99 protein-coding genes (1 of these 99 only partly in view) are annotated in these 114539 nt (G+C 67.7%); 42 read left to right on the forward strand and 57 right to left on the reverse strand.

The annotated features are described in order from the left end of the window. Positions 1-93 precede the first annotated feature (93 nt). Entirely contained in the window at positions 94-2856 is a 2763-nt protein-coding gene (gene acnA / locus ATCM_RS04960) for an aconitate hydratase AcnA (RefSeq protein ID WP_132863138.1), read from the reverse strand. Positions 2857-3139: 283 nt separating this feature from the next. Here acnA and ATCM_RS04965 point away from each other — a divergent pair, with 283 nt between their 5' ends. Genes ATCM_RS04965 through acnB form a run of 3 tightly spaced genes read left to right on the forward strand, consistent with a single transcriptional unit; the run spans position 3140 to position 6399 of the window. Further along, positions 3140-3373: an AbrB/MazE/SpoVT family DNA-binding domain-containing protein gene (locus ATCM_RS04965; protein WP_132863139.1), complete on the forward strand. Its 234-nt coding sequence runs from the start codon at positions 3140-3142 to the stop codon at positions 3371-3373. Then, positions 3370-3768 (forward strand): type II toxin-antitoxin system VapC family toxin, encoded by a 399-nt coding sequence (locus tag ATCM_RS04970; protein WP_132863140.1) that lies wholly within the window; start codon positions 3370-3372, stop codon positions 3766-3768. Before ATCM_RS04965 ends, ATCM_RS04970 begins: the two co-directional genes overlap by 4 nt. Before the next feature lie 39 nt (positions 3769-3807). Then, positions 3808-6399 carry a bifunctional aconitate hydratase 2/2-methylisocitrate dehydratase gene (gene acnB / locus ATCM_RS04975; RefSeq protein WP_132863141.1) on the forward strand — a complete coding sequence of 864 codons (2592 nt, stop codon included), beginning with the start codon at positions 3808-3810 and terminating at the stop codon, positions 6397-6399. A gap of 111 nt (positions 6400-6510) precedes the next feature. Here the strand turns inward: acnB and ATCM_RS04980 are convergent, their stop codons facing one another. The 32 genes from ATCM_RS04980 to ATCM_RS05140 form a co-directional block, all read right to left on the reverse strand. After that, on the reverse strand, positions 6511-8463 hold the full coding sequence (locus ATCM_RS04980; RefSeq protein ID WP_165931124.1) for an AAA family ATPase: 1953 nt from the start codon (positions 8461-8463) through the stop codon (positions 6511-6513). Positions 8464-8508: 45 nt separating this feature from the next. Beyond that, positions 8509-9567: a chemotaxis response regulator protein-glutamate methylesterase gene (locus ATCM_RS04985; protein ID WP_132863143.1), complete on the reverse strand. Its 1059-nt coding sequence runs from the start codon at positions 9565-9567 to the stop codon at positions 8509-8511. Beyond that, positions 9564-10163 carry a chemoreceptor glutamine deamidase CheD gene (cheD, locus tag ATCM_RS04990; RefSeq protein WP_132863144.1) on the reverse strand — a complete coding sequence of 200 codons (600 nt, stop codon included), beginning with the start codon at positions 10161-10163 and terminating at the stop codon, positions 9564-9566. The genes ATCM_RS04985 and cheD overlap by 4 nt, the downstream gene beginning before the upstream one ends. Next, positions 10160-11005, reverse strand: a complete 846-nt coding sequence (locus ATCM_RS04995; protein WP_132863145.1) for a CheR family methyltransferase — start codon at positions 11003-11005, stop codon at positions 10160-10162. The genes cheD and ATCM_RS04995 overlap by 4 nt, the downstream gene beginning before the upstream one ends. A 17-nt stretch (positions 11006-11022) precedes the next feature. After that, complete coding sequence (locus ATCM_RS05000; protein ID WP_132863146.1) at positions 11023-13188, reverse strand: methyl-accepting chemotaxis protein; 2166 nt, start codon at positions 13186-13188, stop codon at positions 11023-11025. A 124-nt stretch (positions 13189-13312) separates the two neighbouring features. Then, positions 13313-15688, reverse strand: a complete 2376-nt coding sequence (locus ATCM_RS05005; RefSeq protein WP_132863147.1) for a methyl-accepting chemotaxis protein — start codon at positions 15686-15688, stop codon at positions 13313-13315. Between the two features lie 82 nt (positions 15689-15770). Further along, on the reverse strand, positions 15771-16076 hold the full coding sequence (locus ATCM_RS05010) for a hypothetical protein (RefSeq protein WP_132866075.1): 306 nt from the start codon (positions 16074-16076) through the stop codon (positions 15771-15773). Positions 16077-16284: 208 nt separating this feature from the next. Beyond that, on the reverse strand, positions 16285-16779 hold the full coding sequence (locus ATCM_RS05015) for a chemotaxis protein CheW (protein WP_132863148.1): 495 nt from the start codon (positions 16777-16779) through the stop codon (positions 16285-16287). Between the two features lie 138 nt (positions 16780-16917). Further along, positions 16918-17688 (reverse strand): flagellar brake protein, encoded by a 771-nt coding sequence (locus tag ATCM_RS05020; RefSeq protein ID WP_132863149.1) that lies wholly within the window; start codon positions 17686-17688, stop codon positions 16918-16920. Between the two features lie 213 nt (positions 17689-17901). After that, positions 17902-18780, reverse strand: coding sequence for an alpha/beta hydrolase (locus tag ATCM_RS05025; protein WP_132863150.1), 879 nt, complete (start codon positions 18778-18780; stop codon positions 17902-17904). 150 nt (positions 18781-18930) lie between these two features. Beyond that, complete coding sequence (locus tag ATCM_RS05030) at positions 18931-21168, reverse strand: methyl-accepting chemotaxis protein (RefSeq protein WP_132863151.1); 2238 nt, start codon at positions 21166-21168, stop codon at positions 18931-18933. Positions 21169-21491: 323 nt separating this feature from the next. Next, positions 21492-24125 carry a methyl-accepting chemotaxis protein gene (locus ATCM_RS05035; RefSeq protein ID WP_132863152.1) on the reverse strand — a complete coding sequence of 878 codons (2634 nt, stop codon included), beginning with the start codon at positions 24123-24125 and terminating at the stop codon, positions 21492-21494. A gap of 130 nt (positions 24126-24255) precedes the next feature. Continuing rightward, on the reverse strand, positions 24256-26499 hold the full coding sequence (locus ATCM_RS05040; RefSeq protein ID WP_132863153.1) for a methyl-accepting chemotaxis protein: 2244 nt from the start codon (positions 26497-26499) through the stop codon (positions 24256-24258). A gap of 434 nt (positions 26500-26933) precedes the next feature. Beyond that, positions 26934-28895 (reverse strand): chemotaxis protein CheA, encoded by a 1962-nt coding sequence (locus ATCM_RS05045; RefSeq protein ID WP_132863154.1) that lies wholly within the window; start codon positions 28893-28895, stop codon positions 26934-26936. A gap of 36 nt (positions 28896-28931) precedes the next feature. Continuing rightward, a complete protein-coding gene (locus ATCM_RS05050) occupies positions 28932-29297 on the reverse strand; it encodes a response regulator (RefSeq protein WP_087922463.1) in 366 nt (121 codons plus the stop codon). Next, positions 29294-29602: an STAS domain-containing protein gene (locus ATCM_RS05055; protein WP_132863155.1), complete on the reverse strand. Its 309-nt coding sequence runs from the start codon at positions 29600-29602 to the stop codon at positions 29294-29296. Before ATCM_RS05055 ends, ATCM_RS05050 begins: the two co-directional genes overlap by 4 nt. Before the next feature lie 203 nt (positions 29603-29805). Then, a complete protein-coding gene (locus tag ATCM_RS05060; protein ID WP_132863156.1) occupies positions 29806-30837 on the reverse strand; it encodes a chemotaxis protein CheW in 1032 nt (343 codons plus the stop codon). Continuing rightward, a complete protein-coding gene (locus ATCM_RS05065; protein WP_132863157.1) occupies positions 30834-31622 on the reverse strand; it encodes a ParA family protein in 789 nt (262 codons plus the stop codon). Before ATCM_RS05065 ends, ATCM_RS05060 begins: the two co-directional genes overlap by 4 nt. Continuing rightward, positions 31622-32566: a flagellar motor protein MotD gene (motD, locus tag ATCM_RS05070; protein WP_132863158.1), complete on the reverse strand. Its 945-nt coding sequence runs from the start codon at positions 32564-32566 to the stop codon at positions 31622-31624. The genes ATCM_RS05065 and motD overlap by 1 nt, the downstream gene beginning before the upstream one ends. 3 nt (positions 32567-32569) lie before the next feature. After that, the gene (locus ATCM_RS05075; protein ID WP_132863159.1) at positions 32570-33310 is read right to left on the reverse strand and encodes a flagellar motor protein; all 741 of its coding nucleotides are present in this window, start codon (positions 33308-33310) and stop codon (positions 32570-32572) included. 224 nt (positions 33311-33534) lie between these two features. Beyond that, complete coding sequence (locus tag ATCM_RS05080) at positions 33535-35388, reverse strand: chemotaxis protein CheA (RefSeq protein ID WP_132863160.1); 1854 nt, start codon at positions 35386-35388, stop codon at positions 33535-33537. 3 nt (positions 35389-35391) lie between these two features. Next, a complete protein-coding gene (locus ATCM_RS05085) occupies positions 35392-36012 on the reverse strand; it encodes a protein phosphatase CheZ (protein ID WP_132863161.1) in 621 nt (206 codons plus the stop codon). After that, complete coding sequence (cheY, locus tag ATCM_RS05090; RefSeq protein WP_165931126.1) at positions 36012-36404, reverse strand: chemotaxis response regulator CheY; 393 nt, start codon at positions 36402-36404, stop codon at positions 36012-36014. The genes ATCM_RS05085 and cheY overlap by 1 nt, the downstream gene beginning before the upstream one ends. A 13-nt stretch (positions 36405-36417) precedes the next feature. Continuing rightward, positions 36418-37164: an RNA polymerase sigma factor FliA gene (locus ATCM_RS05095; protein WP_132863162.1), complete on the reverse strand. Its 747-nt coding sequence runs from the start codon at positions 37162-37164 to the stop codon at positions 36418-36420. Beyond that, the gene (locus ATCM_RS05100; RefSeq protein ID WP_132863163.1) at positions 37161-38045 is read right to left on the reverse strand and encodes a MinD/ParA family protein; all 885 of its coding nucleotides are present in this window, start codon (positions 38043-38045) and stop codon (positions 37161-37163) included. The genes ATCM_RS05095 and ATCM_RS05100 overlap by 4 nt, the downstream gene beginning before the upstream one ends. Continuing rightward, entirely contained in the window at positions 38032-39828 is a 1797-nt protein-coding gene (flhF, locus tag ATCM_RS05105; RefSeq protein WP_132863164.1) for a flagellar biosynthesis protein FlhF, read from the reverse strand. Before flhF ends, ATCM_RS05100 begins: the two co-directional genes overlap by 14 nt. Before the next feature lie 151 nt (positions 39829-39979). Beyond that, a complete protein-coding gene (flhA, locus tag ATCM_RS05110) occupies positions 39980-42088 on the reverse strand; it encodes a flagellar biosynthesis protein FlhA (protein WP_132863165.1) in 2109 nt (702 codons plus the stop codon). Then, complete coding sequence (flhB, locus tag ATCM_RS05115; protein WP_132863166.1) at positions 42085-43215, reverse strand: flagellar biosynthesis protein FlhB; 1131 nt, start codon at positions 43213-43215, stop codon at positions 42085-42087. Before flhB ends, flhA begins: the two co-directional genes overlap by 4 nt. Positions 43216-43344: 129 nt before the next feature. Beyond that, positions 43345-45465, reverse strand: coding sequence for an EAL domain-containing protein (locus tag ATCM_RS05120; RefSeq protein ID WP_132863167.1), 2121 nt, complete (start codon positions 45463-45465; stop codon positions 43345-43347). Between the two features lie 166 nt (positions 45466-45631). Next, a complete protein-coding gene (fliR, locus tag ATCM_RS05125; protein WP_132863168.1) occupies positions 45632-46423 on the reverse strand; it encodes a flagellar biosynthetic protein FliR in 792 nt (263 codons plus the stop codon). A 6-nt stretch (positions 46424-46429) separates the two neighbouring features. After that, complete coding sequence (locus tag ATCM_RS05130) at positions 46430-46699, reverse strand: flagellar biosynthetic protein FliQ (RefSeq protein ID WP_132863169.1); 270 nt, start codon at positions 46697-46699, stop codon at positions 46430-46432. Positions 46700-47592: 893 nt separating this feature from the next. Beyond that, complete coding sequence (locus ATCM_RS05140) at positions 47593-48843, reverse strand: efflux RND transporter periplasmic adaptor subunit (RefSeq protein WP_132863171.1); 1251 nt, start codon at positions 48841-48843, stop codon at positions 47593-47595. A gap of 206 nt (positions 48844-49049) precedes the next feature. On the opposite strand from ATCM_RS05140, the gene ATCM_RS05145 reads away from it, so the two are divergent. The 4 genes from ATCM_RS05145 to ATCM_RS05160 are packed head-to-tail and all read left to right on the forward strand — an operon-like array spanning position 49050 to position 52581. Next, positions 49050-49955 (forward strand): ABC transporter ATP-binding protein, encoded by a 906-nt coding sequence (locus ATCM_RS05145; RefSeq protein ID WP_132863172.1) that lies wholly within the window; start codon positions 49050-49052, stop codon positions 49953-49955. Beyond that, positions 49955-50740: an ABC transporter permease gene (locus ATCM_RS05150; RefSeq protein WP_243693959.1), complete on the forward strand. Its 786-nt coding sequence runs from the start codon at positions 49955-49957 to the stop codon at positions 50738-50740. The genes ATCM_RS05145 and ATCM_RS05150 overlap by 1 nt, the downstream gene beginning before the upstream one ends. A gap of 39 nt (positions 50741-50779) precedes the next feature. Next, on the forward strand, positions 50780-51982 hold the full coding sequence (locus ATCM_RS05155; RefSeq protein WP_132863173.1) for a sensor histidine kinase: 1203 nt from the start codon (positions 50780-50782) through the stop codon (positions 51980-51982). After that, complete coding sequence (locus ATCM_RS05160) at positions 51979-52581, forward strand: response regulator transcription factor (protein ID WP_132863174.1); 603 nt, start codon at positions 51979-51981, stop codon at positions 52579-52581. The genes ATCM_RS05155 and ATCM_RS05160 overlap by 4 nt, the downstream gene beginning before the upstream one ends. Before the next feature lie 87 nt (positions 52582-52668). Here ATCM_RS05160 and ATCM_RS05165 read toward each other — a convergent pair whose 3' ends face one another. The 9 genes from ATCM_RS05165 to ATCM_RS05205 form a co-directional block, all read right to left on the reverse strand. After that, entirely contained in the window at positions 52669-53208 is a 540-nt protein-coding gene (locus ATCM_RS05165) for a cytochrome b/b6 domain-containing protein (RefSeq protein ID WP_132863175.1), read from the reverse strand. Next, a complete protein-coding gene (locus ATCM_RS05170; protein ID WP_132863176.1) occupies positions 53205-54293 on the reverse strand; it encodes a catalase family peroxidase in 1089 nt (362 codons plus the stop codon). Before ATCM_RS05170 ends, ATCM_RS05165 begins: the two co-directional genes overlap by 4 nt. A gap of 170 nt (positions 54294-54463) precedes the next feature. Continuing rightward, a complete protein-coding gene (locus ATCM_RS05175; protein WP_132863177.1) occupies positions 54464-55831 on the reverse strand; it encodes a leucyl aminopeptidase family protein in 1368 nt (455 codons plus the stop codon). Between the two features lie 31 nt (positions 55832-55862). Next, on the reverse strand, positions 55863-56570 hold the full coding sequence (locus ATCM_RS05180; RefSeq protein ID WP_132863178.1) for an HAD family hydrolase: 708 nt from the start codon (positions 56568-56570) through the stop codon (positions 55863-55865). A 48-nt stretch (positions 56571-56618) separates the two neighbouring features. Continuing rightward, positions 56619-57716, reverse strand: coding sequence for an AI-2E family transporter (locus ATCM_RS05185; RefSeq protein ID WP_132863179.1), 1098 nt, complete (start codon positions 57714-57716; stop codon positions 56619-56621). A gap of 51 nt (positions 57717-57767) precedes the next feature. After that, complete coding sequence (locus ATCM_RS05190) at positions 57768-58211, reverse strand: protein sip-5 (RefSeq protein ID WP_132863180.1); 444 nt, start codon at positions 58209-58211, stop codon at positions 57768-57770. After that, positions 58208-58693 carry a phage holin family protein gene (locus ATCM_RS05195; RefSeq protein ID WP_132863181.1) on the reverse strand — a complete coding sequence of 162 codons (486 nt, stop codon included), beginning with the start codon at positions 58691-58693 and terminating at the stop codon, positions 58208-58210. The genes ATCM_RS05190 and ATCM_RS05195 overlap by 4 nt, the downstream gene beginning before the upstream one ends. A gap of 5 nt (positions 58694-58698) precedes the next feature. After that, a complete protein-coding gene (locus tag ATCM_RS05200) occupies positions 58699-59058 on the reverse strand; it encodes a hypothetical protein (protein ID WP_132863182.1) in 360 nt (119 codons plus the stop codon). Between the two features lie 123 nt (positions 59059-59181). Continuing rightward, positions 59182-60612: a Do family serine endopeptidase gene (locus ATCM_RS05205; protein ID WP_132863183.1), complete on the reverse strand. Its 1431-nt coding sequence runs from the start codon at positions 60610-60612 to the stop codon at positions 59182-59184. 463 nt (positions 60613-61075) lie between these two features. Between ATCM_RS05205 and ATCM_RS05210 the strand changes: the two genes are divergently transcribed. From ATCM_RS05210 to ATCM_RS05230, 5 genes are all read left to right on the forward strand, one after another. Next, positions 61076-63226, forward strand: a complete 2151-nt coding sequence (locus tag ATCM_RS05210) for an adenosylcobalamin-dependent ribonucleoside-diphosphate reductase (protein WP_132863184.1) — start codon at positions 61076-61078, stop codon at positions 63224-63226. Positions 63227-63370: 144 nt separating this feature from the next. After that, positions 63371-64111: a hypothetical protein gene (locus ATCM_RS05215; RefSeq protein WP_132863185.1), complete on the forward strand. Its 741-nt coding sequence runs from the start codon at positions 63371-63373 to the stop codon at positions 64109-64111. 81 nt (positions 64112-64192) lie between these two features. Beyond that, complete coding sequence (locus ATCM_RS05220) at positions 64193-64972, forward strand: NrdJb (RefSeq protein WP_132863186.1); 780 nt, start codon at positions 64193-64195, stop codon at positions 64970-64972. A 185-nt stretch (positions 64973-65157) separates the two neighbouring features. Further along, entirely contained in the window at positions 65158-65952 is a 795-nt protein-coding gene (locus tag ATCM_RS05225) for a restriction endonuclease (RefSeq protein WP_165931127.1), read from the forward strand. A 331-nt stretch (positions 65953-66283) separates the two neighbouring features. Next, positions 66284-67261: a serine hydrolase domain-containing protein gene (locus tag ATCM_RS05230; RefSeq protein ID WP_243693960.1), complete on the forward strand. Its 978-nt coding sequence runs from the start codon at positions 66284-66286 to the stop codon at positions 67259-67261. Positions 67262-67544: 283 nt separating this feature from the next. On the opposite strand, the gene ATCM_RS05235 is transcribed toward ATCM_RS05230, so the two are convergent. Together ATCM_RS05235 and ATCM_RS05240 are read right to left on the reverse strand one after the other, a co-directional pair. Continuing rightward, positions 67545-68489, reverse strand: a complete 945-nt coding sequence (locus ATCM_RS05235; protein ID WP_132863188.1) for a hypothetical protein — start codon at positions 68487-68489, stop codon at positions 67545-67547. A gap of 86 nt (positions 68490-68575) precedes the next feature. Further along, positions 68576-68839 (reverse strand): SH3 domain-containing protein, encoded by a 264-nt coding sequence (locus tag ATCM_RS05240; RefSeq protein ID WP_343145108.1) that lies wholly within the window; start codon positions 68837-68839, stop codon positions 68576-68578. A gap of 815 nt (positions 68840-69654) precedes the next feature. Here ATCM_RS05240 and ATCM_RS05245 point away from each other — a divergent pair. Both ATCM_RS05245 and ATCM_RS05250 read left to right on the forward strand, forming a co-directional pair. Continuing rightward, entirely contained in the window at positions 69655-76500 is a 6846-nt protein-coding gene (locus ATCM_RS05245; protein WP_243693961.1) for a CshA/CshB family fibrillar adhesin-related protein, read from the forward strand. Then, complete coding sequence (locus ATCM_RS05250) at positions 76497-80183, forward strand: hypothetical protein (protein ID WP_132863190.1); 3687 nt, start codon at positions 76497-76499, stop codon at positions 80181-80183. The genes ATCM_RS05245 and ATCM_RS05250 overlap by 4 nt, the downstream gene beginning before the upstream one ends. Positions 80184-80226: 43 nt before the next feature. Here ATCM_RS05250 and ATCM_RS05255 read toward each other — a convergent pair whose 3' ends face one another. Next, positions 80227-80628, reverse strand: coding sequence for a hypothetical protein (locus ATCM_RS05255; protein ID WP_132863191.1), 402 nt, complete (start codon positions 80626-80628; stop codon positions 80227-80229). Positions 80629-80830: 202 nt separating this feature from the next. Between ATCM_RS05255 and ATCM_RS05260 the strand changes: the two genes are divergently transcribed. Then, positions 80831-81496 carry a hypothetical protein gene (locus ATCM_RS05260; RefSeq protein WP_132863192.1) on the forward strand — a complete coding sequence of 222 codons (666 nt, stop codon included), beginning with the start codon at positions 80831-80833 and terminating at the stop codon, positions 81494-81496. 81 nt (positions 81497-81577) lie between these two features. On the opposite strand, the gene ATCM_RS19320 is transcribed toward ATCM_RS05260, so the two are convergent. Next, positions 81578-82120, reverse strand: a complete 543-nt coding sequence (locus tag ATCM_RS19320) for an AAA family ATPase (protein WP_132863193.1) — start codon at positions 82118-82120, stop codon at positions 81578-81580. Positions 82121-82199: 79 nt separating this feature from the next. Between ATCM_RS19320 and ATCM_RS05270 the strand changes: the two genes are divergently transcribed. The 3 genes from ATCM_RS05270 to ATCM_RS05275 all read left to right on the forward strand — a co-directional run bounded on the left by ATCM_RS05270 (position 82200) and on the right by ATCM_RS05275 (position 83656). Continuing rightward, positions 82200-83201: a hypothetical protein gene (locus tag ATCM_RS05270; RefSeq protein WP_132863194.1), complete on the forward strand. Its 1002-nt coding sequence runs from the start codon at positions 82200-82202 to the stop codon at positions 83199-83201. An 88-nt stretch (positions 83202-83289) separates the two neighbouring features. Next, on the forward strand, positions 83290-83415 hold the full coding sequence (locus ATCM_RS19430) for a hypothetical protein (protein WP_279432511.1): 126 nt from the start codon (positions 83290-83292) through the stop codon (positions 83413-83415). A 52-nt stretch (positions 83416-83467) separates the two neighbouring features. After that, positions 83468-83656 (forward strand): TetR family transcriptional regulator, encoded by a 189-nt coding sequence (locus ATCM_RS05275; protein ID WP_207911778.1) that lies wholly within the window; start codon positions 83468-83470, stop codon positions 83654-83656. A 15-nt stretch (positions 83657-83671) separates the two neighbouring features. On the opposite strand, the gene ATCM_RS05280 is transcribed toward ATCM_RS05275, so the two are convergent. Beyond that, entirely contained in the window at positions 83672-84109 is a 438-nt protein-coding gene (locus ATCM_RS05280) for a helix-turn-helix domain-containing protein (RefSeq protein ID WP_132863196.1), read from the reverse strand. Between the two features lie 101 nt (positions 84110-84210). Between ATCM_RS05280 and ATCM_RS05285 the strand changes: the two genes are divergently transcribed. The 3 genes from ATCM_RS05285 (at position 84211) to ATCM_RS05295 (ending at position 86874) form a co-directional block, all read left to right on the forward strand. Next, the gene (locus tag ATCM_RS05285; protein WP_243693962.1) at positions 84211-85446 is read left to right on the forward strand and encodes an MFS transporter; all 1236 of its coding nucleotides are present in this window, start codon (positions 84211-84213) and stop codon (positions 85444-85446) included. Positions 85447-85552: 106 nt separating this feature from the next. Beyond that, positions 85553-86212 (forward strand): glutathione S-transferase family protein, encoded by a 660-nt coding sequence (locus ATCM_RS05290; RefSeq protein ID WP_132863197.1) that lies wholly within the window; start codon positions 85553-85555, stop codon positions 86210-86212. Positions 86213-86358: 146 nt separating this feature from the next. Then, on the forward strand, positions 86359-86874 hold the full coding sequence (locus ATCM_RS05295; RefSeq protein ID WP_243693963.1) for a hypothetical protein: 516 nt from the start codon (positions 86359-86361) through the stop codon (positions 86872-86874). Positions 86875-86981: 107 nt separating this feature from the next. Here the strand turns inward: ATCM_RS05295 and ATCM_RS05300 are convergent, their stop codons facing one another. Beyond that, positions 86982-87947 carry an HPP family protein gene (locus tag ATCM_RS05300; protein WP_207911779.1) on the reverse strand — a complete coding sequence of 322 codons (966 nt, stop codon included), beginning with the start codon at positions 87945-87947 and terminating at the stop codon, positions 86982-86984. Between the two features lie 197 nt (positions 87948-88144). Here ATCM_RS05300 and ATCM_RS05305 point away from each other — a divergent pair, with 197 nt between their 5' ends. The 5 genes from ATCM_RS05305 to ATCM_RS05325 all read left to right on the forward strand — a co-directional run bounded on the left by ATCM_RS05305 (position 88145) and on the right by ATCM_RS05325 (position 93176). Next, a complete protein-coding gene (locus ATCM_RS05305; RefSeq protein WP_165931128.1) occupies positions 88145-88945 on the forward strand; it encodes a hypothetical protein in 801 nt (266 codons plus the stop codon). 114 nt (positions 88946-89059) lie between these two features. Then, positions 89060-89752: a TorF family putative porin gene (locus ATCM_RS05310; RefSeq protein WP_132863200.1), complete on the forward strand. Its 693-nt coding sequence runs from the start codon at positions 89060-89062 to the stop codon at positions 89750-89752. A gap of 244 nt (positions 89753-89996) precedes the next feature. Next, positions 89997-90893, forward strand: coding sequence for a LysR family transcriptional regulator (locus tag ATCM_RS05315; protein ID WP_132863201.1), 897 nt, complete (start codon positions 89997-89999; stop codon positions 90891-90893). A gap of 236 nt (positions 90894-91129) precedes the next feature. Beyond that, entirely contained in the window at positions 91130-92176 is a 1047-nt protein-coding gene (locus ATCM_RS05320; protein ID WP_132863202.1) for an NAD(P)-dependent alcohol dehydrogenase, read from the forward strand. 16 nt (positions 92177-92192) lie between these two features. After that, positions 92193-93176, forward strand: coding sequence for an aldo/keto reductase (locus ATCM_RS05325; RefSeq protein ID WP_132863203.1), 984 nt, complete (start codon positions 92193-92195; stop codon positions 93174-93176). 16 nt (positions 93177-93192) lie between these two features. Here ATCM_RS05325 and ATCM_RS05330 read toward each other — a convergent pair whose 3' ends face one another. Next, positions 93193-93483, reverse strand: a complete 291-nt coding sequence (locus ATCM_RS05330) for a hypothetical protein (RefSeq protein WP_132863204.1) — start codon at positions 93481-93483, stop codon at positions 93193-93195. Positions 93484-93681: 198 nt separating this feature from the next. Here ATCM_RS05330 and ATCM_RS05335 point away from each other — a divergent pair, with 198 nt between their 5' ends. The 3 genes from ATCM_RS05335 to bioD are packed head-to-tail and all read left to right on the forward strand — an operon-like array spanning position 93682 to position 96213. Next, positions 93682-94227: a M23 family metallopeptidase gene (locus ATCM_RS05335; protein ID WP_243693964.1), complete on the forward strand. Its 546-nt coding sequence runs from the start codon at positions 93682-93684 to the stop codon at positions 94225-94227. Positions 94228-94273: 46 nt separating this feature from the next. Beyond that, entirely contained in the window at positions 94274-95566 is a 1293-nt protein-coding gene (gene bioA / locus ATCM_RS05340) for an adenosylmethionine--8-amino-7-oxononanoate transaminase (RefSeq protein ID WP_132863206.1), read from the forward strand. Continuing rightward, positions 95563-96213: a dethiobiotin synthase gene (gene bioD / locus ATCM_RS05345; RefSeq protein ID WP_132863207.1), complete on the forward strand. Its 651-nt coding sequence runs from the start codon at positions 95563-95565 to the stop codon at positions 96211-96213. The genes bioA and bioD overlap by 4 nt, the downstream gene beginning before the upstream one ends. Positions 96214-96261: 48 nt before the next feature. Here bioD and ATCM_RS05350 read toward each other — a convergent pair whose 3' ends face one another. Then, positions 96262-98601, reverse strand: coding sequence for a membrane-bound PQQ-dependent dehydrogenase, glucose/quinate/shikimate family (locus tag ATCM_RS05350; RefSeq protein WP_132863208.1), 2340 nt, complete (start codon positions 98599-98601; stop codon positions 96262-96264). 119 nt (positions 98602-98720) lie between these two features. On the opposite strand from ATCM_RS05350, the gene ATCM_RS05355 reads away from it, so the two are divergent. From ATCM_RS05355 to ATCM_RS19435, 3 genes are all read left to right on the forward strand, one after another. Continuing rightward, entirely contained in the window at positions 98721-99794 is a 1074-nt protein-coding gene (locus ATCM_RS05355) for an SPFH and helix-turn-helix domain-containing protein (RefSeq protein ID WP_132863209.1), read from the forward strand. Then, positions 99794-101002 (forward strand): zinc ribbon domain-containing protein, encoded by a 1209-nt coding sequence (locus tag ATCM_RS05360; RefSeq protein ID WP_132863210.1) that lies wholly within the window; start codon positions 99794-99796, stop codon positions 101000-101002. The genes ATCM_RS05355 and ATCM_RS05360 overlap by 1 nt, the downstream gene beginning before the upstream one ends. A gap of 115 nt (positions 101003-101117) precedes the next feature. Further along, a complete protein-coding gene (locus tag ATCM_RS19435; RefSeq protein WP_263863694.1) occupies positions 101118-101243 on the forward strand; it encodes a hypothetical protein in 126 nt (41 codons plus the stop codon). A 68-nt stretch (positions 101244-101311) separates the two neighbouring features. Here the strand turns inward: ATCM_RS19435 and ATCM_RS05365 are convergent, their stop codons facing one another. Further along, positions 101312-101671: a DUF1428 domain-containing protein gene (locus ATCM_RS05365; RefSeq protein WP_132863211.1), complete on the reverse strand. Its 360-nt coding sequence runs from the start codon at positions 101669-101671 to the stop codon at positions 101312-101314. A gap of 307 nt (positions 101672-101978) precedes the next feature. Here ATCM_RS05365 and ATCM_RS05370 point away from each other — a divergent pair, with 307 nt between their 5' ends. Beyond that, on the forward strand, positions 101979-102989 hold the full coding sequence (locus tag ATCM_RS05370) for an OprO/OprP family phosphate-selective porin (protein ID WP_243693965.1): 1011 nt from the start codon (positions 101979-101981) through the stop codon (positions 102987-102989). 63 nt (positions 102990-103052) lie between these two features. Here ATCM_RS05370 and ATCM_RS05375 read toward each other — a convergent pair whose 3' ends face one another. Then, positions 103053-103442, reverse strand: a complete 390-nt coding sequence (locus ATCM_RS05375; RefSeq protein WP_132863212.1) for a DUF6165 family protein — start codon at positions 103440-103442, stop codon at positions 103053-103055. A 131-nt stretch (positions 103443-103573) separates the two neighbouring features. Here ATCM_RS05375 and ATCM_RS05380 point away from each other — a divergent pair, with 131 nt between their 5' ends. Further along, positions 103574-103990 (forward strand): hypothetical protein, encoded by a 417-nt coding sequence (locus ATCM_RS05380; RefSeq protein ID WP_132863213.1) that lies wholly within the window; start codon positions 103574-103576, stop codon positions 103988-103990. Positions 103991-104102: 112 nt separating this feature from the next. Here the strand turns inward: ATCM_RS05380 and ATCM_RS05385 are convergent, their stop codons facing one another. Further along, complete coding sequence (locus tag ATCM_RS05385) at positions 104103-104300, reverse strand: heavy-metal-associated domain-containing protein (protein ID WP_132863214.1); 198 nt, start codon at positions 104298-104300, stop codon at positions 104103-104105. A gap of 163 nt (positions 104301-104463) precedes the next feature. Here ATCM_RS05385 and ATCM_RS05390 point away from each other — a divergent pair, with 163 nt between their 5' ends. The 4 genes from ATCM_RS05390 to ATCM_RS05405 all read left to right on the forward strand — a co-directional run bounded on the left by ATCM_RS05390 (position 104464) and on the right by ATCM_RS05405 (position 108948). After that, on the forward strand, positions 104464-106941 hold the full coding sequence (locus tag ATCM_RS05390; RefSeq protein ID WP_132863215.1) for a heavy metal translocating P-type ATPase: 2478 nt from the start codon (positions 104464-104466) through the stop codon (positions 106939-106941). Between the two features lie 23 nt (positions 106942-106964). Next, positions 106965-107417, forward strand: coding sequence for a Cu(I)-responsive transcriptional regulator (gene cueR / locus ATCM_RS05395; RefSeq protein WP_132863216.1), 453 nt, complete (start codon positions 106965-106967; stop codon positions 107415-107417). Positions 107418-107635: 218 nt separating this feature from the next. Then, positions 107636-108217: an Ax21 family protein gene (locus ATCM_RS05400; protein ID WP_132863217.1), complete on the forward strand. Its 582-nt coding sequence runs from the start codon at positions 107636-107638 to the stop codon at positions 108215-108217. A 272-nt stretch (positions 108218-108489) separates the two neighbouring features. Continuing rightward, positions 108490-108948, forward strand: a complete 459-nt coding sequence (locus ATCM_RS05405; RefSeq protein WP_132863218.1) for a hypothetical protein — start codon at positions 108490-108492, stop codon at positions 108946-108948. Positions 108949-109030: 82 nt separating this feature from the next. Here ATCM_RS05405 and ATCM_RS05410 read toward each other — a convergent pair whose 3' ends face one another. Next, a complete protein-coding gene (locus ATCM_RS05410) occupies positions 109031-109498 on the reverse strand; it encodes a DUF1456 family protein (protein ID WP_132863219.1) in 468 nt (155 codons plus the stop codon). Between the two features lie 108 nt (positions 109499-109606). Between ATCM_RS05410 and ATCM_RS05415 the strand changes: the two genes are divergently transcribed. Beyond that, a complete protein-coding gene (locus tag ATCM_RS05415) occupies positions 109607-110662 on the forward strand; it encodes an NAD(P)-dependent alcohol dehydrogenase (RefSeq protein WP_132863220.1) in 1056 nt (351 codons plus the stop codon). A 16-nt stretch (positions 110663-110678) separates the two neighbouring features. Continuing rightward, a complete protein-coding gene (locus tag ATCM_RS05420; RefSeq protein WP_132863221.1) occupies positions 110679-111002 on the forward strand; it encodes a DUF6122 family protein in 324 nt (107 codons plus the stop codon). Positions 111003-111006: 4 nt separating this feature from the next. Here the strand turns inward: ATCM_RS05420 and ATCM_RS05425 are convergent, their stop codons facing one another. The 3 genes from ATCM_RS05425 to ATCM_RS05435 form a co-directional block, all read right to left on the reverse strand. Beyond that, entirely contained in the window at positions 111007-111444 is a 438-nt protein-coding gene (locus ATCM_RS05425) for a hypothetical protein (protein WP_132863222.1), read from the reverse strand. Positions 111445-111539: 95 nt separating this feature from the next. After that, on the reverse strand, positions 111540-112766 hold the full coding sequence (locus tag ATCM_RS05430; protein WP_132863223.1) for an FAD-dependent oxidoreductase: 1227 nt from the start codon (positions 112764-112766) through the stop codon (positions 111540-111542). 16 nt (positions 112767-112782) lie between these two features. Next, on the reverse strand, positions 112783-113277 hold the full coding sequence (locus ATCM_RS05435) for a lipocalin family protein (RefSeq protein WP_132863224.1): 495 nt from the start codon (positions 113275-113277) through the stop codon (positions 112783-112785). A gap of 189 nt (positions 113278-113466) precedes the next feature. Here ATCM_RS05435 and ATCM_RS05440 point away from each other — a divergent pair, with 189 nt between their 5' ends. Continuing rightward, entirely contained in the window at positions 113467-113715 is a 249-nt protein-coding gene (locus ATCM_RS05440; RefSeq protein WP_132863225.1) for a hypothetical protein, read from the forward strand. Positions 113716-113815: 100 nt separating this feature from the next. Next, positions 113816-114539, forward strand: the start of a protein-coding gene (locus tag ATCM_RS05445; protein ID WP_243693966.1) for a DUF3772 domain-containing protein. 1709 nt of this gene lie beyond the right edge of the window; only the first 724 of its 2433 coding nucleotides appear in the window; its start codon is at positions 113816-113818; its stop codon lies off the right edge, out of view.

Raw genomic sequence — 114539 nt, forward strand, 5'->3', positions numbered from 1 at the left:
CTCCCTTTCGCATCGCGAAGGGGAGGGCTGGGGAGGGGTAAAAAAGAACGCCCCGAAAGGGGCGTTCTTTGCTTCATCAAGTCAATCCATCCGTCAGGCCGCTTTCTTCGCCGCCAACTGGCGCAGCACGTACTGCAGCAGGCCGCCGTTGCGGAAGTACTCCACTTCCTTCGGGGTCAGCAACAACACCTTGGCCTGGAACGACTGCTTGCTGCCGTCAGCCTTGGTCGCGGTGACCGTGGCGGTCTTGGCCTTGCCGTCGTCCAGCCCGGTGACGTCGAAGGTCTCCGAGCCATCCAGGCCCAGTGACTGTGCGTTCTGGCTGTCGATGAACTGCAGCGGCAGTACGCCCATGCCGACCAGGTTGGAGCGGTGGATGCGCTCGAAGCTCTCGGCGATCACCGCCTTGACGCCCAGCAGGTTGGTGCCCTTGGCCGCCCAGTCGCGCGAGGAGCCGGTGCCGTATTCCTTGCCGGCCAGGACCACCAGCGGCACGCCGTCGGCTTTGTACTTCATGGCCGCGTCGTAGATGGCCAGCTTCTCGCCGTTGGTGCTGCCCGGGGCGTAGTACAGGGTGTTGCCGCCTTCCTCGCCACCGAACATCAGGTTCTTGATGCGGATGTTGGCGAAGGTGCCGCGCACCATCACGTCATCATTGCCGCGGCGGCTGCCGTAGCTGTTGAAGTCGGCCGGGAGCACGCCACGCGACTGCAGGAAGCGGCCCGCCGGCGAGTCCTTCTTGATGTTGCCGGCCGGGGAGATGTGGTCGGTGGTGATCGAGTCACCGAACAGGCCGAGCACGCGCGCACCGTGCACATCGCTGATGGTGCCGACCTGCATGGTCATGCCGTCGAAGTAGGGCGGGTTCTTGATGTAGGTGGAGTCGCCGTTCCACTGGTAGGCCTGGCCTTCCGGCGATGCGATCTGCGCCCAGCGGGTGTCGCCCTTGAACACGTCGGCATAGTTCTGCTTGAACATCTCCGGGCCAACGGTGGCGGCGATCATGTCGCCGATGTCCTTGTTGGTCGGCCAGATGTCACGCAGGTACACATCCTTGCCGCTGCTGTCCTGGCCGATCGGCTCCTTGGTCAGGTCGATGCGCACGGTGCCGGCGATGGCGTAGGCCACCACCAGCGGCGGCGAGGCCAGGTAGTTGGCCTTTACTTCCGGATGCACGCGACCTTCGAAGTTGCGGTTGCCCGACAGCACAGAGGCCACCACCAGGTTGCCGGCGGCGATGCCGGCGCTGACTTCGACCGGCAGCGGGCCGGAGTTGCCGATGCAGGTGGTGCAGCCGTAGCCGACTACGTAGAAGCCGAGCTTCTCCAGGTCGGTCAATACGCCGGCCTTTTCCAGGTAGTCGGTGACCACGCGCGAGCCCGGCCCGAGCGAGGTCTTGACCCACGGCTTGGCCTTCAGGCCCAGGCGCGCGGCGTTGCGCGCGAGCAGGCCGGCACCGAGCATCACCGCCGGGTTGGAGGTGTTGGTGCAGGAGGTGATGGCGGCGATGACCACCGCGCCGTCCTTCAGGCGCACGGACTGGTTGTCGATGACCACGTCAGCGTGGCCCTTGGCCAGCTGTTCGTTGCCGACCGCCGCGCCGCCTCCTTCATTGATGAAGTCGGCGACGTCGCCGTTGCGCTGGTCGCGGTTGACGGTCAGGCCCTTGAGCGCCTCGGTGAAGTTGTCATGCACATCGCCGAGCAGGACGCGGTCCTGCGGGCGCTTGGGGCCGGCCATCGACGGCTTGACGTCACCCATGTCCAGTTCCAGCGTGGCGCTGTACTGCGCGTGCGGGCTGCTGGGCTCGTGCCACAGGCCCTGGGCCTTGGCGTAGCTTTCGACCAGCGCGATCTGCGCCTCGCTGCGGCCGGACAGGCGCAGGTAGTTCAGCGACTCGGCGTCGATCGGGAAGATGCCGCAGGTGGCACCGTACTCCGGGGCCATGTTGGCGATGGTGGCGCGGTCGGCCAGCGGCAGGTGCTGCAGGCCGTCGCCGTAGAACTCGACGAACTTGCCGACCACGCCGTGCTTGCGCAGCATCTGGGTGACGGTCAGCACCAGGTCGGTGGCGGTGGTGCCCTCGGGCAGCTTGCCGGTGAGCTTTAAGCCGACCACCTGCGGGATCAGCATCGAGGACGGCTGGCCGAGCATGGCGGCCTCGGCCTCGATGCCGCCCACGCCCCAGCCCAGCACGCCGATGCCGTTGATCATGGTGGTGTGCGAGTCGGTGCCGAACACGGTGTCCGGGAACGCCCAGCGGGTGCCGTCGACGTCACGTTCCATCACCACGCGGGCGAGGTTCTCCAGGTTCACCTGGTGGACGATGCCGGTGTTGGGCGGCACCACCTTGAAGTTCTCGAAGGCCTTCTGGCCCCAGCGCAGGAAGCTGTAACGCTCGCGGTTGCGCTCGAATTCGATCTTGCCGTTGAGGTCCAGCGCGTCGGCGCGGCCGAACACATCCACCTGCACGGAGTGGTCGATGACCAGTTCGGAGGGGATCAGCGGGTTGATCTGCTCGGCCTTGCCACCGAGCTTGGTCACCGCGTCGCGCATGGCGGCCAGGTCGACCACGCAGGGCACGCCGGTGAAGTCCTGCAGCACCACGCGGGCCGGCATGAAGGCGATCTCGGTGTCCGGTTCGGCCTTGGGGTTCCACCGGGCCACCGCCTCGATGTGCTCCGGGCCGACGGTCTGGCCGCCGTCCTCGTGCCGGAGCAGGTTCTCCAGCAGGATCTTCATCGAGTAGGGAAGGTGGGAGATGTCGAACTTCTGGCCGAGCTTGGGAAGGCTGCAGTAGGTGTACTGCTGGCCGCCAACTTCCAGTTGGCTGCGGGTGGAGAAGGTATCGCTCATACAGCTGACTCCTCTTTACAGATGGCTTGCCACGGTGCCGGTGCGGCGCCGCGCGGGCTTTCAGGGCCGTGGGCCCTGTCACTGAATGCAGGTCCGAGTATGGACGATGCACGCATACTTGGGCGCATGGCGGTCCGGGCCAGTTTAGACAACGGCGTGTTGCGGTTGTGTAACGGTGCTTTTGCCGGGGAGGCCAGGCGGGGCGGGGCCTGGCGGGTCAGCGGCGGGTTGGGGTATGCCGGTGGAAGTATGTATAATTCGTGCATACTTCATTGGAGGTCCCATGGAAGCCACCGTAGCTGAACGCGGGCAGATCACCCTGCCCAAGGCCGTACGTGACGCGCTGGGCCTGACCAAGGGCACGTTGCTGAAGGTCGAGCTGGAAGGCAGCCGGATCATCCTGCGCAAGAGCGTGGACGACGCCATTTCCCGTGCGCGCGGCAAGTTCGCGCTGGACGGCTTCGACTCGGCCGAGCAGGCCGTGCGCACCGTGCGTGACGAGGCCGACCAGGCATGATCGCCGTCGACTCCCCGGTCCTGATCGAACTGCTCAGCGATGGCCCGCGTGCCGACGCGGTAGAGGCCTGCCTGCGGCAGGCGCTGGTCGGCGGCCGGGTGGTCATCTGCGGCACGACCCTGGCCGAGGTCTGCGCCTCGCTGCGCGGCGGTGCCGAAGTGCAGGAGGCGCTGGAGGAAATGGGCGTCCATTTCAATCCGCTGGAAGCCAAATCCGCATTGCGCGCCGGCGAGATGCACCGCCGTCACCGCCAGCGCAGCGGCGAAACCCGCCGTATCGACGATTTCATGGTCGGTGCCCACGCGCTGCTGCAATGCGACGGCCTGATCACCTGGAACGACACGTTTTATCGCGACTACTTCAAGGGCCTGAAGCTGATCGTGCCGCAAGCCTGAGCCCATCCATTACTCAAACCGTAACACCCGGGAGTTGTCATGTTGGAAGCCTACCGCCACCACGTAGCCGAGCGCGCCGCGCTTGGCATCCCGCCGCTGCCGCTGACCGCACAGCAGACGGCCGACGTCATCGAGCTGCTGAAGAACCCGTCGGCCGGTGAGGCCGAGTTCCTGCTCGACCTGATCACCCACCGCGTGCCGGCGGGTGTGGACGACGCCGCCAAGGTCAAGGCCTCGTACCTGGCCGCCATTGCCTTCGGCACCGAAAAGAACGCACTGATCAGCCGTGCGCGCGCCACCGAACTGCTGGGCACCATGCTCGGCGGTTACAACGTCGCCCCGCTGATCCAGCTGCTGGACGACGCCGAAGTCGGCGCCATCGCCGCCAACGGCCTGAAGCACACGCTGCTGGTGTTTGATGCCTTCCACGACGTGCAGGAAAAGGCCAAGGCCGGCAACGCCAACGCACAGGGCGTGCTGCAGAGCTGGGCCGATGCCGAGTGGTTCACCAGCAAGCCGGAAGTGCCGCAGAGCCTGACCATCACCGTGTTCAAGGTGCCGGGCGAAACCAACACCGACGACCTGTCGCCGGCCCCGGATGCGACCACCCGCCCGGACATCCCGATGCACGCGCTGGCGATGCTGAAGAACAAGCGTCCGGATGCCCCGTTCGTGCCGGAAGAAGACGGCAAGCGTGGCCCGATCCAGGAAATCCTGTCGCTGAAGGAAAAGGGCAACCTGGTTGCCTACGTCGGCGACGTGGTCGGTACCGGTTCCAGCCGCAAGTCCGCCACCAACTCGGTGCTGTGGTTCACCGGTGAAGACATCCCCTTCATCCCGAACAAGCGCTTCGGCGGTGTCTGCCTGGGTTCGAAGATCGCCCCGATCTTCTACAACACCATGGAAGACGCCGGCGCGCTGCCGATCGAGCTGGACGTGTCGAAGATGGAGCACGGCGATGTCGTCGAGCTGCGTCCGTACGACGGCAAGGCGCTGAAGAACGGTGAAGTGATCGCCGAATTCCAGGTCAAGAGTGACGTGCTGTTCGACGAAGTGCGCGCCGGTGGCCGCATTCCGCTGATCATCGGCCGTGGCCTGACCGCAAAGGCACGTGAGGCGCTGGGCCTGCCGGTGACCGACCTGTTCCGCCTGCCGGTGCAGCCGGCCGACACCGGCAAGGGTTACTCGCTGGCCCAGAAGATGGTGGGCCGCGCCTGTGGCCTGCCGGAAGGCAAGGGCATGCGCCCGGGCACCTACTGCGAACCGAAGATGACCTCGGTGGGCTCGCAGGACACCACCGGCCCGATGACCCGCGACGAGCTGAAGGACCTGGCCTGCCTGGGCTTCTCGGCCGACCTGGTGATGCAGTCGTTCTGCCACACCGCCGCCTACCCGAAGCCGGTGGACGTGAAGACCCACCACACCCTGCCGGAGTTCATCTCCACCCGTGGCGGCGTCTCGCTGCGCCCGGGCGATGGCGTGATCCACAGCTGGCTCAACCGCATGCTGCTGCCGGACACCGTAGGCACCGGTGGCGACTCGCACACCCGTTTCCCGGTCGGCATCTCGTTCCCGGCCGGTTCGGGCCTGGTCGCCTTCGCCGCGGCCACCGGCGTGATGCCGCTGGACATGCCGGAGTCGGTGCTGGTGCGCTTCAAGGGCAAGATGCAGCCGGGCGTGACCCTGCGTGATCTGGTCAACGCGATCCCGCTGTACGCGATCAAGTCCGGTCTGCTGACCGTGGCCAAGGCCGGCAAGAAGAACATCTTCTCTGGCCGTATCCTGGAAATCGAAGGTCTGCCGGACCTGAAGGTGGAGCAGGCGTTCGAACTGTCCGACGCCTCGGCCGAGCGTTCGGCCGCTGGTTGCTCGGTGCGCCTGAACAAGGAGCCGATCATCGAGTACCTCAACAGCAACATCACGCTGCTGAAGTGGATGATCGCCGAAGGCTACGCAGACGCCCGTTCGCTGGCCCGTCGCGTCGAGAAGATGGAAGCCTGGTTGGCTGACCCGCAGCTGCTGGAGCCGGATGCCGACGCCGAGTACGCCGCTGTCATCGAGATCGACCTGGCCGACATCCACGAGCCGATCGTGGCCTGCCCGAACGACCCGGACGACGTGAAGACGCTGTCCGAAGTTGCCGGTGCCAAGATCGACGAAGTGTTCATCGGTTCGTGCATGACCAACATCGGTCACTTCCGCGCCGCTGCCAAGCTGCTGGAAGGCAAGCGTGACATCCCGACCCGTCTGTGGGTGGCCCCGCCGACCAAGATGGATGCCTCCGAGCTGACCAAGGAAGGCGTGTACGGCACCTTCGGCAGCGCTGGTGCTCGCATGGAAATGCCGGGCTGCTCGCTGTGCATGGGCAACCAGGCGCAGATCCGCGAAGGCTCCACCGCGATGTCGACCTCGACCCGCAACTTCCCGAACCGCCTGGGCCGCAACACCAACGTGTACCTGGGTTCGGCCGAGCTGGCCGCGATCTGCTCGCGTCTGGGCCGCATCCCGACCAAGGAGGAGTACATGGCGGACATCGGCGTGATCAACGCCAATGGCGACACGATCTACCGCTACATGAACTTCGACCAGATCGCCGACTACAAGGATGTGGCCGATTCGGTCAATGCCTGAGTTCGATCACGGTAGTTGAGTGTTGAACGAAAACCCCCGGCGAGAGCCGGGGGTTTTTGTTTGTTTCCAAATGGACAGAGGTTTCGGAGAAATAAGAAAGTGCTAATCGATTTAGCTTAGCGCGGATCGAATTCTTGAGACTATTTCCCCGATGGAGGAGATCTGGCACTCGAACGCTTTTGAATAAACTACTTCTCTTAGTATTCCCGATTCTACTCCTACAACTTTCCCGTAGTATCCGCAAACTTTTGAGAATGTTTGCTTGCCATCGCATCTATTCAGTATTACGTCATCCGAGGCCGTGCTGTAGTCGGAGAAGACTGTCCTTGCTGTCTCGTTTAGGCTGCTTGCAAGTATCTTCATTCGTTGATCCGAGAGTGCCTCGTCTGATATTTGTCGAAAAATCGCTTCTTCGTTTGACCAATCGAAGGTCTTCTTTCCCCATATGGATTTGGCGAATTCAGTCGACACCAAGTGTTGGAATGCCAAAGAAAGCTCTTTCTTATATACTTGCGGCAATGAGGAGCGTCCAATCTCGGCCATTTTTGATTTAATTTCGGCAGGGGTTGGCAAGCCGGTCTTCAGTGGGTGAATCGCATGATACTGCTTAAGTATTGTATGAAATATATCTGGGTCAAGAAGGTAGTTTTCAAACTCGTGCTTATCTAATTTTATGAAATAGCGATCATATAGATTTTCGTTTATGGACCTCAGTTCATTAAAATATTCATCCGGTTTATTGTCAGAGTCAACGACAAATACAAAATGAATTCCCTGAAGCTCGTCTCCAAGCGCGGCTATTCTCTTATAGGTGTCTGCTACTGCGGCACTTCCATTTAGGGGGCGTACCACGAAATTCTCTCCGCCGAATGCGTGGTGGAGGGCCTCGTTGTCTTCCTGTCCCTCAACGAAAATAACACTCTTGTGAACAGAGCTTAGGCCAACGCGGCGTAGTTGAGACTCTAAGCCTCCATTAAGTGGCTTTGCTATGCCATCTTCAATGAGAAAATTCTGTCCAAACGAGAACGTGTGGTAGATAAGGCTTTTGGAATGGGTTGTGTATAGTAATTGATTTATTTTAAACTGATTTTTTGCGATAGATTCATCGCTTGTTGATGGGTCTTCTGCAGGTCGAGAGTAATAGTCTTTGAGCCACTTTTCCGCGCCGTTTGGCTGGCAGTAATCGCGAAGCATTCCAATGAAATTTAGCAGGAGGCTTTCGTGTAAGTGATTTTCAGGCTCGTCGATTAGAACGGCGGACACGGTGCTCGATATTGATAGTATTACTAAGGTGCTGAGTAGTGTTTTTTCACCTGAGCTGAAGTCACGTACGTCATACAGTGCACTCCGCCTACTGCGGTTTGCCTTGCCTAGGAGTACGAACTCTCCTTCAGTATGATTTCCACTAAAGTTGCTCAATTCGACTTCGGGGATGAGCTTCGTGAATACGTGTTTTGCGACTCGATAGTATTCGAGGCGATTTGGCTTGCTTGGTACGAGTCGTTCATGGATATAGTCCGTGACTAGCTGTTTGTACACGCCGTGAAATAGTTTATCTGGATTTATAACTGCCTGAATTGCAAGATTCTTTTGCGAGTTGTTGGATATCCTTATTCCATCATGACGAAGCGTTTCTGTGGAGAATTCTTTGCTTGCATCTATGAATAGGAATATGTTTGAAGGCGATTCGGAGTTCCAGATTGAAAGAATTGACTGAGAGTTTGTATATCGTAGGACTGGCTCGCCGTCCTCCAAAAGCATAGTGATAGAGGCTGGAGTGTCCTTGCCCTGTGCGTTCGTTATGGATAACTCGATTCTGACGCTGGAGTCTTTTGCCGTGAGAATTTTTTTCGCTTCTGTGGCGGCATCTTCTGCATCCTGTGGCGAATCGAGAAAATGACAGAAGTGCATCTTCTGAATTAACCAGATCGCTCGTAGTACTGATGATTTCCCGGATCCATTTTTTCCCGACAGCGAATAGATGCTTTTGCTGTCGTCAAGATAGAGGGTGGTCGGACCGTCGAAAGAGCGAATTTTATGCAAAGTTATAAATTTTATTCTCATCATTCCGTTGATTACGCTTTTCTTGTTCTAAGATTCTGACCGAGCTCAGCTGGACCGCGCCAGCGCCAGCAACCGCTCCGCGATCCTGTCCAGCGGCAGTACTTCATCCGCCGCGCCCAGCCGCACGGCGCTGCCGGGCATGCCCCAGACCACGCTGCTGGCTTCATCCTGGGCCACGGTGGGGGCGCCGGCCTGCTTCATTTCCAGCAGGCCGCGGGCGCCGTCCTCGCCCATGCCGGTGAGGATCGCGCCGACGGCATTGGCGCCAGCGTTCTGTGCCACCGAGCGGAACAGCACGTCCACGGCGGGCTTGTGCAGGTTGACCGGTGCGGTGTCGTCGACGCGGCAGCGCCAGCGGGCGCCGTCGCGCAGGATGCGCAGGTGCTTGCCGCCGGCCGGCAGGTAGGCGTGGCCGGGGAGGATGGCTTCGCCGTCGGTGGCTTCGCGTACCGACATCGCCGAGTGGCGGTCCAGGCGTTCGGCGAAGGCGCTGCTGAATGCTGCCGGCAGGTGTTGGGTCAGCACGATCGCCGGGGCGTCGGCGGGCATGGCCTCCAATACCGTGCGCAGGGCCTCGGTACCGCCGGCCGAGGCGCCGATGGCGATCAGGCGGTCGGTGGTGCGGAAGCCGATGTTCGACGCAGCCGCACTCTGCAGTGCAGGGCGGCGGAGCGGCGAGGCCAGGGCGCGCACGCGCGATCGGGCGGCCATCTTTACCTTGGCGCGGATCTCCTCGGCGTAGGCTTCCAGCCCACGTGCGACATCGAGTTTGGGCTTGGCGACGAAATCCACCGCGCCCAACGCGAGTGCCTGCAAGGTGGTGTCGGCACCGCGCTCGGTCAGCGAGGACACCATCACCACCGGCAGCGGGTGCAGGCGCATCAGGTTCTCGAGGAAGGCCAGCCCGTCCATGCGTGGCATTTCCACGTCCAGGGTCAGCACGTCCGGGTTCAGGCGCTTGATCTTCTCGCGCGCCAGCAACGGGTCGGCGGCGGTGCCGACCACCTCGATGCCGGGGTCGGCGGCCAGCAGTTCGGTGAGGACCTGGCGCACCAGCGCCGAGTCGTCCACCACCAGCACGCGGCAGGGCGGGGCCAGGCTCATTCGAACAGCTCCACGCCACCACTGACCGGCGTGCGCGACAGCTTGGCGCGCACCGCGGTTTCGGCGGCCAGCACTTCGGCATCGTGCGCATGCGGCAGGCGCTGCACCACGACCCGGCCGGTGGTCGGGAAGAACCACACCTTGCGCGGGTGGATGCCGCACAGGTCCTCGGCGACGATGGGGATGTGCTCGGCCTGCAGGTACTGGCGCACGAACTCGGCGTTGCGGGTGCCGACCGGGTTGCTGGTGAAGCCCTTGAGCACGTTGGCACCGCCGAAGACCTTGGCTTCCAGGCGTTTGCGGTGCGCGCCGCGCTTGAGCAGGTCGTTGATCAGCAGTTCCATCGCGTAGCTGCCGTAGCGTGCGGGCGCGCCGTCGCCGACGTTGCCGTCCGGCAGCAGGAAGTGGTTCATGCCGCCGATGCCGAGGATCGGGTCGCGGATGCAGGCGGCCACGCAGGAGCCGAGCGTGGTGGTCAGCGCGGTGTCATCGTCCACGACCAGGTACTGGGTGGGCAGCAGCTTGGCGGCGACGGTCTGGAAGCGACTGTCGCGGTAGCGCATGACCTCGTCGGGATAGGACTGGGAAGGCTTCATGCACCGCTCCGGCGGGTACGGCGGTACAGGGTGCGGCCGCATGGCTGGATCAGGTCGGCCGCATGCAGGTAGTTCTCCGAATGGCCAGTGTAGAGCAGCCCGTCGTCGCCCATGTGCTCGACCAGCCGCGACAGGATGGCGCGCTGGGTGGGTTTGTCGAAGTAGATCATCACGTTGCGGCAGAACAGCGCGTCGAATGGGCCGCCGACGTCATAGCGGGAGCTGAGCAGGTTGAGCTGGCGGAACTCCACCAGCGCACGCAGCGCCGGCACCACCCGGCATTTGCCCTCGTTCGGGCCGGTGCCGCGCTGGAAATAGCGGCGCTTGGTCTCCGCATCCAGCCCGGCGATGCGTTCGATCGCGTACACGCCCTGGCTGGCGGTGGCTAGCACCTGGGTGTCCACGTCGGTGGCGAGGATGCGTACCGGCGGGGTCATCGTGCCGAACGTCTCGCAGGCGGTGATGGCCATGGAGTAGGGCTCTTCACCGGTGGATGCGGCGCACGACCACAGCTTGATCGGCGCATGCGAGGCGCGTTGCTGCAGTTCCTCGTGCAGCTTGTCGAAGTGGTGCGGCTCACGGAAGAACGAGGTCAGGTTGGTGGTCAGGGCGTTGGTGAACGCCTGCCATTCCTCGCCGCCATGCTGCTCGAGCTGGTCCAGGTAGTCCTTGAATGACTGCAAGCCCAGCGAGCGCAACCGGCGCGACAGCCGGCCGTACACCATGTCGCGCTTTGCCGGTGCCAGCGCGATCCCGGCACGGGCATGGATCAGCTCGCAGACGCGGCGGAAGTCGCGGTCGTTGAACTCGAAATCGCGCTGGGTGGTGTCGACGCTGGACATGTTGGCAGGTGCTCCGTTCAACTGGCCAACGCCAGCGCGGCCGGGACCTCGGCCGGCGCGCCGGCGCCGGTGGCCTCGATGCGGAACACCGCCACGGCCTGGTCGAGCTGGATGGCCTGTTCTTCCAGCAGGCGCGCCGCGGCACTGGCTTCCTCGACCAGGGCGGCGTTCTGCTGGGTGGTTTCGTCCATCTGCACGATGGTCTGGTTGACCTGCTCGATGCCGGCGCTCTGTTCCTGAGAGGCGGCGGAGATCTCGGCCATGATGTCGGTCACGCGCTGCACCGAAGTGACGATCTCGCCCATGGTCGCACCGGCCTGGTGCACCAGCTGCGAGCCTTCGGAGACACGCTGGGTGGAGTCATCGATCAGGCCCTTGATCTCCTTGGCGGCCGCCGCCGAGCGCTGCGCCAGGGTACGCACTTCACTGGCCACCACGGCGAAGCCGCGGCCCTGTTCGCCGGCACGCGCGGCTTCGACCGCGGCGTTCAAGGCCAGGATGTTGGTCTGGAAGGCGATGCCGTCGATCACCGAGATGATGTCGGCGATGCGGCGCGAGGACTGCTCGATCTGGCCCATCGTGACCACCACTTCCTCGACCACGTTGCCGCCGCGGGCGGCGACGCCGGCCGCGCCGATGGCCAGCTGGTTGGCCTGGCGGGCGGAGTCGGCGTTCTGGCGCACGGTGGAGGTCAGTTCCTCCATGGAGGCAGCGGTTTCTTCCAGGTTGGCCGCCTGCACTTCGGTGCGGCGCGACAGGTCGCTGTTGCCGGTGGCGATCTCGCCGGCGGCCAGGTTGATGCTGTCGGCGGCGGACTGGATGCGCGAGACGATGCCCGAAAGCTGGGCGATGGTGCTGTCCGCGTCCTCGCGCATGCGGGCGAACACGCCCTGGAAGTCACCGTGCATGGTGGCGGTCAGATCGCCCTGGGCCAGGGCGCGCAGCAACTGCGAGATCTGTTCCAGGTTGTGGTCGCTGGTGCGCATCATCGCGTTGAGGCTGCGCACCATGTCCAGGAAATCGTGCTCGAAGCGCTGCTCGTCGCCGCGCAGGCTGAAGTCGCCGGCGGCGGCCGCGTTGCCCAGCCGCTTGATCTCGCTGTTGATGGCCGACAGGTTCTGCTTGATGGTAGCCATGGTTTCGGTGATGACGCGCTTCTCGCCCGGCAGCAGCGGCATGTCCGGGGTGAGGTCGCCCACCGCGTAGCGCTGCGCGATGGCGATGACCTGCATCTTCACGTCGATGTGGTTGGCCACCAGCACGTTGGTTTCGGCCACCATCACGCCGTAGTCGCCCGGGAACGCCTCGGCGTCGATGCGGTAGCTGATGATGCCGGCGTCGTGCTGGCGGGCCATCTCATTCTGGGCCTCGATCACCGCGCGCAGCTGGTCCTGCATGCGCTGCATGCTGGTGAGCAGCTGGCCGGTCTCGTCGCGGCTGGGTGCGGGGATGGTGTTGTCCATGCGGCCGCGCGCGATGGCATTGGCCACCGCGGTGGCGTTGCGCAGCGGCGTGACGATGCGGCTGCCGATGACCCAGCTCAGGCTGACCACCAGCAGCACCAGCACGCCACCGGCGACGGTCATGATGGCGGTGAACTTCAGCGCCTGGCCCTGCACCTCGTCCATGTAGACGCCGCTGGACACCACCCAGTTCCACGGGCCGTACAGGCCGGCGTAGGCCAGCTTGGCGACCGGGCCCTGCGTGCCGGGTTTGGCCCAGGTGTAGCCGACGTAGCCGCCACCGCGGCGCGCGGCCTCGACCTGGTCGTAGTACAGGCGCACGCCGTCCTCGCCACGGAAGTCCTTCATGTCCTTGCCGACCAGGTCGGCGCGGAACGGATGCATCAGCAGCACGTAGTCGGTGTTGTAGACGTTGAGGTAGTTGACGTCGGCGTTGGAGCGCATGTTCTGCAGCGCGGCCAGCGCCTGCTGCTGTGCGTCGTGCAGCGACAGCTCACCGGCCTTCGCGCGGTTGGCGTAGTAGTCCAGCACGCCCTGGCTCATCTCCACCTGGGCCTTGAGCGACTCCTTGCGCGTTTCGTACAGATCCACGTACTGCATGCGGGCGGCGATCACCGACAGCGCGATCACGCCCAGCGCGATCAGCACCGTCAACAGGTTCAGCTTGCGCCGCACGGAGATGTTGCTGATGTAGTTCGACCAGAGACGGTAGGGATTCATGGCAAAGGGCAGCGCCCGTGGGTGGCGAGCGGGAAAGGGGAAGTTACGGGTGTATCGGCCGCGGGAGCCGAATGTTTAGCCGGCGCATAACGCACGACCCCGGCCGGAGCCGGGGTCGTGTGGGTCAGAACTCCTGCCAGTCCGAATCGGCCAGCTCGGCAACCGCGGTGCGGTTGCCGGCCACCCGCCGGCGTACCGGTTCCGGTGCGGGTGCCGGGCGACGCGGCTCGGGCTTGCTGGCGAGCGGCGGCGCGGTGACGGGTTCTTCCGGCTGGCTGTCATCGAGGCGGAACACCGACACGACGGTGGCCAGGTGGCCGGCCTGTTCTTCCATCGAACGGGCCGCGGCGGTGGCTTCCTCCACCAGCGCGGCGTTCTGCTGGGTGGTCTCGTCCATCTGGGTGACGGTCTGGTTGACCTGCTCGATGCCGGCGCTCTGTTCCTGCGAGGCGGCGGAGATCTCGGCCATGATGTCGGTCACGCGCTGCACCGAGGCCACGATCTCGCCCATGGTGGTGCCGGCCTTGCGGACCAGCGCCGAGCCGTCGGACACCTTGCCGACCGAGTCATCGATCAGGCCCTTGATCTCCTTGGCGGCACCGGCCGAGCGCTGGGCCAGGGTCCGCACTTCCGAGGCGACCACGGCGAAGCCGCGGCCCTGCTCGCCGGCACGCGCCGCTTCGACTGCGGCGTTCAAGGCCAGGATGTTGGTCTGGAAGGCGATGCCATCGATGACCGAGATGATCTCGGCGATCTTCTTGGACGAGGCCTCGATGGCGCTCATCGTGGTCACCACCTGGCTGACCACCTCGCCACCCTGCGAGGCCACCGAGGCGGCACCGATGGCGAGCTGGTTGGCCTGGCGGGCCGATTCGGCGTTCTGGCGCACGGTGGAGGTCAGTTCCTCCATCGAGGCGGCGGTTTCCTCCAGGTTGGCGGCCTGCTGCTCGGTACGGCGCGACAGGTCGTTGTTGCCGCTGGCGATCTCGGTGGCGGCCGCATTGATGGCAACCGAGGATTGCTTGATGCGGCCAACGATGCCGGTCAGCTGCTCGGCGGTGGCGTTGGCGTCGTCACGCATGGTGGCGAACACGCCCTGGTACTGGCCATGCATGCGCACGGTGAGGTCGCCGCGCGACAGCGCCGAGAGCAGCGCGGAAATCTGTTCCAGGCTGCTGGCGTTGGCGTCGAGCAGGCTGTTGATCTGGCCGGCCAGCTGCAGGAAGAAGCCGTCCTTGTCGCTGGTCTCGATGCGGCCGCTGAGGTCGCCGGCGGCGGCGGCTTCGATCACGCGCGCTACTTCCTTCTCCACCAGCGCCTCGGTGGTGCGGTCGCGCCATTCGACCACGTGGCCGACGGCCACGCCGCCGTCGTTGCGAATGACCGAGATCGCCTGCGCGAACTGGGCATCGCCGAAGCTCATCTGGCGGCGGGCCACGCCGTTCTTTTCCAGCGCTTCGAGCACCTTGTTGTCGACCTGGCCGTTGTGCTCCAGCGCGGTGACCGGTTGGCCGACCAGGGCGATGCTGGCGTCGTAGTGGGACAGGGCGCCGGTCAGCGCGTCGTTGTACTGGGCCAGCGTGTCCAGCAGGGCACGGTTGGCGTAGACGATTTCGAGGTCTTCGTTGGTCAGGTACACGCCGGTGGAGGAGTAGTCCAGCGCGGTACGGATGCGCAGGTTCTCCGCGGCCACGGCCTGGTCGCGCTCGATGCGCTCGCGCAGGTCGCGCTGCATGCGCTGCATGGCGCGCAGCAGGTCGCCGACTTCATCGGCACGGTTGACGTCGATATGGCCGTCGAGCTTGCCGCTGGCCACTTCGTTGGCCACGTCCACGGCGCCGCGCACCGAGCCGACCAGCGAGCGGGCGAACAGCCATACCAGCAGCACGCCGCCGGCCGCACCGACCAGGATGGCGATGGCGGTCAGGATGGCCGAGGTGGTGTAGGTCTCCGCGGCGGCCTTGGCACCGGCCTGGGCACGGGCATTGTCGTTGGCGGCCAGTGCCTCCAGCGACACGTAGGCCTTGCGGTGCAGGTTGCGGGTTTCGCCGACGAAAGTGTCGATGGCGTCATCGGGCAGGTCCAGCGACAGCATCTCCGTCACCGAGTCGTAGGACACCGTGGCGGCCTTCCAGTCGGCAGCGAAGGCGTCGAACAGCTTCTTCTGCTCGGGGTTGTCGATCAGCTTGGGATAGCTGGCGATGGTTGCGTCGATCTCCTTGCGCAGCTCCTCGGCGCGGCGCTTGGCGTCGGCCTTGACCTCGTCACTGGCACGCACCAGGCCCTGGTAGGACGCGTTGCGGTACTCGCTGACCATCCCGCTCAGTTCACCGGTCGCGCGCAGGCTGGGCATGCGGTTGTCGGCCAGGTCGGTGGTGGCTTCATTGAGGGTGTACAGGCCACGGAACGCGACGATGCCCTGCAACAGCATGACGAACAGCACGACGCCGAAGGTAAGCATCAGCTTCGGCTTGAGTTTGAGCGAGTTGACCCACTGCATCTTGGAGATCTCCGGTGACGTCCCGCGCGTGCACGGGCAGCGTGCGCCGCACCGGCGGGGCCGGCGCGGCACCAGGCTGGGATTACTTGATGTTTGCCAGCTTCAGGCTGGCCGGCGAGCTGACTTCGATCTCGGCGCGCGAGGAGTCACGCTGGATCTTGCCGATGACGCAGACGGTCTTGCCTTCCAGCGATTCCAGCGGGAAGCCGAAGTTGCCACGGTTGGCGCCGGAGATGCGCGCGGAGAAGGTGTGGCGCGGGAACTGGCCACCCATGTGCAGGAAGGTCGGCTGGCCTTCGGAACCTTCGGCGTAACGGGCCTTCTCGACCTTGCCGCAGACCATGCCGTCCTTGCCGGCGAAGCGGGCGGCGTTTTCCGGCGGGATCATCTCGGCCGGGTCGGCGGCGACGTGGAACGAGGCGGTGGCCAGGACGGCTGCCGACAGCAGGCAAATCAGGTGCTTGGACATCAAAATCTCCGGGGATGACGAGAGGGCGCCAGTCGGGGAGGACGGGCATGCAATGGGCTATCGGCCGACAGGGCAGGCGGCTGAGGGCGCATGTTCGGAAATGTGATGCGCCTCCCGGTTGGCTGGGTCAGGCCGCGGCTTCTTCGGTCACCGCGGCCTGCCCGAGGTCGGCGGTGTCGAGCAGGGTCTCGATGTCCAGCAGGATCAGCATGCGGTCGTCCTGGGTGCCGATGCCGGAGATGAAGCGGGTGTCCACGGCGGCACCGAATTCCGGGGTCGGGCGGATCTGCTCGGCCGACAGCGGGATCACGTCCGAGACGCTGTCCACGACGATGCCGACCACGCGGTCCTCGACGTTGAGCACGATCATCACGGTGAAGGCGTCGTAGCGTGCCTCGTCCAGGCGCAGCTTCAGGCGCAGGTCGATGACCGGCACGATGGTGCCGCGCAGGTTGATGACGCCCTTGATGTAGTCCGGGGCATCGGGCACGCGGGTGACCGCGTCGTAGCCGCGGATCTCCTGCACCTTGAGGATGTCCACGCCGTAGTGCTCGGCGCCGAGGGTGAAGCTGAGGTACTCGCCGCCGGTGCCTTCGGCGGAAGTGGTACGCGTATCGTTCATGGCAGGTCCTGGTCCTGGCGTGGCGCCGGTGGCTGTTGCACCGGTATCGGCGCCAGGAGGCGGGACTTTAGCGACGGACAGCCGCGGGCGGCGGGGCGCGTTCGGCCAGGCCGGGCGCACGATGGCGCCCGGGCCGGGTCAGTCGCCGTTGCTGCGCGCCTTGCGTAGCCGATCGATGCGGAAGATGTACCGCTGGATCAGCGTGTCGGCACCGCGTGGCAGGTCGTCGAAACGCAGGCCGGCGCGGATGGTTTCCATGCCGTTGGCCTGTTTCTGCTGGCGCAGGTTGCAGACCACCAGGGTGGTGGTCACCGGCGGGGCGTCGGGGATCAGCAGCCCGCAGCCGCGATAGCGGCCCTGCAGGGCGAGCAGGGCCTGCGGCGAGGGCAGCATCAGCGCCATGCCGCCGGCGCTGATGTCGATCACTCGCCAGCGGCTGGGCTCGCCGCCGTCCGGGTCGGGGATCAGGCAGTAGGGTGAATCGCCCACCGGGGTTTCCAGCCGGTAGAACTCACGGCGCTGCAGGTGGTAGACCTCCTCCGGCAGCGGTACCCGGAACGCCACCCGGCCGTCCTGTTCGATGCGGCGGTGGCCATGCAGCTGGAAGCGCACGGTGACCTTGTCGACCTGGCCAAAGCACAGCAGGGAAGCGGCGACCTCCGCGCTGCGGTTGATCGCCGGCAGTGGGCTGGCATCGAGCAGCAGGCCGTCCTCGTCCACTTCCAGCACGGCGCTGGGGAAGGACTGGTCGCGCCCATCCGGGTGCGCGTTGACCATCGACCGCTGGTCGATCATCTGCTGCAGCAGGTGCCGGATCTGGTGCGGGCTGCGCACCATGTAGCGTTCATCGGCATACAGGTTGCCGGCGACGGTGGACGGGCTCGACTCGAAGGATTCGGGTACGGACATGGAGGCGCTTGCAGAGGGTCGAAGCCAGGGAGCCCGCAATCGGTCTCCTGGAAACTGTGATATCGGCCGCTCTTTCTAACTCTTTAGGCGCACTGTTACGAGCCTTTTGTGAAGCAGATGGCCGTTGGCACCGGCTGGCGATTCCGGAGACGGAATTCCGTCACTGGCTGGCGGCGTACGTAGAGGGCCGTTTCGGCCTTGGAAGAGGCGCGGCTATGGCTGCAGGCGCGACTGGAGGAACGCCCCGACCACCCGCTGGTATGCGGCGGGGTCATGCGCGTAGAGGTCGACATGGGCCGCGCCGGGCACCTCCCAGAACTGCTTGGGCGCAGCGGCGGCACGATAGAGCGCGCGGGCTTCGTCGATGGGGGTGTGGCGGTCCCGTGAACCGGACGCGATCAACACCGGGGCGCCGATTGCGGCCAGGTGATCGATGGGCCGAAGGTCGTCGGCCGAGAGCTGCAGGCGCAACGGCAGCTGCCACAGCAGCAGCTGCCACAGCAGCAGCGGCGCCAGCGGACGTCCGGGGGCGCCCAGACGGATGGCCAGGCGGTCGGCGACGGCTTGGTCGAGGCTGGGGTACATCGATTCCAGGACAACGGCGGCCAGTTGTCGCGTGGAAGCGGACAGCACTGTGGATGCGGCCCCCAGGGACACCCCGATCACCGCGACGGGTCGGCCCGGCGCTTGTTGGCCAAGGAACGTGACTGCCGCGTCGACCGCCTTGGACTCGTTGGCGCCGAAGGTGATGTGCGCGGCGGGGGATTGCCCATGCGCCGGAAGGTCGATGAGCAGCACGGAATAGCCCAACTGCTTGAGCCACTGCGCGCGGGGGAGCATCTGGCGCCGGTCCGAGCGCACGCCGTGCAGAAGGAGCACGCTGCCCTTGTCCGCCTGGCCAGGGACAAACCATCCAGAGACCGGGCCAGCAGCCGAATCAATGCGCACCGGACGGGCGCCGAGCGAGGCCGGCGGGGGCCCTATGGTGCGCGGCACCGGAGTGATCAGTGCCTGGCCGATGAGCAGGCTGCCGGCCACACCGACCACCAGCAGGGCGGCAAGCCCGATGAGAATGCGCGTGATGCGGGGCATGGGACGTCGCGTGGGAGGGACCGTCCTGGGATCTTCGATCCTTTCGCCGGCCCATGTCCACGAGGCGTCACACGATGACCCTGGATGAAGCCAAAGAGGCCGGCGGTGGACAGGCCGGAGAGTTCCCGACCACCGCCGGCAAGCAACGGATCAGAACTCCTGCCAGTCCTCGCCACTGCTGACCGGTGCGTGGGCTGCCGGCTTGCCCGGGATGGCGCGCAGGGTGGGGCGTGGCCGTGGGGCGGCCGGCGGCGGTACGCTGGCGGCAACGCGGGCCAGTGATGCGCTGACGGCGTCGGAGAGGCGGAACTGGGCCACTGCATCGGTCAGCTGGCGCGCCTGGTCTTCCATCGAGCGTGCCGCCGCGGAGGCTTCCTCGACCAGCGCGGCATTCTGCTGGGTGCTCTCGTCCATCTGCATCACGGTCTGGTTGACCTGTTCGATGCCGGCGGTCTGTTCCTGCGAGGCGGCGGCGATGTCGGCCATGATCGTGGTCACGCGCTGCACCGAGGCCACGATGTCGTCCATGGTGCTGCCGGCGCGGCGGACCAGTTGCGAGCCTTCGCTGACCTTGCCGACCGAGTCGTCGATCAATCCCTTGATCTCCTTGGCCGCGGCGGCCGAACGCTGCGCCAGGGTGCGCACTTCCGAGGCCACCACCGCGAAGCCACGGCCCTGGTCGCCGGCCCGGGCCGCTTCCACCGCCGCGTTCAAGGCCAGGATGTTGGTCTGGAAGGCGATGCCGTCGATCACGCTGATGATGTCGGCGATGCGTTGGGAGGACTGCTCGATCGAGCTCATGGTGTTGACCACGCGCCCGACCACTTCGCCGCCCTGCGCGGCCACGTCGGCGGCACCGCGCGCCAGCTGGTCGGCCTGGCGGGCATGCTCGGCGTTCTGGCGCACGGTGGAGGTCAGCTCCTCCATCGAGGCGGCGGTTTCCTCCAGGTTGGCGGCCTGCGTCTCGGTGCGGCGCGACAGGTCGCTGTTGCCGGTGGCGATCTCGCTGGCCGACAGGCTGATGCTGCCGCTGGCGGCCTGGATGCCGGAGACGATGCTGGCGAGCTGGTCGATGCTGGCGTTGCCGTCATCACGCATGCGCGCGAAGATGCCGTGGAAGTCGCCTTCGACACGACGGGTCAGGTCACCGTCGGCAATGGCCTGCAGCAGCCGCGAGATGTGGCCGAGGTTGTCCTCGGTGGTCTGCATCAGCGCGTTGAGCCCGCCGACCATCTCGCGGAAGTCGTGTTCGTAACGGTCGATGTCGCCACGCTGGCTGAAATCACCGGCGGCGGCGGCGCGCGACAGGCGCTTGATCTCGTTGTTGATGGCCGACAGGCTGGCCTTGGTGCCGTCCATCGCGTCGGTGATGGCGGCCTTCTCGCCGGGCAGGCGGTCCATGTCCACCGACAGGTCGCCACGGGCGTAGTGGCGCATCACCTCGACCACCCGCATCTTCACGCCGATGTGCTGGGCGACCAGGGCATTGACCTCGCGCACCATGCGCCCGTACTCGCCGGGGAAGCGGGATTCGTCGATGCGGTAGCTGATCTGGCCCTGGTCGTGCTCGCGCGCCATGTCCGACTGCGCGGCGATCACCGCCTTGAGCTGGTGCTGCATGCGCTGCATCGAAGCCAGCAACTGGCCGACCTCGTCACCGCGTCCGGCGTCGATGGTGCCGTCCAGGCGGCCGGTGGCGACCTCGTCGGCGGCCCGCAGGGCGTCCTTCAGCGGGCGTACGATGGCGCGCACGATGACCACGCCGAGGGCGACCGACAGCAGGCCCAGCAAGGCCATGCAGGCGAACAATGCGTTGGTGCTGCGCGCCTGGGTGGCATCGGCGAGCGCCACCTCGCTGTCCAGGGCCGACACGACGTAGCTGCTGAGCTTCTCCACGTCGCTGAACAGGTCGCGGCGGCTGACGCGCGAGTGTTCGTTGGAGATCTGCTGGGCCAGCTCGAACTGGCCATCGGCCACGGCCTTTTCCAGCTGCGCGTGGGCGCTGAGGTATTGCTCCAGGGTCTTGAGCATCTGGCCGTACAGGCGCTTCTGCTCATCGCTGGCGGGCAGGGCTTCGTAGCGCTTCTGGTGCTCGGCCAGCTTGGCGCGCTGGTCGGCGATGCGCTGGTTGTACTCGGCGACGAACGCCGGCTCGTGCAGGTGGGACAACTGCGACAGTTCGGCGATGCGGATTTCGGCCAGGTCGGCGCGGATGCTCTCCAGGTGTTGGACGGCCGGCATGTAGCGCTGGCTCATCTCGTTCAACTGGGTGGTGGCCTGCTTGAGGCGGACCACCGCGAACGCGCCCATGCCAACGGTGGCGACGGTGGTGAGGGTGAAAGCGATCGCGAGCTTTCGGGCGATCGTGAGGTTGCGGAAGAACTCCATCTCTTTCTCTCCGGATCGACTTTGCGGGTGACGCCCTCGCCCGAGGATGTTGCCGGCGCGTTGGCGCGGATATGGCCGGCGTTCATTGCCGGCTGTTCAGCGGATAGCGGCGCGATCCGGAGGCGGCTTGATGGCTGAATAGGGAGTGTTTTATGAACTGAATGGGCATGTGATGAAATCGTGAGGATCGTGATGAAACTCTTACGATTCAGGGCGTTATCTGTAATCCCGGCTACGCGGAAAGTGGGTTGGATGTCCCAAAACACGACAACCACGGGCAGGCCGTGGTCGTCGTGGGGGTGAAGCCGGAAGCCGCGGGAGAATCAGAATTCCTTCCAGTCCTCGCCATTGGCGACCATCGGTTCGATCCGGCGTGCCGCCGGCGCGCGGGCGATGCGCGGGCTGGCCGGTGCCGGGCTGGCCGGGCGGCTGCGTGGCGGGTTGGCGACGCTGGCGGTGCCCGCCTTGGACGCGATGTGGAAGGCGGCCACCGCTTCGTTGAGCAGCAGTGCCTGTTCTTCCATCGCCCGGGCCGCGGCGGTGGCTTCCTCCACCAGCGCGGCGTTCTGCTGGGTGGTCTCGTCCATCTGGGTGACGGTCTGGTTGACCTGCTCGATGCCGGCGCTCTGTTCCTGCGAGGCGGCGGAGATCTCGGCCATGATGTCGGTCACGCGCTGCACCGAGGCCACGATCTCGCCCATGGTGGTGCCGGCCTTGCGGACCAGCGCCGAGCCGTCGGACACCTTGCCGACCGAGTCATCGATCAGGCCCTTGATCTCCTTGGCCGCACCGGCCGAGCGCTGGGCCAGGGTCCGCACTTCCGAGGCGACCACGGCGAAGCCGCGGCCCTGCTCGCCGGCACGCGCGGCTTCCACCGCGGCGTTGAGCGCCAGGATGTTGGTCTGGAAAGCGATGCCGTCGATGACCGAGATGATCTCGGCGATCTTCTTGGACGAGGCCTCGATGGCGCTCATCGTGGTCACCACCTGGCTGACCACCTCGCCACCCTGCGAGGCCACCGAGGCGGCACCGATGGCCAGCTGGTTGGCCTGGCGGGCCGATTCGGCGTTCTGGCGCACGGTGGAGGTCAGTTCCTCCATCGAGGCGGCGGTCTCCTCCAGGTTGGCGGCCTGCTGCTCGGTACGGCGCGACAGGTCGTTGTTGCCGGTGGCGATCTCGCTGGAGGCCAGGTTGATGCTGGAGGCCGCGTTCTGGATGCGGCCGACGATGGCGGTCAACTGGTCGACGGTGGCGTTGGCGTCGTCGCGCATCTGTGCGAACACGCCGTTGAACTGGCCGTCCATGCGCACGGTGAGGTCACCCTGGGCCAGTGCCTGCAGCACCTGCGAGACCTTGGCCAGGTTGCCGTCGGCGGTTTCCATCAGGTGGTTCAGGCCGGCGACCATGTCACGGAAGTCGTGCTGGTAGCCGTCTACGTCGCCGCGCTGGGTGAAGTCACCGGCCGCGGCCGCGGTGGCCAGCTGCCGGATCTCGGTGTTGATGGCCGACAGGTTGGCCTTGATGGTGTCCACGGTCTCGGTGATCACCGCCTTCTCGCCGGGCAGGCGCTCGATGTCCACGCTCATGTCGCCGACGGAGTAGCGCTTGAGGATGTCCAGGGTGTCGCTGATGGTGGCCACGTTGCCGGCGACCAGGCCGTTGGTGGCGCGTACCATCTGCCCGTAGTCGCCGGGGAAGGCGCTCTCGTCCATGCGGTAGCTGAGCGAGCCGGCGTCATGCTGGCGGGCCATCTCGCCCTGCGCGGCCATCACTGACTGCAGCTGCGCCTGCATGCGCTGCATCGAGGACAGCAGCATGCCGAGTTCGTCATCGCGCTGGGCGCGCAGGACATTGTCCAGCTTGCCTGCGGCGATCTGGTCGGACACGTTCACGGCCTGCCCCAGGGGCTGGAACACCAGCCTGCGCAGCAGCACGTACAGCGCCAGGCACAGCAGCAGTGCCGCCGCCACGCCGACGCCGATGATGGTCCACAGCAGCACGCGGGCCTGCTGCATCAGCAGCGAGTGCGGTACCACCACGCCGAAGGCGAAGTTCTGGCCGGCATTGCCGATCTTCAGCGGGACATAGGTTTCCACCACGTCCTCGCCCAGCGCGGCATCGCGGCTTTGCCCGAACACGACCTGACCCTTGGCGGTGCCGGCGAGCATCGCCTTGGTCGCGGCATCATCGACCTTGCTGCCGACCTTGGCCGGGTCGCGGTCGGCGATGATGGTGCCGCCCGGCGACAGCAGCCGCACGTAGCCCTGTTCCATCGGGTGCATCGTGCTCAGGCGCTCCTGCAGCGACTGCAGGGCGAAGTCCACGGTCATCACGCCGAGGAAATGGTCGCCTTCCACGATCGGCGTGGCCAGCGTGGTCATCAGGATGCGACGGCCACCGATCTCGTAGCTGTACGGTTCCAGCACGGCCGGCTTCTTCGAGGCACGTGGCTGCAGGTACCAGTCGCCATCGCCGGGCACGTCGTAGCCGCGCAGGGCCTCCTGCACGGGCGTGCCGTCCTGCCAGGCCCAGTAGCTCATGAAGCGGCCGCTGGCATCGTGGCCGTCGGTATCGACGAACTCGGCGTCCTTGCCGTCGAAGGCGTCCGGTTCCCACAACGTGCCGACGCCGATCCACTGCGGGTTGGCCAGCAGCTTCCGCTGCAGGACGCTGGAGGCATTCTGGCGGGTCAGCGCGCCGGACTGGCGCAGGCTCAGAAAGCTGCTGGCCAGCGTGTCGTTGGATTCGAAGCCCAGTCCCATCTCGGCCGAGATGCGCTGCGCTTCCAGGTTGGCCATGTTCTCCAGGTTGGCACGCGAGACCGACATCAGCGCGTCGCTGCTGCGCAGGTAGATGATCATCGCGGTGAGGCCGAAGGCGAACGTTGCAACCAAAGCGGTTCCGAGCATCAGGCGCATGGCGATGCTGCGGGTAAAGGAACGTCGGGAAGTGGACATTGGCGACTACCGGCCGGGTGGAAGGAGGGGATTGATCAGTAAATCGGCTTGCCTGGGTGTTGCTTGAGGGAAACGGCAGCGGCTGGCGGTGCCTGCCGCCGCCCATGGGACGGGCGGCGGCGCGGGGACATCAGAACTCCTGCCAGTCCTCGCCATTGGCGACCATCGGTTCGATCCGGCGTGCCGCCGGCGCGCGGGCGATGCGCGGGCTGGCCGGTGCCGGGCTGGCCGGGCGGCTGCGTGGCGGGCTGGCGACGCTGGCGGTGCCCGCCTTGGACGCGATGTGGAAGGCGGCCACCGCTTCGTTGAGCAGCAGGGCCTGTTCTTCCATCGCCCGGGCCGCGGCGGTGGCTTCCTCCACCAGCGCGGCGTTCTGCTGGGTGGTCTCGTCCATCTGCATCACGGTCTGGTTGACCTGCTCGATGCCGGCGCTCTGCTCCTGCGAGGCGGCGGAGATCTCGGCCATGATGTCGGTCACGCGTTGCACCGAGGCCACGATCTCGCCCATCGTGGTGCCGGCCTGGTGCACCAGCACCGAGCCTTCGCCGACCTTGTCCACCGAGTCCTCGATCAGGCCCTTGATCTCCTTGGCCGCGCCGGCCGAGCGCTGGGCCAGGGTCCGCACTTCCGAGGCGACCACGGCGAAGCCGCGGCCCTGTTCGCCGGCACGCGCCGCTTCCACCGCGGCGTTGAGCGCCAGGATGTTGGTCTGGAAGGCGATGCCGTCGATGACCGAGATGATCTCGGCGATCTTCCTGGACGAAGCCTCGATGGCGCCCATGGTGTTGACCACCTGGGCGACCACGTTGCCGCCCTGGCTGGCCACGCCGTGCGCGCCGATGGCCAACTGGTTGGCCTGGCGGGCCGATTCGGCGTTCTGGCGCACGGTGGAGGTCAGTTCCTCCATCGAGGCAGCGGTTTCCTCCAGGTTGGCGGCCTGCTGCTCGGTACGGCGCGACAGGTCGTTGTTGCCGGTGGCGATCTCGCTGGAGGCCAGGTTGATGCTGGAGGCCGCGTTCTGGATGCGGCCGACGATGGCGGTCAACTGGTCGACGGTGGCGTTGGCGTCGTCGCGCATCTGTGCGAACACGCCGTTGAACTGGCCGTCCATGCGCACGGTGAGGTCACCCTGGGCCAGTGCCTGCAGCACCTGCGAGACCTTGGCCAGGTTGCCGTCGGCGGTTTCCATCAGGTGGTTCAGGCCGGCGACCATGTCACGGAAGTCGTGCTGGTAGCCGTCCACGTCGCCGCGCTGGGTGAAGTCACCGGCGGCGGCGGCGGTGGCCAGCTGCCGGATCTCGGTGTTGATGGCCGACAGGTTGGCCTTGATGGTGTCCACGGTCTCGGTGATCACCGCCTTCTCGCCGGGCAGGCGTTCGATGTCCACGCTCATGTCGCCGACGGAGTAGCGCTTGAGGATGTCCAGGGTGTCGCTGATGGTGGCCACGTTGCCGGCGACCAGGCCGTTGGTGGCGCGCACCATCTGCCCGTAGTCGCCGGGGAAGGCGCTCTCGTCCATGCGGTAACTGAGCGAGCCGGCGTCATGCTGGCGGGCCATCTCGCCCTGCGCGGCCATCACCGACTGCAGCTGCGCCTGCATGCGCTGCATCGAGGACAGCAGCATGCCCACTTCGTCGCGGCGCGAGGCGTCGATGCGGCGGTCGAGCTTGCCGGCGGAAACATCATCGGCCACGCGCACGGCTTCGCCCAGCGGCGCCATGATCGCACGGATGATGGCCCAGCCAAGCAGCGCGGCCAGCGCCAGTGCCGCCGCCAGCATGCCGAACACGGCCAGCAGCGAGCGCGTGTGCGCTTCGCGCGACATCGCGGTCTCCCTGGCCAGCTGTTCCTGGTTGTACTGGGAGAGCTTCTTGAGCTGGTCGAACAGCGCGCGGCGCATCTTGCGCGAGTCGGAGCTGGAGATGGCCGAGGCGGTGGCGAAGTCATCGGCGGCGATCGCCGCGGCGATGCGTTCATGCGCCTCGAAGTACGCGGCCCGGTAGTCCTTGAGCTGGTCGTACATCGCCTTTTCCTCGGCGGTGTAGTCGGTGTCGATGTCGTCGTAGGCCTTTTCCTCGGCCTCGATCACCGCGCGCGTATCGGCCATGCGCTTGTCGTAATCGGCCAGCTGCTCGGGGTTGCCCTGGTAGGCCAGCTGCGCCTGCTCGAACGTGCGGAACTCACCGAGCTGCGCGCGCATCTCGCCCAGATGCTGCACGGCGGGCATCCAGTTCTCGTTGACCTGGCGGATCTGCTGCTGGGCGACATCCATGCGCCACACCGAGAACAGGCCCAACAGCAGGGTCAGCAGACCGGTGGTGCAGAACGCCAGCAACAGCTTCCGCGTGATCGACAGGTTCTGGAACCATTTCATTGCAGATGCCTCCGTTTGGCATTGCGTGCTACGCGCAGGCCCTTCGCGCCTGCGCAGGTAACGGGGAAATAGGCGGGCGGCGAAGCGCCCGTGTGGTGGTGGCACCACGATGTGCTGCGGTATCGGCACTGCCGTGGGGTTCTTGACAGCCGCCGACGAACGCTTGCTGACGGTGTTCAGGTGAATGCGGTGGGGAATGACACTGGCCGCATCGGGCCCGTCGACCGTCGCAGGGCGGAGCGCCCGGTGGCATCGGGTGCGATCGCGGTGTTCGCCTGTGGAGAGGGGGTGGAAAGGGGGGGGGAAGGGGCAGGGACGCCATTCCCGCCTGCGCGATGGCAGGCGGGGAAGGCGCCGGGTGCCGTCATGGACGGCCGGTCAGCGGCCGGTCGGCATCCCGCCAACCGGTGCGCGATGTGGGCGCGGGGCCGGGATCAGGCGGCCTGTGGGATCCGGAGCGAGCGCACCAGCCCACCGATGTCGACGATCAGCGCGACGCGGCCATCGCCGAGGATGGTGGCGCCGGAAACCCCGCCGATGCGGCGGTAGTTGTTCTCGATGTTCTTGACCACCACCTGCTGCTGGCCGAGCAGTTCATCCACTTCCAGCGCGATCTTCTGGCCGTCGCCTTCGACCACCACCACCAACGGGTCGGCATGGCGGTCATCGCGGTAGCCGTAGTACTGGCCCAGCGACAGGATCGGCAGGTACTCGCCGCGCACCCGCAGCACGCGGCCTTCGCCAGCCATGGTGCGGATGTCGTCGGCCTGCGGCTGCAGTGCCTCGAGCACGTAGGCCAACGGCAGGATCAGGGTTTCGCCGGCCACCGAGACGGTCATGCCATCGAGGATGGCCAGGGTCAGCGGCAGCCGGATCAGCACGCGGGTGCCGTGGCCGGTGCGGCTTTCCAGCTGCACTTCGCCGCCCAGCGCCTGGATGTTGCGGCGGACCACGTCCATGCCCACGCCTCGCCCGGACAGGTCGGTGACCGCGTCGGCGGTGGAGAAGCCCGGCTGGAAGATCAGGTCCCAGACCTGCGCGTCGGTCGGATTGTCCGGCACGCTCAGCCCGCGCTCGAGCGCCTTGGCCAGGATCTTGTCGCGGTTCAGCCCGCGCCCATCGTCGCTGACCTCGATGACGATATGGCCCCCCTGGTGCGACGCGGCCAGGGTGATGGTGCCGGTTTCGTCCTTGCCGGCATCGCGGCGGACGTCGGGCATCTCCAGGCCGTGGTCGATCGAGTTGCGGACCAGATGGACCAGCGGGTCGGCGATCTTCTCGATCAGGCCCTTGTCCAGTTCGGTGCCTTCGCCGACGGTGCGCAGGCGCACCTGCTTGCCAAGGCGGCTGGACAGGTCGCGGACCAGGCGCGGGAAACGCCGGAACACCGCATCCACCGGCAGCATGCGCACGCCGATGACGGCTTCCTGCAGGTCGCGGGTGTTGCGCTCGAGCAGGTCCAGGCCGGCGAACAGGCGTTCGGCATGGACCGGGTCCAACCCGCCGGAGACCTGCTTGAGCATGGCCTGGGTGATGACCAGTTCGCCGACCAGGTTGATCAGTGCATCGACCTTGTCGACGCTGACGCGGATGGAGGTCTCCGCCTCATGCGTGCCGCCGGCAGCGGCGGGCTTGCCGGCATCGACGGCGGCGGGAGTGGCGGCCGCTGCGGGCGCCTCGTTGGCCAGGCTGGGCGGCGCGGCCGGACGGATGTCCAGCTCGCAGTCGTCCACGACCCAGGCAAAGGTGTCTTCGATGCGGCTGCGCGGCACCTTGCCAACCAGGCCCAGGTCCCAGGCCAGGTAGGCTTCCAGCGGATCAAGCTGCTCGAATGCCGGCAGGCGCTGCATGCGCGGTTCGACGTGCAGCGAGCCCAGCGTCTCCAGCTCGCGGATGATGCGCAGCGGGTCGTTGCCGCTCATGAACAGCGACGGCGCCGGCACGAAGCCGATCTGCCAGGCGTCAGGGGTTTCTTCCTGCTTCGCGGCTGCGACGGCGACCGGCGCCGTTCCGGCCAGTACCGCCTGCAGCCGATCAGTCACCGCCTTGACCGCGGCCGGGTCGGCGGCCTGGCCGTGCTCGACCTCGCGCAACAGCGCACGCAGCACGTCCACCGAGGCCAGCATCGCATCGACCGCGTTGCCTTCCAGCGCCCGCTTGCCGGCGCGCAGCTCATCGAGCAGCGTTTCCAGCACGTGGGTGAGGCCGGCGATGGCATCGAAGCCGAAGGTACCGGCGCCGCCCTTGATCGAATGGGCGGCGCGGAACACCGAGTTGATGACCTCCGGGTCGCGTTGGCCGTCTTCCAGCGCCAGCAGCCCGGCTTCCATCGCATCCAGCCCTTCGCGGCTTTCCTCGAAGAAGGTGGCGTGGAAACGTTGCAGGTCCATGCTCATTGGCGCGGTATCCGTGAGGGGTGCAGGCGGGGCGTATCAGCCCAAGACTTTCTGGACGGTGGCGACCAGCTGTTCGGGATTGAACGGCTTGACCAGCCAGCCGGTGGCGCCGGCGGCCTTGCCTTCGGACTTCTTGTCCGCGGCCGATTCGGTGGTGAGCATCAGCAGCGGGGTGAACTTGTAGTCCGGCAGCTGGCGCAGCTCGCGGATCAGCGCGATGCCGTCCATGTTCGGCATGTTCACGTCGGTGACCACCGCGTTGAAGCGCTGGCCCTTGGCACGGCCGAGGGCGACGGCGCCGTCTTCGGCTTCTTCCACCGAAAAGCCGGCCGAGGTGAGGGCGAAAGAGACCATCTGGCGCATCGACGCCGAGTCGTCCACCACCAGGATTCGTGCGCTCATGCAGCGTTCTCCACAGATTTCGTTGTGTCAGGGGTTGCTTCCAGACCGAAGGTCCGGAGGACACCGAGCAGGCGCGCGGCGTCACGGAAGGTATCGGTAGCGTTGTCGAACACGGTGCCGTGCCCGGCTTGCTGGCGGGCCACGACGAAGGCGCACAGCACCTGCATGGCCGCGGTGTGCACGCGGGCCACCTCGCTGGCGTCGACACGCAGTTCACCGCCCTGGCCGAGATGCGCGGCCAGTTGCTGTTTCAGCTCGCTGGTGGATTCGATTCCGAGATCCTGCGACAGCGCCACAGTGCTCATCGTTGCTCCGGGACAAACGTTACTGGGAGGGGTAGCGGCATTGCCCGGGGATTCTTTAGGGCAGGTGACCTGGTGCGGCGCGGAATGTGATGGATTGCGCGGTTTGCCCGGCAGGAGCGCCTTCCGGCGCGAAATCGATGCATCCAGGGCTTGCATGCATTCCCGGTAGGGAGGTGGTTCCCGCTTCGCGCCGGAAGGCGCGCCTACTGGAGCAGGCGGGTGGCATCGAGCAGGATCATCGGCTGGCTGCCGATGCGGGCAATGCCCTTGAACAGCTCGTTGGAGATCTGGCAGATGCGCGCGGTGTCCGGGGGTTCGATCTGCGAGTCGGTCAGGTTGGCCACGTCCTCCACGGCGGAGACGCGCAGGCCCAGTGTTTCGCCGTTCTCCTCCAGCACCACGATGCGGGTCTGCGCGGAGTCTTCGGTGACCGGTACGCCAAGGTGCCGGCACAGGTCCAGCACCGGGACCACCTGGCCACGCAGGTTCATGATGCCCAGCATCGACGGCGCGGCACCGCGCAGCGCCAGCAAGGGCACCGGCAGGACCACTTCCTGCACCTTCAACAGCTCCAGCGCATAGGCCTGCGCACCGCAACGCAGGCGCAGCCAGCGCGAGGTGCGCTCGCTGGCGCGGCGTTGCTGCGGTGGCCGTGCGGCTTGCGCCTGCAGTTCCTGCCAGGTGTTCGGCGCGGGGGCGGGTGCGGCAGGGGCGGGCGCAGGGGCCGGTCGCGCGGTGCGGGCCGGCGGTGGCGGTGCAGGGGCCACGCCTGCGGCCACGTCGAAGGCGGCCTGCAGGCCGGGGCTGTCGGCATGGGCAAGCCGGGCGCTTTCGGCCGCGTCGGTTTCGTAGATGACCTCGTCCGGCAGGTCGTCCCAGGTGGGCTCCGGCGTCGGCGCGGCGGCGACCGGCTCAGCAGGCACGTCGGCCCAGGTGGGTTCAGCCATGGCGCTCGCGCGTGAAGCCGCGGCGGCGGCCAGCGCAGCCTCGAAGGCGGCTTCCAGTTCGGCGCTGTCACCGGGCACGGTGGACGCAGCGGCGACGGGGGCGTCTACGGGCACGGCATCGGCCTGTGCCTGGACCTCGGCCAGCGCGGCTTCGAAGGCGGCTTCCAGCTCGGCGCTGTCACCCGGTATTTCGACCGGCGCGGCCGGCGCAGTGGGGGGCGCCGCCGTCGGCATGCCGCCGCCGAGCAGTTCGTCCAGGTAGTCGTCCAGTGCGCCGACGGTACTCATGCCGCCTCCTGCGCTGGCCGCACGCGTGCCTCTTCGGCCAACAGCCAGTCCAGCGCGCGGCGATACGCGGCATGGCCGCGGCCGGGGTAGTCGTCGCCCTGGATCGGCTGGACCAGGCCGGCGACCTGGCTGATGCGGGTATCCAGCGGAATGGCATCTTCCCAGACGCGCTCGCCGTGACGGTCCTGCATCGCGCGCACCGACTCGTTGCCGGCGCGGGTGCGGCGGTCGAACAGGGTCGGCAGCACCGAGATGGGCAGCGGCCGCTTGCGTGAGCGCTCGACCATTTCGCCGGTGCGGACCATGCCGTCCAGGCCGTGCAGCGCCAGCGGCTCGGCCTGGGTGGGGATGACCAGGCGGTCGGCCGCGGCCAGCGCGTTGATCATCAGCAGGCCCAGCGTGGGCGCGCAGTCGAGCAGGATGTAGTCATGGCGGTCGCCGTGGCGGGCCAAGGCCTGCTGCAGCGCCAGGCCGAGGCCGGGCTGGTTGGCGCTGCGGCGTTCCAGCGTGGCCAATGACGCCTGCGCGCACAGGTAGTCCAGGCCCGGGATGTCGCTGGCGCGCGCCAGCGCGGCGATGTCGTGCGGTGGCGTGGCGAACAGTTCCTGCACGCCCTGCGGCACCGGTTCGATCGGCACGCCGAAGGCGCGGGTGAGGGAGGAATGCGGATCCAGATCGATCAGCAGCACCTTGTGCCCGCGCGCGGCCAGGCCGCGCCCCAGTGACAGGGTGGTGGTGGTCTTGCCGACGCCACCTTTCTGGTTGGCAATGGCCCAGATACGCATCAGTGAACTCCTTCGATGACAGCGGGCACCGAGGCGGCGGCAGCGGGGGAGCTGTCACCACGGGGGGCGTCGGTGCCGTTGGTGCCGGCGGTGGTGGTACCCGCGCCGGGCAGGTCGGCCGCTGCGGCCGAGTCGGCCAGGATGATGACCATCACCCGCCGGTTGCGGTTGCGGCCTTCCGGCAGGTCGTTGCTTTCGCGCGGACGGAACTGGCCATAGCCCACCATCGCCAGCCGTGCCGGCTGCACGCCATGGTCGGCGAACAGGTGCACGACGCTGGCCGCGCGACCGGCGGACAGCTCCCAGTTGGACGGGAACTGCGTGGTGGCGATCGGCACGTTGTCGGTGTGGCCTTCCACGCGCACGCCGTTGGGGGCATCGAGCAGCACGTCGGCCAGCTTGCCCAGGGTGTCGCGGGCGCCGGCATCGAGCGAGGCCGAACCGGTGGCGAACAGGATGTCGCTGTTGATCTCCACTTCCAGCCACAGCTCGGTGCGGCGCACCGTGATCACGCCCTGCTTGACCAGCGGCGCCAACGCGGAACTGAGCCGGTCGGCGATCTGGTTCAACTGGCGCTCGGCGCGCTGCAGCTGTTCCTGGTTGCGCGTGGAGACCGGCATGCGCATGTGCGATGCCATCGACGGCAGCTGGGTGGGGTCGGCCATGGCGCCGCCGGTCATGCTCGGCGAGCGGATCACAGACGGGGTGTCGTGGCCGCCGCCCTGGATCTGCATGTTGCCCACCTGCACCTGGCTGATGGTGCGCGGTGCACCGCCGAAAGCGGTGGACAGGGAGTCGGCCATCACCCGGTACTTGCCCTCGTTGAGCGAGGAGATGGCGTACATCACCACGAAGAAGGCGAGCAGCAGCGTCATCAGGTCGGCATAGGGGATGGCCCATGCCTCATGGTTGGCGTGCTCTTCGTGGTGCTTGCGACGTGCCATGGCTCAGTTCACGAACCCGGCCAGGCTGTTTTCGATGTTGCGCGGGTTCTCGCCCTGGGCGATGGCGATCAGGCCCTCGATGACCATCTCGCGCTCGCGCGTGCTGGAGGCGATCACGCTCTTGAGCTTGGCCGAGACCGGCAGGAACAGCAGGTTGGCCGAGGCGATGCCGTAGATGGTGGCGGTGAACGCCGCGGCGATGCCATGGCCGAGCTTGCTCGGGTCGGCCAGGTTCTTCATCACCGCGATCAGGCCCAGCACGGCACCGATGATGCCCAGCGTCGGGGCGTAGATGCCCATGCCTTCGAACACCTTGGTCGCCGCCAGGTCCTGTTGCTCCTGACTGCCGAGCTCGATTTCCATCATGTGGCGGATGGTGTCCGGTTCCACGCCGTCGACCACCAGCTGCAGGCCCTTGCGGATGAACGGGTCGTCCTGCTGCTCCACCTGCGGCTCCAGGCCCAGCAGGCCCTGGCGGCGGGCGATGTTGCTCCAGTCCACGATCTGCTGGACCAGCGCGCGGCGGTCACTGGCCGGCGGGCGGATCACCCAGCGTACGATCCTGAAGGCGTGCTTGAACACCGCCGGAGAGGTATGCAGCAGGATCGCAGCGATGGTGCCGACGATCACGATCACGAACGCGGCCGGCGACCACAGCGACGACAGGCCCGCACCCTTGAGGATGCTGCCGCCCACCAGCGAAGCGAGGGCGAGGAAGAGTCCAATGATGCTGAGTCGGTCCATGGTGTTGGATATCGGCCTTGTGAAGACAGTCTTGAATCTGGGGTGTTGCGTTCGCTCCTTTCCGGCGTGCGGGGGAGGCTTTTGCTTTAGCCCCTCTCCCGCGTGCGGGGGAGGGGTTGGGGTGGGGGAAGCGTCACCTGGTGCAGCGCAAAGCGGCCCTCACCCGCCCTGCGGGCACCCTCTCCCGCAGGCGGGAGAGGGGAGTGCAGCGTTGGCGGCAGCTGTCAGTCCTGCCCACCGCGCAGCCCATCCACGTCCAGGATCAGCGCCATGCGGCCGTCGCCGATCAGGGTGGCGCCGGCGTAGCCACGCAGGCCGCGCAGGGCGCGCGGCAGGGGCTTGATCACCACTTCCTCGCGGCCGCGGACCTGGTCCACGACCAGGCCGAAGCGGGCTTCGCCGACCTGCAGCACCACGATGGTCAGCAGCGGCGACAGGGTCGGCGTCACCCCCAGCCACTGGCGCAGGTCCACCAGCGCCAGCGTGTGGGTCTTGCGGTCCAGCACCGCGCGACCGTCGAACCAGCCCAGCGAGGTGGCCGGGGCGTGCAGCACTTCCATCACGCGGGCCAGCGGCAGCGCATAGACGTCCTCGCCGGCCTGGACCAGCAGGGTCGGCAGGATCGCCAGGGTCAGCGGCACGCGGATCAGGAAGCGGCTGCCACGGCCCAGTTCGGACTGGATCTGGATCTGGCCGCTGAGCTCGCGGATGCGCGACTGCACCACATCCATGCCGACGCCACGGCCGGAGATGTCGGTGACCTGCTGCTTGGTGGAGAAACCGGGCAGGAACACCAGGTGCAGGCATTCCTCGCTGGTCAGGCGGGCGGCGGCCTCCGGGTCGATCAAGCCCTTCTCGCGGGCCTTGGCGCGCAGGCGTTCGGGGTCGATGCCGGCGCCGTCGTCCTGCACCTCGATGCTGACGTAGTCGCCTTCCTGCTGGGCGGACAGCCGCACCCGGCCCATCCGCGGCTTGCCCTGCGCCTCGCGCAGGTCAGGCATCTCCACGCCGTGGTCGATGGCGTTGCGGACCAGGTGCACCAGCGGGTCGGCCAGGGCTTCGACCAGGTTGCGGTCCAGCTCGGTGTCGGCGCCGATCAGCTCCAGGTCCACTTCCTTCTGCAGCGAGCGCGCGACGTCGCGCGCCACCTTCGGGAAGCGCGAGAACACCTTGCCGACCGGCTGCATGCGGGTGCGCATCACCGCCGACTGCAGCCGCGCGGTGGCGATGTCCAGGGTGGAGACGGCGCGGTCGAGTTCCTCGTCCTTGAGCCGGCTGCGCAGGGTCTTCAGGCGGTTGCGCGAGAGCACCAGTTCGCCGATCAGGTTGACGATGGCATCCAGGCGCTTGGTGTCCACGCGCACGGTGTGCTCGGGCTCGCTGGCCTTGGCCGGTGCGGCCGCCGGCTTGGCCGCGGCGGTGGGGCGCGCGGCCGGGGCAGGCGCCGGGCGGGGCGCTGCCGGTGCCACTGCCACTGCCACTGCCGGAGCGGCGGACGTGCCGGGCGCGGCACTGCCGTGCAGCGTGTCGAGCAACGCCTCGAATTCGTCTTCGGTGATCAGGTCATCGGCGGGTTTGGCGGCCACCGCCGACGGCGCGCTCTTGCCGTGCAGGCTGTCGAGCAGGGCCTCGAACTCGTCCTCGGTGATCAGGTCACCGGCCGGCGCGACCGGTGCCGCGACCGGTGCCGGTACCGGCGCGGTACCGACGTCGAACTGCGCGATCAATGCCGCCGGCGCGTGGCCCGGCTCGGTGCCGGAGGACACCGCGTCGAGCATGGACTGCAGCCAGTCCAGCGACTGCTGGGCGGCATCGAAGTGATGGGCCAGCAGTTGCGCCTTGCCCGAGCGGGCCATGCCCAGGGTTTCCTCGGCGGCATGGCACAGCTCCACCATCGGCGTGATCGACAGGAAGCCGGCGCCGCCCTTGAGCGTGTGGAAGCCGCGGAACACCGCGTTGAGCTGGTCGGCGTCTTCCGGTGCCTGCTCCAGCGTCACCAACTGCTCGCCCAGGCGATCGAGGATCTCCTGGGCTTCGATGATGAAATCGGCGGCGATGTCGTCGGCGAAGGCACTCATGGCTTACAGCCCCAGGTCCGACAGCAGGTCGTCGGCGTCATGCTGGCTGACCGCATGGCGGTCCAGGCCATTGACCGCCGGACCGGCCAGGCCGGCGTTGCGCACGTCTTCCTCGGCCGGGGGCAAGCCCAGTGCACCAAAGCCCTCATGCACGCGGCGGACGATGCCCACCACGCGGCGGATGATCTGACCGGTCAGGTCCTGGTAGCTCTGGGTCAGCGCCACTTCGGTGAGGTTGTGGCGGATGCGGTCCAGCAGCTGGTCCTGGTCGGCGTTGAGGCCTTCGGCGCGCAGCCGTTCGGTCAGCTCGCGGCATTCCTCGGCCAGGTCCAGGGTGCGGTGGGTGGCCTTCTCGGTCATCTCCACCACGTGGTCCAGGCGCGCGCAGGCATCGTCCAGCTCGCCGGCTTCGCTGGGCACGCTGGGCAGCTCGCCAAGCGCCTGGCCCAGCTCGCGGGCCAACCGGCCCAGCCCGGCCACCATCGGCTGCGCGCGCAGCGCGGCCAGGGCGTCGATTTCCTGGCGCCAACGGGTTTCATCACCGTTTTCCAGCGCGGCCAGCGCATCCTGCAGGCGCTGGATCAGGGCCGATTTGTCGCTCAGCGTCTCGACAGGCAGGTCCATCAGGCGCTCGCCGTCAGTCGTTCGAAGATCTTGCCCAGCTTCTCTTCCAGGGTCTGCGCGGTGAACGGCTTGATGATGTAACCGTTCACGCCGGCCTGGGCGGCTTCGATGATCTGCTCGCGCTTGGCTTCGGCGGTGACCATCAGCACCGGCAGGGTCTTGAGCTTGGCATCGGCGCGGATGGCCTTGAGCAGCTCGATGCCGGTCATCACCGGCATGTTCCAGTCGGTGACCACGAAATCGAACGGCTGGCTCTGCAGCATGGCCAGCGCGGCATGCCCGTCCTCGGCTTCAGCGGTGTTGGTGAAGCCCAGGTCGCCGAGCAGGTTCTTGACGATACGACGCATGGTCGAGAAATCGTCGACGATCAGGATGCGCATGTTCTTGTTCAAAAGGAATTCCTCTTCATGGTTCCTCGAAGCCGGCGTCGGCCGACTCGAAAATCTTCAGCCGACCACGCAGGCGCAGCGTGGCCTGGCCATGGATCTGGCAGACGCGCGACTCGCTGACACCGAGCACCGCGCCGATCTCTTTCAGGTTCAGTTCCTGCTCGTAGTAGAGCGAGAGCACCAGCTGTTCGCGCTCGGGCAGCTGGCTGATGGCCCTGCCCAGCTCGGCGCCGAACTGGCTGCGTTCGAGCATCTGCTGCGGGGTGGGGCCGCCGGTGGCCGGGGTGTCCAGCTCGCCCTGGTCCTCGATGCGCGACTCCAGGCTCAGCACCTGGCCACGCGAGGCATCCTCGACCAGCCGCATGTACTCGGGCAGCGGCATTTCCATCGCCTCGGCCACCTCGGTGGCGCTGGCGGCACGGCCGCTGGCCTGCTCGAGGCGACGGATGGTGGCCGCGGCATCGCGGGCGCGACGGTGCACCGAGCGCGGCACCCAGTCGCCACGCCGGATCTCGTCGATCATCGAGCCGCGGATGCGGATCGAGGCATAGGTCTCGAACGAGGCGCCCTGTTCGGCGTCATAGCTGCGCGAGGCCTCGATCAGGCCCATCATGCCGGCCTGGATCAGGTCGTCGACCTCCACGCTGGCGGGCAGGCGCGCGGCCAGGTGGTGGGCGATGCGGCGCACCAGGTCGGCGTGCTGGGCAATGCACTCGTTGGCCGCATTGCGCTGGACTTCACGGTAATGGGCCGTTGCGTTCATGCGCTCACCTTCTGCTGGATGATGCGTTCCAGGAAGAACTCGACGCCGCCGCGCGGGGTGGTGGGGGCCTGCCAGCGCGCGGTGCGGCGGGCGATCTCCTGGATGGCCAGGGCGGCCGGTGCCGACGGGTACAGCTTCACCACCGGCTGCTGGCGCTGCACCGACACGCGCAGCCAGTCGTCCTGCGGCACGCAGCCCAGGTAGTTGAGCGAGACATCGATCAGGAACTTCTCGCAGACGCGCACCAGCTTCTCGTACAGGGCGCGGCCTTCGTTGGGATCACGGGCCATGTTGGCCACGACCTGGATGCGGTCCACGCCGCGCTCGCGCGAGAGCACCTTGATCAGCGCGTAGGCGTCGGTGATGGAGGCCGGCTCGTCGCAGACCACCACCACGGTGTCCTGCGCGGCCTGGCAGAAGGTCAGCACGCTGTCGGTGATGCCGGCGGCGGTATCGATGATCATCACATCCAGGTCGCGTTCCAGCTCGGAGAACGCGTTGACCAGGCCCACATGCTCGGCCGGCGCCAGTTCGGCCATGTGGCGGCGGCCGGACGCCGCCGGCACCACCAGCACCCCGTTCGGGCCTTCGATGATCACTTCCTCCAGCGTGCAGCGCCCGGCGACCAGGTCGGCCAGGGTGTGCTTGGGCTGCAGGCCCAGCACCACGTCGATGTTGGCCAGGCCCAGGTCGGCGTCCAGCAGCAGGGTGCGCTTGCCCATGCCGGCCAGTGCCACGGCCAGGTTGGCCGAGACATTGGTCTTGCCGACGCCGCCCTTGCCGCCGGTCACGGCGATGGTGCGCACCGGTCCAGCGGGCTCGCGCCGGGTGGCCGCGAGCGGGAAGGTGTGGGTCAGCTTGGCGTACTCACGCGACTGCATTGTTGAACTCCGGGTTGCAGGGCATATCGGCCGCGCGGCGCAAATCTTCAAGGCGAAGTACGAGATTGGCCGCCGAGGCCCGGTGCAGGTCCTCCGGCACGTCCTGGCCGTCGGTGACCCAGGTCACCGGCAGGCAGTGGTCCACGGCGATGGACAGGGCCGAGCCGAAGCGGCCGGTCTCGTCCAGCTTGGTCAGCACCACGCCCTGCGGGTTGGCGGCGCTGAAGCGGCGCACCACCTCATCCATGTCCTGGAAGGAGGTGTTGGCCGGCAGCACCAGCAGGGTGCGGATCTGGCCGGCGGCGCGCAGCCACTGCAGCTGGGCGGTGAGGGCGCGGTCGCGCTGGCCCAGCCCGGCGGTGTCGATCAGCACCAGCTTGTAGTCGGCCAGCTTCTGCAGCAGCTGGTTCAGGTCGGTGCCGCTGTTGGCCTCGTGCACGGCGATGCCGAGCTGGCGGCCGAAGCCATACAGCTGCTCGCGCGCGCCGATGCGCTGGGTGTCGGTGGTGACCAGCGCCACGTCACGCGGGGCATGGGCCTCGGCGAAGCGCGAGGCCAGCTTGGCGATGGTGGTGGTCTTGCCGGCGCCGGTCGGGCCAACCAGGGCGATCACGCCACCGGTCTCGATCGGGTCGACCGGGGCGATCGGCAGCTTGCGCGAGATCAGGCCCAGCATCAGCCCGCGGGCACGGCTGGGGTCGGTGTCGGCCGGGATCTGCAGGACCACATCGCGGGCCAGGCCGGCGTCGAAGCCGTACTCGTCCATCAGGTCCAGCGCATTGGCACGCACCGCGCTGCCGCGCAGGCGCTCGTCGGTGAAGCGGTGCATCTCGCGCTCGATCATCTGGCGCATGCCGGCCATTTCCTGGCGCAACTGGATGAGTTGTTCGTCGTCGCGGCGGGAGGCCACCACGCTCAGCGCCGCGGCGGTCTCCGGGGTGACCGGGATCGCGACCGGTGCCACCGGCGCTGCAGTCACGGCCGGTACGGCCGGCGCAACGGGCACGACAGCTTCCGTCGTGGCCGCGGCAACCGGTGCGGTTACGGCGACCACCGGGGCAGCAGCCACGGGCGCTGCGGCCGGCGGTTCGGCCACTGCCGGTACCGGAGTCGGCTCCGGTACCGGCGGATCGATCTGGAACTGGGCGCGCTGCACTGGCGGCACCACGTCGACCGTCGCGGCCTGGGGCGGCTCCTGGCTGGCTGCCGGGACCTTGGCGGCGACGCTGCCGGCAGGACGGAAAGCCGGCACCACCGGCGGTTCGTCAGCCAGCAGGGTGGCGAAGTGCTGCGTCGCCACGGCCGCCGGTGCCGGTGCGATCGAGGCGAATGCGGCGGGCATGGCCGCCGCCGGGACGATGGCGGCGGGGATGACCGGGGCTTCGGCGGCCGGCTGCTTGAGCAACGAAGCGAAGCGGCTGCCCGGCGCCAGTTCCACGCTGTTGTCGATCGAACGGCCGGTGGCACCCACGGCCGAGCGGGCCAGGGCGGCGACCGCGGACGTGGTGACGGCGACCGGTTCCGGCTCCGGGGTACGGCGACGGGTGACCGCAGCCATGATCGCTTCAGCGGCACTGCGCGGCTTGCTCGGGGCCGGCGGGGCCGGGCGGCTGGCTTCCAGCGCCTGCTGCACCACGGCTTCGTCGTAATGGGCGGCCGCCACGATCTCGACACCTTCCTCGATGCGGCGGTTGGAAAGGATGACCGCGTCCGGCCCATGCTCCTTGCGCACCAGGTTCATGGCGGTGCGCATGTCGGCGGCGACGAAACGTTTGATCTTCATGTTCTGGTACCGGGAGTGGGGCTGCCGCGAAGGAGTGGCGTTGGCGATGTCGTGCATGGCGTTGCGGGCTCCTTCGTGCGCGGGTGTTTCGGTCGGTTGGGTGTCTGTTTTCCGTCGCCGGCCCTTTCGGGGAGCCGGCTTCCGGGCGGCGTCAGCTGATCGTGCCGACCAGCTTCAGGCGCTTGTCCTCCGGCACCTCGCTGTAGGCCAGGACCGACAGCGAGGGAACGCTGTGGCGGACCAGGCGCGCCAGCGCGGCGCGGACCGGCGCCGGTACCAGCACGACCGCGGGCTCGTTGCGGGCCTCCTGCTTGCCGACGCAATCGGCAAGACTCTGGTGGAGGCGTTCGGCGAGACCGGGTTCCAGTGCGGCACCATTGCCTTGGGTGGACTCCTGCAAGACCCGTTCCAGTTGCGGGTTGAGGGTGAACACCGGCAGCTCCGGCGACATCCCGGCGATCTCCTGCACGATGAAACGGCCCAGCGCGTTGCGCACCGCCGCGGTGAGCGCGGTCGGGTCCTGGGTGACCGGCGCGGTTTCCACCAGCGCCTCGGCGATCTTGCGCAGCTGGCGGATCGGCACCCGCTCGACCAGCAGGTTCTGCAGCACGCGCGCGATCGTGGACAACGGCAGCGCTTTGGGCGAGAGGTCCTCGGCCAGCTTGGGCGCGCTCTTGGCCAGGGTCGCCAGCAGCTGCTGCACTTCCTCGTGGCCCAGCAGTTCGGGTGCGTGTTCGCGGATCAGGTGCGAGAGGTGGGTGGCCACCACGGTGGCCGGGTCGACCACGGTGTAGCCCAGCGATTCGGCGTGGGCGCGCTGGTGTGGCTGGATCCAGGTGGCGTCCAGGCCGAAGGCGGGATCCTTGCCGGCGATGCCTTCCAGCTTGCCCATCGCGCTGCCGGGGTCCAGCGCCAGCTCACGGTCGGGGTGGATGTCGGCGGTGCTGACCGGCACGCCGTGGATCAACAGGCGGTAGGCGGTGGCCGGCAGCTCCAGGTTGTCGCGGATATGCACCGGCGGGATCAGGAAGCCCAGGTCCTGGGTGAGCTTGCGGCGCACGCCCTTGATGCGGGCCATCAACTCGCCGCCCTGGGTCTTGTCCACCAGCGGGATCAGCCGGTAGCCGACCTCCAGGCCGAGCGGGTCGACCGGGCGCAGTTCGTCCCAGCTCAGCTCGGCGGTGGGCGAGGGCTGGGTGGCCGACAACCCGGCCAGCGCGCCGTCGCCGCCGTCCGCGGCGGCGGACTTCTCCTTGCCGGCGTTGGCGATCTCGCGCTTCCACAGCTTCCAGGCCACGAAGCCCAGCACCGAAGCCAGGGTCAGGAAAGCCAGGTTGGGCATGCCCGGCACCAGGCCGACCAGGCCGAGAATGCCTGCGGTGATGGCCAGGGCGCGGTACTGGCCAAACACCTGGCCGGTCATTGCCTGCGCCATGTCCTGCGAACGCGAGGCGCGGGTGACCAGCATCGCCACCGCGCTGGACACCAGCAGCGCCGGCAACTGCGCCACCAGGCCGTCACCGATGGACAGCAGGGTGTAGGTGGCGGCGGCGTCGCCGACCGGCATGCCATGCTGCAGCACGCCGACCGCCAGGCCACCGAGCATGTTGATGAACAGGATCAGGATGCCGGCGATGGCGTCGCCGCGGATGAACTTGCTGGCACCGTCCATCGCACCGTAGAAGTCGGCTTCCTCGCGGACCTCCTCGCGGCGCAGCTTGGCTTCCTCGCGCGTCAGCAAACCGGCGTTGAGGTCGGCGTCGATGGCCATCTGCTTGCCGGGCATGGCGTCCAGAGTGAAGCGCGCGGTCACTTCCGACACGCGTCCGGCACCCTTGGTGATGACCACGAAGTTGATGATGGTCAGGATCGCGAACACCACGATGCCGACCGCGTAGTTGCCGCCGATCACGAACTCGCCGAACGCGGCGATCACCTTGCCGGCGGCTTCATGGCCGTTCTGGCCGTTGAGCAGGATCACGCGGGTGGAGGCCACGTTCAGCGCCAGCCGCAGCATCGTGGTGACCAGTAGCACGATCGGAAAGATGGTGAAGTCCAGCGGGCGCTTCACGTACACCACGGCCAGCAGCACCATCAGCGAGATGGCGATGTTGAAGGTGAACAGCGCGTCCAGCACCGGCGCGGCCAACGGCACCACCACCATGGCCAGCAGCGCCAGCACGATCAGCGGCGCACCGAGCCCGTGGCGGAGCATGTCCAGCAGGCGGCGGCCCGGCGAGGTGGTCAGCTGCGCGCTCATGGGCGGCCCTCCGGACCAAATTCATCTACGTCGAGCGGCGGCAGCTGCGGCATCGGGCCGGTGTTCCACTGGCGCAGCTGGTAGACGTAAGAGAGGACCTGGGCGACGGCCGAATACAGTCTCACGGGGATTTCCTTGCCGAGTTGGCTTTCCCGATACAAGGCGCGTGCCAAAGGCGGGGCCGAGACGATGGTGACGCGGTTGCCGTCGGCCACCTGGCGGATGCGCAGGGCCAGCTCGTCCACGCCGCGGGCGACCACGGTGGGGGCGTTCATGCGGCCGCCCTCGTACTTCAGGGCCACGGCGTAGTGGGTGGGGTTGACCACCACCACGTCGGCGCTGGGCACCGCTTCCATCATCCGTCGCTGGGAGAGCTGCATCTGCATCTGCCGGATGCGGCCCTTGACCTCCGGGCTTCCCTCGCTTTCCTTGAGCTCGCGCTTGAGCTCCTCGCGGGTCATCTTGAGCTTCCGCAGCCAGTTCCATTTCTGGTACGGCGCATCGATGGCCGCCAGCAGGGCCATGGCGCCGGCGGTGGCCAGCAGCAGCTTCATGGTGAAGCCCAAGCCGTTGCCGGTGGCACTCTCCAGCGGCTGGTGCAGCAGCCCGCGCAGCAGGTCGATGCCGTGCCAGATGCATAGGCCGCCGGCGGTACCGACGAACAGCACGCGCAGCACCGACTTGACCAGCTCGGCCACCGCCTCGGCGCCGTACAGGCGCTTGAAGCCGGTGAGCGGGTTGAGCCGGTTGAGGTCGGGCATCAGCGCCTTGTTGGAGAAGCGCAGGCCGCCCATCAGCACCGGGCCGATGAAGCTGGCCAGGAGGCAGACCAGCAGCAGCGGCCAGAACGCCAGCATCAGCCGCAGCAACATCCAGCCGGCATGGCCGAACAGGGCGTCGGTGGAGTGGAGCAGGGCCGGCTCGGGTGCCAGGGCCGCCTTCATCCATTGCCGTGCCGAGGCCGCCATGGAACCGGCGCTGGCATGCAGGCCGAGCACGGCCGCGGTGAACACGGCGGCCGTGGCCAGTTCGCGCGAACGCGGGATGTTGCCGTTCTCGCGGGCCTCACGCAGGCGCTTTTCAGTCGGGAGTTCGGTCTTTTCCCCGGCCTGTTCGTTCTCGGACATTGCACGGTCTGGATGAAGGATTCATCCCGTGCCGTGCAAGAACCGTTCCGCTCGGTCTCACTGCCCTTGAAGACATGGCCCGTCCGTGGCGGCGGGGAAGCCGGCGGCCGTTGGCCGCCGGTGCCGCTGTCAGGCCTGGTGGTTCTGGTAGGCGGACAGGCGGGCGTCCAGCGCCGCCTGCCGCGAATCGCCGCCATGCAGGCGCATGAAGTTCTCGGCGCTGACCGGGCGGCCGAGCAGGTAGCCCTGCAGGTGGTCGCAGCCCAGCCGCTCGACATAGGAACGCTGGCCAGGGGTTTCGATGCCCTCGGCCACCACCGACAGGTTCAGTGCGTGGCCCAGCGCAACGATGGCCGAGACGATCACCACGTCCTCGTCGCTCTCCTCCAGCGCCACCACGAAGGCGCGGTCGATCTTGATCTCGGTGGCCGGGACCCGCTTGAGGTGCAGCAGGCTGGAGAAGCCGGTGCCGAAATCATCGATGGAGATGCCCACGCCCAGCGCCGCGACGCTGCGCAGCACGTTGATGGCGTTGTCGGCGTCGCGCATCACCGCGCTCTCGCTGACCTCCAGGATCAGGCGCGAGGGCGGCAGCTCGTGCAGCTCCAGCGCGCTGCGGACCTCATCGAGCAGCTGCGGCGAGCCGAGCTGGCGCCCGGACAGGTTCACCGAGATGCTCCACTCGGTGTTGCCGGCGTCATGCCAGCTGCGCATCTGCCGGCAGGCCTCGTTGAGCACCCAGTTGCCGAGCGTTTCCATCAGCCCGTTGAGCTCGGTCAGGCGGATGATGCGTTCGCTCGGGACGTAGCCGTGTTCGGGGTGGCGCCAGCGGATCAATGCCTCCGCGCCGCTGATCCGGCCAGTTTCGGCATGCACGCGCGGCTGGTAGTGCAGGGACAGCTGCGGGCCGCCGATGGCCTTGCGCAGGTCCTCGAGCAGGCGCCGGTCCTGCTCGGCGTTGTCGTTCATCCATTCGGCGAACAATGTGTGCCCGTTGCGCCCGGCCTGCTTGGCGTAGCGCATGGCGATCTCGGCCATGTTGACCAGTGGCGGGGCGGACTGGCCGTGCTCGGGGGACAGGGCGATGCCGAGGCTGCCGGTGATGCGCATGTCACGGCCGCCGACCCGCACCGAGTTGACCGCCAGGATGATGCGCTCGGCCTGGGCTTCGATGTCCTTGCCGTCGGTGACCGGCATGGCGATCACGAACTGGTCGCCGCCGAGCCTGCCCACCAGCTCCTCGTTGGGGAACAGCTGGCGCAGGCGTTCGGCCACGTCCACCAGCGCGGCATCGCCGGCCTGGGGGCCGTAGGCGCCATTGATGTGGCGGAAGCCATCCAGGTCGATGGACATCACCGCGCAGGCCTGGCCGGCTTCCAGCAGCTGCTCGATGCGGTCATGGGCCAGCTGGCGGTTGGGCAGGCGGGTCAGCGAGTCGTGCTGGCTGGCGTGGAACAGCTCCTTGCGGGCATCGTCCAGCGACGCTACCAGCATCGAGTTGCGCAGGTGCAGCAGGCGCGACTGCATGCGCTGCTCCAGCAGCGAGAAGGTCAACACGATCGCCATCACGCCGACGGTGAGCAGCACCACGCAGGCCGCCAACCACTCGGTGGGTACGCCACCGCTGCGGGCCGCGCCGCAGACCGAGCCGGCGGGGAAGTTGGCCGCCGCCATGCCGGTGTAGTGCATGCCGACGATGGCCAGGCCCATGATCACCGAGGCGATCAGCCGCGGAGGCAGGGCCTGCTCGGCGGTGCGCAGGCGGAAGGCGATGTACAGCGCGCTCCACGAGGCCACCACGGCGATGACGATGGAGAGCACGAACCAGAGGCGGTCGTACTGGATATCCGGCTGCATGCGCAGGGCGACCATGCCCACGTAGTGCATCCAGGCGATGCCCAGGCCCATCAGCAGCGCCCCCAGCGCCAGACGCAGGTGCGGCAGGGTCGGTTGCGAGACCAGCCACAACGCGAACAGCGATGCGGCGATGGCCACCAGCAGGGATTGCAGCGTCAGCCACAGGTCGTAGCCCAGCGGGATCGGCAGGCGGAAGGCGAGCATGCCGACGAAGTGCATCGACCAGATGCCGGCGCCCATCGCCACGCCGCCGGCGATCAGCCAGCGCGCCGCGGTGCGGCGGGGTTGGGATGCCGATACCCGCGAGGCCATGTCCAGGGCCGTGAACGAGGCCAGGATGGCGACAAGGATGGACAGCACCACGAACAACGGGTTGTAGCTGCCTGCGAGCATCAAACCCCTCCCTAGTTGATCAGGCCGTCGGCATGCCGCCGCGGCAAACCGCATGGACGCTCCATCCCCCGGCCATGCTTCGGCCAAGACTATCCACGGGTCCCCGACAGGCGGCAAGGGGGCGTTCCGGCCAAGCATGTGGCAGAAGCAGGAGCTGCGCAGTCCGTCACATTGTCACTTGCCGGGCCGCATCGAAGGCCGAATCGAACAGGCGTTGCACCGGCGGGCCCATCTCCCCGGCCAGCAGGGTCAGCAGGAACAGGCCCAGCAGCAAGGCCACCGGCAGGCCGAGCTGCATCGGGTTCAGGGCCGGCGCGGCACGGGCCAGCACGCCGAATGCCAGGTTGATGGCCAGCATGGCCACGGTCAGCGGCAGGGCCAGCGACAACGCACCACGGAAGATCTGCACCGCCAGCGTTGGCGCCAGTGCGGCCATCGCGTGCGGATCGGGCAGGGCGGTGCCGATGGGCAGCGCCTTGTAGCTGTCCACCAGCAGCGAGACCACCGCCAGGTGGCCGTTGGTGGTGAAGAACAGCAGGCCGAACAGCAGGTAGAACCATTGGCCGATGACGCCGGAGCTGCCGCCGCGCAGGGGGTCGGTCATCTGCGCGAAGGCCAGGCCGGTGCTCTGCGCGATCATTTCGCCGGCCATGGCGCCAGCCTCGAAGATCAGCCGCAGCAGGAAGCCCATGCAGATGCCGACCGCCAGCTCGCGGGCGATGGTCAGTACGGTGACCGAGTCGAAGCCGTAGAACAGCGGTACCGGCGGCAGTATCGGTGCCAGCGCCACCGACAGGGCGATGCCCAGCAGGACGCGGATCCGTGCCGGCACCGCGCGGCTGCCGACCATGGGCATGGCCATCAGCATGGCGCCGATGCGCAGCATGATCCAGAGCGTGTTGCCGATGATGGCGAAGGCCTGCTGGCCGTCGATCATCGTCCCGGTTGCCGAATCCATGCAGCGCTACCCGATGAGGTGGGGGATGCGCTGGAACAGCAGGATGGTGAACTCGACCAGGTGGCCGAGCAGGAGGCTGCCCAGCGCGAACAGCGCCGCGGTGAGCGCACCGGCCTTGGCGACGAAGGCGATGGTGGGTTCGTTGAGTTGGGTGGCGGCCTGGATGATGCCGACCACGACGCCGACCACCAGCACGGTGAGCAGCAGCGGGCCAGCGATCCAGAGGGTGGCGACCAGGCCACCACGCAGTTCGGTCAGGGCAAGTTCGGGGCTCATGCGGGGGTGGATGCAAGGTTGGTGCCAGACGAAGGTCAGCGGCTGGGTGACAGGTTTCCGACGCCGCTGGTGCTTAGGGTGTTGCCTTGCATTTGCTCTTGCTCTTGCTGTTGCTGTTGCTGTTGCTGTTGCCGTGGATTTTGACGTGCCGGGTTCCCTTCCGTAGCGACGGAGCTGGCAGACAAGACCCCGAACGGGGCGCCGCACAAGGATGTGCGGCGTTTTTCGACGAGACAGGGACGTCTCGTCGAAAAATCCTGCCGGCGGAGTGGACCCGCGATGCGCAGCATCGTGGGCGCGGAGGCAGGGTGTGCTTTCTTTTGGTTAGCTTTTCTTTGCACAAGCAAAGAAAAGTAACTCGCTCCCCGAAGGGGAGTGAAAGCTTCTGCTCTTGTTTCTGCATTGATCGTGCTTGTTCTGAAGCAACGGCAGAGACAACAGCAACAGCTTTCGTGCCCCATAGGGGCGCGAGCCACCTTTCTTTGCTTGTGCAAAGAAACCTGGCGCAAAGAAAGCACACCCTGCCTACGCGCCTTCCGCGCTGCGCGCTACAGGTCCACTACGCTGCCGGGATTTTTCGACGGGACATCCCTGTCCCGTCGAAAAACGACGTGCATCCATGCACGCCGCCCCTGCGAGGTCCTCTCCGTCAGCTCCGTCGCTGCGGAAGGGGCCCGGGTAGAGCAACAGCAACAGCCAAAGCCGAAGTCAAAGCCAAAGCCAAAGCCAAAGCCAAAGCAACGGCACCCCTCCCTGGCCCTCCCCTACGCTTCGCGCAGGGGAGGGGAAGAAGCAACTGCAACAACCGAAGCAACTGCGCGGTCAACAGCAGCTGGCTTTACCGCGCTTGGTTACTGCCATGTGCTACATGACATCAGCGTCGCGTCGCCTGTTTACTTCTGCGCGCCGTCCAATGCCACCTTGTCGCCATCCTTCAGGGTGTCCGGCGGGTTCACCACCACCGTCTGGCCGGCACTCAGGCCGGCCAACACCTGCTTGTCCTTGTTCAGGGCTTCGCCGACCTGCAGGACCTGCTGCTGCACCTTGTCGTCGGCCTGCAACACGAATGCCACCGGCTTGCCGTCGCGCTGCGTGATGGCCGTGGCCGGCACGCGGACGCCCTTCGGGGCCTGCGCATCGGCCGGTGCCGCCTTCTCCAGGAAACTCACCCGCACGCCCATCTCCGGCACGATGCGCGGGTCCTTCACGCCCAGCGCCACGCGCACCTTCACGGTTGCCTTGCCACGGTCGGCGGTCGGGATGATGGCGATCACCTCGCCGGGGATCTTCCAGTCCTGGTAGGCGTTGAGCACCGTCTCCACCGGCATCTTCGGCTGCACGCGGCCGATGAAGGCCTCGCCCACCTCGACTTCCACCTCCAGCGAATCCATGTCGACGATGGTGCCGATGCCGGTGCGGGTGAAGCCGCCACCGGCCGACAGCGGCGAGACGATCTCGCCCGGCTGCGCGGCCTTGGCGGTGACCACGCCGGTGAATGGCGCGCGCACGATGTTGTTGTCCACGCCCAGGTCGGCGATGGCCAGTGCATCCACCGCCACCTTGGCGTTGTGCTGGGCGGTCAGCAACTGCGCGCGCAGGCTGTCGCGGGCGGCGACGGCCTGGTCGTACTGCGAGCGCGACACCAGCTGTTGGCCGACCAGCGCCTGCAGGCGCGTGGCCTCGGCATCGGCCTGGCGCAGCTGCGCCTGCAGGCCGCCGATCTGGCTGCGCGCCGCGTCCAGCTGCGCGGCGTTGAGGCTGCGCTGGGCGTTGGCGTCGATCGGGTCCAGGGTGGCCATCACCTGGCCTTCCTCCACCCGCATGCCTTCCTCGATCATCACCTCGCGCACCTTGCCGGTGATCTTGGCCGAGACGGTGGCCATGCGCCGGGCCACGACGTAGCCGCTGGCATCCAGCACGGCATTGCTGCCGCCGCCCTGGCTCATCGCCACCACCGGCGCGGTCTCCACCGTCGCGGCCGGCTTGCCGCGGGCGAGCATGCCCACGGCCAGTGCCGCCAGCAGCACCAGGACCAGTCCGATCACTACCCACAGCCAGCGGCGGGACGGGGAAGGGCCGCGCGGCGGCGGGGCGGCCGAGCGGTCGATGCGGAGTTCTTTCAGCAGTTCAGCGGAGGCATTCATGTAGGAAAGGACGGCGCTTGGCGGGAAATGTGACCGAAGGTACCCCAAACCACCACGACCGGTGCGTCGTGGCATGTGGCCGATTCTAGACAGGCGCCGGGGGCCGCGCAGGTGACGGGTGTCACCCGCTTTGCCTGACCGGCGTGACTGCTGCCAGGCCGATGCCGCGCCTAACGTGGCGCCATTCCCACCAGGAGCGGATCGCGATGACGCAGGGCAACGAGGTACTGGCCAGCCTGCGTGGCGTGTACAAGCGCTACGGCACGTTGGCGGCGTTGGAGGGCGTGGACCTTGACCTGCATGCCGGGCAGGTGCTGGCCCTGCTCGGGCCCAATGGCGCCGGCAAGACCACCACCATCGGCCTGTTGCTGGGCCTGCTGCGGGTCGATACCGGCCAGGTCACCCTGTTCGGGGAGCACCCGCAGCAGCTGTCGGCGCGTCGCCGCATCGGCGTGATGCTGCAGGACGCGGCGCTGCCGGAAACGCTCACCGTGCAGGAACTGCTGCGGCTGTCAGCCAGCTACTACCCGGTACCACGGCCACTGGCCGACAGTGCCGCGTTGGCCGGCATCGAAGACCTGTTGCGCCGTCCGTACGGCAAGCTCTCCGGCGGCCAGCAACGGCGGGTGCAGTTCGCGTTGGCCATCTGCGGCCGGCCGCGCCTGCTGTTCCTGGACGAACCCAGCGTCGGCCTGGACGTGCCGGCGCGCCAGCAGCTGTGGGACACGGTGCGCACGCTGGTGGGCGAGGGCACCGCCGTGGTGCTCACCACGCACTACCTGGAAGAGGCCGAGCGGCTGGCCGACCGCATCTGCGTGATGCTGCGCGGCCGGGTGGTCAGCGATGGCAGCGTGGATGCGCTGCGCGCCCGCGTGCTGGTCCGCGCGGTGCGGTGCCAGTCACGGCTGGACGTCGCCCAGGTCCGTCGCTGGCCGGGCGTGCGCCAGGCGCAGCGTGACGGGGAGCGCCTGCACCTGGCCTGCGACCAGGTGGAGGCGGTGGTGCGACGGCTGCTGGCCGCCGACCCGGACCTGTCCGCGCTGGAGGTCAAGCCGGCCGGCCTGGAAGAAGCCTTCCGCGATCTCACCGATCCCCAACCGCAGGCCGCCTGATGAACACCACTTCCTCCGCGCTCCTGGCCGGCGCCCGCATGTCCGGCCGCCGCGTGCTCGGCGCCTACCTGCAGGAGGCGCGGGCCGAATGCCTGCGCTACCTGCGCAGCCCCGGCTTCGTGCTGCCGACGATGCTGTTCCCGGCCACCTTCTACCTGATGTTCGCGGTGGTGCTGGGCCTGGGCCAGGGTGCCGATGGGCCGCGCTTCCTGCTCGGCACCTATGCCACCTTCGGGGTGATGGCGCCGGGGCTGTTCGGCTTCGGGGTGTCGCTGGCGCTGGAGCGCGGCAATGGGCTGCTCACGCTCAAGCGCGCGCTGCCGATGCCGCCGGCGGCGTATCTGCTCGGCAAGATGGCCATGGCCATGCTGATGGCGCTGGCGATCGTGGTGCTGCTGCAGGTGCTGGCGGTGCTGGTCGCCGGCGTGTCACTGGCGCCGGTGCAGATGCTGCGCCTGACGCTGAGCTGCGTGCTCGGCGCGTTGCCGTTCTGCGCGCTGGGCCTGCTGATGGGCACGTGGGTGAAAGGGGATGCCGCGCCGGCGCTGGTCAACCTGCTGTACCTGCCGATGGCATTGCTGTCGGGGCTGTGGTTCCCGTTGTCGATGTTGCCGCCGGTCCTGCGCAGCCTCGCCCCGGTCTGGCCCAGCCACCACCTGAACATGCTGGCCCAGTCGGCCATCGGCTTCGATACGGGCAGCGCATGGCCCCATGCGGCGTGGCTGGGCCTGTTCACCGTGGTGGTGGCCACCCTGGCCGCCTGGCGCCTGCGCCGTTATGGCTGATGGCATCATGGGCCGCACTGCAACCGGAGTCACCCGCTGATGTCCCGCACCCTGCCCGCCTGGCTCAGACCGGCACCGGATTCGGTGGTGGCCGACAACATCAAGATCGGCCGGTGGCCATGGCTGGATGCGATCCACCTGCTGTGGACGGTATGGGTGTTCATCACGCCGTTGTTCGCCGGCGGCTACACGTGGCGCTGGGCAGGGATCACGTTGGCGTCTTACCCGGTGTTCGTGCTGCTGTACGTGATGACTTTGTTGTCCTCGCGCCGTCACGTGGCGATCTTCGCCATCGGCATGGTGGTGCTGGGGATCTCGCTGCTGGGCGTGTATCCCTCGGCCATCAGCTACTTCGTGTTCGGTTGCGTGGGGTTGCGCATCAACCGCTGCATCTCCACCACGCGCTACCTGGTCGAGCTGCTGGCGTTGAACGCGGTGTTCGTGGCGCAGACCTCGTGGATCGGCTACCCGTGGCAGGCGATCGCGTGGGTGCCGGTGTTGTCGATCATCATCGGCCTGATCGTCAGCGGTGAGCGTTCCGGCCAGGAGAAGGATGCGGCGCTGCGGTTGTCGCATGAGGAAGTACGGCGCCTGGCGGCCACCGCCGAACGCGAGCGCATCGGCCGCGACCTGCACGACCTGCTGGGGCACACCCTGTCGCTGATCACCCTGAAGCTGGAGCTGTCGCGCAAGCTGTTCGACCGTGATGCGGAGCGCTCGCGCATCGAGCTGGCCGAAGCCGAGCAGATCGCCCGCGACGCGCTGGCGCAGGTGCGCAGCGCGGTGACCGGCTTCCGCGCCGCCGACCTGGCCGCCGAGCTGGCATCGGCGCATCTTTTGCTGGAATCCTCGCGGGTACACCTGCGTTACAGCCCGCCGCCGGCGATGCCGGCATGGATCGAATCCGGGCTGGCGATGATCCTGCGCGAAGCGGTCACCAACATCGCGCGCCATGCCCAGGCCAACGAGGCCATGATCGCGGTGCGCAGCGAGGGCAATGCGGTGGTGCTGGAAGTGGTGGACGACGGGCGCGGCGGCGTCTCGGCCAACGGCAACGGGCTCGCCGGCATGCGCGAGCGCGTGGAAGCCATGGGCGGCACGCTGGCGATCGATTCGCCACGCTCGCACGGCACGCGGCTGGAGGTGCGTATCCCCGTCAACGGCGTGACCACGGCCTCCATCGACCATGCGGCGCTTGCCATGCGGCACGACAACCCCCTGCCCGATGGAGCGCGCGCATGATCCGCATCCTGTTGGCAGAGGACCAGGCGATGGTGCGCGGTGCGTTGTCCGCGCTGCTCAACCTGGAAGCCGACCTGGAAGTGGTCGGCGCCGCCGCCGATGGCGAAGTGGCCTGGCGCGAACTGCAGCGGCTTGCCCCCGACGTGCTCGTCACCGACATCGAGATGCCCAACCTCACCGGGCTGGAACTGGCCCAGCGCGTGCAGCGCCACCAGCTGCCGGTGAAAGTGGTGATCGTCACCACCTTCGCGCGCAGTGGTTTCCTGCGGCGCGCGCTGGATGCCGGGGTGCAGGGCTACCTGCTGAAGGATTCGCCGGCCGAAAAGCTGGCCGAGGCCTTGCGGCTGGTGCAGCGCGGTGGCCGCGCGATCGATCCGCAGCTGGCGATGGAAGCGTGGTCCGAGGCGGACCCGCTCAATGACCGCGAACGCCAGGTGCTGCGGTTGGCCGGCGAAGGACGTTCGGCCAACGAGATCGCCGAGCAGCTCGGCCTGTCACACGGCACCGTGCGCAACTACCTGTCCGAATGCATCGGCAAGCTGGGCGTGGCCAACCGCATCGAGGCCCATCGCCTGGCCCGCCAGAAAGGCTGGCTATAACCGTAGGAGCGGTTTCGGCCGCGAAGCCGGGAATGCCCGCGTCATCCGACGACACTGGCTTCGCGGCCAAGGCCGCCCCTACGAGATTCAATGCGGCTTGCCGCGCGCCATCGCCTGGAACACGCCGTCGCGGCGCACCCACAGGTGGAACAGCGCCGCCGACAGATGCCCGAGCACGGTGGCGAACAACACGTAGGCCAGCAGGCTGTGCGCGTTGCGCAACGCGGCGTACAGGGCCGGATCGTGCGGGGCGATCGGTGGCAGGTTCAGGCCCGACCACATCACGATCGGGTAACCGCCCGCCGACAGCATCGACCAGCCGATCAACGGCATCGCCAGCATCAACCCGTACAGCAGCCAATGCGACGCATGTGCGGCGGTGGCCTGCCACGCCGGCAGGTCGGCCGGCAGCGGTGGCGGCCGGTGGCGCAGGCGGTTGTACAGGCGCACCAGTGCCAGCAGCAGGATCGCGATGCCCAACGGACGGTGCAGGTCGATCAGCGCCGGCCGCCAGTGCAGCGAGGCGACCATGCTCACGCCGACGAACAGCATGGTCAGGATCATCGCCGCCATCAACCAGTGCAGCACGCGGGCGGTGAGGTTGAAGTGGCCTGCGTCGCGGCTCATCGTGCACCTTCCTTGCCGGTGGCGTCGGTTGCCTTGCCGCCGGCGATCTCGCGCTCGCGGCGGTTGAATGACTGCGAGTACACCGCTGAGCGCGCGGCCAGAATAGGGTCATCGGAACCCTTGATGCCACGCGGCAGGATCAACGGGTCGTAGTTGAGGTCGCGGCAGGCGCCGTCGGCCTGCGCCTGCATCGAGGTCAGGCTGAGCGTGCCGACCTTGACCTGGCGGCGCTGCCCGGGCCACACCTGCGAGGGATCATCGACCGGGTCGCCGGCCTCGGCCAGGGTCACCCACATGTCCCAGCGCACCGGGCCCTGCGCCAGCCGTTGCTGGAATTCGTGGGCCAGGTAATCCAGCCCGGCCTGCGCGCGTTGTTCCGGCGTCATCTCCACGAACGGTGCCTGTGGGCGCATGCTCCAGCGCACGAAGTGCTCGCTGCCGTCGGCGGCGATGAAGCGGAAGCTGTTGACCCCGTTGTAGTCGGTGTTGGCCCAGCTGTTGGACCACGGCGCGGTCTTGGCCCACTGCCCGAACGCACGTGCCGACGGGTACTTCGCCTGCACCGCGGCCATCTTCGCCGGGTCCGGTTTGCCGGTGGCCGGATCGGGGATGCCGGCCCGAGTCTGTTCGAGGAAGGCCTCGGGCGTGGGCACGGCGAAGAACGGGAAGCTGTTCATGGCGGTGCGCCATTCCTGCCCGTCATCGCTGATCAGCTGCAACGCCATGCTGCGAACGCGCGCGTTGGCATCGGCACCGTGCGGATCGCCACCACCGATCGACAGGCGGCCCAGCACCGGCACCTGCGGTTGCGCGAACACGCGGGCCGAACTCAGTGCCGCGCCTTCCGGCGTGCCCTGGAAGGTGCCTTGCACGCACATGCCCTTGGCATGCGCACGGCGGAAGCCCGGATGCGCGGGCCCGGTGGCTTCGATGCTGTCGGTGAAGGCCTGGGCGGTGGCGCGGTCGCGGCCGATCCAGCCGGCCAGCCAGGCGAAGGCCAGTGCCAGCAGGCCGGCGATCAACGCGATCAGCGCGATCCATGGCAGCGGCGAACGGGCGGCGCGGGTATTGCCGAAAAGCGACATGACGGGGTTCCTGCCTTCACGATGCGTGTGGGTGGGCGACGCAGGGATGCTGTCAGAAAATCCGTCGGGCGAATATTCACTTTTTCGCCAACATTTGCCGGAACGACGGATCCCCGCCGAGGCGGGGATCCGTGGCTTCAACCGAAGGCCGGGGAATGCCCGGCTCCAGCTCAGGCGTAGCGCGCCTTCAGCATCGCCCAGGCCGAGCGCAGGGCCAGGGCTTCGCCGCCGGCCGGACGGCCCGGGCGTTCGCCGTCGTTCCAGGCGTACACGTCCAGGTGCGCCCACACCTGGCCGTCATTGATGAAGCGCTCCAGGTACAACGCGGCGGTGACCGAGCCGGCCATGCGCGAGCCGGAGTTGGCCAGGTCGGCGATGCCGCTGTTGAGGTAGCGCAGGTACGGGCGCCACAGCGGCATGCGCCACAGCGGGTCGCGGGTGGCGTCGCCGGCCTGCAGCCACTGGTTGGCCAGCGTGTCGTTGTTGGAGAACAGCGCCGGCAGGTCCGGGCCCAGCGCGATGCGGGCCGCACCGGTGAGCGTGGCGAAATCGATGATTGCCTCCGGCTGCTGCTCGCTGGCGTAGGTCAGCGCGTCGCACAGGATCAGGCGGCCTTCGGCGTCGGTGTTGTCGATCTCCACGGTGATGCCCTTGCGCGTGGTGATCACCTCGCCCGGACGGAAGGCATCCGGGCCCACCGCGTTCTCCACCGCCGGCACCACCAGCGTCAGCCGCACCGGCAGCTGCTGTGCCATCACCAGCCCGGCCAGCGCCAGTGCGTGCGCGGCGCCGCCCATGTCCTTCTTCATGTTGCGCATGCCGTCGGCCGGCTTCAGGTCCAGCCCGCCGGTGTCGAAGCACACGCCCTTGCCGACCAGCGCCAGGTGCGGCGCATCGTCCTTGCCCCAGCGCAGCACGATCAGGCGCGGCGCCCGGTGCGAGGCGCGGCCGACGGCGTGGATGGTCGGGAAGTTCATTTCCAGCAGTTCGTCGCCGGCGATCACTTCCAGCGTGCCGCCGTGGGCGTCGGCCAGTTCGCGCGCGGCGTCTTCCAGCTGCTGCGGGCCCATGTCCTCGGTGGGCGTGTTGACCCAGTCACGCACGCGCAGGCAGGCGGTGACCACGTCCAGCACTTCCTGCGCGGGGCTGGCGACCAGCTGTGCCGGCGCGCGCGCCGGCTTGCGGTAGCGCGCGAAGCGGTAGCTGCCCAGGCCCCAGCCGAGCTGCAGGGTGGTGATGCTGGCCGCATCCAGTTCATTGGCCAGCTGCCAGGTGGTGCCGGCCGGCAGTGCGAACGGGCCATGCGCGTAGGCATAGGCATCGGCGCGGTCACCCACGCCCAGCACCGCGCCGGCGATGCCGTTGCTGCCCGGCAGCAGGGCCACGCTGTTGGCCGCGGCGTTGAACTGCTGGCTGGCCAGCCAGGCCTGCACGGCGGGCGGCTGGGTGGCCGCCCATGCGGCGAAGCCGTCGCGGTCGAGCACGTACAGCGGCAGGGCGTTGGCGGTGTCGGTAGTGAAGCCGTTGATCGGGGTCATGTCTGTCTCGTATCGGATGGCGGCCGTCGGCTCAGCGCGGCGTGGATGCGTTGGCATCCAGCCAGTCGGCCAGTCCGGTCAGGGTGTCGAACTGCAGGTCCGGCTGCAGTTCCTGATGGGTCCATGCGTGTGCTTCGCGGTTGATCCAGCAGCCGCGCAGGCCCGCGCGCATCGCGCCGGCCACGTCCATCTCGGCGTGGTCGCCCACGTGCAGCACCTGCGCATGCGCCACGCCCAGCCTCTGGCAGGCCGCGTGGAAGATGCCCGGGTCCGGCTTGGCCGCGCCGAACTCGCGCGAGCCCAGCTGGAAGGCGAACAGCTCGGCGATGCCGATGCGCTGCAGGTCGGCGTTGCCGTTGCTGACCGCCGCCACCGGTACGCGCGCGGCGATGCGGCGCAGTGCCTCCAGCGCGTCGGGGTAGAAGGTCACCTGGTTGCGCGCCGCGTAGAACGCCTCGTAGGCCGGCTCCAGCAGCGCCGGGCTGGCCCCGCTGTTCTCCAGCGCTTCGGCCAGGGTCAGCCGCCGCAGGGCGCTCAGGTCGTAGTGCAGGTGCGGGTTGTCGCGGAACGAACGCTCGCGCAGTTCGCGCATGGCCGCCACCGGATACATCGCTGCGGTGGCGGGGCTGTGCTCGAGCATCCAGTCGTGCAGCACCTGGTCGATGCGCGCGCCGATGGGCGCGAAGGGCCAGAGTGTGTCGTCCAGGTCGAGGGTGATGGCTAGGACAGGAAAGTTCACCGCGCCATTTTACGGCAAGCCCGCCGCGCTGGCCCTCACGGCTTCAGGCTATTCGAGCAGCCGCGCCCAGCCCTGCATGCCGTCCACGCGGCTGAGCACCAGCTTCACGCAGACCAGCAGCGGCACGGCCAGCAGCAGGCCGACGATGCCCCACAGCCAGCCGAACAGCATCAGCGCCAGGATCAGCATCAACGGCGAGATCGCCATGCTGCGGCCCAGCACGATGGGCGTGACCAGCTGCCCCTCCAAGGTGTGCAGGGCCAGGTAGCTCAGCGCCGGCAGGCAGGCGGTGAGCGGGTCGTCGAACATCACAAAGCCCACCAGCAGCATCAGCGCGATGCCGATCAGCGGGCCCACGTAGGGGGCGAAGTTGAGCAGCGCCGCCACCGTGCCCCACAGCAGTGCCTCGGACAGCCCGATGCCCAGCAGCATCAGCACGCCGGACAGCACCAGCCCCAGGGCGATGTTGATGACGGTGATGGTCAGCACGTAGCGCGAGATCTCCCGCTCCATCGACCGCAGGATGTCGGCGGTGAAGCGCTTCTGCTGGCGGTTGGGCAGCAGGTCGATCACGTGCCGCTGCAGGCTCTGCCCGTAGATCATGAAGAACAGCGTCAGCAGCACCACCGCCAGCGCCGAGGCGGCCAGCTTGGGGGTGCGCACCAGCGCCTTGTACGGGTCATCGAGCTGGGTGCGGACCACCTGCACCTTGCGGTTGCCTTCGCCGCCGGCGGCACGGGCAAAGCTCTCGGCGGCCTGGTTGGCCTGCTGCACCGGCTTGACCAGCGCCTGTACCTGGCGCGAGATCTGCCGCATCTGCTGCGGTGCTTGCTGTACCCAATCGGTGGCCGGCCCGGCCAGCTGCACCGCCAGCGCCACGCTGCCGGCCAGGCCGAGCAGCAGCACCAGCAGCGCGGCCAGGAAGCGTGGCAGGCGCAGCTTCTGCAGCAGGCGGATGATGGGGTTGCCGACCAGCGCCAGGAACGCGGCCAGCAGCACCGGCAGGATCACCGTCTGCGCCGCCCACAGCGTGTAGCCGACGGCCAGCGTGGCCAGTACCACCAGGGCGGTGGAGGCACGCGGACGTGGCGGCAGCGGCGCGGGGGCCGCCGGTTGCGGTGACGGCTCGGACAGGGGCTCGGACATGCAGGCGACGCTCCGGCAGACGGAAGGGCGCGGCGTGAGGCCGGGCCCGGGTCAGGATTCTGACAGTTCCGTCGCGGCTTCGGCGGGCCCGGGTTGGGCCGCATTGCGCGGGCGGGCCGGTGCCGGCCCGGCGCCCGCCGGTCCGGCGGTTTCGTCGGCGGCCTGCTCGGCCTCGTCGGCGGCATCGGACGCCTGCGCGGCGGCCATGCCTGCCGCCGCCGCGGCGAAGGAGGCCACCGATGCCTGCGCCGAAGCGACCAGCCCGGAGACCGAGCCGATCATCTGCAGCCAGCGGGCACCGCTGAACGCACCGCCGGGTTCCAGCTTGCCGGCCAGAAAGCCGCCGGCCAGGCCGACCACGACGATGCGGCCCGGCGTCCACGCGCTGCGCCAGGCCTGGTTGAGTGCATCCCAGCGCTGCGTGGTCTCCTCGCCGCGGACCTGCACCACGGCTTCGGCGCGGCGCACGCGACGCTGCAGGGCTTCGAACTTCATGGCGTGTTCTCCCCCGGTACCTTCACGTCGGCATCCGGATCCTCGTCGCTGGGCTCGTCGAACAGGCCCATGCGCGAAAGCTGGCGGCGGGTGGCGTGCATGCCGGTGTGGTGGAAGAAGTAGGACACCCGCCAGATGGCGTAGCCGGTGACGAGGAGGCTGGCCAGGGTGGGTATCAGCAGCGCGACGAACAGCGACAGCCCCAGGTACTGCAGCAGGGCCACCAGCGTGGCCGCCAGCAGCAGCCACGCCGAGGCGCCGAAGACGATCGCCACGCCGCTCCAGGCCAGCGCCCGGCCGAACGCGCTGCGGGCCAATGCCAGGTCGGCCGAGGCCAACCGTCGCAGTGAGCGCAGCGTGTCCGATGCCGAATCCAGCGTCTGCCGGCCGGCGGCGCCGACCTGGCGGATGCTTTCTTCCAGCCCCGGCTTGGGATCCGGGGTGGGCTGTTCTTCCGGTGGCGGTGTTGCGGCTTCGCTCACGCCGGTCAGTCGTTGCTGCGGGCGAGCTTGGCGATGATCCAGCCGGCGGCGAAGGCCACGCCGAAGGAGGCCAGCGGACGCTCGCGGATCAGGTCGGCGGCGCTGTCGATCAGGTCCTTGCCCTTGTCCATCAGTGCATCGACCTGTTCCTTGGCGGCGGCACCGCCCAGTTCGGCGGCGGCCAGGCCGGACAGCGCGCTGTCGGACAGCTCGGCCTTCATGTTGGCCTTGCCAAGGCGCAGTTCGTCGGCGGCGGCACCGGTGGCGCCCTTGACGGCCGAACCGGCGGCGGCGGCGGCGGACTTCAGGTGTGCGCCAGCCTCGCCCAGGTGTTCCTTCATGTTCTCGGTATTGGTGGGGCTCATCGTGATCTCCTGGTTTCAGCGGGTGCGCCGGCGTGCGGCGCGCGGGTTGCAGCAGATAGCAACAAATAACAGTACTGCGGTGTAAGGAACGTTACGCCGGGCCAAACCGGCCTCACGCCGGCATCATCGCATCAACAACTGGCCGCCCCCGTTGCCGCGGCGCACGCTCAGCACCAGCTGCTGCGGGCGCGGGCTGAAGCTGGCGCGCCAGCTGGCCAGGTCGGTGAACTCGCCGCTGCTGGCGGCCACGATCACATCGCCGCTGGCCAGCCCGGACTGCGCCGCGCGGCTGCCGCGCGCCACGTCACTGACCAGCACGCCGTTGAGGCCGGACTGGCGCAGCGACTCGGGCAGGTCGGCGAAGGTGGCGCCGGACAGGCGCGGGTCGAGCATGTCGCCGGTGAGCGCGCGCGGTTGTTCCTTCAGCGTGGCCTTGAGCTGCAGCGGCTTGCCGTCGCGGCGGATGTCCAGGTCCACGGTGCGGCCGACCGTGGAGAGGCCTTCGAAGTTGTGCAGCGCCTGCGCGTTGTCCACGCGCTGGCCGTTGATCGACAGCACCACGTCACCGGCCTTGAGCCCGGCCGCGGCCGCGCCGGAACCGGCCAATACGCGCGTGACCAGCGCACCGCGGGCTTCGGCCAGACCCAGCCCCTGGGCGATCTGCGGGGTCAGGTTCTGGGTTTCCACGCCCAGCGTGCCGCGCACCACCACGCCCTTGGTGACCAGTTGCTCGACCACGTCGCGCGCCAGGTTGGACGGAATGGCCAGGCCCAGGCCGATGTTGCCGGCCATGCTGCCCTGCGGGTTGAAGCTGGCGGTGTTGATGCCGACCAGCTGGCCGGCCAGGTTGACCAGCGCGCCGCCGGAGTTGCCCGGGTTGATCGAGGCGTCGGTCTGGATGAAGTTCTGGTAGCCCAGCCCGCGGATGCCGCTGCGGCCCACCGCCGAGACGATGCCCGAGGTGACGGTCTGGCTGAAGCCGAACGGGTTGCCGATGGCGACCACGAAGTCACCTACGCGCAGCTGGTCGCTGTTGCCCAGCGGCAGCGCGGTGAGCTTCTCGGCCGGGATGCGGATCAGCGCGATGTCGGTGTCCGGGTCCGAGCCGATGAACTCGGCCTGCACGGTGCGGCCGTCGGCCAGGGTCACGCGCACGTCGTCGGCGTTGTCGATGACGTGGTGGTTGGTCAGCACCAGGCCCTTGGCCGCGTCGATGATCACGCCCGAGCCCAGCGACTCGTTGATGCGCTCCTGCGGCACCTGCGGGAACAGGCGGCGGAAGAACGGGTCGTCGAAGAACGGGTTGCGCACCCGCACCACCTGCTTGGTGTTGACGCTGACCACCGCCGGCATGGCCTGTTCCAGCATGGGCGCCAGCGACGGCACCGGTTGGCCGGCGACCGAGGCCGGCAGGGCGGCGGTGGCGGGTACCACGCTGGCGACGGGGGTGGCCGCGTCGGCGCGGTTGTCCAGGTGGGCGTTGATGGCGGTGGCGGTGAAGCCGCCGAAGGCGGCGGCCAGGGCCAGGGTCAGCAGGGTCGGGATCGGTCGCATAAGCCGGGAGGTTCCATGCAGGGGCGCCGGAGGGCGGCCCGGGGTGGGACGGATTGCTGAACAGGAGTGTGGCCGCAGGCGCCTAAATCAACAATGAAATTTTCTGCATCGCCGCAATCGCAGGGCCGGTGCGGGCTGCACGGATTGCAATAGTCCAGATGCATATTTTTCGTTTGACAACACCCCGGCGGTGGGTAAGCTTGGTCGGGCCATCAGCCACTAGATGTTGGGTTGGTGTGAAAAACGTCCCCAAGCAGTAGGGTTAGTGCTCGGGGTGCAAGCACCCCAACGGAAGGCGTGCAATGACCGCGACAGTGATGCAGAACACCGGCAGTCCTCGGCTCGATCCCATCCCGCCAGCAGGCGCGTAAGCACGCGCCTGCGCGTCGTCGTCGTTGCAGCCCGGCCCGCCGGGGTAAAGAACAAACGCACCGCAAGGTGCCCCAGGAGAGTTTCCACAATCATGAGTACGGTGCGTCTGGAAGTGGTCAGCAATCAAACCAAGTCGGACCTGATTCCCCTGCAACCTGCCTCGCAGGACATCTGGGAGAAGAAGTACCGCCTCACGACCAAGGCAGGCGAAGCGCTGGATGCGGACATCGATGGCACCTACAAGCGCGTGGCCCGTGCCCTGGCCGACGCCGAAGCCACCGACGAGAAGCGCGCCTACTGGTATGAGCGCTTCGCCTGGGCGCTGCGCCGCGGCGCGATCCCGGCCGGCCGCATCACCTCCAATGCCGGTGCGCAGGAACACAAGCCGGCCACCAGCACCATCAACTGCACCGTCTCGGGCACCATCACCGACTCGATGGACGGCATCCTGGAGAAGGTCCACGAAGCGGGCCTGACCCTGAAGGCCGGCTGCGGCATCGGCTATGAGTTCAGCACCCTGCGTCCGCGCGGTGCGTTCGTCGCCGGCGCCGGCGCCTACACCTCCGGGCCGATGTCCTTCATGGATATCTACGACAAGATGTGCTTCACCGTGTCCTCGGCCGGTGGCCGTCGCGGCGCGCAGATGGGCACCTTCGACGTGTCGCACCCGGACGTGAAGGACTTCATCCGCGCCAAGCGCGAGGACGGCCGCCTGCGCCAGTTCAACCTGTCGCTGCTGATCACCGACGGCTTCATGGACGCGGTCAACAACGACGCCGACTGGCCGCTGGTGTTCCCGATCAACATCAAGGAACAGGCCGAGGTCGACCAGAACGCCGCCGACGTGGTCTGGCGCGAGTGGCCGACCCACGAGAACTACATCGTGCGCGACGACGGCCTGGTGGCCTGCAAGGTGTACGGGCACATCCGCGCCCGCCACCTGTGGGACATGATCATGGTCTCCACCTACGACTACGCCGAGCCGGGCTTCATCCTGATCGACCGCGTCAACGAGATGAACAACAACTGGTGGTGCGAGAACATCCGCGCCACCAACCCGTGCGGCGAGCAGCCGCTGCCGCCGTACGGCGCCTGCCTGCTGGGCTCGGTCAACCTGACCAAGTTCGTGCGCGACCCGTTCACCGACAAGGCCTCCTTCGACTGGGACGAGTACAAGGAAGTGGTGCGCGTGTTCACCCGCATGCTGGACAACGTGGTCGAGGTCAACGGCCTGCCGCTGGAGCAGCAGCGCAACGAGATCATGCGCAAGCGCCGCCACGGCATGGGCTTCCTGGGCCTGGGCAGCACCATGACCATGCTGCGGATGAAGTACGGCTCGCCGGAATCGTGCGAGTTCACCGAAGCCATTGCCCGCGACATGGCCGTGGCCGGCTGGGAAACCGGCCTGGAGCTGGCCCGCGAGAAGGGCGCCGCCCCGATCATGGACGAGCAGTTCGACGTCACCGCCGCGATGCTGCGCCAGCGCCCGGAAATGAAGAAGGACGGCTGGAAGGTCGGCCAGAAGATCGCCGGCAAGGTGCTGCACGCCCGCTACAGCCGCTACATGCAGCGCGTGGCCACGGTGGCGCCGGCGTTGGTGGAGGAACTGGCCACGGTGGGTTCGCGCTTCACCCACCACAGCTCCATCGCCCCGACCGGCACCATCAGCCTGTCGCTGGCCAACAACGCCTCCAACGGCATTGAGCCCTCGTTCGCGCACCACTACAGCCGCAACGTGATCCGCGAAGGCAAGAAGTCCAAGGAAAAGGTGGACGTGTTCTCCTTCGAGCTGCTGGCCTACCGCGCGCTGGTCAACCCGCAGGCGATGCCGTTCAGCGATGACGCCGCCGCGCAGCTGCCGGAGTACTTCATCAGCGCCGACGACATCTCGCCCAAGGAGCACGTGGACGTGCAGGCCGCCGCCCAGAAGTGGGTGGACAGCTCGATCTCCAAGACCGCCAACGTACCGACCGATTACCCGTACGAGCAGTTCAAGGACATCTACCGCTACGCCCACGCCCAGGGCCTGAAGGGCTGCACCACGTTCCGCTTCAACCCGGCCGCCTTCCAGGGTGTGCTGGTCAAGGAGACGGACCTGGAGAACACCACCTACCGCTTCGAGCTGGAAGACGGCCAGGTGGTGGAGGTCAAGGGCAACGAGCAGATCGAGTACGACGGCGAGATGCACACCGCCGCCAACCTGTTCGATGCCCTCAAGGAAGGCTATTACGGCAAGTTCTAAGAGCCTTCGCCGTCGCCCCGCGTTTCGGCGCGGGGCGGCAGACGGTGGTCGCCGCCACCGGGTTGTTGCGCGTTTGTTCCCCGTTGCATTCGCTTCGATATAGCATCGCCCGCATGACAGACCCGATGCCCTGAGGAGGGCTCTATGAGCAATGGTAATGGTGTGACGGCGACCGTTTCGCAGGTGGCCGAGAACGTGAAGGAAACCGCCGTCCACGTGGGCGACTCGATCGCCGCCACCGCCAGCGACGCCGTCGCCGCGGTCAAGGCCGGCGCGCAGAAGGCCGAGGCCGGTGCCAAGAAGCAGGTGGCCAAGGTCAAGAAGGCCGTGAAGAAGGCCGAGAAGGTCGTCGCCAAGAAGGCCGCCGCCGCCAGGAAGGAAGTGAAGAAGACCGTCGGCTCGGTGCGCAAGAAGCTGGAGACCGCCAAGGCCAATGCCCAGGCCGAAGCCGCCGAGCTGAAGAAGAAGGGCGCCGGCAAGCGCGCCGCGACCAAGAAGGCCATCGCCAAGGTCGAGAAGAAGGCCGCCACCAAGGTGGCCTCGGCCAAGAAGACGGTCAAGGCTGCCGAGAAGAAGGTTGCCAAGGCCGTGACCAAGAAGGCCGCTGCCGCCAAGAAGTCGGTCAAGGCTGCCGAGAAGAAGGTCGCCAAGGCCGTCACCGGCAAGACCGCTACTGCCAAGAAGGCAGTGAAGAAGGTCGAGAAGAAGGCCGCCAAGAAGGTCGCTTCGGTCAAGAAGTCGGTCAAGGCCGTCGAGAAGAAGGTGGTCAAGAAGGCCGCCGTCGCCAAGAAGACCGCGAACAGGAAAGTCGCTTCGGCCAAGAAGACCGTCGCCAGGAAGGCCACCGCCGTGAAGAAGGCGGTCAAGAAGGCCACCCGCAAGTAATCGCCGCACCGCGCCCCCCGTCCCAGCCGGGACGGGGAAGGCGCCGTAATCCGTACGCAACGCATAACCAGGACTCGCACCATGGCCGTCAAGATCGACAAGAAAATCAAGGGCTATTCCGTCATCACCCCGGACGACAAGGCGCGCGAAGCCGCGGCCAAGGCGGTCCCGGTCGCGGCGCCCCAGGACGAGTCCCCGGCCGACAACATCGTGCACATGCACGAGCGCATCGAGCGCCCGGAAGTGCTGATCGGCAGCACCTACAAGATCAAGTCGCCGCTGGTGGAGCACGCCTTCTACGTGACCATCAACGACATCGTGCTCAACCAGGGCACCGAGCACGAACTGCGCCGTCCGTTCGAGATCTTCATCAACTCCAAGTCGATGGAGCATTTCCAGTGGATCGTGGCGCTGACCCGCATCATGTCGGCCGTGTTCCGCAAGGGTGGCGACGTGACCTTCATCGTCGACGAGATGAAGGCCGTGTTCGACCCGAAGGGCGGCTACTTCAAGGCCGGCGGAGTGTACATGCCGTCGCTGGTGGCGGAGCTGGGCTCCATCGTCGAAGACCACATGAAGGCCATCGGCCTGCTGCACGACCCGGAAATGAGCGCCCACCAGCGCGCCCTGATCGCCGAGAAGCGCAAGCAGTTCGAAGAGCGCTCAAAAAAAAACAGTGACGTAACCGCAGCGCCGGTTGCGGTGCCGGTCGACGGCGAAGAGCTGGTCATCATCGACAGCGCCGACAACGGCAGCTTCCCGCCCAGCGCCAGCATGTGCCACAAGTGCAATACCAAAGCACTGGTGATCATGGATGGCTGCCAGACTTGCTTGAATTGTGGGTATAGCAAGTGTGGGTGACCGATAGATAAGAAAAAGAGCCCCTTCAGGGGGCTCTTTTTTTGGGGAGAATCGGGGTTTCCCTCATGGCAGGTCTTCTCCATGTTCCTTGTCGGTATCTGAATCCCCTCCAAGGATTAGACATAACCCCGCTAGATGGGGTGCGGCGATTGGATAGTGTTCGCTGTCAGTACTGCTATTCCTTGATGGACGATTACGATGGCGAGAGTCTTTGGAAGGTTCCATTAGCGAGGTATCTGGCAACTCACAATCGTGTAATGAACTCGATGCGAGAAGTCGGGATTGAACTGCCTGAACGGCGAATCCGGATTAAGAGAAATCCCAGTGAAAGAGATGCGCTCCTTCAGGTTTGTCCAGTGTGCGGTTGGTGGGTAGCAATTGATAGAGCAATGTTCTGTGCCGAGCGCAGTCAGATTTGGAGCATGACCCTTGTTTCGGGTGCAGTACTGCGTGATCTAGACATTCGAGATATAAGCGTTCCGATCATGGCTGTGCGGAGGTACCTTTCGGCCAAGCAACAGGCACTGAGAGATATGCATCCCCGACTATTCGAGGAGACCGTTGCGAGTGTATTTCGTGACTTCGATTACCGTGCGGATGTTACTGCTTACTCGGGCGATGGAGGCATTGATGTTGTGCTTCGGTCCACTGCTGGTGATGTGATTGGCGTGCAGGTTAAGAGGAAAAGGAGATCGATCGAGGTTGAGCAGATTAGATCGTTTCTTGGTGCTCTTACTCTTGGGGGCTATCGGCGTGGTGTCTTCGTGGCGACTTCGAAATTCCAGAGGGGATCAGTCGAAGCTGCGCGGATAAGTACATCAAGACATATCCCTATTGAGCTTGTGGATGGCGATCGCTTTCTTCATATTCTGGGGGCAGCGAACATGGAGGTTCCTGCGACTGCTCATGATTGTGGGATTTATGCTGGGCAGGACTTGCGATTTACGCTCCATTCTCATTTCAACCTCAATTCGTTGTGATAGTCGATTTGTAAAAATGAGTTAACGTAGCCTCGGGGAGGCGCAGCACACCCCGGGAATAAAACACGGGTCTGTAAAACAGGGGGCAGAGTCGAAATTTCGTTCCAGCCCTCTCCTGTAGCCAGACGCCAGGGCGTGGTGAGTCGATACCTCGAATCACAGTCCGATGACGATGCCTGCTACCCAGATAGTTGATCTAGACTTTCGCCTCCCGAATATCGCGGCGAGCGCCATGAAGAAGTGAGTGGTTGGGTTGTTGCTCCTTCCTGTCTTGATGCTCCCCTCGGTGGGACGCTCGGCGGAGGCGTCGCCGCAGGGGATACACGCGGCCGTGCTGGACGATTACCTCGACCAGGTGGAGGACGGCAACGGTGGGCTGGGCAGCGTGTCCATCTTCCGTGGCGGGCGCGAGGTCTATCAGCGGCGCTTCGGCCAGAAATACCTGTCCGGCGTGCGGGCGGATGCGGACACCCTTTACCAGATCGCCTCGGTCACCAAGATGGTCACGGCCATTCTTGCGTTCAAGCTGATTGAACAGGGGCGGCTGGGGCTGGATGACACGCTGGCCGATTTTCATCCGGAGATGCCCGCTGCGGCGGAGATCAGTGTCCGGCAGATGTTGGCGCATTCCAGCGGCCTGGGGAACTTCGCGATCAAGGACAGTACGGTCTGGATCGTGGACGCGCTGGAGCCGCCGGCGATCCTGGCGGAGATCAGGCGGCAGGGCGTGGCCTTCGTCCCCGGCACGCGCGTGGCCTACTCCAACTCCGCCTACTACCTGTTGCGGATGATCCTGGAGGACACCTACGGGCGGCCGTATCACGAGATCGTCGAGCAGGAAATCGCCCGGCCGTTGCAGCTTGCGCATTTCGCCTCGGTGAAGGCCAACCACGCCGATACCTTCAGGTCCTATGCGTTCGCCGATGGCACCTGGGGCGAAATCAAGGAAGTGGACTTCAGCAATGTCGTCGGGGTTGGCGACATCGCCAGCACCCCTGGCGACCTCAACCGGTTGATCGTCGCCCTGTTCAACGGCGAGCTCGTGCGGAAGGAGACGTTGGCGCTGATGGCGCCGGCGCCGGGCAAGGGCTGGGGGATGGGGGTGGCGGAGTTCGCGTACGGGGAGAACACGTTCCTCGGGCACGGCGGTGATGTCATCGGTGCGCATTCCCGGGTCATTTACAACGTGCAGGACGGTACCGCCATTGCCTACTCCACGAATGGGGAGCGGATTCCAACCAATGCCTTCCTCGAGACCATCGTCGGGATCGTTTACGGCGGCACGTTCCAGGCGCCGGCGCTGAAGTAGGACCCTGCGCAGGGCGGCTCGGCGCGATGCACCGGTGACGTTCCGTCATCGAAAGGGGCGTCGGAGAAGCTGGGGTCACGGCCGGCTTTCGGCAATGCGCCTTTCTTGTGGGACTGCGCTGGCGCGATTCAACGGCTCGAATCCTGACCGAAATCCTCTTCTTGGCCGAACGTTCTTTTGCGGACACTTCGATGGCCTGGTCTGGCCAGGAGGGGAGGGTGGTAGATATTCTTGGCCCGTATTGCAGCGCCTTAACTGGCGGCTTGCTCTTTCGCAGTGAAAGCTAGGGCGCCAGCTCCGGCAACGAGTAGCACGGCACAGAGGAGGACACGTTGATGGCACCCTCCCCACGAAACCGCCTTTCGAACGTGTCCTGCGCCCAGCGGTCGGCGCTTTGAATGTCGGCAGGTGAGAGCGCGCCTGTCTTGACGAACAATGCAAGCAGGGATTCCACGTCGGCGCGTTGTTCGGGCAGGGCCCGCAGCGCTGCCAGACGGGCGCCGCGCCACGTCAGTACCGGATCGGGCATTGGCACCGTGTCCGTCCATGAGGCATGCCCGTTGGGTGTATTCACGTATCTGTGGAGGGCTTGCACGGATACGCGCGGGTCCGCCCGCTGCAAGGCCTGTTGTGTAAATCCGGAAGTGTGCCGGATATGACGTTCGATCTCTGCGGCTTCTTCCGTGATCAGCCTGCTCCCCAGCCAGGGCGTAGGTCCCATCAGGAGGAAGCAGGTCTGTGCGTCCGGGTTACCCCTGACGGCCGCTTCGAAGAGGGCATTGGATAGCACCCGGGCCAACTGCCTCTTGTCGGACCCCTTGCAGAACCGTTCCAGCCGCTCGACCACGAAGGCATATCTGGCGCTCTCCGTGTCCATCATGCGCAGGGTTTCCACGGTTTCGTTCGCCAGGTCTCCCCGCCTTCCATCCTCCAGCATGGAACGCATGCCATTCACCGCGGCATGGTAGAGAAGGCAGTCATTGGCTTGTTTGAACGCAAGAACGATGGCGTCCACATCGCCGCTGGCGCGCGTTGCCTCCCAATGATGCGCCAGTCCGCCGGGTTGCTCAGCGATGCCGCTGGCGTCGCTCGATTGCTCCGACTCGACCGACACAGCCTGCGATGGCGCGGGCCGATTCGATCCGTCCTCTTGCCAAACCCACAGGTATGTACTGCCGCCGGCCAGAAGCAGCAGCGCTGCCAGGATCTTGTATGTGTGCCGCCCCATTCAATGCCTCCAGCATTGGCAAGCAACAGGAATGCTGCATGCCGACCCGAGTTTAGGGAAAGCAGCGGATGCTGGGCAGGGGAGGCTTACTGCCTCCCCTCACTGAGGTTCGCGAGCGGAACCCAACCCCCTTTCTGTCCCTGCGTGTCGCAGAGCAGCCAGTTGTCCCAGCCTTCAGGACCTTCATGCCTTTCGCCTACTACGAGCAGTGCGCCCTTGGTGAAAGAGATCGGATTGGGGTACTCGCTGGTATGGCCTCGGATGACGCGGCACTGCCGGGCTTCCATGTGCGTCTCCTGCAGGTTGCATCGACATTGATCCGGGCCACGAGGCTCCGGTGTCCAAGCCATTCTGGAGGACGTTCTGCAGCATCACTTTGTCCCGGCGCAACTCTGCAGTCGATAGCTTGCTTGCGGTCCCCTTGCGCATGCCCCCGCAGCCGGAGCATCTCGGGTGCTTCCAAACTGTCGTGCTTCTTCTATTCGTTGTAGCGCGTGCCTTCGAAAGCAAGGTAGTCCCGAACAGCGCTGGGACATAGTCCGCGTCCCATTTGGAGCAGGACTCCACTTCGGATTTTCGGATTGCACTGCTCGATGGGGCGCTGCCTCTGCGAATGAAACAGCGGCGAGCCGTCGACCAACGTGGCTGTCGCGTTGGGCGATGTGATGGCGGCGTGATGCCGGCCGGAGGAGAGTCGGCGTTCTGCATTTCCTGAATTCACATCAACGCCGGTAATGCCTGTTTCAGGCGGTTTTGCGGCATGTGTCCCGTATCGGCGGTGAAGTTGGGTCTTCACGACGCCCTTGCCGAAAGTGTGTATCCATGTGCCACGGCGGTATGGATAAATCGCCGCCGTGGCCGACTGAAATCACCGCGGCGGATGATCGGGGAGTTCTGCCAGGCCGTGCACGGGCTGGCGCTTCATGGCGCCGGGTGTCGTGCGGGTTCGGCATCGGACGGAACGAAGTTGTTCATCCGAGCGCGGGCGCAAGGGGAGTGTCACACGCGCCAGCATTGATGCGTCAAAGCAGTCTGTCTCAAACGGGGTCTGTCTCAATCGAGTTGGCGAATGCGCCTCGAGAGGGGTGCAGAAGGGGATGACAGCATGTGGCAGTCGATGGCACCGCGCGTCCGGTCGCGCGGCTTCAACGTTCGATCCACCCGTGTGAGTCCGTGCCTGGCGTTGGCCTGGCGTGTAGTGGGGCTGCTGGTGCTGGCGCTTTGTTTCGCGATGCCGTCCACCGCGTGGGCCGCGGCATACGCCACCGGAGGCTCAAGTCCCTATCGCAATACGGTGCTGTGGTTGACCTGGGGCGGCGGCACCGATCGCGGCACGCCGGGCGTACTACTGGGCAATGGCAGTGCCTCGTCGATCTCGATGCCGGTAGCGTCCGGCTTCAATCTGGAGGTGACCTGTACATTGGCCAATGCCACGGGCGTCCCGCTCAGCAGCTATCGCCCCGGTGCGTTCGGCGGTGACAGCCTGGACGACCTGTACAACATCGGGGGAACCGGCAACGCCAACCAGCTGATCGCGGGCATTGCCGGCACCGGCGGCGTGGCCAATTTCCGCATCAATTGCGTGTCGACCTTGGGCGGCGCGCCCTATCGCCTGCGTGGCGTGGTGATGGCGGATGCGGAATCGATCAATACCGGCGTCGAGTACGTCCAGGCCACGGCCGACGGCACCTGGAACGTGGTGGAGATGCGCAAGAACGTCGGCGCAGGCGCGTATCGCGTCACCAAGTCGCTCAACGGTGCCGAGGAGGTGATCCGCTTCGGGCCGGGCAACGATAACAACACTGCGGCGGTGACGTTCCTCAGCTTCGACAATGCCGCCTACACGCCAGGCAACCTGGCAGTGGGCATGGACTTCGAGTTCCGCGGCGGCGGTACCACCGCCATCGCCATCGGCCTGCTGGTGCCTTACGCGGATTTTGGCGATGCACCGAACAGCTATGGCGATGCCATGCATGTGGTGGATGACCTGCAGTTCCGCAACGACAACATCCCCGCCAATGCCACCAACCTGGACATCAACACGGCCGGCTATACGCCCGGTGGCCTGGCGCCCCCGGTCGTGGACTACCTCGGCAGCATGGGCCCGGATACCGAACAGCGCAGCAGCTACAGCGTGGCTGCACGTGGCGATGATGACTTCCCGGCTGGCAACCCGAACGAGGAGAATGCCTGGCCGGCCAACTACCGGCTGACCGTCATGCAGGCCGGCACGGTGGTGAGCCAGCCGGTCGCGTGCGTGGGTAACGGCCGCGTGGCCGGCTGGATCGACTTCAACCGCAGTGGCCAGTTCGACGACGGCGAGCGCAGCAGCATCGAAGACTGCAGCGGCGGCAGCGCCACGCTGAGCTGGACCGTGCCGGCGACGGTGGTCGCCGGGACCAGCTACGTGCGCCTGCGCTATGCCACCGACCCCGCGGAGATCCAGCAACCGATCGGGGTGGCCGATGATGGCGAGGTGGAGGATCACCTGATCACCATCACCGCACCGGCGTTGCGCATCACCAAGAGCAACAACAGCGGCGACGGCAGCTGGAACTACGGCGAGCCCGGCACCACGTACACGCTGACGGTCAGCAATACGTCCGATGTGGCCACCGGCAATCCGCCGACCGTGCAGCCCGGCACCATCACCGTGCTGGACGAGCTGCCAGCGGGCATCGCGCCCGGATGGAGCGGTGCGCATACAAACAACGGCTGGAGTTGCACGGCCAGCGGGCAGCGCGTGACCTGTACTTCGAACCAGGTGCTGGCCGCCGCGGGAAGCCCGGGTTCAAGCAGTGCCATCGAACTGCCGGTCACGGTGCTGCCCACCGCCGTCGGCACGCTGATCAACCATGCCAGCGTGGGGGGCGGGCATGACCCCTTCAACACGGGCGTGACCCCGGAACCCGGCTCGAGCTGTACCGATACCGACCACTGCACCCAGAACCCGGTGACCGTGCCGGCCGCGCGCGTGCGGCACAGCAAACAGGCCAACACGGCCGGGCCGGTGAACGTCGGCGACACCATCAGCTACACGCTGACGGTGATTGTCGAGGACAGTGCCACCCGCGACGCCGTGACCTTTACCGATACCCTGGGCACCGGCCTGGATTTCGACAGCGTCACCAGCGCTGGCGTGTTCAACTGCACCGCGGGTAATCCGTTGGTGTGCGATCTGCCGGCCGGCACGGCAATCGGCACCTACAACCTCACCTACAGCGCGGTGGTCAACGCGCAGGCCAGCGACCAGGTGGTCAACACCGTTGTCGGCAGTGGCAACGAGACGCCTACCTGTTCCGGCACCTGCACGACCACTACGCCGGTGTCACCGCCGCAGGTCACCATATCCAAGGCCAGCACGACTACCGGGCCGGTGGTGATGGGGGACAGCGTCGGTTACACGCTGACCGTCGTGGTGGCCAACGCCCGCACCACCGGCATCGTCACGTTGACCGATACCCTTGGCACCGGCCTGGATTTCGGCGGCATCACCAACGCCGGCGCGTTCAACTGCACGGCCGGCAACCCGCTGCTATGCACGCTGCCGGCGGGCACCGTGCCGGGCAGCTACAGCGTGTCCTACACCGCCACCGTCAATGCCCAGGCCAGCGGCCAGGTGCGCAACGCCGTGGTGCCCACGGGGCCCGACACCCCCACCTGCGCCGGCAACTGCGACACCACCACGCCGGTGGGCGCGCCGCGCATCACCGTGTCCAAGTCCAGCGCTACCGGTGGCCCGGTGGTGGTGGGTGACACCATCACCTACACCGTGGCGCTGGTGGTCGCCGATGCCAGTACCACCGGCGTGGTCACCCTGACCGACACGCTGGGCACCGGCCTGGACTTCGGCAGCGTCACCAGCGCGGGCGCATTCAGTTGCGGCGCTTCCAACCCGTTGGTATGCACGCTGCCCGCCGGCAGCCCGGCAGGCAGCTACCCGCTCACCTACACCGCGGTCGTCAACGACCAGGCCAGTGGCTCGGTGAAGAACGGCGTGGTGCCCACGGGCCCGGACAATCCTGCCTGTGGCAACTGCGAGGTGGTCACGCCGGTGGCCAATCCGCTGGTGCGCTACAACAAGCTGGCATCCACCGGCGGGCCGGTGGTGGTGGGCGACAGCATCGCCTACACGCTGCAGGTCACGGTGCTCAATGCGCGCACCACCGGCCTGGAGATCCTGACCGACACGCTGGGCACGGGCCTGGACTTCGTGGCGGTCACCAGCCCGGGTATCTTCACCTGCAATACGGGCAACCCGCTGATATGCACGTTGCCTGCGGGCACCGTACCGGGCACCTACAGCCTGACCTACACCACCGTCGTCAATGCCCAGGCCAGCGGGCAGGTACGCAATGCGGTGACCGGCACCGGGCCGGACACGCCCTCCTGCTCGGGCAGCTGCGACACCACCACGCCGGTGGCGACGCCGGGCGTGAGCTACGCCAAGTCGGTCAACACCGCCGGCCCGGTATCGGTGGGGGACGTGCTGACCTACACCCTGACCACCGTGGTGACCAACTCGCAGACGAGCGACGTGGTGACCCTGACCGATACGCTCGGGGCCGGGCTGGACTTCGGCAGCGTCACCAGTGCCGGTGCTTACGCCTGCACGCCCGGCAATCCGCTGGTGTGTACCCTGCTGGCCGGCACCGCGCCGGGAAGCTACAGCCTGAGCTACACCGCCGCCGTCAACGGGCAGGCGAGCGGGCAGGTGACCAACGCGGTGCTCGGCAGCGGTGGCGACAACCCGTCCTGCACCGCGAACTGCGATACCACCACGCCGGTGAACGCTGCCGAGATCGAGTACCACAAGGCATCCATGCCGGCCGGTCCGGTGTCGGTGGGCGACCGCATCACCTATACGCTGACGGCGATCATCCGCAACTCGCGCACCACGGCGGTGTTCACCCTGACCGATACCCTGGGCACGGGGCTGGATTTCGAAGCGGTCAGCTCCGCAGGCAGCTTCAGTTGCAATGCCGCCAATCCACTGGTGTGCACCTTGCCCGCCGGCACCGTGCCGGGAACCTACGCGCTGGAGTACACCACCCTGGTCAACGCGCAGGCGCAGGGAGCGGTCACCAACGCGGTGACCGGCACCGGCACGGGCACCTTGCCGTGCACCGCAAACTGCAGCACCACCACGCCGGTGCGTGCGGCATCGGTGAGCTACCACAAGACCTCGGGCACGGCCTCGCCGGTGCGCGTGGGGGACACGGTCGACTACCGCGTCGAGGTGGTCGTCAGCGATTCGCGGACGAGTGACGTGGTCACCCTGACCGACACCCTGGGCGTCGGCCTGGACCTGGTCGCGGTGACCCAGCCCGGCGCGTTCACCTGCAACGCGGCCAACCCGCTGGTCTGCACCCTGCCGGCCGGGACCGTGCCGGGGACCTATCCGGTCGCCTACCATGCCAGGGTCAATGCCCAGGCTAGTGGCAGCGTACGCAACACGGTGCTGGCGACGGGCAACGACAACCCGGGCTGCAGCGCCGACTGCAGCACCGGGCACACCCTGCGCGCCACCGAGGTGCAGGTGGGCAAGCGTTCGGTGCCGGCCGCGGGTACCGAAGTGAAGGCCGGTGACAGCATCAGCTACACCCTGACGGTGGACGTGCTCAACGCCTCGACCAGCCAGCCGGTGCGCCTGGACGACACGCTCGGCGCCGGGTTGGTGTTCGACGCGGTCACCGCCGCCGGCGCGTTCAGCTGCAGTGCCAGCCTGGTCTGCACGCTGCCCGCCGGCACCGCCCCGGGCAGCTACAGCATCATCTACCAGGCGCATGTCGCCGCCGATGCGCGTGGCACCATCGGCAACGTGGTGGTCGGGCAGGGCGGTGGTGGCACCCCGCCGACCTGCACCACTTGCAGCACCGAGCATCCGCTGGCCGAACCGCGCGTGGTGTTGGCCAAGCAGGCGGACCCGGCCAGCGGCAGCGAGGTACGCCCCGGTGACCGCCTGCGCTACACCCTGTCGGCGACGATCGAGAACGCCGCGCTGCGGCAGCCACTGCAGCTGCTGGACACGCCCGACCCGGGCCTGACCCTGGACGCATTGCCCAGCGGTTGCGTGCAGCAGGGCGCGGACGTGGTCTGCACGCTGCCGGCGGGCACCACGCCCGGGCAGCATGTGTTCACCTACACCGCCACGGTCAACGAGAAGGCATTCGCCACGGTGCGCAACCGCCTGCGGGGCGAGTACCCCGACGGTGGCCAGCCGCCGGAATGCGGCAGCTGCGAAACCGAACACAAGGTGGTGTCCGACTTCGCCCTGCGCATCACCAAGAGCGCCAACCCGCGCCGGGTGAAGGTCGGTGACCTGGTGCGCTACCAGCTGGTGGTGGAGAACGTGGGGGGCAGCGACTGGCGCAACGGCGTGGTGGTGGACACCCCGCCGACCGGTTTCAGCTATGTCGATGGCTCGATGCGCGTGGCCGACGATGATGGCGCCTTCGCGCTGGCCAGCAGCCAGAACCCGCTGCGCATCGCCGCGGTGGACATCGCGGTGGGACGCAACGCGACCATCACCTACCTGCTGCGGGTGGGTGCGGGCGTGCGCCCCGGCAGCCACGTCAACCACGCGGTGGCGACCACCCCCGACGGCACTGCGGTATCCAACATCGCCACGGCCGAAGTGCAGCTGGATACCGATCCGCTGCTGGAGGACAGCCTAGTGTTCGGCACCGTGTTCGACGACCGCGACGGTGATGGCTGGCAGGACAGTGCCGAACTGACCGGGGTGACGGTGCAGGGCGGTTTCGCCGCCTCGGCCTACGTGCCGGGCTCGACCACCATCGATCGCGGGCAAGGCCCGCAGGCGGTGGCCGATGCCAGTGCGCCGCTGCTGCATGGGTTGGAGATCGGCACGGTCCACGGGCGCGGTTCCACCGCCGAGCCGGCCGAGGCCAATCAGGTGGTCGTGCGGCAGCGCCTGCGCGAACTCGCCTTCACCGATGACTTCGTACTCGACAGCAGGCAGGGCCAGCGCCTGCAGCTTGATGCGGCGGGCAAGCCGACCCTGCTGCGCAGCGGCGACGCCGCCAAGGGATTGACCTCCGCCGAGCCGGCGGTGCGGCGCGAAGTGTCCGCCGTCGCCGAGGGCTATGAGGTGGCCTACGTGATCGGCAACACCGGCATCCAGGAGCAGGGCATCCCGGGCGTGCGGCTGGCGACGGTCGAGGGCCTGCTGGTCGAGACCGACCCGTTCGGTCGCTATCACCTGGCCGACGTGCACGGTGGCGACGCGCGCCTTGGCCGCAACTTCATCATCAAGCTGGACCCGGCTACGGTGCCCAGCGGGGCGATGCTGACCACCGAGAACCCGTTGCTGCGCCGGGTGACGCAGGGCGTGCCGACGCGCTTCAGCTTCGGCGTGCGCCTGCCGCCGTCGCCGCAGGCACCGGACGAGCGGGCCGAGCTGGTGCTGGGCGAGGTGTTGTTCGCACCGGGCAGCAGCGAACTGCGCGACGCCTACCGGCCGGTGCTGGCGAAGATCGCCGCGACCGTGGATCGCTACCTGGGCGGCGACGTGGTGATCCTGGCCAATGGCGAGAACCAGGACCTGGCCTTCCGTCGCGCCACGGTGGTGCGCGATGCCCTGCAGGCCGAGGTGGCCGAGGCCGCGCGTGCGGGCCTGACGGTGCAGCTGCGCACCGATGTCAGCGACCCGCATTCGCTGGTCGCCGGCGTCGATGCCCAGGGTGCGCTGCTTGGCAACGTGCTGTTCGATACCGACAAGTCGCGCATCCGTGACGAGTTCAAGCCGCTGCTGGCGAGCATCGCGGCACGGCTGGAAGCGATGGGGGGCGGCCAGGTGAGCCTGGTTGGCCATACCGACGTGCGCGGCAGCCATGCCTACAACCAGGCACTGGGATTGCGCCGCGCCGCGGCGGTGTTCGAGGCCCTGCGCGGCCTGCTCAGTCCGGCGGTGCAGCAGCGCATCCGCGTCCGCAACGAGGAGAGCGCCGCCATCCGGGAAGCGGCGCGCCAACAGGAGGCACGCCAATGAGCACACGTCACGTTGCCTCCCGTCGCCCCCGCCGCATCGTTCTGTGCCAGGCGCTGCTGCTGTGCCTTGCCGGCACCGCCCAGGCCGCACCGCCGACGGAGGCCTCCGGCGCAGCCACGCGCATGGATTGCGATAGCAGCCAATGCAGCGCCGACGGCGCGCTGCTGTTCACCCTGCGCTCGCGCAGCTATGACGAGCCGGTCACCGAGGGCACCTCGGTCCGGTCCTCGTCCCAGGTGCTGCAGCCGGACCGCCGCGTCAGCCTTGCGCTGGATGCGCCGGGCAAGGCCACGGTCACCGGCAACTTCCTGATCCGCCTGCCCGAGGGCGGGGCGATCTGGGCCACCGAAGACCCGGCGATGGGCCTGCCGGAACTCTCGGTCTCGGCCCCTTCGATGGTGGCCTTCGACAACGGGCGCATCACGCGCCCGGTGGACTTCTTCGTCCGTGGCAACTACACGGCCTTCATCACCCGCTTTCAAGTCAGCCTCTACCGCGGCAGTGACAGCGACCTTGTGGCACCGCTGGCGCAGTTCGACCTGCCGGTGGCCGCGGTGGGGCAACACAGCTGGGACGGCACCTTGCCGGAGGACGTGCCGCTGCGTCGTGGTGACCGGCTGGTGTACGTGCTGCGCGCGTATGACGCCGAGGGAAACGTGGATGAAACCTCGGCGCAGTCCATACAGCTGGTGACGCCGGCCGAAGTGGAGCGTGGCAACCAGCAACTGCGGGACGCACTGGAGGACCGCCGTGGCAGCGCGGTGGATGCGGACCAGGCGGCCTCGCTGTCCCTGCTGGAGCAGGTGTTCGACGGCAACGGGCTTCGCCAGCAGAACATTCCCGTGTACGGCGCGCGCGTGCGCCTGCGCGGGCGCGACCTCCCGCTGGGTGCGTCGCTGAAGATCAACGGCGAGAGCTACCCGCTGGACCTGGACCGCAAGTTCGCCGCCGAATACCTGATGCCGATCGGCCACCATGCCTTCGACGTGCGCGTGGAGCGGCAGGACGCGCCGGCCATCGCGCGCACGCTGGAGGTGGATGTCAGCGGCAGCTACCTGTTCGGGGTCGGCCTGGCCGACATCACCGTCTACCAGAACAAGGCCTCCGGTGCCGGCCGCGACCTGGCCCGCGGTGACCGCGACGACAGCGTGCTCAGTGACGGGCGGCTGGCGTTCTACCTGAAGTCCAAGACCCGGGGCCGCTACCTGCTGACCGCCCAGGCGGACACCCAGAACAGGCCACTGAAGGACCTGTTCACCGGCTTCACCAATGCCGACCCGCGGGACCTGTTCCGCAGCCTGGACCCGGATCTGTATTACCCCACCTACGGCGACGACTCGCTGACCCAGCGTGACGTGGACACGATGGGACGCTTCTACCTGCGCCTGGACTGGGACAAGAACCAGGCGTTGTGGGGCAACTACAACACCGGGCTGAGCGGCACCGAGTACGCGCAGTACGTGCGCTCGCTGTATGGCGCGGCGTTGTCGTGGCGCTCACGCCGCGCCAATGCCTGGGGCGATGCGCGCAGCGAACTGCGCCTGTTCGGTGCGCAGGCGGAAACGGCCCCGGGCCATAGCGAGTTCATCGGTACCGGTGGCAGCCTCTACTACCTGCGCCATGCCAGCATCCTGGCCGGCTCCGACCAGGTGGTGCTGGAGATCCGCGACCCGACCACCGGGCGCGTGGAGCAGCGCGTGTCGCTGGTGCGTGGTGCCGACTACGAGATCGACGCCCTGCAGGGACGCATCCTGCTGACCCGGCCACTGGCCCAGGTGACGCGCGAGAACCTGCGCCGCCTCAGTCGCGACGTGCCGCTGGATGGCTACGAACAACGCCTGATCGTCGACTACGAATGGGTGCCTTCCGGTTTCGATGCCGATGACGTCACCGCCGGCGTGCGTGGCAAGCACTGGTTCGGCGACCACGTCGCACTGGGGGCCACTTATGTCGACGAGCAACGTTCGGGCCAGGATTACGCCCTGCGCGGTGCCGACCTGACGTTGCAGGCCGGGCGCGGCACCTACCTGAAGATCGAGCACAGCCGCAGCGAGGCCACCAGCACACCGGTCTTCTTCTCCGACAATGGTGGCCTGAGCTTCCGCCAGCTCAACCCCGGCGGGCCGCGCGAAGGCGAGGCGACCGCGGTGGAAGGGCGCATCAACCTGCGCGAGTTGGACTGGACCCGGCGCGACTGGAGCGCCGGCGCCTGGTGGCGGCAGGTCGATGGCGGGTACTCGGTGGGGCGTTTCGATACCGGCCAGCGCGTGCGCGAGCAGGGCGTGGAGCTGCTCGGCTACGTCACCGACGACTTCAACCTGTACGCCCGCTACAGCGAAGCGCGACGTGGCAGCGAATCCCTGACCCAGGCGCAGGCCACCGTCGAATGGCGCATCGGCGAGAACGACCGCCTATCGGCCGAGGTGCGGCGCGTCCAGGAAACACGCCAGGCCGGCGATGCCGCGGGCATGCTGGCCGCGGCGCGCTATACCCATCGCATCGGCACCGCGCTGGACCTGTACGGCGGCGGCCAGCTGACCGTGGACGACGACCATGGCCGCTACCGCGACAACGACGCGGTGCTCGCCGGTGGCGCGTATACCTTCGCCAACCAGTCCAGCGTGGGCGCCGAGTTCAGCGACGGTGATCGCGGCAGCGCCGCGCAGGTCAACGCCGAGTACAAGCTGACCCCGCAGCACAGCTTCTACGGCAGCTACACCCTTTCCACCGACCGCAGCGAGTACGACCCGTTGTTCAGCCCGAACGCGCAGGATGGGTGGACGCTGGGCCAGCGTTGGCGCCTGTCCGACCAGGTAAACGTCTTCAACGAAAGCCAGTTCCTGAAGTCCGGCCAGGAGTCCGGGCTCGCGCATACCTTCGGCATGGACTTCTATCCCGCTGTGGGCTGGAACGCGGGCTTCACCCTCAGCGACGGCAAGCTCGACGCCAGCAGCGGGGAAGTGGACCGCAAGGCGGTCAGCCTGTCCGGTGGACGTACCTCACCGGACACCGACTGGCAGAGCAAGCTGGAGTGGCGGCGTGATACCGGTGCCGAGCGGCGCACGCAGTGGGTCAGCACCAACCGGCTCAGCCATCGCCTCAACGACAGCTGGCGGATCGCGGCGCGCTTGAACTACGCCGACACCGACGATGTGCTGAACCCGGTGGCCGGGGCGCGCTTCATCGAGGGCAACATGGGCTTCGCCTACCGCCCCTGGGACAACGACCGCTGGGGCGTATTCGGGCGTTACACCTACCTGTACGACCTGTCCACGATGGGACAGGTGGATGGCGTGGACTACGACCAGCGCACCCAGGTGCTGTCGCTGGAGGGCGTGTACCGGATCGACCCGCGCTGGGAAGTGGCCGCGAAGCTGGCACGGCGCGAGGGCGAGGTACGGTACGGGCGGGGCACCGGCCCATGGTTCGATTCGGCCACCAGCTTCGGTGCCGCGCAGCTGCGCTACGACCTGTACTACCAGTGGCATGGCCTGCTCGAATACCGCCTGCTCGATGTCCGCGATGGCGGCCGCCGGCAGGGCTGGCTGGTGGGCCTGGACCGCGATATCGGGCGCAACCTGCGCGTGGGCGTGGGCTACAACTTCACCGACTTCAGCGATGACCTGACCCGCTTCGACTACGACCATCGCGGCTGGTACCTGAGCATGGTCGGCAAGTACTGACCCCGCCGCGCCAGTGGTGCGCGGCGGGCAGGAGCGTTCCTCGCTACTTCGTCGCGGCGGGTGTTCCGAAGGTATGCCGCGTGGCGCTGCTGACCGAATAGTCGGCACCGCCGTCGTGCGGGGTTTCCTGGAAACGGGCGTCGATCTCGTCGCGGCCGTTGCTGCATTCAAAGACCCAGGTCTCCGACCAGTTGCGTGACCCCATCTCGCCTTCCGGCTGCGCGCGCAGGAAGGGCACGACGTTCAGCAGTTCCTGGCAGCCGTCGTTGCGCAGCAGTACGTACATGTGTTGCAGCACGTCCTTCTGCAACTGCTCGCTGGCGAAGGTGCCCTGCTGCACGGTGCCCGCAGGCGCGGCGGTCGCGGCAGGCGGTGCGGCCTGCGCGGCGAAGGGGGCAGCGAGCAGGCTGCCTGCCAGGACGAGCAATGCGGTGCGGTTCATCATCGAGGCCTTCCTTGGTATGGGGTGCCGGTGCCACGGTGCCATGGCGGTAGGGGCACGCTAGCAAAGCGGATGCAGGCCGGGGTGAAGATGATGGGTGCGGTAGCGGCCGCACGGCCCGCGGATACGGCCCCGTACAATTGCATGGCTGGCCGGTGCTACCCATGGTGCCGGGCGGGAACACCGCTTGCTGACAGGACAAGGAATGAAACGTCGAACTGTGTTGGCCGCGCTGTTGCTGGCCATGTTGGCAGGCTGTGGAAAGGCGCCGGATGACGGCGGCAAGGCGGCCGCCGCGCCGGCGACGACGCCTGTTGCGGACACGCCCGCTGCCGCCGCGAGCGCCGAGGCGTCCGTCGAGGATGGCGTGGAACCGTCGGTCTGGGACAACGAAGGCGAACCGGAAGGGGAAACCCCCGGTGCGGAGATCACCTGCGAGCAGCAGCCGCTGGCGACCTACTTCTTCACCCTGGTGGGTGGCAACTCGGTGGACAACTGCGGGCGCAAGGATGCCAAGGTGCTCGCCGCGTTTGATGCGCTGATGAAGGAAGCCACGCCGGCCGAATCGACCGACCCGCAGATCCTGCCGCTGCGCGAGCGCCTGCTCAGTGGCCCCAGCGCACCGGGCCAGCCGCTGATGCTGGACGGCGATGTCTGGTGGTATTACTCGGCCTGCCAGGCGCACCAGTGCAGCACCACCGCGTTGGACATGCTGTACGCACCGACGCAGGCGAAGATGGTCGGGAGGCTGGTCGCCAAGTGCAAGGTGTGGTGGCTGGGCGCACCGAGCGCCGAGCAGCGGGCGTCGATCGAAGGCAACCGTCCGCTGGACGAGGCGTCGTTGCAGGTGGACGGCGAGCCCTGCGAGTAACCGCGCACGCCGGCGTGGCAGGTACAACGCAGCGGCCGGGCAGATGCCCGGCCTTTGTGTCTTCCGCGCAAGGCACGGCCGTCAGGGTGCCGGTTCGCGGGCCAGCCCCTCGGTTTCATAGAAGCGCTGCAGTTGCCGCGTGTTGGCCAGTTTCAGCTTGGGCAGGGCGATGCCTTCGAACAACTGGTCGTAGCGGCGCCGGTGGGGCGGGGTGACGACGGCGATGTGGTGCAGCATCGCCCACTTCACCGTGTCCTGGTTGCCGGCCAGCGCACCATGGCGGTTGCGTTCGAACCAGCTGCGGCGGAAGTAGCGCAGCAGGCTGGTGCGGGTGGGCAGGTCGAGCAGGATGAACCCGGTGGCGCGCGCCAGCCGCGCCGGCAGGCAACGGCTGTAGTTGCCGTCCATGACCCAGCGCTCCTGTGCGATGGCGTCGGCATGCAGCTGCAGGAAGTCGGCCTCCGGCCGCGGCTGCCAGTCGGTGTGTGACAGGTGGAAGAGCTGGTCCAGGTGGACCGCCTGCAGCTGCCGGTGGCGCGCGATGGCCACGGCCAGCGTGGACTTGCCGCTGTTGGAAGGGCCCAGGACGCAGATGCGCGGGCCGAGGTCGGCGAGCGTGGTCATGGGCCGATTATGCCGGCAGTGCCCGGACACGCGGGCGACGGCCGCCGCTTATCATCGGGCGTGGACAGGGAGGATGGCTGTGATTGGACGACTGAAGCGCTTGTTCGCCAGGCCCGAGGCCGCGCGGCCCACCGCACGGATGGCGCGCGTGCCGGTACACATGCACTGGTTCGACGGGACCACGCTGCCAATCCCGGACTGGCAGCGCGTGCAGCAGGAAGTGGCGCAGGACATCGACGATGCCGACGCCCATGTGTTCTGGACGTCCGCCGCGCATGCCTGGCTGCAGGCGCTCAACGCAGCGCTTGGCGAGCACTACCGCATCCATGAGTCGCAGGACTTCCTGTTGCTGTCGAACCTGCAGGCGCGGCCGGCCCAGGTGTTCCTGGCGACCTGCCAACGCATGCTGGCACGGATCAACCGCAGCCTGGGCGCGCTTGCGGTGGAGGGCGGCCACGGCAAGTACGTGGTGATGGTGTTCGATGACCCGGACGACTATTACGCCTACATCGGCCACTACTACCCCGACGAGGGCGAGTACGCGATGTCCTCGGGCATGTTCATCCAGGCCGGCTACGGCCACTTCGTGATGCCGCTGGAGAACATCGATGCGATGGAGCCGGTGATCGCGCACGAGCTGACCCATTGCCTGCTGCAGCACCTGCCGATTCCCGCCTGGTTGAACGAAGGGCTGGCGGTGAACACCGAGTACACCCTGTTCCCGCACCTGGCCGCGCCGGGTGCGCAGATGTACTTCCCGCACGAGATTGCCGCCCAGCACGCGGCGTACTGGGACGCGGTGAGCATCCAGACGTTCTGGTCCGGAAAGTCGTTCCTCGCCGCCGACGAGGGCAACCGCCTGTCCTACGACCTGGCACGCAAGATCACCGCGCTGGCGGCCAACGACGAACCGGCATTCCGCGCGTTCGTGGCGGCGGCGCAGCGGGACGATGCCGGCCTGGCGGCCGAAGCCCAGCTGGGCTATCCGGTCGGCAACCTGGTCCAGGCGGTGCTGGGGGAGGGCGACTGGGAGCCACGGCCGGAGGCCTGGCGGGAAGGCACCGAGCGCGGTCAGTTCTGAGAGCCCCCCGCGGCAGTAGCTCCTGCCGCACATGCCTTCAATGCAACGCGTTTTGTATATTCCCGGGGTCTCTTCCGGAGCTGGCGCCATGTCTTCCTTCCTGCAGCTGTTGTTCGGCGGCAACATGATCAGCGGCACGCTCAAGGCGGCGGCCTGGATCATGGTGTTCTGCGTGGCTGGCGGCCTGCTGGTGCAGTCGGTGCTCAACGGCTGAGCAGTGGCGCGCCAGCCTGTGCGAGCGCCGATCACCGCACCGCGAGCTGCCGTTGAATACCCCGACCAAACGCACCGCCCGCCACCGGGCCGCCGGGCGTCCGCCCGGCACCGACAACTCCCGCGAGCGGCTGCTCGAACTGGCGCGCGATGCTTTCGCCAGCCGGGGCTACGAGGCCACCAGCCTGCGCACGATCGCCGAGACGGCCGGACCCGTGCTGGACCAGTACCTGGCCCGCTGAGTCGGCACGCGGCCTTCAGCCGATCTTCTTCACCCGCGTGCCGGACGCCGGCAGTGCGTTGCCGTCAGCAGCCCGCGGTGCCATGTAGGGCACCGGCTTGCCGGTGTGGTTGTCGAGCAGCTGCGAATGACGCTCGCCCCGCATGAACAGGTGGTGCTCGCCCCATTGGCGCAGGGCGACCACCACCGGGAACAGCTGCTCGCCCTTCGCGGTAAGGACGTATTCCTGGTACGCGCTGCCATCGGAGGCGGCCCGGGTGGCCAGGATGCCGGCCTCAACCAGCTTGCGCAGCCGGTCACTGAGGATGTTGCGGGCCACGCCGAGGCTGCGCTGGAAGTCGCCGAAGCGGCGCATGCCGTCGAAGGCATCGCGCACGATCAGCAGCGACCAGCGGTCGCCGATGAGGTCGACGCTGCGTGCGACCGGGCAGGGCTGGGGCGTTGGGGGGCTCATCGATGGATTCCACGGGGACTGGACGGGATTGTAGTTGCATTTCGAAACCACGGTGGCTAGCATCCACCTGGTTGCAATATGCAACTGGATGGATGCGGTACATGCCTGCCCTGCCAACCCCCTGCCCGGACGGGTGCCGTTCGCCCGCCGCCGTGATGTCGCCGGCCCTGGTTGGGCTGCTGGCGGTCGCCAGTGGCATGAGCGTGGCCAACGTCTATTACGCGCAGCCGTTGCTGGATGCACTGGCGGCCACGTTCTCGATCTCCCATGCGGCCGTGGGCGGGGTGGTCACCGCGACGCAGCTGGGCTGCGCGCTGGCGCTGGTGGTACTGGTGCCGCTGGGTGACCGCATGGAGCGGCGCCGCCTGATGCTGGTGCAGGCCGCACTGCTGGTGATGGCGCTGGGCTGGGTGGCGTTGGCCCGCGGCCCGGCCGCCCTGCTGTCGGGCATGCTGGCGGTGGGCATGCTGGGCACGGCGATGACGCAGGGGCTGATCGCCTATGCCGCCAGTGCGGCGACGCCCGGCGAGCAGGGGCGGGTGGTCGGGGCGGCGCAGGGCGGTGTGTTCGTGGGCCTGCTGCTGGCACGGGTGTTCGCCGGTGCGGTCAGCGATGCCTGGGGCTGGCGCGGGGTCTATGCCAGCGCGGCGGCCTTGATGCTGGTGATGGCATTGCTGCTGTACCGGCGGTTGCCGGGACAAGCGCCCGCCGCGCAGGGAATGGCGTACGCGCGCCTGCTGGGCTCGATGGGGCAGCTGCTGCGGCGTGACCGCACCCTGCAGGTGCGCGGTGTGCTGGCGCTGCTGATGTTTGCCGCGTTCAACGTGTTCTGGACGGCGCTGGTGCTGCCCTTGAGTGCAGCCCCTTACGGGTACTCGCATACGCAGATCGGTGCGTTCGGGCTGGTGGGCGCGGTGGGCGCGCTGGCCGCCGCGCGCGCGGGCCGTTGGGCTGACCGCGGCCGGGCACAGGCCACCACGGCGCTGGCGTTGCTGCTGCTCGTGCTGGCGTGGTGGCCGTTGTCGTGGATGCCGGCTTCGCTGTGGGCGCTGGTGGCCGGCATCGTGTTGCTGGACATGGGCGGGCAGGCACTGCACGTGACCAACCAGAGCCTGATCCTGCGCGGGCAGGCACAGGCCGCCGGGCGCCTGGTGAGCCTGTACATGCTGTTCTACGCGGTGGGGAGCGGCCTGGGCGCCATCGCCACCACCGCCACCTACGCGCGCTTTGGCTGGAACGGCGTCTGCACGCTGGGCGCGGCCATCAGCTGCGCCGCGTGGCTGTTCTGGTGGCTTACCCGCGACACACTCCCCGCATCCACGACCGAGGCATCCTGACGGATGCGCATGCGCCCCCGCGCGCGGATAGGCGCCTGGCCGGCACTTGTGCGGCGGTGCGTGCGGGCTTACAACGCGCAATCACTGGATGCCGGGAGATGGGCCGATGTCGCTGGTGCTCTATGGTCACCCGTTCTCCTCGTACACGCAGAAGGTGCTGATCGCGCTGTACGAGAACGCCACGCCGTTCACCTTCCGCAGCCTGGGCCCGGAGACGCCGGAGCACGTCAGCCAGTGGTTGCAGCACTGGCCGTTGGCCAAGTTCCCGTTGCTGCTCGATGGCGATCGTGACGTGGTGGAAACCAGCATCATCATCGAGTACCTGCAGCTGCGGCATGCCGGCGCGGTGCGGCTGATCCCGGACGATCCGATGCAGGCGCTGGCGGTGCGGTTCATGGACCGCTTCTTCGACCTGCACGTGATGAGCCCGGTACAGCAGGCGGTGGCCGGTGCACTGAGCGGTGACCCGGCGCGGCGCGCGCAGGCGCATGCCGATGCCGCGCAGAAGCTGGAACGGGCCTACGGCTGGGTCGAGGGCCGGCTGGAGGACGGCGCATGGGCCTGCGGCAGCGCGTTCAGCCTGGCCGACTGCGCCGCTGCGCCCGCGCTGTTCTACGCCGACTGGACCACGCGCATCGCCGACCGCTATCCCGCGTTGCAGGCCTACCGCGCCCGCCTGCTGGCGCGCCCCTCGTTCGCGCGTGCGGTGGAGGAAGCACGGATGTACCGGCATCTGTTCCCGTTGGGTGCGCCGGACCGCGACTGATCCGGCGACGGCGGTGGCTGCCGACGATGCGCGGTGTCACCCACGCCGGCGACACGCTGAAGGCGACACCGGCCGACCGGACGGGTGGTGTATCGGCCACGCATGCGGCAGGATCGGTCCCTGCAATCAATCGCAAGGAGCACCGCATGGCAATGACGATCCACCGATATGCACTTGGGCTGGTCTGCGTGATCGGCCTGGCCGCGTGCACGCAACCGGAAGCACCTGCCGCGCCGGCCACGCCTGAAGCACCTGCGCCGGCACCGGAAGCGCCGGAAGCCGGCACCGAGCCCGCGCCCAATGCAACGGTGGTCCATGAGGCGCCGGGCCAGGCGCCGCAGGGCCACGCCTGCATGATCGCCGGCGAGTTCAACGTGCTGGGGAAGACCATCCGCTCGCGCGACTGCGTGCAGACCACCGGTGCGTCCAGCGAAGCCGAACTCAAGCGCATGTGCGAGGGATTGGCGCAGACCTCGGCGCAGATGGGAGGCAAGGCCGGCCAGATCACCTACATGGACGCCTGCCCGTCGCCATCGCAGGGCAGCTGCAAGCAGCTGTTCGGCCACCCATTCGATGGCTACTACTACGAGCGCTCCGCCGAAGACCTGGCGGTGCTGCCGGACAGCTGCGCCCAGGGCGGCGGCCGGTGGTCCGGCGGTTGACGGCTGCCGGCAGGGACCACGCCGTGGTCACCTGTGGTGTTGAAACAGGGACGGCACGACCGGCGCGGCGTCGCTACGGCGCCGGTTGACCGGGTACGCGCGGGCGCTCAGTCTTCCCGCGCCTTGCTCCAGCGCCCGCCATCGTCGGGCGCCACCTCGAAGCGCGCCCATTGGCGCAGTTCCGCGGCACTGGCGTGGCCGATGCTGCCGATGCCGTCACCGGCCACCACCGCGTACACCAGCCGGTCGGAGGACGGGCCGTCCAGCGCCGGCGTCACCGCGATGCGGCGCACGCTCCAGGCGCGGCCCAGCCGGCCATTGCTGTAGTAGCGGCCCGGCGTGATCGCGGCCGGATGCAGGGTGTCGCGCTCGGCGTGCTGCTTGGCCAGCTCCAGCAGCTCGGTGAGGTTCTCGTCGGTGATGTCGACGAAGGAGTTGAGTTGGCCGATCGCTGCGTGGAAATCCTCCTGGGTCAGGTCCACCCGGCGCTGCAGCGGGACGACCGCCGCCGCGCGCGGTTGCCGGCGATGCAGGTGCACCGGGTAGCGCCGCCAGGCGAAGCAGGCATTGAACGCCACCGCGGCGAGCAGGATGGCCGCCACGTTGATCGCCACGGGCGTGAGCAGGTACTGGTAGCCCAGCGCGTGCACGTCGCTGCCACCGATCACCGCGGCCAACGCGGTGGCACCCCCGGGGGGATGGATGCAGCGCAGGTAATGCATCGCGCCGACCGCCAGGCCCACGGCCACCGCACCGGTCCAGGCATGGTCCGGTGCCAGCATCTGGCAGGTGACGCCGATGAAGGCCGAGAACAGATGTCCGGCCAATACCGGCCACGGTTGCGACAGGGCACCGTGCGGGACCGCGAACACCAGCACCGCCGAGGCACCCATCGAGGCGAGCAGGATGGCACCGCCGGCATTGCCGCGGAAACCGTGCGGGAAGCACCAATGGGTGAGCTGGTAGACCGCCAGGATGCCGAGCAGTGCGCCCAGCGCGGAGATCCACTTCTCGCCATGCCCGGTCTGGTTGCGCTCGATGCTCAACCAGCTGCGCAGGGAGTGCAGGGGCACGGGGAAGGATTTCATCACGGCGGGGCAGGGGACGGGCGCGCAATTCTGCACCGACGCCGCCCCGCAGGGTGATGCCGAACCGGGCCGGATCGACATCGCGCTGATGTGGATGGGTTGTAGCGATATGCGTCCAGCGGATAAGCCGGCGCGTAGTGGCTACGATGGGGCATGGAAATGATGCTGGATCGTGGTGGGCGATGATTCCCGGACCCCTGATTTCGTGGCAGATGCTGCTATTGATGTTCGTGCTGCCGACGCTGGGGGTCGGGTTGGCGGTGGCCTTGGCGGGTTATGCGGGGTGGTACTTCCTGGCCAGGAGGGGCAGCATCGCGGCGTTCTTCAGTTGGAAGGTGCGGCTGTGGAGCGTGCTGGCGGTGGTTCTGTGTGGCTGGGCGGTCGTCGTGGTGGTGAAGCTGCACCAGATCGACCGGCAGATCGCGCTCCAGGACGGGTACAAGCAGCGCCGCCGCAGCTTCCTGCTTGACCGGGACTTCCAGTACGGCGAGTTGCAGGTGCCACGCGGCACCCTGGTCAATCGCTATGACCCGTTCGACAACGGTGAGCCGCAACGGCCGGTGGAGCTGCGCGGGCTGGACCGGCTGCGCTTTCCGCAGCCCGTGCAGGTGGCAGGCGTGTGGGCCACCCAACTGGAAACCTCGGCCACCCGCGTGACCCTGGCCGGTGACCAGCGCATCGGCCCGGTGTACCGCTTCGACGGCGACAGCGGTGATTACGTGCTTGACCCCGATGTCCCGCACCTGGACTGCAAGGCCGGTGACGATGCGTGGTTCAACGTGCCCTTGATCGATTACGACATCGTGGCCGAGTTCGCCGTCGGCGAGCCGGACGGCGCACAGGCGCGTTTCAAGCCCAGCCAGTGGCAGTTGCTGCGCTGTGGGCCGCCGGAGGATCCGATCCGGATGCTGCCTGCCTTCCAGGCACCGGGGCCGAGGGGCGCGCAGGACCCGGTGTTCCTTGAAGCGGGCGCGGCGCGCTGAGGTTTTATGCGGATTTGATGGCGGCGGACGGTTATCGCCATCGCGGGTTTACGCGAGGGAAAACCACACTTTCCGGGTCGCCGCGCAGGGTGCGCGGCCCTTCCCGGAAACCCCATGAAACCTTCGATCCTCCCGTTGCCGATCCTCGTGGCAGCGACCTTCTGCAGTCCGCATGCCTTCGCCGCCACCCTCAGTGGCAATGCGACGCTGACCAGCGACTACGTCTGGCGCGGCTCCTCCCAGAGCCAGGGCGATCCAGCCGTGCAGGCGGGCTTCCGTGCTGCCGCCGACGATGGGTTGTATGCCGCGGTGTCCGGTTCCAGCGTCGAGTTCGCGCCGCAGACGCATGCCAGCAGCGAGCTGGATGTCAGCGTGGGCTGGGCGGGCGCACTGTCCCCGGAGTGGAGCATCGATGCCAACCTGCTGCATTACCGCTATCCGGCCACGACCGTCGACCTGAACTGGACCGAGCTCAACACGACGGTGACCTGGCGGCGCGACTACTGGCTCTCACTGGGCTGGTCATCGCAGGCGTTGGGGACCCGACAGGATGGCCTGTACAGCCAGCTGGGCGCGCGCTGGCCGGTGAACGAGCGGCTGCGCCTTGAAGCCATGGCCGGCTACTACGCGTTGCAGGACGCGCGCGGCGGTGGTTATGCGCATGGGCAGCTCAATGCGATCTGGAGCGTGGTGACGCCGCTGGAGGTGCGGCTGAGCGTGCATGGCACCGATCGCCATGCACGTGCGTTGTTCGGGGATGATCTCGCCGGCACGCGTTGGGAAATGGCGGTGCAGGGAGCATTTTGATCGAGGCGCGGTGGAGCGCCCCCTCCCCAACCCTCCCCTTGCTGTCGCAAAGGGAGGGGGCGGTTGTGCATGGTCCGAACGCATGCAGCACAGCCCCGCCGTTGCTCCCCCTTGCACAGCAGGTGCAGGGGAGGGTTGGGGAGGGGGGCTTTGCTGTCGCTTCGCTTCTGCTCCCTGCCCGTGCTCCGCATTGCAGGCATCGCGCACCGCGCCCAAGATGGGGCACCACGTTTCCGGTGCCCCCATGTCCCGCGACAACCTCAACGACCTGCTGGCCTTCGTCACCATTGCCCGGGAAGGCAGCTTCACCCGTGCGGCCGCGCAGCTGGGGGTGTCGCAGTCCGCGCTCAGCCACACCATGCGCGAGCTGGAGGCACGGCTGGGCATCCGCCTGCTGACCCGCACCACCCGCAGCGTGTCGATGACCGAGGCCGGCGAGCATCTGTACGAATCGGTGGCACCGCGGCTGGAGGACATCCAGGCCGAGCTGGCGATGATGGGCCAGTTCCGCGATACGCCGGTCGGCACGGTGCGCATCAATACCACCGGCCATGCCGCCGACCTGTACGTCTGGCCGCGGTTGTCGTCGATGCTGCCGCAGTACCCGCAGCTGAAGGTGGAAGTGGCGGTGGACTATGGCCTCACCGACATCGTCGCGCAGCGCTTTGACATCGGCATCCGCCTCGGTGAACACCTGGCGCGCGACATGATCGCGGTGCCGGTCAGCCCGCCACAGCGCATCGCGGTGGTGGCCACGCCGGCGTACTTCGCCACGCATGGCATCCCGCGTACACCGCAGGAGCTGGTCACGCACAACTGCATCGGCATGCGCCTGCCCACCCATGGCGGCCTGCTGCCCTGGGAGTTCGACCGCGATGGCGTGCAGTACAAGTCACGCGTGGAAGGGCAGTGGATCTTCAACGGCAGTGCCCCGGCACTACGCGCGGCGCTGGCCGGCGTGGGCCTGGCCTACCTGCCCGAAGACCTGATGCACGAGCACCTGGCCGCCGGTCGCCTGCAACGGGTGCTGGAGGAGTGGTGCGAGCCCTACGACGGCTACTATGCGTACTACCCCAGCCGCCGCCAGGCCTCGCGGGCCCTGCAGGTCGTGATCGAGGCCCTGCGCCACCCCGCCGGGTAGGCGCGCCGTGGCCGCGCAGCACGCTGCATCGCCAATCAACACGCGCGCAGACCGTCATCCCATCCGTGATCGCATGAACCCCGCCACGGGTCGTACCCCGGCTTCGCGGCCAAGGCCGCTCCTGCCGGGATTGATGAGCAGTGCTCATTACCGCATCCCGCCGTCGTGACTTAATCCGTCACGGTCGGCTGCCTAGACTGTCGGCCTTGCTTCGTTCCCCGCTACAGGATGCCCGCATGAAGACCTTCGGCTACGCCGCCTACGACACCACCTCGCCGTTGGCCCCCTACGCCTTCGAGCGCCGCACGCTGCGCGGCAATGACGTGGCGATGGAAATCATCTACTGCGGCGTCTGCCACTCGGACCTGCACACCGCGCGCAACGACTGGGGCTGGAGCTACTACCCGATCGTGCCGGGCCACGAGATCGTCGGCCGGGTGATCGAGGTCGGCCCCGATGTCAGCCGCTACAAGGTCGGCGACCACGTGGCGGTGGGCTGCATGGTCGACAGCTGCATGGAATGCGACCAGTGCCATCGTGGCGAGGAGCAGCTGTGCCGCCAGGGCATGGTGGGCACCTACGCCGGGGCCGACCGGATCAGCGGGGAACCAACCCAGGGCGGCTACGCCAAGCATCTGGTGGTGCGCGAGGAGTTCTGCCTGCGCATGCCCGACGGGCTGGACCTGTCGCGCGCCGCGCCGCTGCTGTGTGCCGGCATCACCACCTGGTCGCCGCTGCGCCACTGGAACATCGGTCCCGGCAGCCGCGTCGGCGTGATCGGCCTGGGTGGCCTGGGCCACATGGCGGTGAAGCTGGCCGTCGGTCTGGGCGCGGACGTCACCGTGCTCAGCCGCAGCCCGGGCAAGCGTGCCGATGCGCTGGCACTGGGCGCCGACCGCCTGCTGGTGTCCGAGGACGCCGAGGCCATGGCGCAGGCGGCGTCCGCGTTCGACCTGATCATCGATACCGTGCCGGTCAAGCATGCGCTGGACCCGTACCTGCCGCTGCTGGACGTGGACGGCACGCTGGTGATCGTCGGCCAGATCGGGCCGATGGATGAAACCAGCACGGTGCCGCTGCTGCTGGGCCGACGTCGCATCGCCGGCTCGCCGATCGGCGGCATCCGCGAGACCCAGGAACTGCTGGATTTCTGCGCGAAGAAGAACATCCTGCCGGACTGCGAGATGATCCGCATGGACGAGATCAACCATGCCTTCGAGCGCATGGAGAAGTCCGACGTCCGCTACCGCTTCGTGATCGACATGGCCTCGCTGGCCGCCTGATCGCAGGGAGAACCGCATGCGCACGCGTGTACTTGGAAACAGCGGGCTGGAAGTCTCCGCGCTGGGCCTGGGCTGCATGGGGTTGACCCATGCCTACGGCCAGCCGGTGCGCACCGCCGACGGCATCGCGTTGCTGCGCGCGGCCTTCGAGCGTGGCGTGACCTTCTTCGATACCGCCGAGGTCTACGGCCCGTACACCAACGAGGACCTGCTCGGACAGGCCCTGGCGCCGATCCGCGAACAGGTGGTGATCGCCACCAAGTTCGGCTTCCGCGATGCCGACGGCAACAAGGGCGTGGACAGCCGGCCGCAGACCATCCGTGCCGTGGCCGAGGCCTCGCTCAAGCGCCTGCGCACCGACCGCATCGACCTGTTCTACCAGCACCGCGTCGACCCGGCGGTGCCGATGGAGGACGTGGCCGGCACCGTGCGCGAGTTGATCGCCGAGGGCAAGGTGAAGCACTTCGGGCTGTCCGAAGCCGGCGCGGATTCGATCCGCCGCGCGCATGCGGTGCAGCCGGTGGCCGCGCTGCAGAGCGAGTACTCGTTGTGGTGGCGCGAGCCGGAGCAGGAGATCCTGCCGCTGCTGGAGGAACTGGGCATCGGCTTCGTGCCGTTCAGCCCGCTGGGGCGGGGCTTTTTGACGGGCGCGATGGATGCGAGCACCCCCTTCGAGGCGAGCGACTTCCGCAGCCGCCTGCCACGCTTCTCGGAGGAGAGCCGGCGCGCCAACGCCGGCCTGCTGGAGGTGATCGCCCGCCTGGCCGCGGCAAAGGGCATCACCCCGGCGCAGATCGCGTTGGCCTGGCTGCTGGCGCGCAGGCCGTGGATCGTGCCGATCCCGGGTACGACCAAGCTGCACCGCCTGGAAGAGAACATCGCCGCCACGACGGTGGCGCTGGACGCGGCCGAGATGGCCGACATCACCCGCGCGCTGGACGCGATCACCGTGGTCGGCGAGCGCTATCCGCAGCAGTTGCAGCGCGTGACCGGACGCTGAGATCGCAGTGGGGGCGTCATTGAACGCCTCCCTCCACACCGGGCCGGGGGCGGCGGGCACGCGCCAGGCGTTTGACCTGGCGGTCCGCGCCCGCCGTTGCCATGACATGCGCGGCCAGCATCGCCAGCACCTTGACGGCATCCAGCCCGCTGCTGGCCATCCATGCCCCCAGCAACGCCATGAAGCACATCACGGCGATGAAATCGAACGCCAGCCGCGACACTGCGCCGGCCACCACCAGTACCAGGAAGTAGCCGGCGCTCGACAACACCCATGTGCTGGACAGCAGTTCGTACGGTGCGGGCATGGCCGATGGCAGTGACGCGGCGTGATGCCGCGCACCCAGAATCCGGTCGTTGCGTGAGCGCTGCATGGGGCGAAGGTGAAGTGGAAGAGAAGTGGCGCCACTGCGTCACGAAACCACTTCAAACCCTGCGCGAAACGTTGGCCGTGGCTGCCTGCATGCTGCTAGCGTTGTGGCCTTCGATCAATCGCAGGGATGGGCATGAAGCGTTCGTGGGGGTGGGGATTGCTGGCGTGCGCGCTGCTGCTCGGCGGCGGCGCGTGGCTGTGGAAGCAGCCGTTCGCGATCATCGCGCGCGAAGGCTGGCGGTTGTCACGACTGCCGGCACCGCACGCCATCGCGGTCCCGGTGCAGGGCATCGGTGCGCGGCAGATCGCGGCCACGTTCGGCGCACCGCGCGGGCGTGACCGCACGCACCAGGGCGTGGACATCTTCGCCGCACGGGGAACCCCGGTGCGGGCCGCCACCGAAGGCGTGGTGCTCAGCGTGCGCGACCGCGGCCTGGGCGGCAAACAGGTCTGGTTGCTGGGCCCGGCCGGGCAGCGCCATTACTACGCACACCTGGACGGCTGGGCACCGGGGCTGGCGGCCGGTGACGTGATCGGGACCGGCCAGGTGCTGGGCATCGTCGGCGACACCGGCAAGGCCAAGGGCACGCCGCCGCACCTGCATTACGGCATCTACGGGCCGGACGGCGCGCTGGATCCGCTGCCGTTGATGCATGCAGCCAACCCCGCCAAGCGGTAAGGTACGCCCCCTGCAAGCCGCCCCCCGCACGGCATGAGTCGCAACGATGGTGATTGACCAATTCGACCGGGACCACCTGTGGCACCCCTACAGTTCGCTGGGGAGCCCGGTGCCGGTGCTCAAGGTGGCGCGCGCCGACGGCGTGCTGCTGCAGCTGGAAGACGGCCCGCAGCTGATCGACGGCATGGCCTCGTGGTGGTGCGCCATCCACGGCTACAACCATCCGGTGCTGAACGCGGCCGCGGTCGAGCAGCTGGGGCGGATGTCGCACGTGATGTTCGGCGGGCTCACCCATGCGCCGGCGATCGCGCTGGGCAAGCTGCTGCTGCAGATCGTGCCGCAGCCGCTGGATGCGATCTTCTACGCCGACTCCGGCTCGGTGTCGGTGGAAGTGGCGTTGAAGATGGCCATCCAGTACCAGGCCGCGCGCGGGCGTCCGGGCAAGAGCAACATCGCCACCACGCGCTCGGGCTATCACGGCGACACCTGGAACGCGATGTCGGTGTGCGATCCGGTCACCGGCATGCACGGGTTGTTTGGCGGTTCGTTGCCTTCGCGCCGTTTCGTGCCGGCGCCGCAGACACCATTCGACGGCACCTGGGACCCGGCCGACATCGCGCCGGTTGCCGCGTTGTTCGCCGAACGTGCCGACGAGCTGGCCGCCTTCATCATCGAGCCGGTGGTGCAGGGTGCCGGCGGCATGCGCTTCTATCACCCGCAGTACCTGCGCGAGCTGGCGCGGCTGTGCCGTGAATACGACGTACTGTTGATCTGCGACGAGATCGCCACCGGCTTCGGCCGTAGCGGCCGCCTGTTCGGCTGCGAGCATGCCGGCATCACCCCGGACATCCTGTGCATCGGCAAGGCGCTGACCGGCGGTTACATGACGATGGCCGCCACGCTGACCCGGCGCGAGATCGCCGACGTGATCGCCGCCGGTGATCCCGGCGTGTTCATGCACGGCCCGACCTTCATGGCCAACCCGCTGGCCTGCGCGGTGGCGCTGGCCTCCACGCAGTTGCTGCTGTCGCAGGACTGGCAGGGCCGGGTGGGCGCGATCGAGGCCACCCTGCGCGAGCGGCTGGCACCGGCGCGCGCGCTGCCGCAGGTGGCCGACGTGCGCGTGCTGGGCGCGATCGGCGTGATCGAACTGAAGGCGGCGGTGCGGCTGGAGCGCATCCAGCAGCGCATGCTGGAACAGGGCATCTGGATCCGTCCGTTCGGACGGCTGGTGTACGTGATGCCGCCGTACGTGATCAGCGACGCGCAGCTGCAGCAGCTGTGCGACGGCATGGTCGCGCTGGTGGCGGGACTGGACGCGGAGGACCTGCGCGCATGAGCGGCAAGGTGGTATTCGTCAGCGGCATCGACACCGAGATCGGCAAGACCGTGGTCACCGGCTGGCTGGCCCGGCTATGGGCCGAGCAGGGCGAGGACGTGATCACCCAGAAGCTGGTGCAGACCGGCTGCGTGGGCGCCTCCGATGACATCCTGCTGCACCGGCGCATCATGGGCACCGGGTTGTTCGAGGAGGACCGCGACGGCACCACCATGCCGGTGCTGTTCGCTTACCCGGCCTCGCCGCACCTGGCCGCGCGGCTGGAACAGCGGACGCTGGACCTGGGCGCCATCGAGCGCGCCACCGCGACGTTGGCCACGCGCTACGGCACGGTGCTGCTGGAGGGTGCCGGGGGGCTGATGGTGCCGCTCACCGAGCAGCTGCTGACCATCGACTACGTGGCGGAGAAGGGCTGGCCGGTGTTGCTGGTGACCTCGGGCCGGCTGGGCAGCATCAACCACACGCTGTTGTCGCTGGAAGCGCTGTCCGCACGCGGCATCGCGCTGCACGGCGTGGCCTGGAACAGCCGTGATGACAGCACCGACGAGGTGATCGCGGCCGACAGCCGCAACTTCATCCGTCAGTGGGTGCAGGCGCGCTTCCCGGACGCGGCCTGGTATGACGTGCCGCGGATCGACCTGGGCTGACGCTGTCCGGTCCCTCTCCCGCAGTCGGGAGAGGGCATGCGCCCGGGGCTATTTCCTCAGCTTGTAGGCCAGCACGTAGTCACCGGCCTTGGTGCCGGTGGAACCGTGTCCGCCGGCCACCAGCAGCACCACCTGTTCGCCCTGGCTGTCCAGGTAGGTCATCGGGGTCGCCTGCCCGCCGGCGGGGATGCGCACGTTCCACAGCACCTTGCCGGTGGCCAGGTCATAGGCACGGAAGTTGTCGTCCGTGGCCGCGCTGAGGAAGGCCACGCCGGTGGCGGTCAGCATCGGTCCGCCGATGCCGGGCACGCCGATACGGACCGGCAGCGGGATCGGTGACAGGTCCTGGATGGTGCCGTTGCGGTACTGGTAGGCGACCGTGCCGGTGCGCAGGTCGGCTGCGGCCACCGTGCCCCACGGCGGCACCTGGCAGGGCACGCCGATCGGCGACATGAAGGGCGTCATCTCCACCGCGTAGTCGGCGCCCTTGTTCTCGTTGAGCCCGTGCTCGCCCTTGTTCATCTGGCGGCCGCTGGTTTCATGCTTGGGCACCAGTCGCGAGACGAAGGCCAGGTAGGTCGGCATGCCGAACATCACCTGGCGACGCGGGTCCACCGCCACGCTGCCCCAGTTGAAGGTGCCGAAGTTGCCCGGGTAGATCAGGCTGCCCTGCAGCGTCGGCGGGGTGTAGCGGCCGTCGTAGCGCAACGAGCGGAACTGGATGCGGCACAGCATCTGGTCGATCAGGCTGGCACCCCACATGTCCGCTTCGCGCAGCGCCGGCGGCTCGAAGCTCAGGCTGGAGTAGGGCTGGGTCGGCGCGGTGGTCTGCCCGGGGATGTCCACGTGGCGCGATGCCGGGCGCTGTCCGACCGGCAGCAGCGCGCTGCCGTCGCGGCGGTCCAGCACGTACACGTCACCCTGCTTGGTCGGCTGCACCAGCGCCGGCGTGCGCCCCTGCGGCAGGTCCAGGTCCAGCAGCACCGGTTGCGCCGGGGTATCCATGTCCCAGAGGTCGTGGTGCACGAACTGGTGCACCCAGCGCGCCTGGCCGGTGGCGATGTCCAGCGCCACCACCGAGGAGGCGTACTTTTCCTCGGCCGGGGTGCGGTACATGCCCAACTGGTCGGGCGTGCGGTTGCCCATCGGGAAATAGGCCAGCCCCAGCGCCTCATCGGCGCTGGCCACCGCCCAGCTGTTCGGCGAGCTGGGACGGTAGACCTGTGCGGGATCGTTGGGGTCGAGCGGGGCGGTCTGCTCCGGGTTGCCGGAGTCCCAGTTCCACTGCAGCTGGCCGCTGTGCACGTCGTAGGCGCGGATCACGCCGGAAGGCGAGTTCACCGCGTAGTCGTCGTTGACCGCGCCGGCGACGATCACCTTGCCGCCGGCAATCAACGGTGGCGAGGTCGAGTAGTAATAGCCGGCCTGCTTGAACGGCATGTTGTGGGTAAGGTCGAGCACGCCGTTGTCGGCGAAGTCGCTGCAGTGCTGGCCGGTGCGGGCATCGAGGGCATGCAGCTTGGCATCGGCGCTGGGCAGGAACACGCGCGCGGCGCAGGCGGTGGCCGCGGTGGCGCCGGGCGCGGGCGGGTCGACGAAGTAGGACAGGCCACGGCAGGTCTGGTGCTGGCGCTGTGGTTCCATGCCCGCCCCCGGATCGAAGCGCCAGCGTTCCTTGCCGGTATCGGCGTCCAGTGCGATGGCCAGGCTGTGCGGCGTGCACAGGTACAGCGTGTCGTCGATCTTCAGCGGCGTGACTTCATACGTGGTTTCACCCACGTCGTCGGGGCCGCGGAGGTCGCCGGTGCGCATCTGCCAGGCCAGCTGCAGCTGGCCGACGTTTGCCGGGGTGATCTGCGTCAGCGGCGAGAACCGCTGGCCGTAGCCGCTGCGCCCGTAGGCCTGCCACTCACCGTCCGGTTGCGGGGCATCGCCGAGCGCGGCGTCCGCGTTGACGATGGCCATCGGCAGCGTGCCGCGTGTCTCGTGCAGGTGACGGGGGATGCCGGCGAAGGCGACCGCGGCCACCAGCAACGCCGCCAGCAGCACCGGCGCGCCGGACGGCCCGGTATAGCCGTGCGGACTGGACCGGCGGGCCGCCGGCAGCGCGATCAGCAGGCCGAGCAGGGCCGGCACGCCAAGCCGGGTGGCCAACGGCCACCAGTACAGCCCGGCCTCCCACAGCGACCAGGCCAGCAGCACCAGCAGCCAGCCGGCGTACAGCCAGCTCGCCCAGCGGCGGTGCCGCCACAGGCCCCAGGCCACGCCCAGCAGCACCAGGCCACTGAACAGGTAGAACGGGCTGCCGCGCAGGGACAGCAGCCAGGCACCGCCGATGGCCAGTGCCAGTCCGAACAGGGTGGTCAGCAACAGCGTGAGGATCCGCATGGCAGGTTCCGGCGGCCGGGAGAGTGGGACCATGGTGCGCCGCGGGATGTCTGCATGGCGTCATGTTGGTTTGTCCGTGCTGGCCGTAGAATCGAGCCTTCGTCGACCGGGGAACCGCCATGAGCATTCTGGACTTCATCAAGAAGGAACTGATCGAGATCATCGAATGGACCGATGACTCGCGTGACACGCTGTCCTACCGCTGGCCCGATGACGACCGCCAGATCAAGAACGGCGCGCAGCTGATCGTGCGCGAATCGCAGATGGTGCAATTCGTCGCCGCCGGCCAGTACGCCGACCTGTTCGGCCCCGGCAAACACACCCTGAGCACCCAGAACATCCCGGTGCTGTCCACCATCCTGGGCTGGAAGTACGGCTTCGAGTCGCCGTTCAAGTGCGATGTCTACTACCTCAACACGCGCCTGTTCACCGGCAACAAGTGGGGCACCGCCAACCCGGTGATGATGCGCGACGCCGACTTCGGCGTGGTGCGCCTGCGTGCGTTCGGTACCTACGACTTCCGCATCGTCGACCCGCCAAAGTTCCTCAAGGAAGTGGCCGGCACCGACCAGAATTTCCGCCTGGACGAGTTCGCCGACACCATGCGTTCGCGCATCGTCAGCGTGTTCACCGAGGCACTGGCCACGGCCAAGGTGCCGGCGCTGGACGTGGCCTCGCGCTACAGCGAGCTGGGCGACGCGCTGCTGCCGATCATCAACCCGGCCATGACCGGCAAGTACGGCATCGAGATCACCAGCTTCGTGCTGGAGAACGTGTCGGTGCCGCCGGAGGTGGAGAAGGCCATCGATGCGCGCTCGAGCATGGGCGTGGTCGGCAACCTCAACGATTACGTCAAGTTCCAGATGGGCAGCGCGATGGGGGCCGGCGGCGACGCCTCGGCCGCGGTGCCGGCGCAGATGGCGGTGGGCTTCGGCATCGCGCAGGAAATGATGCGCGGCATGCAGTCGCCGGCCGCGCCCGCGGCGGGCGCCGCGGTACCGCCGCCGTTGCCGGCGGCCGATGCCGGCGCCCCGGCGCTGGACGTGCTGACCCCGGAACAGGCCGCGCAGGCGTTGTCGGTATCGGTGGAGGACGTGATGGCCGCCATCGCCGCCGGCGACCTGAACGCGCGCCGGATCGGCAACGCCACCCGCATCGCCCGTTCGGCACTGGAAGAGTTCCTGCGCGGCTGATGAACAACGCAACGGTGGGCAAACATCCCTGCCCGGAATGCGGCGGGGATCTGCAATGGAATGCCGCCAAGCAGGCGCTGGTCTGCCCGTACTGCGGCACCGTCGTGCCGCTGTCCGAGGCCGCGCAGGGTGATGGCGATGGCAGCGCCGGCGTGGTTGAGCTGGACCTGCTCCAGGCCCTGGCGCGGATGCAGGCCGATGCCGCCACGCAGCCGCCACCGCTGCCGCAGGACGGCAAGGGCCCGGGGGGCGTGCTCGGCATGCTGCAGAGCATGGCCGCCACGCCACCGGCGCAGCGTGGTTACGGTACGCAGCCGCGCGAGGTGCAATGCCAGAGTTGCCATGCGATCTCGGTGTTCGTCGATGGCAAGGTCGCCGACCGCTGCGAGTTCTGCGGCTCGCCGCAGATCATCGCCCACGAAACGCTCGGCGATGCGATCACCCCGCAGAGCGTGCTGCCGTTCCGCATCAGCGACGGCCAGGTGCGTGATGCGATCCGCACGTGGTACGGCACGCGCTGGTTCGCGCCCAACCGGCTCAAGACCGCCGCGCTGACCGATACGCTCAAGGGCATGTACCTGCCGTACTGGACCTTCGACGCGCACGTGGCCGCGCAGTGGACGGCCGAGGCCGGCTACCACTACTACGTGACCGTCAGCTACCGCGACTCGCAGGGCAACACCCAGACCCGCCAGGAGCAACGCACCCGCTGGGAGCCGGCCGCCGGTTCGCTGCAGCATTTCTTCGACGACGAACTGGTGCCCGGGACCGTGGGCGTGCACCCGGCGTTGCTGCAGAAGATCGGCCAGTTCCCGACCACCACCGACCTGAAGCCGTACACGCCGGAGTTCGTGCGCGGCTGGACGGTGGAGCGTTACCAGGTGGACCTGCGCCAGGCCGCGCAGCGCGGGCAGGCACAGATGCAGGAGCAGACCCGCGCGTTGTGCGCCGAACAGGTGCCCGGCGATACCCACCGCAACCTGCAGGTGCGCGCCGACTACAGCAACCGTACCTTCAAGCACATCCTGGTGCCGGTGTGGCTGGTCAGCTACACCTACGGCTCGCGCAGCTTCCAGGTGCTGGGCAATGGCTATACCGGGCAGATCGCCGGTGAACGCCCCTACAGCGCGTGGAAGATCTTCTTCGCGGTGGTGGCGGCGCTGGCGGTGTTGCTGGTGGTGGTCTACGTGCTCGGCATGCAGCAATGACGGCCAGCGACGGCGCGGGGGCTTGAAATCCCGCGCCGTATCCCCCATATCGGGTTGGTTGAAACGAGAAAGAGGGAGGCTCATGGAAGCCAACACGACTGGAAGGGTCCAGTGCATGAAGTGCAAGGCGGTGTACGCGCCGGTGATCAAGGTGCTGGAACGGGTCTGCCCGGAGTGCCTTTCGATCAAGACCGTAGCACTGCAGGCCAGCCAGCAGTCCCGCGCCAACGCCGGGGCCTGACCCGCCCGCCACCAAGTCCAAGGCCAGGCTGACGCCTGGCCTTTTTCATGGGCGCTGCCCGGCGGCCGTCACTGGCCCATGTGCAGCACCGGCAGGAACCCGCCGTACACCACGCGCTTGCCATCGAACGGCATCGGGTTGTTGGCCGGATCCATGCGCGGGTCCTCCATCATCCTGCGCATGCCGGCATCGCGGGTCTCCTTGTCCGGCCATTCGATCCACGAGAACACCACGGCCTCATCCGCGCCGGCCTGCACGGCGCGGTGGAAATCGGTGAGCTGGCCATGCGGCACGTCGTCGGCCCAGCACTCGGTCACGCGCAGCGCACCGTACTCGATGAACAGCGCATCGGCGAGCTTGGCATGGGCGATGAAGCGGTCCTTGTTGGCCTGCGGCACGGCGGCCAGGAAACCATCGACGTAGGACATGGGGCACCTCCTGCGGGGGACATCGGACGGTGGCCGGAGTATGCGCCGGCGGATGTTGCGCCCGCGCAAACGGGGCGGGCCTGCCGCGGCCGGATCGGCACGGGGTTGATCTTTGTCAGCCTGGCCGGCGCAGCGGCTGCGGACAATTCCCCCGTCCCCCCGGGGGCGGGCGGGTCCGCTCAATGAACGTCCACGCCTGCCGCTATGGGGGGATGCCCTGTCCGGCCCGGTCGCCCCCCACCGCCGGATGCCCCCAACCCGACCCGGCGCCCGGCCCGCATGGCGCGCGCTCCCGCAAGGAACGACGATGCACCTCCCCCACCGCGCCGCGCTGGCCCTGGCCGCCCTGTGCATGCCATTGGCCGCACAGGCACAGGACACCGCCCCGGCCACCCGGGTTTCCACCCAGATCTTCGTCAACGCCAGCCAGCTCGACCGTGATGGCGTCACCCGCGAGGACGAAGGCCTGGCCGTCGACCTCAAGCGCACCTTCATCAACGTGGACCACCGTTTCAACGAGCGTTGGTCCATGCAGGTCACCACCGACCTGCAGTGGCTGCGCAACAGCCAGGCCAGCGACCTGTGGCTGCGCCACGCCTACGTGCAGCGCAGTTTCGGCAAGGGCAGCTGGCTGCGGCTGGGCAATGCGCCGTTGCCGTGGATCCAGCAGGAGTCCGCGCGCGAGGGGTTTCGCTACGTCGACGCCGGCCTGATCGCGCGGACCCGGATGGGCAGCACGGCCGATTACGGCGTGCACGGCCAGTACACCCGCGGGGACCTGGTGTACGCCGCCTCGGTGGTGACCGGCGGCGGTTACCAGAAGCCGCGCCTGGGCCGCCGCGCGGATGTCGAGGCGCGGGTCGGATGGATGCCGGCCAAGGGCGTCGAGCTGGCGGCAGGCGGATACCGTGGCACCCGTGCGCAGGATGCCGGCAACCGCCCGCGCGAACATACCGCGCAGCGCTGGAACGCGATGGCCAGTTGGGTGGGCGAGCGCGGCCGCGTTGGCGCGCAGTATTTCCACGCACAGGACTGGAACCGGATCACCCGCCCCGGCAGCGACGACCAGCGTGGCTGGTCGGCCTGGGCGAGCTACCGGTTGACGCCGGCCTACGCGCTGTTCGCCCGCCACGAGCAAACCCGCATGAGCCTGGACATCGACCCGCGCACGCGCGAGCGCTATGACCAGTTGGGCGTGGAGTGGAAGCCCAACGGCCACCTGCGCCTGGCGATGGTCGGCAAGCGCGTGGAGCAGCGCACCACCAGCCGCACGCTGGAAAGCCACGAAGCCGGCCTGTGGGCGCAGCTGGCGTTCTAGCGGAACCGCACCCCTGTGCCGTCGGCGCAGGGGCGGGGAAGGGCATGCCCGCGTGGTGGGGGCTTACTCGCCCTGGTACTGCTTTTCTTCCACCAGCGCCGAGCCGGCGACGCGGTTGATCTCGTTCTTGACCACGATGCGCTCGCCGTTGGTGCCGTAGACGCCACGCGCCAGGGTGATGAACTCGGCGCCGAAATCCTGCTGCGATTCCTTGGCGCGCAGGGCGTCCTGGATGTCCCACATGCGCTCGTTGATGGCCTTGAGCTGGTCCTTCAATGCCGCCAGCGCCGGGCGCGCTGCCTGCTGTTCCAGCCACAGCGGCCACAGGCCATTCAGTTCGGTGCGCACGTTGGCCAGCTTGCCGGCCTCGGTGATGCGCTCGGCCTTGATCTCCAGGATGGTGATCTTGTCGATCAGTTCGCCAATCGATACCGGGGTCAGCAGGGTCTGCACGTGGACATTCGCCGTTTTCAGGAATGCGCCCATGATACCGCCCGGGGACAACGGTTACCGATGCACCGGTGTTGGCCTGGAGCGCATCGGGTTGCGCACAATGCGGGCCTGTTCATCCACTGGAGTGACCGATGCCGTTGCGTTCCTGTCTTGCAGTGCCACTGCTGCTGGTGGCGTGGGCGGCTTCGGCCAACGACGCCCGCCTGGATGGTGCGTGGGAATTGCAGTCCGGTGAGTCCATCAATGCCGAAGGCGCGGTGGTCGACTACGCCAGCCTGAAGCTGGCTGGCACCAAGCTGCTGGCCGATGGCCGCTTCGCCTTCACCACGACCCGCGCCGGCACGTTCTGGGCGGGCGGCTCGGGCCGTTGGCAGGCCGAGGCGGGCCAGTACGTGGAAACCCCGCTGATGGCGTCCTACCCGCTGGAAAATGGAGGTACCTACACCTTCCGCTACACGCTGGAAGGCGATGTGTGGACGCTGGAACGCTGGGAAGGGCAGCGCCGGGTCGAGCGCGAAGTCTGGAAGCGCGCCCCCGCACAGCCGTAGGCGCGGCCTCGGCGGGGAAACCGGCAGCGTCCGAAGCATCCGCAAAACCGGACCCCTCCCCAACCCTCCCCTTGCTGCGCAAAGGGAGGGGGCAGCGCGGTGCGTTCGGGGGTCAGCCCTCTACCTGGGCCGGGAAACCGGCCTCGTCCAAGGCCTGGGTGAAACGCGCCAGCGGCTGCGCCGACTGGATCTGCACGGTCTTGCTGGGCAGGTCGATGTCCACCGTCGCGGCCGGATCGATGTCCTTCACCGTGGCGGTCACGCTGCGCGCGCAGCCGCCGCAGGTCATGCTTTCGATATGCAGTTTCATGGAGAGCTCCTGTGGATGGGCGGCAAGGATGCGCCTTGCCACGGTGGCAAGGTCAAGCGCCATCGGCCCATGAATGGCGGCGGTTGGCTTGGCCTTCAGGCCGCTTGACCTTCCCATCATGGGAACCTTTAAGGTGCAGCCGACCACCCATGGAGACACGCCGATGACCACGGCAAACGCCGGCCAGCCCGGCCACCAGGACCTGATGATCGAAGGCATGACCTGCGCTTCCTGCGTGGGCCGGGTAGAGCGCGCGCTCAAGGCGGTGCCCGGCGTGCGGCAGGCCAGCGTCAACCTGGCCACCGAACGCGCCAGCGTGCAGACCGATGGCAGCGTCGAGCGCCAGGTGCTGGTGCAGGCGGTGCGCAAGGTGGGCTACGAGGTCAGCGCGCCGGCGCCGGTGGAACTGGTGATCGAAGGCATGACCTGCGCCTCGTGCGTGGGCCGCGTGGAGCGCGCGCTGAAGGCGGTGCCGGGCGTGCAGTCGGCCAGCGTCAACCTGGCCACCGAACGCGCCAGCGTGCAGGGTGATGCGGCGCTGGACGCCGGTGCGCTGATCGCCGCCGTCGCCAGGGCCGGCTACACCGCCAGCCGCGTCGACCCGGCCGGGGCCAGCGAGGATGCCCAGGCACAGCGGCATGCCGATGAACTGCGCGTGCTCAAGCGCGACCTGCTGCTGGCCGCGCTGCTGACCCTGCCGGTGTTCGCGTTGGAAATGGGCGGACACCTGGTGCCGGCCTTCCACCACTTCATCGCCGGCACGCTGGGCACGCAGAACAGCTGGTTGCTGCAGTTCGCGCTGACCACGCTGGTGCTGGTGCTGCCGGGCCGTCGCTTCTACCAGAAGGGCATCCCGGCGCTGCTGCGCGCCGCCCCGGACATGAACTCGCTGGTCGCGGTGGGCACGCTGGCAGCCTACGGGTTCTCGCTGGTGGCCACGTTCGCGCCGCGCCTGTTGCCGGCCGGCACGGTCAACGTCTACTACGAAGCAGCGGCGGTGATCGTCACCCTGATCCTGCTCGGCCGCATGCTCGAGGCCAAGGCCAAGGGACGTACCTCCGAGGCCATCAAGCGTCTGCTGACGCTGCAGGCCAAGACCGCCCGCGTACGCCGCGACGGCAGCGTGGTCGAGCTGCCGCTGGAACAGATTGCCAGCGGTGACGTCATCGACGTGCGCCCGGGCGAACGCATCGCGGTGGATGGCGAGGTGATCGACGGCGAGAGCTATGTCGACGAATCGATGATCAGCGGCGAGCCGGTGCCGGTGAGCAAGGCACCGGGCGGCACCGTCATCGGCGGCACCGTCAACCAGACCGGCACGCTCGGCGTGCGTGCCACGGCGGTGGGCGGTGCCACGGTGCTGGCGCAGATCATCCGCATGGTCGAGCAGGCGCAGACCGCCAAGTTGCCGATCCAGACGCTGGTGGATCGCATCACGCTGTGGTTCGTGCCGGCGGTGATGGGCCTGGCGCTGCTCACCTTCGTAGTGTGGTTGCTGTTCGGCCCGCAGCCGGCGCTGACCTTCGGCCTGGTCAACGCGGTGGCGGTGCTGATCATCGCCTGCCCGTGTGCGATGGGCCTGGCCACGCCGACCTCGATCATGGTCGGCACCGGCCGTGGCGCGGAGCTGGGCGTGCTGTTCCGCAAGGGTGAAGCGCTGCAGCTGTTGAAGGAAGCGCAGGTGGTGGCGGTGGACAAGACCGGCACGCTGACCGAAGGCCGTCCGGTGCTGACCGACCTGCAGCTGGCCGACGGCTTTGCACGCGGCGACGTGCTGGCCCGCGTCGCCGCGGTGGAAGACCGCTCCGAACACCCCATCGCCCGTGCCATCGTCAGTGCGGCCCAGCAGGAAGGGCTGCAGTTGCCGGCGGTGGAGGCGTTCGAATCGGTCACCGGCTACGGCGTGCGCGCCCAGGCCGGCGGCATGCGCGTGGAAGTGGGCGCGGACCGCTTCATGCAGGCCCTGGGGCTGGACGTGGCGGTGTTCGGCCAGGACGCCAAGCGCCTGGGCGAGGAGGGCAAGAGCCCGCTGTACGCCGCCATCGATGGCCGCCTGGCGGCGATCATCGCCGTCTCCGACCCGATCAAGCACGACACCCGCACCGCCATCGCCAGCCTGCATGCGCTGGGCCTGAAGGTGGCGATGATCACCGGCGACAACCGCCGCACCGCCGAAGCCATCGCACGCCAGCTGGGCATCGACGAAGTGGTGGCCGAGGTGCTGCCGGACGGCAAGGTCGAGGCGGTGCGCCGGCTCAAGGCCGCGCATGGCCGCCTGGCCTACGTGGGCGATGGCATCAACGACGCGCCGGCGCTGGCCGAGGCCGACGTTGGCATGGCGATCGGCACCGGTACCGACGTGGCCATCGAGGCCGCCGACGTGGTGCTGATGTCCGGCAGCCTGCAGGGCGTGCCCAACGCCATCGCGCTGAGCAAGGCGACAATGGGCAACATCGGCCAGAACCTGTTCTGGGCGTTCGCCTACAACACCGCGCTGATCCCGGTGGCCGCGGGCGCGTTGTATCCGCACTGGGGCGTCCTGCTCTCGCCGGTGTTCGCCGCCGGCGCGATGGCGTTGTCCTCGGTGTTCGTGCTGGGCAATGCGCTGCGGCTCAAGCGCTTCCAGCCGGCCAAGGGTTGAGGGAGACGAGGATGGAAGCAAGCATGAACATCGGCCAGGCGGCCAAGGCCAGCGGCATCTCCGCCAAGATGATCCGCTACTACGAGGACACCGGCCTGATCGGGCCGGTGGCCCGCACCGAGTCGGGCTACCGCATGTACGGCCCGCGCGACATCCACACGCTGGGCTTCATCAAGCGTTCGCGCGACATGGGCTTCAGCGTCGAGCGCATCGCCGAGTTGCTGCAGCTGTGGCAGGACCGCTCGCGCCACAGCGCCGACGTCAAGCGCATGGCGCTGGAGCACGTGCAGGTACTGCAGCAGCGCATCACCGAATTGCAGGAGATGGTGCGCACCGTGCAGGCGCTGGCCGACTGCTGCGCAGGCGACGAGCGCCCCGACTGCCCGATCCTGCGTGACATCGAGACCGGCGTGCCATTGCTGGAAACACCGCTTCCCACCACATTCGGCAAAGTCGGTGGCGCGCACGGGCATTGATTCTTCATGCAGCGGATGCATGGCTGAATGAAATGCGGCGCGCGCTGCGCGCGTGGCAGAAAACGCCTGAATGGAAGCCTAAAAAACGCGTTCTTCGTGGCCCATGGTTTCAGGATGGGTTGGGGTGACTAACGGAAAAATTACATCCGGACGTACGCAGCAGCCCTCATCGCTGCGTGCCATCAAGTCTGTAATCCCCCTACGAATAAGGTGTGCCCATGAAGACTTCGTTGATCGCTCTGGCCCTGGCAGCCGCTCTCCCGTTCGCTGCTTCGGCCGCCGAAGGCCTGTCCTACAACTACGCTGAAGCGGACTACGCCAAGACCGACATCGATGGCGGCAAGGCCGATGGTTGGGGCGTGAAGGGCTCCTGGGCGTTCCACCAGAACTTCCACGTGTTCGGTGATTTCGACCGCCAGGAAATCGACCACACCAACGCCCGCTTCAACCAGTGGCGCGTCGGCGTTGGCTTCAACAAGGAAATCGCCAACAGCACCGACTTCGTTGCGCGCGCGGCCTACCAGAAGCTGGACCTGCGTTACGCCGACCTGGACTTCAACGGCTACAGCGCTGAAGCCGGCATCCGCACCGCGTTCGGCCAGCACGCCGAAGTCTATGCACTGGCTGGCTACGAAGACTTCGACAAGAAGCACGGCGTGGAGCCGCTGGACGGTGGCCAGTTCTACGGCCGCCTGGGTGGCCAGGTGAAGTTGAACCAGAACTGGGGCATCAACGGCGACATCAAGATGAACCGCCACGGCGACAAGGAATGGACCGTCGGCCCGCGCTTCAGCTGGTAAGACGTTCGTACCTGTTGCACAGAGAAAGGCCCGGCATTGCCGGGCCTTTCTTTTTTTTGCTTGATTGAAGGGCGGCCCTCACCCCAACCCCTCTCCCGCTGGCGGGAGAGGGGCTTCAAACGCTGCAGCTGCACAGACTCGCCTCAACACGCGCTGGGCTGAGCCCCTCTCCCGCCAGCGGGAGAGGGGTTGGGGTGAGGGTAATCCGCCCTTGTAACCCAGTGGTAACCAAACTGCAGCATCGTGCACGGCGATCCCAAACAATCGCTGCCATGAAGACCCGCCTGCTGCTTGCCGCCTCGCTGTTGCTGACCACGCCGCTGGCCTGGGCCCAGCGCGACTACGTCCCGCTGGAACAGCGGCTCAGTGCCGAGCAGTTGCGTGAGGTCGGGCTGAGCGCGCAGCAACTGCAGTTGCTCAACCGCATGCTGGGCGAGGCCGACGCCGCGGCGCCGGCGGCAACGACGGCGCTGCCGGTGCCGGCACCGATGCAGATCGGTCTGGAAGAAGGCCCGGTGCAGGCCAGGGTGCAGGGCGCGGTGGAAGGCTGGGAGCCGGGCACGGTGTTCACGCTGGACAACGGCCAGCAATGGCGGGTGCTCAAGGGCCAGATGCGCCTGCGCCAGACCCTGCAGTCGCCGGAGATCCAGGTGGTGCCGGGCATCGCCGGCCGCTGGTTCCTGCAGGTCGACGAGGACCTGCCCAAGGCGCGCGTCTACCGCATCCGTTGAACCCGGCACCGCCGGCAGGCGCGACTCCAGTGGCCAGGCCGGCATCGTTGGGGCATCACGTGCTTCGCGGCCAAGGCCGCTCCTACGGGCGTACCCGCTGGGTCAGGCCCTTGAGGAAGTTGCGCAGGGCCTGGTCGCCGCATTCGCGGTAGTTCTTGTGGTCCGGCTGGCGGAACAGTGCCGACAGTTCCGGCTTGGACATCGGGAAGCCGGCGGCTTCGAAGATCGCATGCATGTCCACGTCCTTCAGCTCGAAGGCCACGCGCAGCTTCTTCAGCACGATGTTGTTGGTGACGCGCTTCTCCGGCGGGCGCTGCGGCTGCGATTCGTCGCGGCCGCGGTAGTGGTAGATCAGGCCATCGAGGAAGCGCGCCAGCACCGCGTCCGGGCAGGTCTCGAACAGGGGCTCGTCATCCTTGCGCAGGAAGTCATGCACCTGGGCCTGGTCCACCGCGAAACCGGGGTCGGCCAGCAGGATGGTGTCCACCACCATGGCATCGCTCAGGTCGAGCATGTAGCGGATGCTGCGCAGTACGTCGTTGTTGATCATTGCCACTCCGGAACGGCCGCGCGGGACCGTCCGGCGGCTGCATAGTGTAACGCCGGGCCTCGGCCGGGCCGTCTACAATTGCCGGCGATTCAGCTGGAATACCGCCCCATGCGCACGCTTGCCTACGCCGCCCTTTCCGCCGGCACGCCCCTGCAACCGCTGGCGATCGACCGCCGCGCGCTGCGCGCCGACGACGTGGCCATCGACATCCTGTATTGCGGGGTGTGCCACTCCGACCTGCACCAGGCCCGCAATGACTGGGGCTCGGCGCGCTACCCGATGGTGCCCGGGCACGAGATCATCGGCCGCGTCAGCGCGGTCGGCCCGGCGGTGAAGGGGCTCAAGGTCGGCGACGCGGTCGGTGTGGGCTGCATGGTCGATAGTTGCCAGGACTGCGACCAGTGCCACCACGGCGAGGAACAGTTCTGCCGGCACGGCGTGACCATGACCTACAACGGCCGCGACCGCGTCAGCGGGGAGATCACCCAGGGCGGCTATTCGCGGGCGATGGTGGTGCGCGAGGCCTTCGCCATCGCGTTGCCGCCGGCGCTGGACCTGGCCCGCGCCGCGCCGCTGCTGTGTGCCGGCATCACCAGCTGGTCGCCGCTGCGTCGCCATGGCGCCGGCCCGGGCACCCGGCTGGGCGTGATCGGCCTGGGCGGGTTGGGCCACATGGCGGTCAAGCTGGGCGTGGCGCTGGGCTGCGAGGTCACCCTGGTCACCGGCAGCGCCGGCAAGGCCGAGGATGCGCGCGCGCTTGGCGCCCACCACGTGCTGGTATCGCGCGATGCCGAGGCGATGAAGGCCGCCACCGCGTCGTTGGACCTGATCCTGGACACGGTGCCGGTGTCGCATGACCTCAAGCCCTACGTGAAGTTGCTGGACGTGGGCGGACGGCTGGTGATCGTCGGTGCGCTGGAAGAGATGCCGCCCCTGGATGCCGGCTTGCTGGTGCGCGGACGCAAGCAGGTGGGTGGTTCGCTGATCGGTGGCATCGCCGAGACCGCCGAGCTGCTCGCCTTCTGCGCCGAGAACGGCATCTACCCCGACTGCGAGCAGATCCGGATGCAGGACATCGACGCGGCCTTCGAACGCATGGAGCGCGCCGACGTGAAGTACCGCTTCGTCATCGACATGCGCAGCCTGCAGGAGACGGCCGGCTGAGGCCGGTCCGCTTGCGATGAGCCTGCGCGCGATCATCCACCTGTGCCTGCACGTGGCGGTGCCGGCCCTGCTGGCGTGGCTGTTCTGGCGCCCGCAGTTCGGCAAGGCGTGGCTGTTGCTGCTGCTGGGCTGGGTGATCGACCTGGACCACCTGCTGGCCGACCCGATCTACGCGCCGGACCGCTGCAGCGTGGGCTTCCACCCGCTGCATACCGCGCCGGCGGTGGCCGTCTACGCGGGTCTGACGGTGCCGCGGCGCACCCGCCTGTTCGGCATCGGGTTGCTGGTGCACATCGCGCTGGATGCCATCGACTGCGTGTGGATGCGCTGCAGCAGCTGAGTGCTTACCAGCCGCCCCAGGGGCCGGGGCCGTAGTAACCGAACGGACCGCCGCCCTCGCCCTTGCTGAGGTGGATGTTCACGTCCATGCGCCGGGTCTTGCCGTCGTCGTTGGTGTAGTTCTTGCCCAGGTTCAGGTCCACCGCGCTCCAGTGGCTGTTGCCGTAGGCCTTGGAATAGCCGATGCCGGTACTTACCGCGCCGTGCACCTGCAGCGTGTCGTCCACCACGGTGGGGGCATCCGGGTCCGCCTTGCGCGGCAGGCCGCGCCCGCTGTGGTCGCCGTAGTAGGTACCAGGGGCATCGCGCTGGTAGGACGGGTCGCCCAGGTAGCGCATCGGCGCCTGCGGCACGCTCAGGTCCAGTGATTCGGGGGTCGGGTCGTTGGCCAGGGCAACGACCGGGGCCAGCAGCAGGGCGAGGAGCAGCGGGGATCGGATCACGGGAATCACTCCAGGTGCAGGCCGCGCCGCGGATGACGGGCCATCCGAACGCTACCAGAATCGGCTTGAATGATGCCTGTCATCCCCTGCCAGGTTCAGCCACCCCGGCCACGTTCGCGCCGCTGGAACGCGTACAGCGCCGCCAGTGGATGCTTCCGGCGCTCGATCGCGGCCTGCACGATGGCCGCGCCGGTCATCGAGTAGGTGATGCCGTTGCCGCCGTAGGCCATCGCGAAATGGACCCGCGGGCCCCATTGCGGGTGCGGGCCGAAGAAGGGCAGGCCGTCGTCGGTTTCGGCGAAGGTGCCGGCCCAGGCGAAGGCAGGGGGCACCTCCAGGTGCGGGAACAACGCGGCGACCTTGCCGGCCAGGCCGCGTGCCTTGCGATCGACGCGGGCATCGCGCCGGGCCGGGATGTCGACCGCGTCGTCGTCGCCGCCGACCAGCAGGCGCTGGTCCGCGGTGCTGCGCAGGTACAGGTACGGGCGCGCGGTCTCCCACACCAGGGTGGAGGCGAGCGGGCCAAGCATGTCCCGTGGCAACGGGTCGGTGACGTAGGCATAGCTGCTGCGGTTGCTGGCCACCTTGTGCGTCAGCCAGTGCTGGCTGGCGTAGCCGGCGGCGACCACCACCTGCCGGCAACGTACGCTGACGCCGTCGCTGGTACGGAGCAGGACGCTGCGTGGGTGTACCTCGATGCCGTCGATGCGGGTGCGGTCATGCACCCGTCCGCCGGCGCGTTGCAGCCGCCGCAGCAGCCGGTAGGTCATGCGGTAGGGGTCGATGCGCGCGGCCACGTCGCTGAGGATGGCCCCGGGGGCCGTGAAGCCGAAGCGCTCCCGCACGCCCGCCGCATCCAGCCAGTGCACGGCCAGGCCGTGTCGTTGGCGCAGTTCGAACTCGTCGATCAGGGGGCCCAGGTCCCTGCGCCGGCTGGCGTAGTACAGGCTGCCGGCGCGCTGGAAATCCACGTTGCGGACCTGCCCGGCGAGTTCGCCCAGTTCGCCGACGGCCTCGGCGCAGGCCCGGTACGCCTGCAGCGCGGCCTCCAGCCCGAAGCGGCGTGTCAGTTCGGACATCGGCGTGTCGATCTCGTACTGCAGCAGGGCGGTGCTGGCCGCGGTGGAGCCCCAGCCGATGTCGCGTTGTTCCACCACCACGACCTCATGGCCGTGGCGGCCCAGCCGCTCGCCGATCAGCGCGCCGGTGATGCCGCCGCCGATGACCACCACCTCGCAGTGCAGGTCGCGCTCCAGCCGCGGGAACGCCTGCATCAGGCCATTGCGGATCGCCCAGAACGGATAGCCGCTTTTCAGGTCCATGGCTGCCGGTGCCGGTTCATGCCGTGCGGTGCCCGGTGTGCGGGGTGTGGATCAGTTCGTCCACGTCGAAGCCGTTCTGGCGGGCGTAGGCGATGTAGTGGCGGCGGGTGGTCTCGTCCATCTCCGGCTGGCGTGCCAGCAGCCACAGCGAGTGCCGGTCGGGGCTGCCGACCAGCGCGGTGGAATAGCTGCGGTCCAGCTGGATCACCCAGTAGTCGCCCACGCCCCAAGGTGCCGCGCGTGCGTCGTGGGTGGGGAAGCTCACTTCCAGCCTGCTGTTGTTGCCATCCACCGGCCACGCCTGGCCGATCGCTTCCTCCAGCTCGCCATGGTGCAGGCAGCGGCTCTGCACGCGCAGGCTGCCGTCGTCGTTGAGCGAGTAGAAGGCGCTGACGTCGGTGGCATCCCGGGGTTCGTGCTGCAGCGGCAACCGGTCGATTTCGTACCACGTGCCCAGGTAGCGCTGGAGCTCCAGCGACGACACGGTGGGCAGGGGCGGAAGCTTGCGCATGGTGCAACGGCGGTCGGGCGTCGGGAGTCCAGCTATAGGCCAGCAGCGGTGAAGGGGTTGTGGCCGGCATACCCCTTTTCGGCAAGCTTGGCGTGCCGTGCGCAGCGGCCATGCCGGTGCGTGGCGCCGTTAACCCGGGCTTGAACCTGGCGGGCTTAGGCTGGTGCCATCCGTCAGCGGGAGAAATCCATGTACGCAGTGATACTGCTCAAGGGCCAGAACCGTTTCGCGCGCGAGCGCTGGGAATCGCTGCCGGCGCGGGTGGAGTACGAAGGGCACGGCTTCTCGCTGCGCGCCGGGCCACACCAACCCCCGTCCCATGGACTGGAATTCGACCCGGTGGCGGTGTACGCGCCGGACGAGTTGACCGAGGAGGAATTCCAGGAGATCTACGCGCTCAACGCGCCGCATATCGCCGAGCTGCGCGCGACGTACTGAGGCGTGCCGGCGCGAAGCAGCGGGTGGTTCGCATGATCTGGACGTGGCCTGTTCTATAGTCGCGCCATGCGCGGTGGTCCGCGCGTTCCGGTGCGTGCCCTTGTTCCTGTCCTGCCTGTTGCAGCCGTTGCGTACGGCCCTGCTTGCCACTGTCCTGATCGGCGCCGGCGTACCGGCCGGCATTGCCTGGGCCGCGCCCGATGCGGGCAGCGCCGCCACGCTGACGCCGCAGGCCCGCATCGAGAAGGCCTCGCGTGCGCTGGATGCGGTCAAGCGTGCGGTCAATGACGCCGATGCACAGGAAACGCTGAAGACCCTCGTCGACCAGGCCAGCCAGGCCCAGCGTGACGCCGAGGCCAGCGTGCAGGCGTTGCAGCCGGACCTGGAGGCGCTGGACGCGCGCATCGCGCTGCTCGGGCCGGTGCCCGAAGGCGGCGAGGACCAGGACATCGCCCGCCAGCGCAAGGCGCTGGACAAGCAGCGCAGCGACCTCAACAGCGACATCGCGCGCGGCAAGCTGCTGGCCGAGGACGCACGCCAGCAGAGCGAATCGATCGAGAAGATGCGCGCCCAGCTGCTGGGCGAGCAGTTGGGCCGCAAGGTGGCATCGCCGTTGTCGCCGACGCTGTGGCGCGAGTTCGCCCAGCACCTGCCCGATGACCTGTCGCGGCTGCAGTCGCTGGGCCAGCAGGCGCGCGACGGCCTGTCCAGGGCAACCGCGAAACACGGGTGGACCGTGCCGCTGGCCGGTGCGGTGATGGCCCTGTTGATGGTGTTCCCGCTGCGCTTGTGGCTGCGCCACCTGGGGCGGCGCTACGCCGCAT

Source organism: Stenotrophomonas sp. ATCM1_4 (assembly GCF_004348115.1).
Lineage (GTDB): Bacteria > Pseudomonadota > Gammaproteobacteria > Xanthomonadales > Xanthomonadaceae > Stenotrophomonas > Stenotrophomonas capsici.

What these genes read in the sequence shown, in the direction of transcription:
- ATCM_RS05075 (WP_132863159.1), bottom strand. Translation starts at nt 33,310, where the DNA reads ATGGACCGACTCAGCATCATTGGACTCTTCCTCGCCCTCGCTTCGCTG.
- ATCM_RS05370 (WP_243693965.1), top strand. Translation starts at nt 101,979, where the DNA reads ATGCACCTCCCCCACCGCGCCGCGCTGGCCCTGGCCGCCCTGTGCATG.
- ATCM_RS05160 (WP_132863174.1), top strand. Translation starts at nt 51,979, where the DNA reads ATGATCCGCATCCTGTTGGCAGAGGACCAGGCGATGGTGCGCGGTGCG.
- ATCM_RS05380 (WP_132863213.1), top strand. Translation starts at nt 103,574, where the DNA reads ATGCCGTTGCGTTCCTGTCTTGCAGTGCCACTGCTGCTGGTGGCGTGG.
- ATCM_RS04970 (WP_132863140.1), top strand. Translation starts at nt 3,370, where the DNA reads ATGATCGCCGTCGACTCCCCGGTCCTGATCGAACTGCTCAGCGATGGC.
- ATCM_RS05365 (WP_132863211.1), bottom strand. Translation starts at nt 101,671, where the DNA reads ATGTCCTACGTCGATGGTTTCCTGGCCGCCGTGCCGCAGGCCAACAAG.
- bioA (WP_132863206.1), top strand. Translation starts at nt 94,274, where the DNA reads ATGGTGATTGACCAATTCGACCGGGACCACCTGTGGCACCCCTACAGT.
- ATCM_RS05440 (WP_132863225.1), top strand. Translation starts at nt 113,467, where the DNA reads ATGTACGCAGTGATACTGCTCAAGGGCCAGAACCGTTTCGCGCGCGAG.
- ATCM_RS05025 (WP_132863150.1), bottom strand. Translation starts at nt 18,780, where the DNA reads ATGCCCCGCATCACGCGCATTCTCATCGGGCTTGCCGCCCTGCTGGTG.
- ATCM_RS05200 (WP_132863182.1), bottom strand. Translation starts at nt 59,058, where the DNA reads ATGAGCCCCACCAATACCGAGAACATGAAGGAACACCTGGGCGAGGCT.
- ATCM_RS05005 (WP_132863147.1), bottom strand. Translation starts at nt 15,688, where the DNA reads ATGCAGTGGGTCAACTCGCTCAAACTCAAGCCGAAGCTGATGCTTACC.
- ATCM_RS05080 (WP_132863160.1), bottom strand. Translation starts at nt 35,388, where the DNA reads ATGAGTGCCTTCGCCGACGACATCGCCGCCGATTTCATCATCGAAGCC.
- ATCM_RS05430 (WP_132863223.1), bottom strand. Translation starts at nt 112,766, where the DNA reads ATGGACCTGAAAAGCGGCTATCCGTTCTGGGCGATCCGCAATGGCCTG.
- ATCM_RS05045 (WP_132863154.1), bottom strand. Translation starts at nt 28,895, where the DNA reads ATGAGCATGGACCTGCAACGTTTCCACGCCACCTTCTTCGAGGAAAGC.
- ATCM_RS05290 (WP_132863197.1), top strand. Translation starts at nt 85,553, where the DNA reads ATGTCGCTGGTGCTCTATGGTCACCCGTTCTCCTCGTACACGCAGAAG.
- ATCM_RS05055 (WP_132863155.1), bottom strand. Translation starts at nt 29,602, where the DNA reads ATGAGCACTGTGGCGCTGTCGCAGGATCTCGGAATCGAATCCACCAGC.
- ATCM_RS05310 (WP_132863200.1), top strand. Translation starts at nt 89,060, where the DNA reads ATGAAACCTTCGATCCTCCCGTTGCCGATCCTCGTGGCAGCGACCTTC.
- fliR (WP_132863168.1), bottom strand. Translation starts at nt 46,423, where the DNA reads ATGGATTCGGCAACCGGGACGATGATCGACGGCCAGCAGGCCTTCGCC.
- acnB (WP_132863141.1), top strand. Translation starts at nt 3,808, where the DNA reads ATGTTGGAAGCCTACCGCCACCACGTAGCCGAGCGCGCCGCGCTTGGC.
- ATCM_RS05295 (WP_243693963.1), top strand. Translation starts at nt 86,359, where the DNA reads ATGGCAATGACGATCCACCGATATGCACTTGGGCTGGTCTGCGTGATC.
- ATCM_RS05205 (WP_132863183.1), bottom strand. Translation starts at nt 60,612, where the DNA reads ATGCGACCGATCCCGACCCTGCTGACCCTGGCCCTGGCCGCCGCCTTC.
- ATCM_RS05145 (WP_132863172.1), top strand. Translation starts at nt 49,050, where the DNA reads ATGACGCAGGGCAACGAGGTACTGGCCAGCCTGCGTGGCGTGTACAAG.
- ATCM_RS05210 (WP_132863184.1), top strand. Translation starts at nt 61,076, where the DNA reads ATGAGTACGGTGCGTCTGGAAGTGGTCAGCAATCAAACCAAGTCGGAC.
- ATCM_RS05170 (WP_132863176.1), bottom strand. Translation starts at nt 54,293, where the DNA reads ATGTCGCTTTTCGGCAATACCCGCGCCGCCCGTTCGCCGCTGCCATGG.
- ATCM_RS05385 (WP_132863214.1), bottom strand. Translation starts at nt 104,300, where the DNA reads ATGAAACTGCATATCGAAAGCATGACCTGCGGCGGCTGCGCGCGCAGC.
- ATCM_RS04985 (WP_132863143.1), bottom strand. Translation starts at nt 9,567, where the DNA reads ATGAGCCTGGCCCCGCCCTGCCGCGTGCTGGTGGTGGACGACTCGGCG.
- acnA (WP_132863138.1), bottom strand. Translation starts at nt 2,856, where the DNA reads ATGAGCGATACCTTCTCCACCCGCAGCCAACTGGAAGTTGGCGGCCAG.
- ATCM_RS05225 (WP_165931127.1), top strand. Translation starts at nt 65,158, where the DNA reads ATGGACGATTACGATGGCGAGAGTCTTTGGAAGGTTCCATTAGCGAGG.
- ATCM_RS05030 (WP_132863151.1), bottom strand. Translation starts at nt 21,168, where the DNA reads ATGGAGTTCTTCCGCAACCTCACGATCGCCCGAAAGCTCGCGATCGCT.
- ATCM_RS05215 (WP_132863185.1), top strand. Translation starts at nt 63,371, where the DNA reads ATGAGCAATGGTAATGGTGTGACGGCGACCGTTTCGCAGGTGGCCGAG.
- ATCM_RS05040 (WP_132863153.1), bottom strand. Translation starts at nt 26,499, where the DNA reads ATGAAATGGTTCCAGAACCTGTCGATCACGCGGAAGCTGTTGCTGGCG.
- flhA (WP_132863165.1), bottom strand. Translation starts at nt 42,088, where the DNA reads ATGAGCGCGCAGCTGACCACCTCGCCGGGCCGCCGCCTGCTGGACATG.
- ATCM_RS04995 (WP_132863145.1), bottom strand. Translation starts at nt 11,005, where the DNA reads ATGTCCAGCGTCGACACCACCCAGCGCGATTTCGAGTTCAACGACCGC.
- ATCM_RS05240 (WP_343145108.1), bottom strand. Translation starts at nt 68,839, where the DNA reads ATGGCTTGGACACCGGAGCCTCGTGGCCCGGATCAATGTCGATGCAAC.
- ATCM_RS19320 (WP_132863193.1), bottom strand. Translation starts at nt 82,120, where the DNA reads ATGACCACGCTCGCCGACCTCGGCCCGCGCATCTGCGTCCTGGGCCCT.
- ATCM_RS05000 (WP_132863146.1), bottom strand. Translation starts at nt 13,188, where the DNA reads ATGAATCCCTACCGTCTCTGGTCGAACTACATCAGCAACATCTCCGTG.
- ATCM_RS05235 (WP_132863188.1), bottom strand. Translation starts at nt 68,489, where the DNA reads ATGGGGCGGCACACATACAAGATCCTGGCAGCGCTGCTGCTTCTGGCC.
- ATCM_RS05330 (WP_132863204.1), bottom strand. Translation starts at nt 93,483, where the DNA reads ATGCCCGCACCGTACGAACTGCTGTCCAGCACATGGGTGTTGTCGAGC.
- ATCM_RS05325 (WP_132863203.1), top strand. Translation starts at nt 92,193, where the DNA reads ATGCGCACGCGTGTACTTGGAAACAGCGGGCTGGAAGTCTCCGCGCTG.
- ATCM_RS05100 (WP_132863163.1), bottom strand. Translation starts at nt 38,045, where the DNA reads ATGCAGTCGCGTGAGTACGCCAAGCTGACCCACACCTTCCCGCTCGCG.
- ATCM_RS05120 (WP_132863167.1), bottom strand. Translation starts at nt 45,465, where the DNA reads ATGCTCGCAGGCAGCTACAACCCGTTGTTCGTGGTGCTGTCCATCCTT.
- ATCM_RS05400 (WP_132863217.1), top strand. Translation starts at nt 107,636, where the DNA reads ATGAAGACTTCGTTGATCGCTCTGGCCCTGGCAGCCGCTCTCCCGTTC.
- ATCM_RS05060 (WP_132863156.1), bottom strand. Translation starts at nt 30,837, where the DNA reads ATGAGTACCGTCGGCGCACTGGACGACTACCTGGACGAACTGCTCGGC.
- ATCM_RS05015 (WP_132863148.1), bottom strand. Translation starts at nt 16,779, where the DNA reads ATGAACGATACGCGTACCACTTCCGCCGAAGGCACCGGCGGCGAGTAC.
- ATCM_RS05190 (WP_132863180.1), bottom strand. Translation starts at nt 58,211, where the DNA reads ATGAAGTTCGAAGCCCTGCAGCGTCGCGTGCGCCGCGCCGAAGCCGTG.
- ATCM_RS04965 (WP_132863139.1), top strand. Translation starts at nt 3,140, where the DNA reads ATGGAAGCCACCGTAGCTGAACGCGGGCAGATCACCCTGCCCAAGGCC.
- ATCM_RS05095 (WP_132863162.1), bottom strand. Translation starts at nt 37,164, where the DNA reads ATGAACGCAACGGCCCATTACCGTGAAGTCCAGCGCAATGCGGCCAAC.
- ATCM_RS05050 (WP_087922463.1), bottom strand. Translation starts at nt 29,297, where the DNA reads ATGAGCGCACGAATCCTGGTGGTGGACGACTCGGCGTCGATGCGCCAG.
- ATCM_RS04980 (WP_165931124.1), bottom strand. Translation starts at nt 8,463, where the DNA reads ATGAGAATAAAATTTATAACTTTGCATAAAATTCGCTCTTTCGACGGT.
- ATCM_RS05035 (WP_132863152.1), bottom strand. Translation starts at nt 24,125, where the DNA reads ATGTCCACTTCCCGACGTTCCTTTACCCGCAGCATCGCCATGCGCCTG.
- ATCM_RS05280 (WP_132863196.1), bottom strand. Translation starts at nt 84,109, where the DNA reads ATGAGCCCCCCAACGCCCCAGCCCTGCCCGGTCGCACGCAGCGTCGAC.
- ATCM_RS19435 (WP_263863694.1), top strand. Translation starts at nt 101,118, where the DNA reads ATGAAGTGCAAGGCGGTGTACGCGCCGGTGATCAAGGTGCTGGAACGG.
- ATCM_RS05165 (WP_132863175.1), bottom strand. Translation starts at nt 53,208, where the DNA reads ATGAGCCGCGACGCAGGCCACTTCAACCTCACCGCCCGCGTGCTGCAC.
- ATCM_RS05335 (WP_243693964.1), top strand. Translation starts at nt 93,682, where the DNA reads ATGAAGCGTTCGTGGGGGTGGGGATTGCTGGCGTGCGCGCTGCTGCTC.
- ATCM_RS19430 (WP_279432511.1), top strand. Translation starts at nt 83,290, where the DNA reads ATGTCTTCCTTCCTGCAGCTGTTGTTCGGCGGCAACATGATCAGCGGC.
- flhB (WP_132863166.1), bottom strand. Translation starts at nt 43,215, where the DNA reads ATGTCCGAGAACGAACAGGCCGGGGAAAAGACCGAACTCCCGACTGAA.
- ATCM_RS05255 (WP_132863191.1), bottom strand. Translation starts at nt 80,628, where the DNA reads ATGATGAACCGCACCGCATTGCTCGTCCTGGCAGGCAGCCTGCTCGCT.
- bioD (WP_132863207.1), top strand. Translation starts at nt 95,563, where the DNA reads ATGAGCGGCAAGGTGGTATTCGTCAGCGGCATCGACACCGAGATCGGC.
- ATCM_RS05305 (WP_165931128.1), top strand. Translation starts at nt 88,145, where the DNA reads ATGATTCCCGGACCCCTGATTTCGTGGCAGATGCTGCTATTGATGTTC.
- ATCM_RS05085 (WP_132863161.1), bottom strand. Translation starts at nt 36,012, where the DNA reads ATGGACCTGCCTGTCGAGACGCTGAGCGACAAATCGGCCCTGATCCAG.
- ATCM_RS05220 (WP_132863186.1), top strand. Translation starts at nt 64,193, where the DNA reads ATGGCCGTCAAGATCGACAAGAAAATCAAGGGCTATTCCGTCATCACC.
- ATCM_RS05390 (WP_132863215.1), top strand. Translation starts at nt 104,464, where the DNA reads ATGACCACGGCAAACGCCGGCCAGCCCGGCCACCAGGACCTGATGATC.
- cheD (WP_132863144.1), bottom strand. Translation starts at nt 10,163, where the DNA reads ATGAAGCCTTCCCAGTCCTATCCCGACGAGGTCATGCGCTACCGCGAC.
- ATCM_RS05420 (WP_132863221.1), top strand. Translation starts at nt 110,679, where the DNA reads ATGAGCCTGCGCGCGATCATCCACCTGTGCCTGCACGTGGCGGTGCCG.
- ATCM_RS05150 (WP_243693959.1), top strand. Translation starts at nt 49,955, where the DNA reads ATGAACACCACTTCCTCCGCGCTCCTGGCCGGCGCCCGCATGTCCGGC.
- flhF (WP_132863164.1), bottom strand. Translation starts at nt 39,828, where the DNA reads ATGAAGATCAAACGTTTCGTCGCCGCCGACATGCGCACCGCCATGAAC.
- ATCM_RS05360 (WP_132863210.1), top strand. Translation starts at nt 99,794, where the DNA reads ATGAACAACGCAACGGTGGGCAAACATCCCTGCCCGGAATGCGGCGGG.
- ATCM_RS05140 (WP_132863171.1), bottom strand. Translation starts at nt 48,843, where the DNA reads ATGAATGCCTCCGCTGAACTGCTGAAAGAACTCCGCATCGACCGCTCG.
- ATCM_RS05130 (WP_132863169.1), bottom strand. Translation starts at nt 46,699, where the DNA reads ATGAGCCCCGAACTTGCCCTGACCGAACTGCGTGGTGGCCTGGTCGCC.
- ATCM_RS05175 (WP_132863177.1), bottom strand. Translation starts at nt 55,831, where the DNA reads ATGACCCCGATCAACGGCTTCACTACCGACACCGCCAACGCCCTGCCG.
- ATCM_RS05155 (WP_132863173.1), top strand. Translation starts at nt 50,780, where the DNA reads ATGTCCCGCACCCTGCCCGCCTGGCTCAGACCGGCACCGGATTCGGTG.
- ATCM_RS05285 (WP_243693962.1), top strand. Translation starts at nt 84,211, where the DNA reads ATGCCTGCCCTGCCAACCCCCTGCCCGGACGGGTGCCGTTCGCCCGCC.
- ATCM_RS05410 (WP_132863219.1), bottom strand. Translation starts at nt 109,498, where the DNA reads ATGATCAACAACGACGTACTGCGCAGCATCCGCTACATGCTCGACCTG.
- ATCM_RS05315 (WP_132863201.1), top strand. Translation starts at nt 89,997, where the DNA reads ATGTCCCGCGACAACCTCAACGACCTGCTGGCCTTCGTCACCATTGCC.
- ATCM_RS05435 (WP_132863224.1), bottom strand. Translation starts at nt 113,277, where the DNA reads ATGCGCAAGCTTCCGCCCCTGCCCACCGTGTCGTCGCTGGAGCTCCAG.
- motD (WP_132863158.1), bottom strand. Translation starts at nt 32,566, where the DNA reads ATGGCACGTCGCAAGCACCACGAAGAGCACGCCAACCATGAGGCATGG.
- ATCM_RS05010 (WP_132866075.1), bottom strand. Translation starts at nt 16,076, where the DNA reads ATGATCCCGCCGGAAAACGCCGCCCGCTTCGCCGGCAAGGACGGCATG.
- ATCM_RS05065 (WP_132863157.1), bottom strand. Translation starts at nt 31,622, where the DNA reads ATGCGTATCTGGGCCATTGCCAACCAGAAAGGTGGCGTCGGCAAGACC.
- ATCM_RS05355 (WP_132863209.1), top strand. Translation starts at nt 98,721, where the DNA reads ATGAGCATTCTGGACTTCATCAAGAAGGAACTGATCGAGATCATCGAA.
- ATCM_RS05250 (WP_132863190.1), top strand. Translation starts at nt 76,497, where the DNA reads ATGAGCACACGTCACGTTGCCTCCCGTCGCCCCCGCCGCATCGTTCTG.
- ATCM_RS05260 (WP_132863192.1), top strand. Translation starts at nt 80,831, where the DNA reads ATGAAACGTCGAACTGTGTTGGCCGCGCTGTTGCTGGCCATGTTGGCA.
- ATCM_RS05020 (WP_132863149.1), bottom strand. Translation starts at nt 17,688, where the DNA reads ATGTCCGTACCCGAATCCTTCGAGTCGAGCCCGTCCACCGTCGCCGGC.
- ATCM_RS05350 (WP_132863208.1), bottom strand. Translation starts at nt 98,601, where the DNA reads ATGCGGATCCTCACGCTGTTGCTGACCACCCTGTTCGGACTGGCACTG.
- ATCM_RS05185 (WP_132863179.1), bottom strand. Translation starts at nt 57,716, where the DNA reads ATGTCCGAGCCCCTGTCCGAGCCGTCACCGCAACCGGCGGCCCCCGCG.
- ATCM_RS05320 (WP_132863202.1), top strand. Translation starts at nt 91,130, where the DNA reads ATGAAGACCTTCGGCTACGCCGCCTACGACACCACCTCGCCGTTGGCC.
- ATCM_RS05405 (WP_132863218.1), top strand. Translation starts at nt 108,490, where the DNA reads ATGAAGACCCGCCTGCTGCTTGCCGCCTCGCTGTTGCTGACCACGCCG.
- ATCM_RS05415 (WP_132863220.1), top strand. Translation starts at nt 109,607, where the DNA reads ATGCGCACGCTTGCCTACGCCGCCCTTTCCGCCGGCACGCCCCTGCAA.
- cueR (WP_132863216.1), top strand. Translation starts at nt 106,965, where the DNA reads ATGAACATCGGCCAGGCGGCCAAGGCCAGCGGCATCTCCGCCAAGATG.